A 113,319-nucleotide genomic window follows, 5' to 3' on the forward strand; every position below is an offset into this window, starting at 1 on the left:
CCGACGGGCTGACTTCCGCCTCGCGCTGAGCGCCTATCTGAATCTGATTCGGGTCACTCTCGCTGGGGGTGCCGGAGTGGAAGGCGCTCTTACTGACGCAGCCACGGTTGGCCGTGGCCGCTCGTTCAACCAGATCCGACGTGCGCTGACGATCGCAAAAGTCACCCGCGTCACCCCGTGGGCCACCCTTCGCGCACTCGGGGCCGAACTTGACATCCGCGAGCTCGCCGAACTGTCCGCGTCAGTCAGCCTTGCAGGCACGGAGGGCGCCCACGTCCGCGCGTCCTTGCAAGCCAAGGCATCCGCACTGCGGACACGGGAACTCACCGAAGCCGAGGGCGACGCGCAAGCTGCCACCGAACGGATGAGCCTGCCCGTGATTGTGCTCTTCATCGGTTTCCTCTTGTTCATCGGCTACCCGGCTGTGGCTGCCGTGCTAGGAGGGGTTTGAAAGCCAGGTATCGGTAATCGACACTTATGGGAGGAAACAATGTTGACGCCAATTGTTCTCTTGTGGAGCTTCGTCAAGGACCACGTGCGGCGCCTGCGTGAAGACGAAGGTGGGTACACCACGGAAACCGTACTCGTCACCGCCGCGCTCGTCGCTCTGGCCTTGGTCGTGATCGCTTTGCTGGTGAAAGTGGTCACCGATAAGGCCAACAGCATCCACATGTGAGTCCGCCGATGTGGATCGATGGTGACAGCTCGCCGAAGGCGACAACATCTACGACGCCACGGCTGTTGATGCGTGGAGGGTTGCGTCAAATCTTGGCGGACGAGCGTGGCGCGGCCACGGCAGAACTCGTGCTCGCTACGCCTCTGTTGCTGCTTCTGATCATGTCGATCGCGCAGTTTGCGTTGTGGATGCACGCTTCCCATATTGCTCAAGCCGCCGCATCTCAAGCCCTGTCGACTACGCGAGTGCTGGGCGGGACTACCGCGCGCGGGCAGATCGAGGCCAACCAGATTCTCCAGCAACTCGGCAGTGGCCCGCTGCGCGATCCGCGCGCCATCGTGAGTCGAAGCCCGGACCGGGCGGCAGTGCACGTGGAAGGCAGCGTGATCCAAGTCGTTCCTTTCCTGACACTGACTGCCGAGGGTGACGCTGTGGGTCCGGTCGAACGCTTTCGCTCCGGAGCCCAGCCGTGAGCGCGCGGCGAGTCCGTTATGGACAGCGGTTGCGCTCGCTCCGTGACGACGAGCGAGGATCGGCCGCCGCGGAGTTGGTCCTGCTCACTCCGGGTCTGATCATGATGCTCCTGTTCATCGTCTTCTGCGGACGAATGGCGGATGCCACCCTGCGGCTTGAAGACGCAGCTCACCAAGCAGCACGTGCGGCGTCTCTCGCGCGTAACGTGACCAACGCTCGGAACGACGCTCACGCCACTGCGTCCGCAGCGCTGGCCAATGCCGGCATCACGTGCCGGAGTCTGGCCGTTACCGTCAATACCGCGGGATTTCAGCCAGGGGCCACCGTCAGCGTGGAAGTCACCTGTACGGCGGGACTGTCAGACCTCGCGCTCCTCGGAATGCCGGGAAGCATTCAGCTCTCCGCGTCATTCTCGTCCCCTGTGGACACATACCGCGGCGTCGCCGCCAATGCCGGGGGTACCTGATGTTCGGCACCTTGACCGTCCGGCTGCGACGTCTGCGCGCGGATGAAGACGGACGAGTCACCGCATTCGTCGTCGTGCTGGTCACCGCAATCATCGCATTCAGCGGACTGGTACTCGACGGCGGCCTTGCCCTGGCCGCGAAAATTCGCGCGATCGGCGAGGCGCAAGAGGCTGCCCGTGCCGGAGCGCAAGCCATCGACCTGTCCGCCTACCGTTCCAGTGGAGCCCTGCGGTTGGTGCCCAGACAAGCAACCATTCTGGCGCGCCAGTATCTTGCTGCCACCGGTGAAAGTGGCAGTGTGTCTGTAGCTGGCAACACCGTCACTGTGACCGTGACTGTCAGCCAGCCAACCCAACTACTCGGGTTCGTCGGGATCGGTTCGATCACTGTTACCGGCACAGGACAGGCTCAGCCGCAACGAGGAATGTCCGGCGAAGACCGTGGACTCGTGGTCTCGGAAGGGATTCCCGGTTCGAGCGGAACCATGGGCAGCAGACGATCGCCGCTCAAATTCCCTTGCTGCAGCTTCTTTTCAGCCGCCGTCGAGAGGAAGCCGCGATGAAAGGCCACAGGCAGTCCGCCGCGGCGAAGCCGGTGAGAGTCGTGACGTTCGTCGACGGACCGGACTCCGTGCTGTTGAACCCGTACGTCCCGCCGTCGCGGTGGCGCGCCGAACGCGTCCGCGCCGCGCTGCACCCACAGGTCGTGATCGGTGTGCTGGGCGGTATTGCCTTGACCGCCGTCGCAGTGAGCTCGGACCTGGGCGTTGCCTTGGTCTGCGCCGGAGTTCTCGCGGCGGGAATGGGCGTGGTAATCGGCTGGGATCGTGCCGCCGGATTGCTCACCGAGCATGACCACGACCCTGCCTCCTCGTGCCGGCTGGAACGCCGACGGGGCGAGTTCTTCTTCCGCAGCCGCGACTTCACCGGCCTCGGCGCAACCGATACCGCAGCGCGTGCCATGATCACGGGCGTGGACGAGCTGCGCCGCAGCCCGGCCCGTGCCTGGCTTGGCTCCACTGTCCCACGCGAGATGCATTGCATCGTGTGGCAGACACTCCAGTTCCTGGACCGCACCCGCGCAGCCCGCAGCCTCGCCGACGAACTCGCCGGCGCGCCCAAGTCCGCAGTCGGCGAGCTGGGTGCCGTGGCACGCGAGGCGGTTGCTGAGATCGAGGACGTCCTTAACGAGGTCTTGCTTCACATGCGCAGCTGCCTCGTGTTGACTCGGGCATGGGAAGCGAAGCTTCGGCATGCCAAGCTGGCTGCAGGCACTGAGGCAGCCCTTGCCGCCTTGCCCGAGCACTGCGAGGCCCAACAGTTGTTGCATACCGCGGAAACGTTGGCGCAGCACATGTTCAGCGGCATCACCGCTGCCCGCGACGTCGTTGACGCCGGAAGGTTTCCGTGGGAACAGCCGGTCGAGTCGTGGCCGTCGTCAGAGGGGCATTGCCGATGAGTGCGTTGTCGAGGAATGCCCGTATCACCTGCTGTGGACCGACAGCGGCGAAACCCCGTCGCAACGACGTGCCGCCGAAAGCTGAAAGTGCCGCGCGTCAACGGAGAAGGGAGAAAAATGGCCACCGGTGAGGAGATCGAGCGCCGCGTCGAGGAAGTCGACTCTGCTCGCAGCGCACGACGATCAGCCGCAGCAAAGCAGGTCGGTGACCTCGCGGAGAGGCGATCGGAGATCGCTGGCCAGCTCGCCGCGATCGAAACGCAACTCGGCAAAACCTTGGCCGCTGCCAACGACGTTATTAGCATCGACGAGCTTGCGCAGTTCACCGATGTATCTGCCACTGACCTGGCTCGTTGGTTCGATGGTCAGAAACCCCTTCGCGTCAAAAGCCAGCGATCGAAGGCCAGTGCGGCAGCTGCGAAGGCGGGTCCGAACCACCGGCCAGAATCGACGAAAAGGACAGCAGTCCATAAGTCATCTGCGGCGTCAGAGGTGGGAGCGACTAGCGCCACTACGACGGAGGCGCGTGCACCTGTCCCGCCAACGGTGACCTGACCTCGCTACTCGGCGCGGCACAACTGTGCCGACGCTGGTGGATACCACATCGAGCACGATTTCCACATCGCCACGAAAACGGGCAAGTCATGACCGCGACATCAGAATCAGCGCAACGGAAACCGGCCCGACCATTCGCCGCTGGTCACCGTTCCTGGTTGGTCCTCGCCGCCACGGTCCGAGTGCTTGCCCGTGCTCTTCGCGCTCTGCTGGCAGTCGTCGTCTTGCTTGCTCTGATTGGCGGCTTGCCTACGGCACTCGTTCAATTCATCGGCTGGCCATTGCCCGACCACTTGCCTGCCTGGGACGAAATCCAGAACACCCTGCTCGCGCCGATGTCACCTCAGTTCCTGCTCGACGCCCTGGCTTGCGCGTTGTGGCCCTTGTGGGCCCGGTTCACGTTCGACGTGCTGGCCGCGATCCCGGACGTGGTTCGCTGCGCGCCTTGGCAGCGCTCAGGGGGAAGCGTCCGGGATGGCCCGCTACACGCAGCCGCGGGCGTGCTGGTCGGGACGATCGTGTTCTCCATCCTCAGCAGCCGGACAAGCGCCCCGACCACAACGACACAGGCTGCCGCGCTCGAACCCTCCGCAGACGGACGCACCACCATCGCGACGGCGGTTCACCGTTCTGAGATCCTGTCGACAAATAGACCCGCGATCGTCACCGCCGCGGCGCATACTCGAGCTGCCACGGCGAGCCAGCAGGACATGGAAACTGTGCGGCCACCTGAACACGGTGTGCACGACAGCCTGTGGCGGGTCGCTCAACGCTGCCTTGGCGACGGCAATCGCTGGCCGGAGATCTGGAAGCTCAACCGTGGCACCACGCAGATCGACGGGACGGTGTTCACCACGCCGAGTCTCATTCGGCCAGGTTGGCAACTGCGGTTGCCCGCGCTGACATCCGTCTCTCCCGCGCCGCCCCCTGTCGCAGAGCACCCCAGCCCGCCCGATCGGCCACAGGCACCTGGCCCCGACACACAAGCCCCTTCAACCCCGCTGCCGTCCGTTCCTTCGCCGCCAGCCAAAGCCGCTCCTGCCGCTGCCGTTCCTGGCATTGGGATCTCATTGCCCACCGGTGCTTTTGTCGGCCTGGGACTTGCCGCGCTGATCACTGTCGCGATGATAAGTGTGCGGCTGCACCGCCGAAGCCGTTATCGGCCCAGTGCAGCCGAACCTGATGATCCGGGCGGGGCCCCGGTCGTACGTGCTCTGCGGATCGCATACGACTACGCAACGCTGCCCCACGACGGCGAGAATGCGTCGCGCATCTCGCAGCAGCCCTCCGGTTTCGCGCGGCCTGCTGACCTCGATGCGCGTGACCGCGCGCAGGCCACCGCGCGCGCAGCGTTGCCCACGCAAGAGACGACCGTGCTCGGCCTCCGCGAGGGACAGGCTGTCGCGCTTGACCTCGCCCGCAGCTGCGGGCTCGGACTCATCGGCCCCGGTGCCCACGCCGCTGCGCGTGCCCTGATCGTCGCCCTGCTCGCGCCAGCGGTGAACGGTGGCCAAGGTGCATTCGTGGTCATTCCTGCCGCTGACGCCGAAACCCTGTTCGGTACCGACCTGCCTCTGGGGGCGCCTGCCCGGCTCCGCATCGTTGACGACCTGCCGGCCGCGCTGTCAGTCCTGGAAGCAGAACTCCTCACACGCGTCCGCGACGACGAAGCCGACCAGGAGCATGACGCCGACGACAGGGCGCATGCGGTGCTGGTCGCAACGCCCGCGGGAGATGTCGAGCGACGAATGCAGGCCATCCTCGACAACGGCGCCGGTCTCGGCTTGGCCGGCGTGCTTCTCGGCCAATGGCGTCCCGGCGGCACCGCGCGCGTCCGCAACGACGGCACCATCGGAGCGACCAGCCCGACTCTCGCCGATGCTCTGGGCGGTGCCCGCTTGTTCACCCTGCCCGGAACCGACACCACAGAGCTGCTCGCCCTCCTCCACGCCGCAGAACCGGATGACTCGGAGCCGCCCGGACAGCCTGCGGCCGAGACGACCTCCGTGCGCAGGGGCGAAGACGCCCCCGCACGCCGTGCGGCGTTTGCTGCCACCGACGACGCCGGTGCGGACTGCCCGACACACCAGACGAACTTCGAGTTCATCACCGGCGGGGCGCACGAACCAGCACCCGTAATGTCAGCATTGCCAGCCTCGCCACCGGCGCGCCGCGCGATCGACATTGCTTCCCCGGACGCCACCACCGAGCAGGAAACCCCCGAACTTCCGCCCAACAACGATCCTCGACCCCCGCCGCGTGCCCCTATCCCACCGCGAACAGCCGGCTCATCGAAGGACGGGAAGCCCGCGACCTCTCGGGCAGGCGACGAGCAATCGACCGGTCGTCCGTTGCTGCAAACACCCGCCCACGCCTCCGTGCAGCTCAGCGCCGACGAGGACACGCCGCTGCATCTGCAGGTGCTCGGCCGACTGCGCCTGATGCGCGTTGAACCGAATCCCACCGATCTCATCGAGTGTCTTGCGCCGCGCCAGCGCGAAGTCCTCGTTTACCTCGCGCTGCACCCCGAGGGCGCCCGTCGCGAGGTGCTCGCCGCGGCGCTCTGGCCCGACGCACCAGGCGATCGCCCCTACAATTCTTTCCACGCAACCCTTTCCCAGTTGCGCCGTGGACTGCGTACTGCGACAAGGAATGAGATCACCAACATCACCGCTAACGACGACGGGCACTACGCGCTCGACCGCTCCGTAGTCACGGTGGACCTCTGGGAGGTGTTCGACGCGCTCGCCCTAAGCCGCCACGCAGCAATCGGGACCGACGCGGAAGCCACCTTGCGACGCGTGGCCGAGCTGTACCGAGGCGACCTCGCTGACAGTATCTCCGCAGACTGGATCGACGGACCACGCGAAGCAATACGCCGCGAAGTCCTCGACGCACTCAGCGCCTTGATCCGCACAATCGGCGATGGTGACCCGAAGCAAACGCTCGCACTGCTCGAACAGGCCCGCAGCCTCGATCCGTACAACGAGGCCATTTACCGAGACCTGATGCGAATCCAAGCTCGGCTTGGCCAGTACGACAGCATCTCGCGCACGTTGAGCCTCCTGACCAACTCGCTAGCTACGCTGGACCAGCGTCCTGGCCGCGACACCATCGGGCTCGCCGACTTCTTGCGCCAGCCTCGTGGCAGCCAACGACGAGGCCGAGAAGCGAGCTGAGCGGCAGTTCCCGGTCAGCTACCTGCGTCCGGGCGTGGGGCTAGTCATCGTCCCTCAGCATCATGGTCGCGTTGCTGCGCACGTGGATCTCATCGTCAACCAGGACAGCCACTACCGGCTTGACCAGAACGATCCTGACCGCCGACCTCTGGCGGGCTCCAGGACGCGATTACCGCCAGTCGCCAGGCCTCGGCAACGGCCGTCGCGGCGACGAGCCGTGTCGCCGAGCGGTACCGCGGAGGCCTTGCCGAAGGCATCTCCGCGGAATGGATCGACGGGCCCTGCGACGTCCTCGGCGCACTCAGCACTTTGGTTCGCAAGATCAGAAACCGCAGCCCCGGACAGGCACTCGCCCTGCTGGAACAAGCCCGCCACCTGCATCTGCTCACGCATCATTGGCCGACCTCGACCAACGCCCCGCCCCAAGCGCAGCCTTGTGGACGCCCTGCAGCAGCCGAGAAATCACATATCCCACTGGGCAAGCCAGCTTAATCAGCCCAGTGCCTCGCGCAGCGGATAACCGTGATTCCATCGCGAACCCAACTATCGAAGGCTATCAAACGCGAGCCAACCTCGTTATACTGTGCTGATTCCTCGCGGATACTTTGAGCGTCGTGACGTGAACGTATTTGTGTGATTCCGGGAGACAGCGGAGGCGATCCGCGGCGTGGCCCGAGGCCAGTGCTCTGCAGCGTGTACAACCAGCACGGAGCCGGCGGCGAGCCCGTACGCCTCTCGCCCGTCCATCTTCCTCTCCACCTTCCTCTGCGTCTTCTTCTTCGGACTCCTCTTAGAGAGGAGTCGGGACGTCAAAGCCTTGTTGCAGATCAAGGCTAGGCGGCCCCTTCCTCCGTGTCCTCCGACTTCGGTGCCGGCAGGCACGTGAACAGTCGGCTTGGGTGCCGTGTTGGCTATCTGATGCTCGCACCGCCTTCCGTCCGCAAGTTCCGTTGTGCTGTAGCCATCTTCTTCTTCATTCTCATTCGTCACAGCTTTTCTTCCATTCTTCCTTCTTTTTCATCCTAAGTGACTGCATAGCTCTTTCCCTCTTTTCCTTGCCCGCAAGATAAAACCTAACGATACAGAAATATGACCTCATAGATGTTGACAACCACATAAACGGCGTGGCTGCAAGTGGTGTGATTCGAAAACGGCAAGATATCCAAAGAGAAATTCGTACCGAATCCAAGCTGTGCGGGTTGCGGGCGCGGGCGCTGGCTGCCGCTGTGCGGGTTGCGGGCGCGGGCGCTGGCTGCCGCTGTGCGGGTTGCGGGCGCGGGCGCTGGCTGCCGCTGTGCGGGTCCTTCTCTTCCTCTGCGTCTTCCCAGCTCAAGGGCCTGGCCGGCCCTGGGCAGGGGGTCGATGCCGAAGGTAACGGCGAGATAACGGAACCCGGCTGAAGCTTGAAAGTGTCTAGTCAGTATGTCAACCTAGACATTTAACCGAGACAGACCGGAGAGATAAGACAGAGAAGGGCGTGAGGACCGGGACACGGCGTCCCGCGAGCGATCTCCTTCCTTTTTTCCTTAAAGGTTTGGTCGTTACGAACGATAAGACCCGCATAGCGCGGGCAGCGGCTTGGGCCGCGCGGACAGCAGCGAAACCGTGCAGGGCAGTAGTGGGGAACGACGCGTAGCCAAACGCGCATTTCTAGTCTGAGATGCGTAGTAACTGCGCTTGCAGCCCCGTTATGTGAATCCCTTGCTATAGAGCGGAGTAGCGCGCATAAAAGGCATGCCTGCCAGTGGTGTGTCCCCAAGATAACTACATGGTGGTCTAGCGCCGAAAACCGTCACAACGTGTGGGCGTCCGGATTGTGTAGAGCGGTTGCCGACATTGAACGACACTCTCTCAAGCGCGTCGCGCTTTCCTGTTCATAGCACGCTATGTCTCACGGGCATGGTTCCCTGCGTTGTGCGCTAGACATAACGGCTTCCCTTTTGGGGAGGTTCAGGGAATGCGCTACCGGCCGACCGGGCGCTATCGCTTGCGGTTACGCATCGCACGGACATAGAAGATGATCCCCTTTGCGCGAATCGCACCCGACGTGTCCAGATTTCGGCCCGTACCAGTTCGCAACTGGCCTGAACCGCCAAACGACACGCAACTACAACATCATTGGAGGTTCTGTCATGACGCGTAAAGACTTCAAAGAAATTGCCGATTCCGTACGTCGGGAAGTTGTCGCCGACGACGAACGAAAAGCGCTCGCCGACGCCTTGTGCACGTACTTCAAATCGGTAAACTCGCGATTCGACCGCGACCGTTTCTTTGCCGCATGCGGTCTGTGATTAACACCAATCCGCACCCGCTGGGAGTGCCAATCATGAACAACCCTGAAATTTCTTTTTCCGAAGATGCGCACTTGTTCTTCAGGCAGAATTTCCGTTACGGGACATGGGACGGTGAAGACTGCGTCCGAGATAATGACTGGTCCGGATTCGGCTTCGTGCTCGGATCGGGCGGTGATCCGCTGCCAATTCCCGGCGATTACCTCACCGGGCACCAGTGCGCCCACCTGGCGGACGTGTCCAACGGGCACGCGGCGGTGCGGCTCATGGAGGAAGCGGCACCCGGCAAAGCGGCCGAGTGGAACGGTCTTCTTGCCTACGACTACGGCGATTCCGCCGCACGTGCGGCCGCCGACCGTATCGGTGCTGCTCTCGCCGGATACCCGCTGCTCGACGACGAAGACCTGTCAGGGCGGGAATCCGAGAATGCCGCGCGCGTGCTGATCGCCTGCTACGACGTGCCCGAGGAAGGCGCGGCGGACGTCGTTTCGGCGTTGAGCGATGACGGGCAGACCTTGTGTACCGACTGCCACGGCTGGGATATCGACCACATCATGTTCGAGCTGGGATATCGGCAATGCATCGAGTGCGACAAGTGGCTCGAAAGCGCTTGTGATGAGCCACTGCATTACGACTGCGCCGAATACTACGCAGAAGACGACTGCGAATGCGTTTCGGTCATGGTCGACGGATACCGGCACGGCAATCACACCGTAACCATGTCGGACGTTCGCGAAACATTGCGTGGCTGCGAACACTGTTACCCGGTTGTCTACCCCTACGGCAAAAACGTGCGTGGCTTTCACAACATGCCGCAGTGAGCCGGGCGGAAGAATTGACGCGATCTGACTGTGGCAACTAACCGCATGGTGTTGTGGCGTTTCGGTGCCGCGCGCGTAGGCGTGCGGACGCCGTGACCGCACAACGGTTTCCCTTAACGAAAGTGGGTTTGTCATGTCCAAAGAAACCAGCGAATGGCTCAACAACAACGTTCTGATTGGATTCACCGACAAGCGCGGGCACGCATGGCACTACCGGGCATCGGCACAAGGCAGCGAGCCGAACCACTACCCCGGACCCGTTCCGGTCGCCGACGTGCAGCGGCGCTTGTTCTACTGGACCGCCGAACCGGAACCGGTGCTTGTGGCGGGCAAGTTCGGCCTTCGCCGCGTGCCCAACAAGCAAGCCATCACCGCATCGGATACCGGTGACGTCCTCGGGATCTTCGCCGACGGCTACACCGTGCACCAATACCAGGAATGGCTGTTGGACAAGGTCGGCACCATCCTGGACGACGGTCTGTCGATCGGTTCCGCGGGCCTGCTGCGCGACCGCCGACAGGCCTGGGTGAGCGTGGAAGTGCCCGAGAACATCACCACCCCGGAAGGCGTGGAGTTCCGGCCGAACCTGGTCGCCTGCACCAGCCACGACGGCAGCCTTGCCACCACCTACAAGCGCACCGTGACCAACGTGGTGTGCGACAACACGATGTCGGCCGGGCTGCGCGAGTACGGCCAGCAGTTCAAGGTCAAGCACTCCAAGAACGGCAAGTTCCGCATCGTGGAGGCCCGTGACGCGCTCGTCATGGTCCACACGGTGGCCGAGGAATTCGCCGCCGAGGTCAAGGCCCTGTGCGAAACGACCGTGACCGACCAGGCATGGCGCGCCTTCCTGGACGCACACACTCCGGTGCCCGAGGAGAAGGGACGTGCCCGCACTACCGCGACGAACGAACGGGCCGCGCTCAACCGGTTGTGGAACACCGACAACCGGGTCAGCCCGTGGCGCGGTACCGCGTGGGGAGTGGTGCAGGCCATCAACACCTACACCCACCACGAAGCGATCGTGCGCAACGCCTCCCGCGCCGAACGCAACATGTCCCGCGCGGTGGACGGAAAAGCCGACGCGCTCGACCAGGACACCGTGACGACGCTCGGCAAGGTGCTGGCCTCGGTCTGAAAAGGACTGTCGCCGCTTCGGTGCCCGCGCGGCCGATCGCCGCGCGGGTGCCGTGGCCGCGAGATGGCCATAGCCGACGCCCGAACCAGTTGTAGGGCACACCAACCGCGACACAGAAAGGAAAACAACCCATGGAGATACAGGCATTCGCGGCAGCGATGGCGGAAGCGCTCGACGGGACATGGACGGTCGGACCGGGCCACCACGGTCACCGTGACCGATGCCTCATCGGCCCAGACGGTGAACAGCTTCACGTGTGCTATTCCGACTGGGAGAAGACACCACGGCTCAGGCTGTCCGTCGGCCTCCCGGCCGACCTGGCGACTATCCGGCATCGCCATGGCAACCCGGTGCCGTCACACGAAATCACGGTGTCCCCGGCAAAGACACCCGAAACGGTCGCCGCTGAGACTGCCCGGCGACTGCTGCCCGGCTACCGGGTCACCCTCGCGGAAACCCGCGAGCTGAAACAACGAGTCGATGACCAGGCCGCCGCGCGCGACCGGCTCGCGCACGCCATCGCGGACCCGTTCGGCGCGACCGTCCACGCGCCCGGCCCCAGCCCGCTCGGCCACGACCCGCAGGAAGCGATCGTGCGCTACCAGGGTCCTCTGGTCGGCACCGCCACGGTGCCCCGCAACGGCGGACACGTGGCCTTCGCCTTCTCGGTCGCTCCGAGCGAGGCCGCCCGTGTCGCCGCGTTCTTGGCGACATTCCCGCGAACGACGGATTGAGACCCGCGACCACTGATGACCCGCCCGGCTGTAGGTGGACTGAACAAGACAGCCCCGCACCACCTATGAACTGAAACGAAGGAGGCACATCGCCATGTCCCTAGGAACTCTGACAATGCACCACGACTACGAGTCCGGCACCACCGTCGAGGGAACCACTCGTAACAGTCCTGCGCACTTGGCGCTGAAGGCCCATCCGTCATGGACCTGGTCCCGTTACGCCGCGGCGTGGCTGTTGCGATCCTCTCGGCATCGCCAGTCCAAGCCGTACGCCCTCGCCGAGATCGAGCGCGTGCTCACCGATGCGGGCTACACGGTCGAGCGCGACGTCGACGACACGATGCCCAGCGTCGAACAGCGAGAGGCCGATCTCGCCGACCGGATGGACGACCGGGCCGACCGGCTCACCGAGCGCTCAGGGAAACACCAGGCCCAGGCCGACGCCACGCGGGCGAAAGCCGACTACGTTTTCCACAACATCCCGATGGGCCAGCCGCTGCTGGTCGACCACTACAGCTACCGGGCCGACCTCAACCGTCGCGAGCGCGCGTGGAACAACCTCGGCAAATCCATCAACCAGGGCGAGTACGCCGACGAGCTGGCGCGCCGCGCCGACACCGCGTCGCACCACATGGGCGCCCGCCACAACCCGGTCACCGTGGCCAACCGGATCGAGACGCAGGAAGCCGACCGCCGGCGTCTTCAGCGCGAACTTGACGGCGAACCGGGCTGGGTGACCGAGACCGACGAGCACGGCCAACCGCGGGACCGCTGGGTAACCAGGCGTCCCGGCGAGGAGCGCGCAGCCTACCTGCGGCGCGAAATCACCACCCTCACCGAGCAGATCGACTACTGGAAGGGCATCTACGCCCAGCTCCAGGCTGAGGGCAAGGCGTCCACGCTGGGGCCGGACACCGTGAGCAAGGGCGACTGGGTGCTCTACAACAACATGTGGATGCGGGTACGCCGGGTCAACAAGAAGTCGGTGACTGTGCCGAACCCGGTCTTCCCGCCGCCGCAGCCCGGAGAGAAAGAGGCCACCTGGACCGTCGCCTGGCACAAGCTGCGCGGACACCGCACCACGGAGGAGATGCCGCCGGAGGTCGTCGAAGCATACGAGGTGCCAGGCGTCGACCGGAGCAACTGATGCACCTGCTTAGCTACTGCTCTCTGCTGGGCTTTGTCGATCGGCTGGCCCGGGGCGCTCCTTGCCGTGTTGGTGGAAGTGCACGGTACCGATCGTGTTGGCCTGGACTATGTTCCTGGCGGTCGTCCCGTCCTTGGCGGCAGTGACAAGCGCCGCGCCGAGGCGTAGTTCCCGGCCGAGGTCGTCGATCCGTGCTTTCAGTCGGCCGATCGTGCGCTGGTGCGCGTCTTGCTCGCCGACCGCCTGCGCCATCCGTACCGCAACGTCGTGCGTGCCCGGGTAGCCAGCCTCAAATTTGGCGATGGCCCGCCGCAATCGACGCGGCATCTTCCCATGCATACGAGCCTCACTGAGCCTGCGGGCCAGAGTCCGCGCCGATGCTCGCTTCTCGGGGGTCAACTCCTGGCCGCTGGCCAGGTCAGCGGCCACCTGCCGGCACAGCTCGGCCTCTTCGTCGGCCAGGCTCCCGGTGAGCTTGAGCAAGTCTTGTGCCAACCGTGCCAGCTGCGCGTGCCACTCGAAGTTCACGCTCCTTGCCTTCCAGCGCAGGTCGCCAACACGGCGATGGTGTTCTGCCCGGACCACCTTCGCCTCGGCGAGTTCCGCCTCAGCCATGTCGAGCTCGTTCAGCACCGGCTCCAGCTCAATCCTGATTCGCTTTAGAAAACCATACAGGCTGGTCATGTCATCCAGTGCCACAATGAAGACACGGCGTTCAAACATGGAGACGAACACCGTGCAAGGCAGCAATGCTTCAGAAACACCGAAAAATGTGCGCATTTCGCTGACCGCGACCGTCAATGCCTTCCGGTACGACTGCAACTTTCCTGGCAGCACCGGGGCGACCACCATGTCGGGTCGTGCGTCGATGTCCGTGCACGATCGAGCGTTCAATGCCGGCTCGGTAAGCCTCTTTGTATCGCCCAAGCACTGCACGCCGCACAGGTCGACGGCCTGCTCGCGGCCCGCCCGCCACGGGTCCTGATGCTCAAGAGTGATGCTTCCCGGCGCAGGGGTGATGATTGCCAGACAGCGACGCGTCACGTCGTGCATGTCAGTCCACTCCGCGAAGAACCGCTCGTGCAGCTTCGGATTGTCGGCCGTGCGCGCCAGGAGAAAGACCAGGCCCGGATAACCGCCATCGCTCATGGTGCGGAACCGGCGGCCGAGAAAACCTCGAACCGAAATCTGTCGCGGCCCTGATAAGAAACCCATTGCGCCCTCACGGTCGAGCCAGATGGTCTGGGTACCCACCCATAGTGGCACGCGGAATCGCCCACTCGGCCAGCAGGCGAGCCGCTGACAGCCAGGGCGACCGGCTCGCAAAGCCGTGATCGATCGATGCGGTGGGTCCGGCGGGACCCACGGATTGCTGCGTACCGGGATGGCTACCGCCGTGACCTGTGTCGACGAGGTGGCCGCCACCCGCGGACTCCGATGACGCGCCGGAACTCCGTTGAAGCAGGCTCAGCAGGTGGTTCGCGACCGGGGCCCTCGGGTCACTACACCCCCCGCTGACCGCGGCTGTCTCGGTAAGGTGTCTAGGGAAACAGGGCGGCAAACAGATAGTTGGTCACGCTCAGAGGCCGGCCGACCCTGGCAACGCGAGAGAGGGCCGCAGATGGACAAGGACGAGCACATCGCGCAGCTGCGCGCCCGCCGACAGCGCATCGAAGCGATCGAAACCGCCTTGGAGAGCATCCGCGACGTGGAAAGCTCTCTGCAGGAGATGCGGGAGATCCTGCTCCAGCAGCGGAAGGTCGAACGGACGGAGCGGCTCGCCGATATCCGTGAAGCGGACAAGGCCGGTGTGCCGAAGACCAAAATCTCCAAGGAGGTCGGCCTCAGCCGCGCGAACCTTTACAACCACCTCAAGGGTGCTCCGGCGGACGAGTAGCCGGATTCACGCGTCTGGGCGGTTGTCGGAGCCAGCGTCATGCGCCGGAGCGCTCTGGGAACGTCACGGAGGCTCGTCCCGGGCACCCGCGACGGTGCGCTGCTATCGGCAGAGCTGGCCTCCTCGCTGCCGGTAGAACTCTACTGGGTCGACGGCCTGCCCGTTGACCTCGATTTGCAGGTGCAGGTGCGCTCCGGTGGAAGCTCCCCGATTTCCGACCGCGGCGATGGGCTGGCCGGCGTGAACGGATTGGCCTTCGCGGACCAGGTTGTGGTCGTTGTGGCCGTAGATCGTCACGATCCCGTCCCCGTGCTGGATGCGGATCCAGAGGCCGTAGCCGGACGCCGGGCCTGAGCTGATCACGGTGCCGGAGTTGGCTGCCAGGATCGGAGTGCCGATGGGCGCGGCGATGTCGAGTCCTTTGTGGAATTCGCTGCCGCGGTACCCGAATCTGGAGGTGCAAGTGCCGCTCGTCGGGGTCGTCCAGCCGCCGGTGTTCGCACTGGTCGTACAGGTGGCACCTTGGACGGCCCCGACGATCTGGCGCGCTGCTGGCTCGAATTTCGCGTAGCGGCCGGGAAATCCTGATCGCTGCACGGTCTGGGCGGCAACGGTGACCGGCATGTTCTGCCAGTTCGGCAGCGCCAGCAGATGCCGGTAGAACTGCTCGCTGCTGTAGGCGGGGTCCATGATCTGCGCGACCGTTCCCCAGCCTTGCGACGGCCTCTGCTGGAACAAGCCGACGCTGTCGCGATCGCCGTAGTTCAGGTTCTTCAGCCGTGACTCGGTGAGCGCCGTGGCGACCGCGATGACCCAGCCCCGCTCGGGCACGTTCATCCGTTTGCCGACAGCGACGATCGTCGCCGCGTTGCTCATCTCCTGCGGTCCGTACCCCGCTGCCGAGGACGCGCTCGCCCCGACGGGGGCGCAGTTCACACCGCTGGCGGAACTGCTGGAACTGCCGAATACGGCTTGAACCACAGCGACGGCACCGCCGCCGATGAAGAGCATGATCACGACGACGAACCCGGCACCGGCGGCGGCCACCTTGCCCATGACGCGTCACCTCCACGGATGCGCGGGGTCGGACGGGGGCATCGGTGCGGGCGGGGCCACCTCCGCACGCGTGGCGACGGGCGTCGCGGCCGCCGGACGCTGCCCGCCGCCGGGAGCCGAGGCGCGCAGGCCCGGCCAGAGGGCGGGCAGGCCCGCCAGCGCCACTCGACCGGCGGTGCCGGACTCGTCGAGCCGTCGCCAGCGCGGCGCGGCCATGTCGAGCGGGTCAGCCGCGGCCTCGCCGCTGCTGGTCGCCACGGGTACGCGTGCAGGCCGGTCGAGACCCCGCAGCGCCTCGGCCATCGCGCTGCGTGCATTGACTTCGCGCCTGGCGCTGGGCAGCCACACCAGCACGGGTGTGGTGATGCCCGTGACCTCGGCCAGTCGCTCGTAGCGGGCGAGCTTGCCTGCCAGGCGGGACAGTTGCTCGGTGCCGAAGTCGAACTCGATGAACCACTCGACCTCCCTGCCGGCCTCGCGCCAGCGGCCGTAGCCGTCCGGGGTGACGATGTCGCCCCAGTGCCGGCCGCACCGGGCGGCCGACCACCACGCCGCGAGCACACCAGCGGTGCCGGGTTGACGGGCTCGGCGGATCAGGGTGGTGAACAGCCCGTTGCAGCCCACGGTGTGCGCCAGTTGCAGCGAGAACGCGCGTCCGATCTCGCGTTCACGGCTGTAGCCCAGTTCCTTGGGGTCGATGCCGTCCTCGCGGGCCAGCGCGACCGCTCCGGCGGTGTCGAGGACGTAGTGCATCGGGTGCGAGCCGCGGTCGCGGTGGGGCTGGAACCGGTGCAGCACGCCCCATTGATAGAGGTTGCGCAGGCGCAGGTTCGCGCTGCGGCGACCGGTGAAGGCGACGTCGATGATCTGGGTGCTGGTGAGGACGTGGTGTTCGAACAGCATTCGGCACAGCCACCGGTCCCGGTCGGTGAGATGCCGGGCCAGCCACGCGTGATGCTCGGCCGTGTTGAGCACCCGCGCCGCAGTTCGTTCGGGCCGATGTGCCCGCAATTGTCGCTGCGGGGTGGGATTGCTGACCATCGTGAGTGCACCTCCAGACGTGCGGGACGCGGGAACGCCCTGCGGGCAAACGGAAATAGCTGAGCGGGTCAGGCCGCGCGGCGCGGGTCGAACGCCACCGGCTGGGCGTTTTCGGCCGGATCGGGCGTGTTTCGAGGCTTGGTGTTCACGAGCGCGAGCCGCCGGATTTCTTTGGCCCGGCCGGGAATCGCGGGCGGGAGCTTCTGGGTGACTGCGGTGAACGGGGGAGCTTCCTCGCTGTCGAGCACCAGTCGCGCGGCGATGTGGAACCGGCCGAGGTTGGCGAGGTCGTGTTCGGAGAGCCGGGGCGCGGTGTGCCGGGCCAGGTGCCGGGCGTCTTCGGGCGACGCCGAGAAAATGATCTTCGAGCGGGCGTTGGTGCTGATGCCTTCTTCCAGTTCGCGCGGCAGCTGCCGCAGGTACTGGTGCGCAAGCGTCATCGACATCCGGTAGCCGCGGGCTTCGGCGAGCATGTCCTCCATCGGGTACGCCAGGTTGAGGAAGTTGTGGCACTCGTCGATATAGAGCGACGCGTCGTGGCGGTCGCGTTGCGGTATCCGGGCGCGCCGGGTGGCGGCCTGCCACGTGCGGGCGACGACGATCGAGCCGATCAGTCGCGCGGTGTCCATCCCGAGCGCGTCTTTGCCCAGGCGCACCAGGCAGATCCCGCCGTCGAGGACCGCGTCCATGTCTACTGTGGACTGGCCGCCGGCGAGGGATGCTCGCACGAACGGGCGCAGCAGCAGGCCGCGGAGCTTGTTCATCAGGGGCGCGACGACCTGCGCCCGGCTGGCGTCGGACAGATCGTCGTACCAGTGCCAGAACCCGGTCAGGACGTCGTCGGAGATCTGTTCGAGCGCTCGCTGCCGGAAGGCGGGCACCGTGAGCAGTTTCGGCAGGTCGGTCAGCGTGGGTGTGCCGGGCAGCTCGCGCAGGGTCAGCAGCCCGGAGCGCAGGATGTCCTCGGTGCGCGGCCCCCAGCTGGAGGCGTAGACGTGGGAGAAGATCGACACCAGGTTGTCCACGGTGCGCGCGGTGTCGTCGCCTTCGAGCGGATTGAGCACGGGCGGGAGGGAACGGCTGTCGGCGTCGAAGAGCACCACCTTCTCCCCGAGCCGCGAGGGCAGCCGCATCAAGGTGTCCGCGACCAGATCTCCCTTGGGATCGATCACGACCAGGCCGCGGCCGGCTTCGGCGTCGTCGAGGATCATCCGCGCCATCAGCTCGGACTTGCCTGACCCGGTCGCACCGAGGATGTGCAGGTGATGGCGCGCGTCGGCGACGCGCAGCCCCACCGGTCGGGAGTGGCCGGAGTCGGTGATTCCGATCGGTTTCACTCCGGCGCCCTCGGTGGCGATCCCCGGTGGCGGCGGCACCGCCTTCGCTCCGGCGCGCTGCAAACCGGGCACGGCCTCGTCGGTCGGGACGTGAGCGAGCGCGGCCAGCTCAGCGATCGAGAGCAGATCGCCGGAGGCGAGGCGCCGTTCGGCCACGGACTGGACCGGACGCGCGAGCCGGACGCGACGGTAGTAGTTGTGTTCGCTGTAGGCCGCGAACGCGCTGGCGATGGCATGCCCGCGTCCGCGCAGGTGTTCCCGCACCGGAACCCGCTCAGTACTGGTCGCGTGCTCGTCGACCAGGGTGGCCACGGCGTACCGGATGCGGGTCTCGTACTGGGAGCTGCGCTGCTTGGCCACGATGACCCGGTCCTGCGCCGAGGTTTCCAGCGAGGTCTGGTGATCGACGACCGGCCGCTTCGCGGTCGTGGCGGGCTTGCGCGATCCGGTGTGCGGGGTGATCAGGTCCAGGAGGCGACCGGCCAGCCGGGCCGAGCTGCCCGTGCGGACCCGGCGGGCAGCTCGGCGGGCTGTGCGGACACGCGCGCCGGTGACCGGGCGCGCGAGGATCTGCACCACGGCCCGTTCGTGGGTGGCCATGCCTGCCGGTGCGCCCAGCAAGGCCCGGACGGGGTCGGTGGGGAAGTCCGACCGGATGGGCAATGCCTCGCTGCGGGCCAGGCGCAGTTCGCCGCCCACGGCCTCGACCGCTTTGCCCGGCGGATTGGCCAAGGGGATCGGCGGCTTGGCCGGCGCGGTCCGGGTGTGCGCGCCGGGCCAGGCAGCCTCGATGGCGCGTTCGGCCATGCCAGGCGGTACCACGCCCGGCAGCCACAGCCGCAGGGCGACCCCGGTCTGGGAGAACACGTACTCCCACACGATGTGCGGCTGGCCGTGCATCCGCCGTTTCCAGCCGGACCGCAACAGCCCGACCAGGTTCGAGTACAAGGCCGCCGCGCCGTCCGGATCGACCGTGGGCGGAGCGAGCACGGTGACCACCCGGGCGTCGGCCACCATCCGGTCATGGCACCGGCGCGCCCACCACCGTCGCCCGACCACAATGGCGGCCACCGCCAGCGCCACGGCCGGCCCGACGAGCGGCCCCCAGGACAGCGCGAATTCCCGCAGTGCCGCGACGAGAGCGCGCACTGCAGCACCGGGATCGCGCAGGTAGTCCTGCAACGGCGACGCAAGCGTCCTCGCCGAAGCGACAACGGATTGAGCGGATGACATCAGAAAGCCCCTCTTTCGCAAGGAAAAGTCGCAAAGGTGCGGATTCAGGCCGCGTGTCGTCCGGCGTTCGTTTGGCCTTCGTGCGTCGGGGTAGGCGCGGACGGGTTGCAGGGGCACGAGTCGCAGATGACGGCACCGCTTGCGTGCCGTTCGGCGTCGAAATCGGCCTGCCACTGCGACAGCCGCCCCGCCATGCCCTTGAGCGACCCGCAACGGCAGTGCGGATCAGGCAGCGCTGTCGAGGTCGACGTGGCCGTCAGCGTCCGCATCGAGAGCCAGTTCGGTGTCGTCGACGCCGAGATCGACGAACGCGCCGCCGTCGTCCGTGCTAGATTCGTGGTCCGCGTACTGCGCCAACTCGGCCGGGTCTGTTACCGGAACTTCCCGGTGTTCGTCGGTGCTGGCTGTTCTTTGTCGACGCTGGGGCGCTGGCCAGCGCGCTCTCACTCGATGGTGTGGACTCTCTGACATGACGTCAGGATTTCCGACAGGCTGCCGATGTTGATGAGGCATTGTCGTTTCCGTTCAACTCGGGGACACGGTCGGGAGGCGCGGTGGGGCTGGCGGTGGTGCGGTCGCTGCGCGGGCCGCGGAAGCTGAGCACGACCCAGGACCTGGAGGACTTCGAGCAGGAGCTCGTCGATCAGTACCTGCTTGCCTCGATGGGGGCGGGAGTCTGCGACAGCACGGTGAACAACGACCGAGCAGCGATCTTCGAGTTCATCCAATTCCTCGGTCGTCCGGTGTGGACAGCCGAGCCTGCTGACGCGGACCGGTTTCTGGTTCGCCAGCGCAAGGATCTGGGCAGGTCCCGGTTGACGGTGCAGCACAAGGCGTGGGCGATCGGGCACTTCTTCGATTTCCTGATCGGCCGTTATCAGGGCGACATTCACGCGCTCGCCGGGTGTGTGGTGGCGCAACCGATCGACGAGCACAACCGGCCGGCCAAGGCCGACTACGGGACACCTCGAATACCGCCCTCGGACAAGGAAACCGAGCTGTTGTTCACCGAGTGGCGGGACTCGCTGGAGCACGCCCGGAAGTTCCGCACTGCGGCTCGGGACTATCTGGCGGCGTCGTTGTGGCGCCGGGCGGGGTTGCGGATCCAGGAGACCTACATGCTCGACATGCGCGACTGGCGCCGGGATCTGGGCGAGTACGGCAAGCTGCATGTCCGATTCGGCAAAGGAAGCCGGGGACGCGGCCCGAAGACGAGGCTCGTTCCGGCGATCAACTCGGTGGCCGAGTTGCTGGACTGGTGGCTGGTGGAAGTGCGTCACCAGTTCGGCGAGGACTGGGAGCATCCCGACGCGCCGCTGCTGCCGAGTGAGCGCCAGGACCCGCACACCGGATTCTGTGGCCGGGTTGGTGACCAGACGTTGCGGGACGGGTTGGCGGAGGCGACCGGACGATGGCTGCCGGACTGGGCAGGAAGGCTGACACCGCATACATTGCGGCACTACTGTGCATCGTCGCTGTATGCGCGAGGCATGGATCTTAAAGCTATACAAGAGGTTTTGGGCCACTCGTGGCTCTCGACCACGACCGCGTACATCCACGTGGAGTCCGAGCACGTCGAACATGCCTGGGCCAAGGCCAACCAGCGCGTGGCCGCCCGGCTGGGCACCGAGGAAGGGTAGCGCGATGCGCTGGAACCTGCGAATGAAAGCCGCCGAGGCAGGGATCTGGAAGTCCACGGAGATGCGCCGCAGGCTCGCCGAGGCGGGATTGGATATCAGCGCGGGCAAGATGTCGAACCTGTGGATCGGCAATCCCACCACGATCCGGCTCGATGATCTCGACGTGATCTGCGCGGTGCTGGAGTGCGCACCGACTGATCTGCTGATCCCCGAGCCGGAGAAGGTCGCCGCTCGTCGGCCCCGCAAGGCCGACACGGGCACGGTCGCGCCGATCACCCCGCGGCTGGGGCGACATCGATCGGTGCCGCCGGCGTGACCGGGCGTCCCCGCCGCTGCCGGGTGTGCGGGGTGCGTCCCCCGGCGATGCGGGAGGTCCCGTACTGCTTCCAGTGCTGGCCCGGCGGCCCGATCGCCCCGCCACCGTGCCGCAAATGCGGGTCCACAAACGACTATTACACGTCCGGGCTGTGCGCCCGCTGCCACAGCCACGCGCCCGGCGAGAAGTCGCCGCTGTGGCAGTCGCCCGGCACGCTCGCGCGACAAACGGTCGTGGTCGACTCGTGTCTCGACTGCCACGCCTGGGGCGTGACCCGCACCTACGGTTGGCTGTGCGTGGGCTGCCGTAGCTGGCGCGAGAAATACCGACACAAGGGTGTGTGCGACACCTGCGGGAACGAGGTGGCGCTCAACGAGGGCGGGTCGTGCCGGTTGTGCTGCAAGACGCGCAGCCTGCTCGCCCAGGACCGCGACCAGCGGCCCAGCAGCATCAGTCTGGCCGAGGCCAACGTGTTCGGGCAGCAGCTGTTCTTCGCCGGCATGTGGCACCGCGAAGGACAGGGCCAACGGCCCTACGTCAAGAAAACCATCCCACCGAACCTGTCGTTGCTGCACCCGGTGCCCTACGAACAGCTGGTGCTGCTCGAACTGCCGCGGGACCTGAAAGCCGGACTGCGCAAGGGATTCCCACCGCCGCCCGACCCGGCCCGCGAGGCCGCCTGGCACCAGTTCGTGCGCGAGCACGCCGCCGCGCACGGCTGGAGCAGGACCGTCACCGAACGCGCCCAGCGGGCGATCCGGATGCTGCTGGGCATGCAAGACACCCCCGGTGCCGCGATCCGCGCCAGCGACGTCCTGCCCCTCTCGCGCATCCGGCACCCCGTGCGCCCGGTGCTCGACGTGCTGACCGTCGCCGGCATGCTCGCCGACGACCGCGTCCCGCCCACCGAGCGCTGGTTCCAGCTGCAGATCACCGGACTGCCCGAGGACATCCGTCACGAACTCGAGGTCTGGTTCGACATCGCCCGCAACGGCAGCACCACCCCACCGCGATTTCGTCCCCGTTCCGACAACACGGTGCGTTCGCAGCTGGGCTACGCGCTGCCGATCATCCGCGCCTGGGCACGCACCCACCCCTCGCTGCGGGAGATCGGCCGCGACGACGTGCTCGCCGCCCTGCCGCCCAGCGGCAGTCCGCGCAGCAGCACCCTGCAAGGGCTTCGGTCGATCTTCCGGATCCTCAAGGCCCGCAAGCTCACCTTCATCAACCCCACCACGCGCATCAGCGTGCCCACCCCGGACAAACACGTGCCCGCACCGATCGATCTCACCGAGCTGCGCGGCGCGCTCAACTCCGACGACCCGACCCGCGCGGCGTTGGCCGCGCTGCTGGCCTTCCACGCCATCCGCATCTGGCAACTGCTCCAGCTGCAGCTCGCCGACGTGCGCGACGGTCGCCTCTACCTGCCCGACCGCATCGTGCCGCTCGCCGAGCCGGTCCGGGCACGAGTGTCGGCCTACCTGGACTACCGACAACGGACCTGGCCCGACACCGCCAATCCGCACCTGTTCATCCACTACCGCAACGCCAACACCACCACGCCCGCGACCCCGTGGTGGATCCGCAAACGGCTCGGCATGATCGCGCAAGCCATCCGCCAGGACCGCATCCTCGACGAAGCCCACGCCACCGGCGGCGACGTCCGCCAGCTCTGCGAACTGTTCGGCCTGTCCATCGCCGGCGCCTACCGCTACACCAGCAGCGTCGACCACCCCGGCATCGCCGAATACGAACAATCCACAAAGGAATGACGATTCCATAGTTCCCCAACTCCGGGATTCAGCTATCATCGTCAAGCACCAAATACCCAGAGTTCCGCTCAGATTCGGGTAAAGTTGCGAGGAACTCTGGGGAAGTTGTGATGAGCGCGTTTTCCTGCGGCGAAGCCAGCGACTGGAACGCGACTCGCTGCGTCCCGGTCGAGAGCAGACCTTGTCCCTTGTCCGCGGAAATCAGGAACTGCTTCTCACCCTCGGACAGGTTAAAGGTCTCCACGATCTCCTCGATCGCCTGCGGCGCTTGACGTAGCAGAATCTGCGTCGCCGCGTTAGCGATGATCGCCTTGCCCAGGTCTGTCCCGAGGACGTCGCCGACGTCTTGGGTCGCGATCGTCAAGCCCGCCCAGTGTTTCCGGGCTGCTTTGGCCATCCGGTGCAGAAAACGCGCGCCGGCAGGGTCTTGCATGAGCAGCCACGCTTCGTCGACGGTGATCAGCCTCGGCCGCCGGATGGCCGGGTTGGACACCCGCCGCCACACCGTGTCCAGCGTGAGCAGGGTGCCGATCGGCCGGAGTTCGTCGGGCAGGTCACGCAGGCTGAACACGGTCAGGTGGCCCTCGGGCCGCGTGGTGGTCGGCCCGGAGAACATCGTGGAGAACGCGCCCTCGACGAACGGGTGCAATCTGGAGCCGAGATCCGTGGCGATCGGATCGCCGGTGGCGGTGAGGACCGCGGCGAGATCCGCCAGCAGCGGTGCCTGCCTGCCCCAGGTCCGCGGGTCGCTGGTGATCCCGGCTTGCTGGTAGGTGGCCATGATCGCCCGGTCGAGCACGGCTCGTTGCTGCGCGGATAGTTCGGTGCCGAGCAGCACTCCGATGACGGTGTGGCCGAACAGCGCCCGGCGCGTGAGGGCGTCTTTGGGGGCGGTGCGGCGACCGTCCGGCCTGATGGCGATCGGAAGGTCGAACGGGTTGATGCGGACGTCGGCGTCGCCGAGGTGGATGTAGGTGCCGCCGATGGCCTCGCCGAGTCGTCGGTACTCGTCCTCCGGGTCGATGATCGCGACCTCGACGCCGCGGTAGAGGCTGCGCAGGGTTTCCAGCTTCACCAGGTAGGACTTGCCCGCGCCGGAGCGCCCGAGCACTACGGCGTTGTAGTTGTCCGCGGAAAAACGGTCCCAGTGCACCAAACCCTGCGATCCGACGTTGAACCCGTACAGCACACCGGCCGGTGCAGCGACACTGGTCGGGTCAGCGGGCGGCAGATCGGGGCTGGTGAAGGGAAACGCGGCGGCCAGCGCACTGGTGTCGAAGGTGCGGCGCATGCCGATGAGATCGAGCGCGAGCGGCAGGGTGGACACCCAGCCCTGCAGCGACCGGTAGGTGGTCGGCTGCGCGTTCATCAACAGGGACGCGGCGAGCGCTCGCACTGCGGCGACCTGCTCGCCGAGATCGTCCTCGCTGGTGGCGTGCACGGTCAGATACAGCCCGAGCCGATACAGCTTGCCTTCGCCGCGGGCGACCCGGGCCGAGAGGTCGTAGGCGTCCTCGGTGGCGGCCTCGACCATCGGGTCCAGCAACCGCCCCTTCTCGCTGGTGTGTCGCCGCCCCGATTCCAACTTGGACAGCTGGCGCTTGAGCCGGTGGGCGGCGGTGACCGGGTCGATCGGCTCGATGTGCAGCGACACGTCGACGCGGCCGGGGTAGGACAGCAGCGGTTGCAGCCATCCGGCGTGTACTTCGCGCGGGTAGCCGGTGACTGCGAAACTGGCGACCCATTCGCCGCCGATCTCCAGGTGCCGGGGTGCGACTGACAGCGAATCCGGCGTGAACGCACTGGCCCTGCCCAACGGTGCATTCGCGTGCTGCGTCCCGCGGCCTCGGGCACGGCCGAACTTCCTGCTCATAGGTCCCCGCCCTCCCATTCGTCCAGGACCGTCGGCTCCGGTGCGCTGTCGCGCCCGCCCCGGCTGGTCGTGCTTCGGTGATGGACTGGTGGCTGGTCGTCGGGGTCCGGGGCGGCGGTGGTGATGACTTCGTCTGCGCCGGCCAGGCCTGCCGAGGGCGGGATCAGGCTGTCTGGGTTGCACGCGGTGGCCAGCACGGCGGTGGCCTGCCCGGCCTCCAGGGGCGTGATCGTGATCCCGGCTGGGGAGAGCAGTTCGGTGGCTTCGCCCAGCCTCCGCACGAGCCGGGTTTCCGCCGAGTGCCGCGCGGTCTCGGTGACCTCGCCGTCCCGGCTGCGGGCGCGTCGTGCCCGCAGTGCGGCGAGCGGGGACGCGCCGCCGAGCCCGTCGGTCGGCCCCGTGGCGCGGATCGGCTCGCGCAGCACCAGCAGTACCTGGCGGCGCAGCAGATCGGTGGAGCGGCGCAACTGGTCGAGGTAGGTCGCGTGCTCGGCCGCGGCGGCTTCGAGCATCGGATGCGGCAATCCGGGGGCGGCCTCGCGCAGGTCGCTGATCTGCTGGCTCAGGTCCAGCCGTTCGGCCCGGATGAGCATTTGCACCGGCGCGGAGATCGAGTGCAGATACCGGCCGAAGCTGGCGACCAGGGCCTCTTGCTCGCCGGGTGTGCGGAGGGCGAAGTTGACGGTGCTGGCCACTGCGACCATCGCGACCCCGTCGGGGCCGAGGTCGACGACCCCGGCCTCGGTGACTCCTTCCGCGGGCAGCCGCAGCGCCGCCGGAGACACCTCCGACCTGCCCGCCACATCGGTCGCGGTGATGGTGCTGGTCAGCCACTCGGGTGCGGGCCGGACCCCTTCGGGGGCGGCGACGCGGCGGCGGGGTTGCAGCCGCTGGCGGAGGGCGGCGAGCATGAGCCGGTCGAGGCTCATGCCGTCGCGCTGACCCAGCGCCAGGACCGCGGCCGTGACACCGAGAGGAACAGCGGCGATCAGGAAGATCGGCAGCGGCACCACACCGCGGGTCAGCGTCCAGGCACCGTAGAGCACGATCCCGGTCACGGCGAGGATCGCCAGCTGCCGGGCGGTGAGGTTGGCCAGGACGCGATCCTCGCGATCGACATCGGAGGGGATGCGCACGGGCTGGGTCATGACTTCTCACCTCCACGGGGCGGGGCTTTCGGCGGAGCTGGTGGCGTGGTCGGCGCCCGGAACGTCACCGGCGGCACGGACGGCGTGCGCGGGCGGGCGTCGCCGAGGCGCGGCTGCGGGTGCGCGGTCCGGAACACCGGCGCGGCGGGCGGCGCAGTCGCGGGCGTGGCCGGACGGGACACGTGGGGCGGTTCCGGCGTCGGCGGCTGGAACCGCAAGTACGGAGGAACCGCGGCCGTCGCGACCGGCCGAGCCGGAGTCGCGGCACCACCGGCTCGGCGCGGTGCACCAGGAGCTTGGAACCGGGGCGCCGTCGGAGCCCGCCTGCGGTGCCGCCCGGCGGGCGGCGGGGCTGGGATGCCGGGCTTGGGTGCGGAACTGAATTCGGGCATGGTGGGTCCTTGACTGGCCGAGGTGACGGCCGGGTCGTGGATGGTCTCCTGCGGACCGGGCTGCAGAAACTCCGGTCGCTGCGAGGGCGGGCGCGGCTGCTGGGCAGCACGGGCGCGCTCGGCGTCGTAGGCCGCCTGCATCCGCTTGTTGACCGCCTCCGGTGTCCGCGGGCTCCGCGGATGAGGGGGCCACGGCGGATCGGCAGCAGCACCGCCCCGGCCACCGCCGCCCCTGTGTCCCTTGCCGCCGGCGGCCGTGCTGGCCTTGCCGAAGCGGCCGGACTTCCCGGCGACCATCCCGAATGTTTTCGCTGCGATGTAGGTCTTGACGAGACTTCCGAGGAGAGAGCGGCCGTTGCCGATCCTGGCGGCCGAGAGGAACCAGAACGGAATCTTGAAGAGGACGTAGAACAAGGCGATCGCGGCGATGAGCATGCCGAGCGCGGACAGCGTCGAGCCGAACAGATGCACCCCGCCGGTCAGGAAGGTCCGCACGGCGCCGATCAGCACGAGCGACTGCGCGACCTGGATCGCCAGCGTCGCCCCGGTCGCCTTCCACCACCACCGGGCGATGCCGTCGGTGTGGGGCAAGCCGTGACACATCAGAAACAGCGGCCCGGTGGCGATCAGGATCAGCGTGATGACGACACGCACTGCGTAGACAGCCAGCAGGGCGATCCCGACGACCACCAGCACCAGCGCCAGCAGAATCATGAAGAACCCGCCGGAGACCGCGCCATCGACCGCGTCCTTGAGCGTGGATCCCAGCGAGGGCGGGTCCACCCCGTCGCCAAGGACTGCGGCGGACAGCGCGTTCGCCAGCCGGATGAGCTTCTCGGCGAAGAACAGCGACAGCGCGGAGGCGAGGAACCCGATCGGGATCCGCGGGCCGATCTCTTTGATCGAGTACCGGCTCTGCACCGTCTCGTGGGACATCACGACGATCCCGGCGACCAGGATCAGCATCCCGTAGCAGGCCAGCACGATCTGCCACGAGTTGTCCCACAGTTCGCCGATACCGGGAAGCTGGTCCAGCGTCGGCGTGGTCAGCACGGTGTGGCCGAGCAAGTCCAGGATCGGCGACAGCGCGGCGGTGACCAGATCCTTGAACACGCCGTTGATCGCCTTGGCGATGCAGCCGGTGATGTTGGTCAGCCCGCAGTCCGGATCGCCGTTTCCCGTACTGGGACCGCCCGGCCGCGGGCTCGTGCTCGGCGGCGGGGTGGGCTGCGGAATGCAGTCCTCGCCCGTGCACGGCGGGTTCGCAGTCGTGCTCGGCGCGGCGGTCGGGCTGCCGGGTGTGCAGCCGATCTGGCCGGGGAAGCAGCTCGTGGGTGGCGGCAGTTCGGTGATCGGAGGCAGTGGCGTCGCCGGGACCGACGGGCGCGGCGAGCCGGTCGGAAAGCGGCACGCCGGGTCCGGCGAGTTCGGGGCACACGTGTCGCTGGGGTTGGGCGGCAGCGGCAACGGCGGCGGTTGCTGCGCCGCGGGCTGCGTGCTCGGCTGCCGGGGTGCGCCGGGCGCGGCCCACGCACTGACAGCCAGCGCACCGCCGAGCAGCATGGTCAGGCCCAGCGCCAGCAGCCAGACCCGCCGCCGGGAACCACGTCCGGTGCGCTGCGGGGTCGGCGGGGCGAGCAGGACCCGCTCCCGGCGCACCGGGTCCAACGGGCGCGAGCCGGTGCCGGGCTCGCCGCGATCGGGCTCGGGCACGCGGGAGCGTCGGGTCGCGGTCATAGCCTCAGGCCCCGACAATCCCGCGCAGGGTTTCCACCACTAGCGGTGCCAGCGCAGCCAACCCGTAGCCCCAGCCCGCCGACTTGAACGACTGCTTGGCCTTCTCGACTTCGCCGGGGTCGCCCCCGGCCATCAGGTACCGGACGCCGCCGATGGTGAGGAACACCGTCGCCAGCCCAGCGAGGATGCCGATGAGCCAGTTGCGGATGTTGTCGAAGACCTGCCCGACGCTGCTCGCGATCGCGAGCACCTGTGTGGAAGCCTGCGCCGCATCCGCGGCGAGCGAGCTGAGCAGGACCGCGCCGAGTACCGCGTAGATCGCCGCGTGGCGCACTGGCCGCGACCGAGAGATCCGATGACAGGTGCGTGTGGTATCCGTGTGTGCCGTCGGCCGCGAGTGGCTGACGACGCCGGGGCGGGATCGTTTCCGGTCGGTCGTGCTCGACGCGAGGAAGCACGACGGCGCGGGGGTGTGCTGAGTCTGGGGATGGGGTGTCACGCGCATCGGCGCACCTCCGAAGTCGGCTCGTGCTCGGCGGTACGCGGAGAGCCGGGTGAGGTCTCCCCGCGCCCCAAGAGGCCGGATTTCGGGTCGTTTTTCGACACCGCCCGTGACGATTTCCTGGAAGAAGCCGGTCGGCCGTTGCGCAGACGACCGCTCACAGCACGTGACACACCTGGGTTTTCCTCGGCGGGAGCGTCCGGTGGATCGACGACGAGAGCGGCGACAGCTGCGTCGGCGACAGGGTCTTCGGGGCCAGCGCCGGCGACCTGATCGCGCAGCCACGCGACGAGTCGGTCTTCGGCTCGATCACGGGCCTTGAACGCGGTCTTCAGCGCAGCGCCATGACGGTGCGCCCAGTCGGTCACCGAGGTGTCGCCGAGCCGTGTCGCCGAGATCAGTTCCGCTTCGGCGGGGGTGAGAATCTGCTCGCCGACCGCCCGCGCGAGCACCAAGTCGGGATGTCCGTACGGCGGGCGCGGTGCCGCGGAGCGGTAGCCCGAGCCCGCCGGCATCGGAGCGTCGAGCGACTCCTCCAATGCTTCCTGCCCGGCGCGGCGGGCGGCGAAGTGCAGCCGGACCGCGATGGCCGGGTCGGCCAGATCGACGGTCGACAGCGCGTGGACAAACCCGGCGAGCACCGCCGCGTGGGCGTCCGCGCGATCGCCGCGATACCGCGCCGCCAGCCATCGCGCGCTCGCGGCCAGCGACGGCAGCGCCATCCCGACGCACGCCACCGTCCAGGCACCCCCGTGCGTGCGGGAACGCAGCACCAGGTGCGCCCACACGTCGTCGCGCGTGCGGGGCGGGCACTGCTTGCTCATCACCCGGTCCCGCAGTTCGTCCAGCGGCACCGGGCGCCGCGGCAACCCGGCGAACCGGGCCCCCTGCACGGCCATCGGCTTCGGCCCGGTGACCAGCCACCCGAAGGCGTCGCGCGCGGTGTCCAATGGCAACCATTCGTGTCCCCCGCGATCAGGGCGGATAAGCGCAGAAGCAGTCTCGTCGTTCGTCATTTGATGCGCTCCTGACTGGAGTTGGTGAATCAGCTCCGTCAGGACGCCAGGGCGGCGACAAGAAAGGGGCAAGAAAAGAACAAGGATGATCTTGTTGGCAGGCAAATTCGGCTACTAAAACCGAAGCCTCGAAGGACTCGAAGACCTCTTGCTGGCGGCGCACCCTGGCGGCGTCCTCGATCGTCTTAGTAGCTGGCGAGCTGGCGTTTAAGCGATCCTTAGTAGGCAAGCGACTGTTCGTAGAGGAGGGTGCACGACGACTCGGTCGGGCGACTTTGATTCGGATCGGAAATTCTTCTTGGCTCAAGTCGGGATGGTTCGACAGCAGATCGACCCCGCACTGTGTTGGACCCGAATAGTTCCGAACGTCCGGGAGTGTCGACGTATTCGGACTCTCTTCTCGCTGCGTGCGGTTCAGAGCTTCGGGAGTTTGTCAAAAACCTGGAAGTGCGGTGTCGAAAAGCGGCCTCAAAACCCGCCTCTTGGGGTGACTTGGCAGACCGCGCCGATCACACTGCGAGGAAGGCCGCCGATGACTCCAACACCGCACCCTGAGCCCGGAAGCCGCCGCCATCACACGCCGCATCACCGCACGGCGAGCGCGGCGCGTACCCGTCACGGACGGCACCGCGCACCGGAGCGCCTGCCCGCTGTCGCGGCTGCCCGCCGGCCACGTCCGGCGGCCTTCTGGCCGTTCGCCGACGCGGAGATGCTGCCCGGCACCGCGCTGCTTCCCGGCTGGCTCGGACGCACGATCGTCACCCTCGTCACGACCTACACCCGCCCCGGCGACCGCGTCCTTCTCCTCACCCCGCCACCGTCCCCACGCACCCTTCGGCACGCGGTCGGCGGTGCCCGCGACGCCGCCCCCTACGCCGGTCTCGCCGAGGCGGTCTGGACCGTCGCCCGGCTCGGACGCAGCACCGACACTGCGACAGCGGTACTCGCCCCCGACTGCCCGGGCGAGCACACCGACTCGCCCCGCCGTTCCGGAGTTGAGTCGGGGTCGCGACCCCGACTCGGTCGGCTCGATCTGCACCCGCTGGCCGACCCGCACCCAGACTCCCCACGCCCTCCGCGTCGCGACGGAGACCGACCGCGCGGCGGTTTCGACCTGATCATCACCTCGCTCGACCCGCGCGCCACCGACTGGCTCGCGCGCGCCGACTGGGACGCCCTGCTCACCCCGCGCGGCCTCGTTGCTGTCGTCACGCACAGTGATTCCCGCGATGGCCAGCTGCGTGATCCGCTAGCGACCTTGCTGAACACACTGGGTAGTCGCGGATTGCGGTGTCACGATCACATCGCCGTGCTCGCCACGCCTGTGCCGAACCTGCCGGACCGCCCCGACCGGATGTGCGCCGAGGACTCCGTGCCGGACTTCTCGCCGCGCGCGGCCGACGCCGCAGCGCCGCCGCTGCGCTCGGTGCACCACGACCTCGTTCTGCTCGGGCGGCTGTCGCCGGACGCGACGGACGACCGTGGCATCGAGGGGAAGGAGACCTCGGATGTCTAAGAGCGCCGACAGGCAGCTCCCCCGCGCGTCGGGGGAGCGGTCCGAAGGCCCGATTGTGGCGTCGGTGTGGCCGACGGGGACTGACAGCTTGACGGCCCAGCTGACCGAGGGCGGCTACCACGACGCCACCGGTGCCGACCCCGGCCTGATGGCCCCGGCGATCGCCCGCTACGCCGTCGCGGCGCTGACCCGGCCCGGCGATGTCGTGCTCGATCCCGACTGCGGCGCGGGCACCACGATCGTCGAAGCGCTCCGGACCGGGCGGCACGCGATCGGGTTGACCGGGCAGCGCCGGTGGTGGCGCCTGGCGCGCGCCAACGTGACCGCCACGAAGGCGCGGGGCGTGTTCGTAGACGGGATGGTCCTCGTCCTCGACCGACGCCCCGGAACGGCCGCCGCCGCAGCCACGGCCGGGTTGACCGGACGGATCGCTCTCCTCCTGACAACCCTGCGACCCGGTCCGGTCGGCGACATCGATGGTGCACTGGAGAGGTTGCACGGACTGCTTGCGCAATACCGGCCGCTGCTGCGTCCGGGCGGGCACGTGGTCGTCACCAGCGCCCCGCAGCGCCACCCCGTGCGGCACGACCTGCTCGACGTGCCCGGCCGGATCGCGGCGGTCGCCGGCGCGGCCGGGCTGGCGCCGGTCGCGCGGTGCGTGGCGTTGACCGCCGCAGTGCGACGAGGCCGCACGTACACCCGCGCGTCGCTGGCCCAGCGACGAGCCGCCGCCCGAGCGGAACGCGTTCTCGGGCATCCGGTCGCGCTGCCCGCGCACCACACCGCGCTGGTGCTCCGGGCCGATCCCGACGCCGCCGATCCGGCCCTGAACCAGTCCCTCCCCGCGCTGCCCGCGCCCCCACCACGCGGCCACGGGCGCGGAACACGGCCCGATTCGGCCGCCGCCTGAGTGCGCGCCGCGTCGCCCAGCACCCGCCGGCAACCCGCCTGTGGCGCAGCGACGCGATCCGACGTACTGCGGCTCGCGATTTCAACCCAACGTGCCGAAGGAGCGAATCTCATGGACACCGTCCACTACCGCGATGACACCGTCACGTTCTGCACCGGCGACGCCACCGCGACCCTCGCCGGCCTGGCGGAGAAATCGGTGGACTGCGTGGTCACCAGTCCGCCGTACTGGGGGCTGCGCGACTACGGGACCGGAACCTGGGTCGGCGGCGATCCCGGTTGCGCGCACCTTGCCGGGTCCGGACGCGGCGGCAACATTCCCCAGTCCAAACACCCCGGTCTCGCCTATCCCGCGTCGGCGGCGCATCGCGGCGGCGAGCCGCAGCGCTGCCGCCGGTGCGGTGCCCGTCGCGAGGACGACCAGCACGGCCTGGAGGCGACCCCGCAGGACTACGTCGACCGGCTGCGGCAGGTCTTCAGGCAGCTGCGCCGGGTCCTGTCCGACACCGGCACGGTGTGGCTGAATCTGGGCGACTCGTACTCCGCCGAACCGCCCGGCCGCACCGGGGACGCGATGCGGGCGAGCACCCTGTCCGGTCGCAGCGCGGCGGCGCCGCTGCGGGAGTCGGTGCGCCGGGCCGGGGTGGCGCGCACGCGGTCGCTGCCGCGGAAGAACCTGGTCGGGATGCCGTGGCGGGTGGCGTTCGCGCTGCAGGCTGACGGCTGGATTCTGCGCAATGCGATCGTGTGGCACAAACCCAATGCCATGCCCGAATCCGTGCGTGACCGGTTGTCGAACCGGTACGAGATGCTGTTCCTGTTGACCAAACAGCAGAAGTATTTCTTCGACCTCGACCCGATCCGCGAACCGCTCGCATGCCCGGAAGCCCTCACGTCGGGCAGTGTGATCGGCGGCGCGAACAAGGGCCGCCACAGCGGGATCGGCGCGACCGCGCGCCGCCGCGGACACAGCGTGTACGGCAAATACCGGGATACCGAGCCGTTTTCCGCGAAAGCGCACGGGGACGCGATGCGCCCGACCGGCGCGCGGCACACCGCCGCGCATGCTCGGGGCAAGAATCCGGGTGACGTCTGGTCGATCACCACCCGCCCGTTGCGGGAGGCGCACTTCGCCGCGTTCCCGGTCGACATCCCACTGCGCTGCATCGCGGCCGGATGCCCAGCCGGCGGTGTAGTGCTCGACCCGTTCAGCGGTGCCGCCACCACCGGACTGGCCGCACGCCAGCTCGGCCGCTCCTACGTCGGCATCGACCTCAACCCGGAGTTCCACGAGATCGGCCTGCGCCGCCTTGGTCTCACCGCACAGAACACCGGGAGGGCGGCATGACCACCTTCGCCGCACGCTCCCCTGAGGACGACGCCGTCACGCTGGTGACCGCCGACGCCGAAGCCGGAATCCAGAACCTGCCCGAGGATTCGATCGACTGTCTGGTCACCAGCCCGCCCTACTGGCGGCTGCGCGACTACGCACCCGACACTTGGACCGGTGGCCGGCCCGGCTGCCGACACCGGTCCGCAGGCCTCGGCAGCCGGGGTTCAGTGCAGCAGAGGTGCCGGGATTGCGGGGCGCGGCGTGAGCATCCGCAGATCGGGCTGGAACCAACTGCGGACGACTACGTCGAGACCGTGCGCGCAGTGTTCGCCGCGGCCCGGCGGGTGCTGACTCCGCGGGCCACCGTGTGGGTCAATCTTGGTGACAGCTACTCCACCAATTCCGACGGCTATTGGTGCACGACCCCTGGGCATACAGGGCAATCGCACTACCGGCCGCGAGCGGACGTGCCGCACAAGAATCTGCTCGGCATGCCATGGCGGCTGGCCTTCGCTCTGCAGAACGACGGGTGGATCTTGCGGTCGGCGATCGTCTGGCACAAGCCCCACGCCACGCCCACATCGATCTCCGACCGTCTCGCGACTCGGCACGAGATGCTCTTCCTGTTCGTCACGCAGCCGGACTACTACTTCGACCTCGATGCGATCCGGCAGCCCTACACCGGCGACCGGGCTCTGTCCCGGCGCGCCCACCACCGGGGCACCAAACCGAACACCGCCCGCGGAACCTGGCCCCGCACACCCGCCGACGGACAGCGTGGTCGCAACCCCGGCAACGTGTGGACCATCCCGCCGGACCGCACCCGTATCGGGCATCCCGCTCCGTCGCCGGCCGAGATCCCGCGGCGCTGCATCGCGGCGGGATGCCCGCCCGGCGGTCACGTCCTCGACCCGTTCAGCGGCAGCGGCACCACCGCCGTCGCCGCCCGCGAACTCGGCCGACGTTTCACCGGCATCGACACCAACCCCGCCTACCACGAGCTCGCACTCCGACGCATCACCGCAGTCGACCCGGACACAGGACGGCCGCAATGACCGACGACACCGCCTTTGTTCAACCGGAAATCATCCACGGCGACGCCCGCGCCCTTCCGGTCCCGGACGCCAGTGTCGATCTGGTGGTCACCAGCCCGCCCTACTTCGGGCTGCGGACCTACCGCGATGGCGACGCCGTCTACCGCGGACAGCTCGGTGCCGAAGACACCCCGGGTGCCTATCTCGAGAACCTGATCGCCTGTACCCGCGAGATGATCCGCGTCCTCCAACCGTCCGGGTCAATCTTCGTCAACCTCGGTGACAAGTACTCCAGCTACAACAACGGCAAAGGCCGCTCCCTGAACGGAACCCGCGGTGCCGGGCAGGTCCCGGACGGCGGCGACCCACACAGCCGCAGTGTTCCGGCGAAGTCGCTGATCGGCTTGCCCTGGCGCTACGCCCTGCGCTGCGTCGACGAACTCGGGTTGATCTTGCGCGCCGAGATCATCTGGTCCAAACCACACGGACTGCCCGAGGCCGTGCGCGACCGGGTCCGCCGCAGCCACGAAACCTGGTTCCACCTCACGCTCAACCCGCGCTACTACAGCGCTATCGACACCATCAGACTTCTGCATTCCGCGCCGAGTCTCGTTCGTGTGGCACCGCACCGATCCCATCCTGGCCGCGCGGCACGCGACGGTCGGTACTACCCGGGCGCAAAACAGCAGACCCTGAAACGACGCCAGATGTCGCACCCGCACGGCCGCCTGCCCGGATCGGTCTGGGAGATCGCACCGCAACCCCTGCGGGTGCCCCCGCACCTCGGGATCGCGCACCATGCGTCGTTTCCGGTGGAATGGCCTCGGCGACTCGTCCTCGGGTGGTCACCACGACGCGTCTGTACTGCGTGCGGGCACGGCCGCCGCCGAGTCCCGATCGCTTACGGCCTGGACACCTCCCGGCCCCAGACGCGGCGGGCGCTGGAACTGGTGCGCGAGCACGGCCTGACCGAGGCCCACCTGTCCGCGCTGCGAGCCGCGGGACTCAACGACACGCCCCGCGCCGTCGACACCCAGGGCCGTCCGGGCGGGCACGAGCACCCCGGTGGGCAGCTCGTCGCCGAGGCACGCGCCGCACTGGGCGGCTACGCCCGCGAATTCCTGCTGTCGCGCGCCACCGAGTTCGCCGACGCCTGCGATTGCGCCGACACGAACGCGGCCGGCGTTCCCGGTGTGGTGCTCGATCCCTTTGGCGGCACCGGAACCACCGCGTTAGCCGCCGCCGTGCACGGCCGGCGAGCCATCTCGCTGGATGCCAGCCGCGACTACTGCCGCCTCGCCGCCTGGCGCGTCCACGACCCCCGCCAGCAAGCACGAGCCCGCGGCACCCACCCGGCCACGGAACCGGCTCCGCGCGCAGCGTGACACCCGTGCCGGTGTGACGTGGACGACAGGCGAGGCCCACTCGTCCGGGGCCTCCGCTTTTCGCCGATCGACGCTACGATCCCAGGCCCGCAGCATCCCAGCTGGACCCTCTGGCCAGCTGGTTTGCGCTGAGCGACAGGCGCTTGCGCGTGGCGCGGGACGAGGAGACCAGGAGGCACGATTCCCATGTCCGCCCCAGCAGCGACTACGGCCACCGAGGGGATCGGCGCCGTGTCCGAGCCGATCAGGGCGGCGTTCTACGGACGCAAGAACAGGACCGACACGATCGCCCTGCGCCTCCTGCGTCAGCAGTACCAGTTGTGCGAGCAGACGTTTCGTCCTCGCGTGGTGATCACCCACTGCTTCTACGACCTGCCCGCCGACGTCGACCCGGTGATGCTGCACGATGCGGGACTGCCCCGACGCGAGGGCGGGTGGCGCGAGCTGGCTGCGACTTTGTCCACTCCGGAACCGGGCTACGACCTGATCGTCTGCGAGAAGGCGGAGCGGCTGTCGCGCGATCCGTTCGAGATTCTGGCTCGCGAACGCCTCGCCGCGCAGCACTGTGTCCCGATCATTTACGCGACCGAGCCCTGGGACCCGGTCTTGGAGATGCTGCCGCAGGCGCGTGCGCTCACCGCGCTGATTCGCCGCCGCGTCCAGGGCTCCGGCTATTTCACGATCGAAAACCCGTATATGGGCGGACAAGGGGGTGTGGACGTTGGCCGGGGAATACGAGCGCCGCGACGACGCCACCGGACGTCTGGCTCCTGACGAACCACCGGAACTGGTCGCGGAAATCCGGGCTGTGGAAGGAATCGAGGCTCAGCGGCTGGCCGCGGAACAAGCACGAGTGTTGTGGGAGGTGACGGAATGGCAGGCCCGGAACAGGTCCGTCGGTGGGCTGGACAACGCAGCGTAGGACCCGTACGGAGTCGTTACGGCAAAGCGGCGGGCTGCGAACCGATGTGCACCTCCTCGCAGCCGACGGTTCTTCGCTTCGCATGGCTGGGCCGTGTGTCCACACGGGACATGCAGGACCCGACCCTCTCCTTGCCGCGCCAGTTGGGGTCGTCGCAACGCTCGCTTCCCGAAGGCGGCCTCATCGTCGCGCATTTCTACGACGTCGAGTCCGGGCGCATGGATCTCGACGCTCGTGGAAGCGGCCGCGCGCACGAACAGTTCGACATCCCGATCCCGCGTGACGGGGGTATCCAGGATCTGCTCGCCGAGGCCGAACGGCCTGATCGGCGGTTCGACTATGTCATCTGCGAGTCGATCGAGCGCACCGCCCGGCACATGTACTACGGCACCACCATCGAACATCGCTTGGAGCGCGCCGGAGTGCGCCTGCTTGCCGCAGACGAGCCCTTTCAACTGACCACAGTGGACGGTCGAAAACCCAAGACTGCCACGCAACTGTTGACCCGGCGGGTCAAGCAGAGCATCTCCGAGTTTTACGTCGTAGACATGCTGGAGAAGTCCTGGGACGGCTACGCTACCCACACCGAAGCCGGGTACAACATCGGCAAAGCCTGCTACGGCTACCGTGCGCGTCACGTACCGCACCCGGTTCCCGCCAAGCGCGCCAAGGGCGCCAAGAAAACCTTCCTCGACGTCGACCCAGCCCAGGCGCCCGCGGTGCGCAAGGCATACCACTGGCGAATCACCGAACGGCTCGGCTACCAAGCCATCGCGGACCGCCTCAACCTCGACCCCTCCAGCTACCCGCCGCCCGTCCCCGTCGACCCGAAACGTGCCGTCGGCCGCTGGACCTACTCGAACGTGCGCGACATCCTCACCAATCCCAAGTACACCGGGCACATGGTGTGGAACCGCAGCGGACGCAAGTCCCGAGGAAACCGCGCCAACCCCATCGGGGAATGGATCTGGACCACGAAACCCGTCCACGAAGCTCTCGTCACCCTGGAGGACTGGCTGCAAGCCCAGGACGTCAGCGGCCACCGCTTCGGCTCCCGCAGCACCGGCAACAACACCAACGTCAAACATCCCCAGACCAAGCGCAGCTACCTGCTGCGCACCTACCTGTTCTGCGGCGACTGCGGCCGCCGCATGAACGGCAAGACCCGCCGAGGCCACGCCTACTACGTCTGCGCCCCGAAGAAGGGGTACGTCCCCGAGGGGCACCCCGCCGCGGGAAGCTTCTGGATCCGCGAAGACGCCATCGTCGACAAGCTCAACGAGTTCCTGTCCGCCCACATCTTCGGCACCTACCGCCGCAGCCTGCTGGGGGATGCCGCTCGCGAACTCGGCGCTGCCGCGCAGCGGGAACGAGAGCAGCGCATCGACGCACTGCGCCGCGAGATCAACGACACCGTTCGCATGATCAAGAACGTCGTCCGCAGTTTCGCGCTGTTCGAAAAGCCGACCAAGGAACTTGTCGGCGAGATCAACGACGAGCGCAGTGAGCTTCACGAACGCAAATCTCAGCTCGAAGTCCAGCTCGCCCAGATCGAGGAGGAGAATCAGCAGGCGGTCAACCCTGACCTGCTTGACGCTCTGCCCGTGGGCGAGGTTCGGGTCGAGGAGTTGCCCGAGGACGTCGCACGGCGACTCTTCGAAGCCCTCCGGCTTGAGGTGCGCTACCAGAAGCGCGCCAACCAGATCAAGTGCACAGCCACGCTCGTAGGACCCGCAGTCTCAGCGGTGCGGCAGGCTGCTCGCGGTGCCGTCATCTTACCGTTTGACCGCAGCAAGCGCATTGACCAGCGTAAACACGAGAAAGAGGAGGATGTCATGTCTGACATCTCTCCCGTTCCCATCCTTGTGGTGCCCTCGGCAGGATTCGAACCTGCGACACCTGCCTCCGGAGGGCAGTGCTCTATCCCCTGAGCTACGAGGGCTCGCTTGCGCGACTGAACAGAGCCTAGCGCATGCCCCGTTCCGGCTGTGCACAGGAGGGTGCTTAACGCGGTAGCGTCGGATCATCGACGCGGAGGGAGGCGGCGGTGCGCGCCGAGCCGTTCCAGGTCAGGGTGGCTGAAGAGGACATCGACGACGTGCGGGCGCGGTTGCGGCGCACCCGGTGGCCGGAGGCGGAGACCGTCGCGGACTGGTCGCAAGGGGTGCCTCTCGCTTACGCGCGGGAGCTGTGCCGCAGCTGGGCCGAGGATTACGACTTCGGGTTCGCCGAGCGGCTCAATGTCTTCCCGCAGTTCCGGCAGGAGATCGACGGCCTCGGGATTCACTTCGTGCACCTCCGCTCGCCCGAGCCGAACGCGTTCCCGCTGGTGATCACGCATGGCTGGCCTGGTTCGGTGCTCGAATTCCTCGACATCCTCGGCCCGCTGACCGATCCGCGGGCGCACGGCGGCGACCCGGCGGACGCGTTTCACGTCGTCGCGCCTTCGCTGCCGGGGTATGGCTGGAGCGACAAACCGAGCGAGACCGGTTGGGGCGTCCGGAAAATCGCGACGGCTTGGGATCAGCTGATGGTCTCGCTCGGCTACGACCGCTACGGCGCGCAGGGCGGCGACTGGGGTTCGGCCGTTTCGGGGGCGCTCGGCGAGGTCGCGCGGGAACGGGTCGCGGGCGTGCACGTCAACATGGCGGCCGCGCCGCGAGGCGACTTCGAAGACGAGACCGACGAGGAACGCGAAGGCGCGCAAGCGGCCGCGGAGTTCCGGCGCACCGGCCAGGGCTACTCGGGGCAGCAGGGCACGCGTCCGCAAACCCTCGGCTACGGCCTGACCGACTCGCCGGCGGGGCAAGCGGCGTGGATCGCAGAGAAGTTCTGGGCCTGGACCGACAACAACGGGAGCCCGGAGGACGCGGTCACGCGGCAGCAGCTTCTCGACGCGATCTCGGCGTACTGGTTCACCGCGTCCGCGACGTCGTCCGCGCGGCTCTACTGGGAGAGCTACCGCAGCTTCGGCGACCTCGTCACGGCGCCGTCCGGCATCTCGGTCTACCCGCGCGACCTCGTCCGCCCGTCGCGACGGCAGGCGGAGCTGAAGTACACCGATCTGCGCTGGTTCGAGCGGTTGCCTCGCGGCGGGCACTTCGCCGCGATGGAACAACCGGCGTCGCTCGTCGAGCAGATCCGCGGGTTCTTCCGGCTCGTGCGCTGATCATCCCACCTCGCGGAACGGGTCTGGGAGAAACGCTTCACCAGGCGTTAGAGTGAAGTTAGGCTAGCCTGTATTGCATATATGCGCATGTGACTATATATTCCTCTCGACACCGAGATGGGGAGGCGAGCGATGGGACACGGGCACGGCCACGGGCACACCGCCGCTCCGGCGAGCGCGTCCGGCCGCTACGTCCGCGCACTGTTGATCGCTCTCGCGGTCGGTGCGGGGTTCATGGTGCTGGAGTTCGCGGTGGGCTTCGCCACCGGCTCGCTCGCGCTCATCTCCGACGCCGCGCACATGTTCACCGACGTTCTCGGCGTCGGAATGGCGCTCGTCGCGATCGTGCTCGCGCTCCGCAGCGGGCCGACGCCCAGCCGTACGTTCGGCATGTACCGGGCGGAAGTCCTTGCCGCGCTTGCCAATGCGGTGCTGTTGTTCGGCGTCGCCGGGTACGTGGCGGTCGAGGCGATCGGCCGGATCACCAACCCGCCGGAGGTGCCCGGACTGCCGGTGCTGCTCGCCGCTGCCGCGGGTCTCCTGGCCAACATCGTGTCGTTCCTGGTGCTGCGCTCGGGCGCGAAGGAGAGCCTGAACGTCCGCGGCGCGTACCTCGAAGTGCTGGCTGATCTGATCGGTTCGGTCGGCGTGCTGCTCAGCGGCGCGATCACGCTCACCACCGGCTGGCGCTACGCCGACCCGATCATCGGTGTCGCGATCGGCCTCTTCGTGCTGCCGCGCACCTGGACGCTCGCCCGCCGCGCGCTGCGGATCCTCTTCCAACACGCGCCCGCTGGCGTGGACGTCGGCGAGATCAGCACCGAACTCGCCGCGCTGCCAGGGGTCGCGGATGTGCACGACCTGCACGTCTGGACGCTGACCTCAGGCATGGAGGTCGCATCGGCGCATTTGACGGTGAAGGCCGATGCCGAGCAGTCCACCGTGCTCACCAAGGCGCAAGACCTGCTGTCCGTCCGCTACGAGATCAAACACGCGACGCTTCAGGTCGAGGGACCGCAATGCGCCCGTCGGTGCGCGGAGCTGTCCTGGTAGACCGGGGGCTATGCGCAAGGACTTCGACCCCGCAGAGTTGGCCCCGAACGCGTTCTACCGGCTATTGACCGCCACCGTCGTGCCGCGGCCCATCGCTTGGGTTTCGAGCGTTTCCCGCGACGGGGTGGACAACCTCGCGCCGCATTCGTTCTTCACCGTCGCCTCGGCCGCGCCCGCGGTGCTGCAGTTCACCTCGGTCGGGCGGAAAGACACCCTGCGCAACGTCGAGGCGACCCGTGAGTTCGTGGTCAATCTCGCGCCCGAGCCGCTGTTCGAGCAGATCAACGCCACCGGCGCGGATTTCCCGCCGGAGCTGAGCGAATTCGACGAGGCCGGGCTGACCCGCGAGCCGAGCCTGAAGGTCCGCCCGCCGCGGGTCGCGGAATCGCCGGTGGCCTTCGAATGCGAACTGCACAGCACGGTCGGTTTCGGGCGTTCGACGGTGGTGTTCGGCCGGGTCGTGCACCTCGCGGTCAACGAGGACGTCCTCGACGGCGACCACCCGATGATCGACCGGCTGCGGCCGCTGTCCCGGCTGGGCCGCGACGAGTGGGGGACGCTGGGCGACATCAAGGAACTGGCGCGGCCGAAATACACAAGCTCGTGAGCGGCTAGGCGCTCACGAGCTTGTCGGGGAGCATCGATCAGGGGGCGGGCAGCGGCTGCGCGTCCCGCGCCTTGAGCATGCTCTTCATCTGGTCCATTTCCGCGCCCTGGGACACCAGCATGCTGCGGCACAACGCCTTCACCGCGTCGACGTTCGTGTGGTCCTGGGCGTACTCGGCCATCGCCACGCCGCCCTGGTGGTGGCGCAGCATCAGCTGCAGGAAGTCGACGTCCAGCGCACGGCCGGACAGCGTGCGCAGCTTCGCGAGTTCCGCGTCGGTGGCCATGCCGGGCATCGGCGCGCCGCCCGCCGGGCTGCTGGTCGGCATCTGCATGCCCGCGTGGCCCATCGGTTCGGTCATCCAGCTCATGTACGCGCCGGTCGCCTGCTCCGGCTGGTCCCACAGCATGAGCCAGCCCTTCATCCGCCCGACCTGCTCGGTCTGCGTGCGCTCGATGTCGAACGCGAGCTGGCGGATCTCCGGGTCGGCGGAGTGGTCGCGCGCCCAGCCGGCCATGGTGACCGCCTGCAGGTGGTGCACCGACATGTCCTGGGCGAACCCGACCTCGACCGACCCCGCGCCCGGCGTCGCGGGCGCCGCGTCGCCGCCGTCGGTGAGCCGCGTCGCGAAGACCCCGATCGCGGCCCCGACCAGCAGCACCGCGATCAGCGTCCCGCCGATGACCACCCACCGGGACCAGCCGGGCCGTTCCGCCGCGGCGGACTCCTCGGCGGTCTCGGCGTCGGCGGAACGGGCGGTCTCGACGCCGTCCGTCCCGTCGGCGCGGTTTTCGGAGCGGCTCACGGTCACTGCCCGGCGGGCGGGGTCCCCGGCATGCCGCCCTGCTCGTTCTGCGCCCCGGTGCTGCCCTTGTAGTCCATCGGCTTCGCGTCCTTGCCCGGCTTGCTCGGGTCGAACTTCGGCGGGTCACTCGGGTCGAACATGCCCTTGCCGAGCGCGTCGCACGAGGCGCCGATCTCCGGGTACACGCCGTTCGGGTTGGTCCGCAGCGCGGCGATGAACTGGTCGATGCGCGGGTCGCTGGCGCTGTCCAGCTTCAGCTGGTGGCCCCACGACTGCAGCGAGATCGGCTTGTCCAGGCCCGGGTAGGGCGACATCATCGTGTACGGCTTGCCCTTGACGCGCGCTTCGAGCAGCGCGATCTGGTCGCCCTTGACGAGGTCCGGGTTGTAGGCGATCCACACCGTGCCGTGCTCGAGCGAGTGCACCATGTTCTCGTTGCGCACCGCGGTCGGGTACACGACGCCGGTGCAGGTGGCCCAGTAGCCGTCGTGCGGGCCGCCGAACGGCGGGCTCTGGTCGTAGGCCACCCGTTCGGTGGGCAGGATGTGCACCGAACCGGTGTACTGCTTGATCACGACGCCGGGGATCTTCTTCGACGGGTCCGGGTTGCTCGCGCTCGGCGCGAAGGCGGCGGCGGCCGCGTCCCGGGACGCCTGGTCGCGCTTGGGCGCGGACGCCTGCAGGTAGTAGACGATGACGCCGGCCAGCAGGGCCACCACCACGACGACGCCGATGATGGTGCCCCAGGGCGTACGCTTGCCCGCGACGACCGAGCGGTTCTTCGCCGCCTTCACCGCGGAGGCGGACGAGCCCTTCTTCCTGGTGGTCCCGTTGGCCATGATTGCCGAGATCTCCTCGTGAGAGCGGGGAAGGGATCCGGACGGACCCTGCCGGTAGCCCAGTGTAGAGACCGGGCGTGCGATCACCGTGAACACCCGCGAGGCGCCCCGGCGAGCGGAACATCCGCCTCCGGTGTGCCCGCCGTCTCGCCAGCGCGTACCGCCGGAAGCGCGCGGCCGAAGCGCACCTAGAATTCGGCGAGTGACTCCCGCCGCTCTCGCCGATCTGGTCCGCAGCTCCGCCGTGCAGGTCCTCGCCGCACGGGGCGTCGACGCCGCCGTGCTGCCGGAGACCGTGACCATCGAACGCCCGCGCAACCCGGACCACGGAGACTACGCGACCAACCTCGCGCTGCAGGTGGCGAAGAAGGCCGGGCTGAAGCCGCGCGAGTTCGCCGAGGCGCTCGCCGAGGTCGTCGCCGGCGCGGACGGCGTGGCCGCGGCCGAGGTCGCCGGACCGGGCTTCCTGAACTTCCGGCTCGCCGCGGACGCGCAGGGCGAGCTCGTGCGCCAGGTGCTGGCCGCGGGCGCGGAGTACGGCCGCGGCGACGCGCTGGCCGGGCGCCGGATCAACCTGGAGTTCGTCTCCGCGAACCCGACCGGCCCGATCCACCTCGGCGGCACGCGCTGGGCCGCGGTCGGCGACGCGCTGGGCCGGGTGCTCGGCGCGCAGGGCGCGGACGTCACCCGCGAGTACTACTTCAACGACGCCGGCGCGCAGATCGACCGCTTCGTGCGCTCGCTGATCGCCGCCGCGAAGGGCGAGCCCGCCCCGGAGGACGGCTACTCCGGCGGGTACATCAGCGACATCGCGGCCGAGGTGATCAAGGCCGAGCCGAGCGCGCTGAGCCTGCCCGAGGACGAGCGGCACGAGACCTTCCGGCGCATCGGCATCGAGCTGATGTTCAGCCAGATCAAGCAGAGCCTGCACGAGTTCGGCACCGATTTCGACGTCTACTTCCACGAGAACTCGCTGCACGAGTCGGGCGCGGTCGACGCGGCGGTGCAGCAGCTCAAGGACTCCGGCAATCTCTACTTCGCCGACGGCGCCTGGTGGCTCAAATCCAGCGAGTACGGCGACGACAAGGACCGCGTCGTCCTCAAGAAGGACGGCAACCCGGCCTACATCGCGGGCGACCTCGCCTACTTCAAGGACAAGCGCAACCGCGGTTTCGACCTGTGCATCTACATGCTCGGCGCGGACCACCACGGCTACATCGCGCGGCTCAAGGCGGCCGCCGCGGCGTTCGGCGACGACCCGGCCACGGTCGAGGTGCTGATCGGCCAGATGGTGAACCTGGTCAGCGACGGCAAGCCGGTGCGGATGTCCAAGCGCGCGGGCACCGTGATCACGCTCGAGGACCTCGTGGAGGCGGTCGGCGTCGACCCGGCCCGCTACGAGCTGATCCGCTACTCCGTCGATTCCTCTTTGGACATCGATTTGGACTTGCTGCGCAAGCATTCCAACGACAACCCGGTCTACTACGTGCAGTACGCGCACGCCCGGCTGTCGTCGCTGCGGCGCGGCGCGGCGGACCTCGGCCTGAAGGTCGACGGGTCCGGGGCGGACGTCGATTTCGGACTGCTCACCCTGCCTGCTGAAGGCGACCTGATCCGCACCATCGGCGAATTCCCGGCGGTGGTGCGGCGGGCGGCGGAGATGCGCGAACCGCATCGCGTGGCCCGCTACCTCGAGGAACTGGCCGGCGCGTACCACAAGTTCTACACCGTGGGCCGGGTCCTCCCGCAGGGCGACGAGGAGGCCACCCCCCTCACGTACGCCCGGCTCGCTCTGTGCGAAGCCGCGCGCCAGGTGCTGGCGAACGGCCTGTCGCTGCTCGGTGTCTCCGCTCCGGAACGGATGTAAGAAATGGCGCACCCCGCGGGCCCCCGCCACGCCGACGTCTACCCCCATGCCGACGCTTCCGGGTTCCCGCCCGCGAGTGCCGGCGAACTCGACCAGTTGCCCGCGAAAGTGTGGCCGCGCAACGTTTATCGCGCCGCGGACGGCGTCGTCCGGATCGCCGGGGTCGACGTGCGCGACCTCGCCCAGACGTACGGCACGCCGCTGTTCGTGGTCGACGAGGCGGACTTCAAGTCCCGCTGCGCCGACTACGCCGAGGCGTTCGACGACCCGGCGCTCGTGCACTACGCGTCGAAGGCGTTCCTGTCCGTCGAGGTCGCCCGGTGGGTAGCCGAACAGGGGCTGAGCCTCGACGTCTGCAGCGGCGGCGAACTGGCCGTCGCGCAGCGCGCGAACTTCCCGGTGGAGCGGATTACGTTCCACGGCAACAACAAATCCGTCGCCGAACTGGACGCGGCCGTCGAGGCCGGCGTCGGCACCGTGGTGGTCGACTCGTACTACGAGATCGCCCGGCTCGCCGAAATCGCCGCCGCGCACGAGGTCGAGCAGAAGGTCCTCGTCCGGGTGACGGTCGGCGTCGAGGCGCACACCCACGAGTTCATCGCGACCGCGCACGAGGACCAGAAGTTCGGTTTCTCGCTGGCTTCCGGCGACGCCGCCGAGGCGGTGCGCCGGGTGCTGAACGCGCCGTCGCTGAAACTGGTCGGCCTGCACAGCCACATCGGTTCGCAGATCTTCGACGCCGACGGGTTCGAGGTCGCCGCGCGCCGCGTCGTCGGACTGCTCGCGGACCTGGCCAAGGAGCACGGCCCGGAGCTGCTGGACCAGATGAACGTCGTCGACCTCGGCGGCGGTTTCGGCATCGCGTACACCGAAAAGGACAACCCGCCGCCGCCCTCGCAGATGATCACGCAGATCCGCGAGATCGTCCGCAAGGAATGCGCGTACGCCGAGCTGCCGGTGCCGCGCATCGCGGGCGAACCCGGCCGCGCGATCGCGGGTCCGGGCACGTTCACCCTGTACGAGGTGGGCACGATCAAGGACGTCGCGCTCGGGGACGAGACCGCCCGCCGGTACGTCAGCGTCGACGGCGGCATGAGCGACAACATCCGCACGGCGCTCTACGACGCGGTGTACGACTGCCGGGTGGTCTCGCGGTCCGCCGCCGACGGCGACGAGCCGGTGACCCCGTCGTTGTCTCGCGTGGTGGGAAAACACTGTGAGTCCGGCGACATCGTCGTCCGAGACTGCTGGCTGCCAGACACGCTGGCTCCCGGCGACCTGCTGGCCGTCGCGGCGACCGGCGCCTACTGCTACGCGATGGCCAGTGGTTACAACCGGCTGCCGCGGCCCGCGGTGGTCGCCGTGCGCAACGGCGCCGCCCGGCTGCTGCTGCGCAGGGAGACGACGGACGACATGCTGCGCCTGGAGGTTTGAGAAGTGTCCCCTGTGTCTCCGAAAAGCCTGTCTCCCGCGGACCGCGCGCCCATCCGGGTCGCGATGCTGGGCTGCGGCACGGTCGGCAGCGAGGTCGCCCGGCTGCTCACCGAACAGGCCGGCGAGCTGGCGGCCCGCGCGGGCGCGCCGGTGGAACTGGTCGGCATCGCGGTGCGGCGTCCGGACAAGCACCCGGAACTGCCGGCCGAACTGCTGACCGACGACGCCGCGGCGCTCGTGGCCCGCGACGACGTCGACGTGGTGGTCGAACTGGTCGGCGGGATCGACCCGGTGCGCAGCTGGCTGCTCACCGCGCTGAACGCGGGCAAATCCGTGGTCACGGCCAACAAGGCGCTGCTCGCCGAATATTCGGCCGAGCTGTTCGAGGCGTCCGACGCCAGCGGTGCGGACCTCTACTTCGAGGCCGCCGTCGCCGGGGCCATCCCGCTGCTGCGCCCGTTGCGCGAATCGCTGGCGGGCGACCGGATCACCCGCGTGATGGGGATCGTCAACGGCACCACCAACTACATCCTCTCCGCGATGGACGCCACCGGCGCGGGCTACGCCGAAACGCTCGACGAAGCGAGCCGGCTCGGCTACGCGGAAGCGGACCCGACGGCGGACGTCGACGGTTACGACGCCGCGTCGAAGGCCGCGATCCTTGCCTCGCTGGCGTTCCACTCCCGGGTCACCGCGAAAGACGTGCACCGCGAAGGCATCGCCGACGTCACGGCGTCGGATCTGGCCGCCGCGCGCACGCTCGGCCGCACGGTGAAGCTGCTGGCGATCTGCGAACGCGTGACGGCGGACGACGGCACGGAATCGGTGTCCGCCCGCGTCCATCCGGTGATGATTCCGCGCAGCCACCAGCTGGCCGGCGTCGGCGGCGCGTTCAACGCGGTCTACGTCGAAGCGGACGCGGCCGGCGAATTGATGTTCTACGGCCAGGGCGCCGGCGGCGCGCCGACGGCCAGCGCGGTGCTCGGCGACCTCGTCGCGGTGGCGCGCAACCAGGTGCTCGGCGGCCGCGGCCCGCGCGAATCGGCGCACGCCGCGCTGCCGGTGCGGCCGATGGGCCAGACGCCGACTCGCTACCACGTCAGCCTCGACGTCGCGGACCGCGCGGGGGTGCTCGCCCAGGTGGCGCAAGCATTCGCGGCGCACGGCGTGAGCATCGCCGCGGTGCGCCAGCGCGACGCGAACGACACGGCGAGCCTCGTCGTGGTCACCCATCTCGCGCCCGACGCGGCTTTGCAGTCCACTGTGGACGAAATCGCGAAACTCGACGTGGTGCACGACGTGGTCAGCGTGATGCGGGTGGAAGGCGAAGACGCGTGAGCGCCGCGGGCAACCGAACCATGGACATCCCTGCCGCGGGCTCGCTGGTTAGCATGGTGAAACTCCGAAACGAGGCGGCAGCATGAGTTCCTGGCCGGGGATCATTGAGGCGTACCGCGACCGGGTTCCGGTCCCCGACGGGGCGCGTGTGGTCACGCTCGGCGAGGGCAACACCCCGCTGCTGCCCGCCGCGCACTTGTCGGAGCTGACCGGCGCCGAGGTGTACCTGAAGGTCGAGGGTGCGAACCCGACCGGCTCGTTCAAGGACCGCGGGATGACCGTGGCGATCACGCACGCGCTGGCCAGCGGCCTGCAAGCGGTGATCTGCGCGTCCACCGGCAACACCTCGGCCTCGGCCGCCGCGTACGCCGCGCGGGCCGGGCTCACCTGCGCGGTGCTGGTGCCGCAAGGCAAGATCGCGGTGGGCAAGCTCGCCCAGGCGGTGCTGCACGGCGCGCGGATCCTGCAGGTCGACGGCAACTTCGACGATTGCCTCGAACTCGCCCGCAAGACCGCGGCGGACTACCCGGTCACGCTGGTCAACTCGGTCAACCCGGTGCGCATCGCCGGGCAGAAGACCGCGGCGTTCGAGATCTGCGACGTGCTCGGCGAGGCCCCGGACGTGCACTGCCTGCCGGTCGGCAACGCCGGCAACATCACCGCGTACTGGAAGGGCTATTCGGAGTACGCGGCAGACGGTGTGGTGAAGAACACCCCGCGTATGTTCGGGTTCCAGGCCGCCGGCGCCGCTCCGCTGGTGCACGGCGAACCGGTTTCCGACCCGGACACCATCGCGACCGCGATCCGCATCGGCAGCCCCGCTTCGTGGGCGGGCGCGGTCTCCGCGCGCGACGAGTCGGACGGCCTGTTCGAGGCGATCACCGACGAGAAGATCCTTGAGGCGTACCGGCTGCTGGCCCGTCGCGAGGGCGTGTTCGTGGAGCCCGCGTCCGCGACGAGCGTGGCGGGCCTGCTGGCCACCGCGGCGGACGGTCGGCTGCCGAAGGGCGCGAAGGTGGTCTGCACGGTCACCGGGCACGGTCTTAAGGACCCGGCGACGGCGCTGGAAGGCAACGTCGAGGTGGAACCGCTCGCGGTCGACCCGACGGCCGTCGCGGCGGCGCTGGACCTGCGATGACGGCGCTGCCCGGGTTCCGCGCGACGGTCCCGGCGTCGACGGCGAACCTCGGCCCGGGATTCGACGCGCTCGGGCTCGCGCTGGCCCGCTACGACGTGGTCGACCTGCGGGTCACCGAGGGCGGCCTGAAAATCGAGGTGCTCGACGCGGGGGCCGGCGGCGTCGAGGACGTGCCGACCGACGAATCCCACCTCGTGGTCCGCGCGCTCCGGCGGGCCTGCGAACACCTGGACGTGCGGCCGCCCGGGCTGCATCTCCGGTGCCACAACAGCATTCCGCACGCGCGCGGCCTCGGGTCGTCGGCCGCCGCGGTGGTGACCGGCGTGGCGCTGGGCTACGCGCTGGCGGAGCGTCCGCTCGACGGCGACGCGCTCCAGCTCGCGGCCGAGTTCGAGGGCCACGCGGACAACGCGGCGGCGAGCCTGTTCGGCGGGCTCGTGGTGGCGTGGTCCGAGGACGGCCGGTTCCGCGCCGAACGCGTGGAGCCGAACCCGGCGATCCGGCCGGTGGTCGCGGTGCCGGCGGAGAAGTCGTCCACCCACGCGACGCGGGGCCTGCTGCCGTCGCAGGTGCCGCACGCCGACGCGGCGCACAGCGCGGGACGGGCGGCGCTCGCCGTGCTGGCCGTCACCGAACGGCCGGAACTGCTGATGGCCGCCACCGAGGACCGGCTGCACCAGGATTACCGCGCCGAGGCGTACCCGGCGAGCACCGGACTCGTGCGCACGCTGCGTGCCCGCGGAGTGCCCGCCACCATCTCCGGAGCAGGGCCGACTGTGCTCGCTCTCACGCTCACGGGAATACTCCCGCCGGGCGTGGACGTTGAAGGGTTCGACGTCTCCGAATTGCCCGTGGATCGCGATGGCGTGCAGGTGGTGGCCAGGTGACGACCTGGTCACAGGCTGGACGGCAGCGTGCGCCACGCGGGGGGTGGTTGTTGCACCCGGACAGGGCGCGGTCTACCCTCGGGGGCGTTCGATCACCGTGCGTTTCCGCACCCGATGCCGGGCCTGTTCGCCCTTAGCGGCGGCTCCGGTCCGCATCCTTCGTCGATCCGCCGATTCCGCACCGCCTGGCACGCGGGAGGCGGAGGGACGCAGGCGGGTTTCCGGTTCCGGCGGTGCCGAATTCCGCTTTCTCCGTCCGGAGGGGGCAAACACCCTGTGCTGGCGGCGCTTCGCTGTGTCTCGCACGGCTGGGCGCGAGCCGTCCGCATCGGAGGCAGAAGCCGTCTCGCTACCGGCGGCAGTCCGCTGATCCACCTGGAACGTGGATCGGTCAGGAAGGACATGTGTGAGCAACACCGATCTGTTGAGCGGCGACGTGGAGACCCCCGCCGCGGCCGCTGAGACCAATGGGGCCGCGGCCGCTCCGAAGCGTCGCGCCGGGGGCCTGTCCGGAATGGTCATCGCCGAGCTCCGCCAGCTGGCCGGAGAACTGGGTGTGGGCGAGACCACCGGCATGCGCAAGGGGGACCTGATCGCCGCGATCCGCGAGCGCCAGGGCAAGAGCAAGAAGCGCACCGCCGCGGCCGAGACGCTGCCGCTCGACGGCGTCGGCGAGCCGGTCAAGGCCGAGAAGGCCGAGAAGCCCGCCCGCCGCGCCAAGTCCGACGCTCCCAAGGCGGACGCGGCCAAGACTGAGGCTCCCCAGGCGGAGCCGAAGGCCGAGCCGGTCAAGGCGGAGGCTCCCCAGTCCGAGGCTCCGAAGGCGGAGACCGCGCAGGACGGGAAGCCCGCCGCGCAGGAGCGCCCGGAGCGGCACGACCGTTCCGAGGGCCAGTCCGACGGCCAGTCCGAGGAAGGCGGCCGCAACCGCCGCCGCCGCGGCGGCGCGAACCGGGGCGGTGACCAGCGGGACCAGCGGGACCAGCGCGGCGACCGCCAGGGCGGCAACCGCGACAACAATCGCGACGGCAACCGCGACAACCGGGACAACAACGGCCGCGACAACCGCGACGGCAACCGTGACAACCGCGGCGGCCAGGACAACCGGCAGGACAACCGCCAGGACCGGCAGGACAACCGGCAGCGGAACCAGCAGGACAACCGGGACAACCGGCCTCAGGACGACGACGAGGAAGGCGGCCGCCGCGGGCGCCGCTTCCGCGACCGCCGCCGCCGGGGCAGCGGGGGCGGCCGCGCCGAGGGCGGCGCGCCGGACACCGAGATCCGCGAGGACGACGTCCTGCTGCCGGTCGCCGGCATCCTGGACGTGCTCGACAACTACGCGTTCGTGCGCACCTCCGGCTACCTGGCCGGGCCGAACGACGTGTACGTGTCGCTGTCGCTGGTCCGCAAGTTCGGCCTGCGCCGCGGCGACGCGATCACCGGTGTCGTGCGCCAGCCGCGCGAGGGCGAGCAGCAGCGGCAGAAGTTCAACCCGCTGGTGCGCGTCGACTCGATCAACGGCCTGGAGCCGGACGAGGCCAAGCGCCGTCCCGACTTCACCAAGCTGACGCCGCTGTACCCGAACGAGCGGCTGCGCCTCGAGACCGAGCCGCACAAGCTCACGACCCGCGTGATCGACCTGATCATGCCGGTCGGCAAGGGCCAGCGCGCGCTGATCGTGTCCCCGCCGAAGGCGGGCAAGACCACGATCATGCAGGACATCGCGAACGCGATCACGACCAACAACCCCGAGGCCCACCTCATGGTCGTGCTGGTCGACGAGCGTCCGGAAGAGGTCACCGACATGCAGCGGTCGGTGAAGGGCGAGGTCATCGCCTCCACCTTCGACCGCCCGCCGTCCGACCACACCTCGGTCGCCGAGCTGTCCATCGAACGGGCCAAGCGCCTGGTCGAAATGGGCCACGACGTGGTTGTCCTGCTCGACTCGATCACCCGTCTGGGCCGTGCCTACAACCTGGCCGCGCCCGCGTCCGGCCGGATCCTGTCCGGTGGTGTCGACTCGACCGCGCTGTACCCGCCGAAGCGTTTCCTCGGCGCCGCGCGCAACATCGAGAACGGCGGCTCGCTCACCATCTTCGCGACCGCGATGGTGGAGACCGGGTCCACGATGGACACGGTGATCTTCGAGGAGTTCAAGGGCACCGGCAACGCGGAGCTCAAGCTCGACCGCAAGATCTCCGAGCGCCGCGTGTTCCCGGCGGTGGACGTCAACCCGTCCGGCACCCGCAAGGAAGAGCTGCTGCTCTCGCCGGACGAGCTGGCCGTCACGCACAAGCTGCACCGCGTGCTGCACGCGCTGGACTCCCAGCAGGCCATCGATCTGCTGATCTCCCGGCTCCGCAAGACGAAGACCAACATCGAGTTCCTGATGCAGGTCTCGAAGACCGCCCTCGGCGGCGGAGACGAGGACTGAGTCTCCTTTCCACGCATCCGGCCCGCCCCTGGAGTCACCTCGGGGGCGGGCCGGTTGCTGTGTGGAGGTCCGTGAAGGACTCCTTGAGGGAATCAGATTCCCCCAAGGAGTCCTTCACGGACGTTTCTGCCGCGCCGGGGAGGTGGCGCGGCAGAAAGCTTCAGCGGCGGGGGACAGCGGCGGGAGTCCAGCCGCGGTAGTTGTTGAAGTAGCTCGTGGAGCTGCCGTGGCCGATCTTGCCGCCGACGCTGGTGGCGTAGAAACCGCCGTTGCCGTCGGCGATTCCGACGTGGCCGTAGGCGCTGATGTTCCAGTACACGAACGAACCGGCGGGCGGCTTGCCGCTCGTGTGCTTCGGGCTGGCCCCGTTCCAGTGCGCGTTGGCGGACGCCCACACCCCGCTGACGCCGTAGGAATTCTCCGCGGCCTTCTCGCAGTAGTGCTCCCATCCGGTGCTTCCGGCGTGCGCCTTGTACCAGGCGACCGCGCCGGCCGGGGTGCCGTCGCCGGCACCGGTCAGGTTGGTCTCGGACAGCTCGGAGAACGTGCCCGCGGCGGGGTTCACGTCCGCCGCCGTGATCCCGTCGGCGGCGTTCGCGGCGGGCGCGAAGACCGCGGCGGACGCCACTAGTGCCAGTGCCGCTGCCGGCTTCGCGAGCCGGGTGAGCAGGTCGGTCGTGCGCATGTCCGGACCTCCAGTAAGTGAGCGATTCACGAACTCGGCCAGCTTCACGCCAGCGGGTACAAAATCCGTACAATGCGAACGACCTTCACTACCCACCGTCGCGACCGGCGGCGGAATACCTGGTCACCGGGGTGTGTTGCAGTTCGTGCCAGCACGTCTGGCAGAATGACCCGCTGAAGTCCGGCACCGGTTCACCCCATACCGGGGACCCGGGGCCAACGAGAGAGGACACCATGAAGAGCGGTATTCACCCCGAATACGTGACCACGACCGTCACGTGCAACTGCGGGAACAACTTCGTCACCCGCAGCACGAAGGAGTCGGGTCAGATCCACGTCGAGATCTGCTCGAACTGCCACCCCTTCTACACCGGCAAGCAGAAGATCATGGACACCGGTGGCCGGGTTGCCCGGTTCGAGAAGCGCTACGGCAAGCGTCAGCAGAAGACCGACGCCAAGTAGCTTGTCCGACGGCGCCCACCCGCATGCCCGGGTGGGCGCCGTTGTTCTGTCCGGGCCTGTTCGCGAGAGGAAGACGGCGAAGTGGATTCGAGTTCGCTCAAGGGGCTGCTCGACGAGCACGCGCGGCTGGAACAGGAGCTCGCCGACCCGTCGGTGCACGCCGACCAGGCCCGGGCCCGCAAACTGGGCCGCCGCTACGCCGAGCTGAGCCCGGTCGTGCGCGCGGTGCGCGAACTGGACGAGGCCCGCGACGATCTGTCCGCGGCCAAGGAGCTCTCGGCCGAGGACGCGACGTTCGCCGCCGAGGCCGAGGAGCTGGCGGCGAAAATCCCGCAGCTCGAAGCGAAACTCACCGAACTGCTGCTGCCGCGCGACCCGTACGACGGCTCGGACGTCGTGATGGAGATCAAATCCGGCGAGGGCGGCGAGGAATCCGCGCTGTTCGCCGGCGACCTGCTGCGGATGTACCTGCGCTACGCCGAACGGCACAACTGGAAGGCCGAGGTGCTCGACGCGACGGAGTCGGACCTCGGCGGCTACAAGGACGTCACGCTGTCGCTCAAGAGCAAGTCCGCGGACGTCGAAGGCGTCTGGGCCCGGTTGAAGTTCGAGGGCGGCGTGCACCGCGTGCAGCGCGTGCCCGCGACCGAATCGCAGGGCCGCATCCACACGTCCGCCTCCGGCGTGCTGATCTACCCGGAACCGGAAGAGGTCGAGGTCGAAATCGACCCGAACGACCTGCGCATCGACGTGTTCCGGTCGTCCGGTCCCGGCGGGCAGAGCGTCAACACCACCGACTCCGCGGTGCGGATCACGCACCTGCCGACCGGCATCGTCGTGTCGTGCCAGAACGAGAAGTCGCAGATCCAGAACCGCGCGCGGGCGCTGCAGGTGCTGCAGGCCCGGCTGCAGGCGATCGCCGAGGAAGAAGCGGCGGCGAAGGCGTCGGACGCCCGCCGGTCGCAGGTGCGGACCGTCGACCGTTCGGAGCGCGTGCGGACGTACAACTTCCCGGAGAACCGGATTTCCGATCACCGGGTGAACTACAAGGCGTACAACCTGGACCAGGTGCTCGACGGCGACCTGGACGGCGTGCTGGACGCACTGGCCGCGGCCGACCGGGAGGAGCGGCTCGCCGCGCAGGCGGGCTGATCCTCAGACCGCGGCGGGGATTTCTTCCTCCGCCGGGTCCTCGTCCTCGGTCTGTTCCGGTGCGGTTTCCGCGCGGGGAAGCAGGCTGAGGACCGCGAAGACCACGGCCAGCACCGTCGGGAACAGCGTCAGCAACTGGTGTTTCACGCCTTCGATGCCTTCGCCCAACGCCGACAGCCCCAGTTGTCCCGCCGCGAAGAACACCAGCAGGAACGCGACAATCCCGTACTCACGCCGGTTTCGGCGGAACGCACGCACCCCGGCCCAGCCGAGGAGCACCCACACCGGCACCAGCACGAACAGTCCGAGCGGCGCGACCAGTGCGGCCAGCCCGGAGAACACCGGCACCCGGTACTCCTTGGAGAGTCGCGGCTGTCCGGACAGTTCGCCGAAGCTGCCGAGGTTTTCCGGCCGTGCGGTGAGGGCGTCGACACCGCCCTGCTGCAGGATTTCCGCCGTCCGGCCCGGGTGCGTCGCGTAGTAGTGCAGCACGTTGCGGCGGCTGATTTTGTCCTTGTACCGCGGGTAAAGCGGGTCGTGCCAGGCCGCGCGCTCGCCCCACCACCCGGTGCCGACGTACTGCTCGAACGACTCCGGCAGCCCGAGCGCGGCGAGGTCGGCCTTCGTGTCGTGCTTTCCGTCCACAATGGAGTCGAAGATCGCGTGGTACATGTTGGCCTCGCGGTATTCCGCGTTGGCCGGGTCGCCCTGGGACTGGATCGCCAAGGTGCCCGCGCCCACGATCGCGAGCATGGCCAGCGGCAGCGCCCAGCGTTTCCGTCCGCGCGCGCCGGACGGGCGGGTCAGCAGCAGCGCGAGCGCGAAAAGCGGGATGAGCAACAGGGTTTGCGATTTGGCGTTGATCCCGACGAGTCCGCCGAGGACAGTCACCGCGGCTCCGGCCCAGCGCGGTTTTCCGGGACGGTGCACCAGGAACAGGCCGCCGCAGATCAGCAGGATGCCGAGGAACGCCGCGCCTTCGCTGAGCACCGACGCGAAATAGCCGAAGAACGCCGAGTCGCCCATCACGAGCAGCAGCAACACCGTGGCGATCAGCCGGTTTCGCCGGTTCAGGTCGAGGCCGAGCACGGTGACCGTGATCGCGCCGGCGACCAGCACGCAGGTGAGCACGCCGAGCACCAGCAGGTTCAGCACGCCGGACGCACCGAACAGCGCGCCGATTTTGCCCGCCGCCCAGTCGAGCCAGGCCTGGCTCGAGACGTAGGCGGAATCGCACGGCGGCGCGGACCCGTAACTGAACCGGACGAACCCTTCCGACGGCCGGTCCAGCTGCCGCCCGCCGAGCTGGCACAGCAACCGCCAGCCGTCGCCGTTGTCGGCCATGCCGATCGGGCGCGGCACCAGGAACCGCAGCAGCAACAGTCCGAGCGAGGCGACGAATACCCCGAGGCCGAAGCGGAGATCCCTGGACTTCACCGGGCGAGTCTAGAGGGGGTCCGCGGCACGGCCTTGGGGTGCCGGGCGTCGTGAGCGGCGATCGCGGTTCTCACCGGGATCGCCGCTCACGAGACTTCACTCGGTCGCCGCCGCGAACGCGGCCATCCGCTCCTCGTAGCCCTCGTCCCCTCCGAAGTGCACCGCCACCGCGTCCGCGCCGGCCTCTCGATACGCACGGTAGGTCTCGACGGCGGTCTTCTCGTCGAACTGTTGCCGGGCGATCCGCCGCACGCGCCGCTCCGGGTGGAGCTGGTCCAGTTTCGCCGCCCGTTCCGCGAAAGCCTCCGGCGAGAGGCCCGCGCTGAGCCACTGGTCCCCTGCCCGGGCCGCCCGGCGCAGCGCGACCGCCGAGTTCCCGCCGACCAGGATCGGGATCCGGCCGTGGGGCCGCGGCTCGAAATACCCGCCGTCCCGGCCCCGGCCGGTGGTGAACAGCTGGTCCAGCAGCGAGAGCGTCTCGTCCAGCGTCGCGCCGCGGCGAGAGAAATCCGCGCCGATCTCCGCGAACTCCGGCTCGTTCCACCCCGCCCCGACGCCGAGGACCAGCCGGTGCCCCGACAGCCGGTCGATCGTCGCGGCCTGTTTCGCCAGCAGGTGCGGCTCGCGCAGCGGAACGATCACCACGGACGTGCCCAGCCGCACGCGTTCGGTCGCCGCGGCCAGGTAGGCGAGCGTCGCCAGCGGCTCGTACACGCCGCCGAAGACCTCGCCGAACGGTTCCGGCGGCAGCACGTGGTCGGGCAGCCAGACGGATTCGTACCCCAGCTCCTCGGCCAGACGGGCCAAGTCGGCGAGGCGTCGCGGGGTCAGGTCGGGCGACTCGTTCGGCAAGACAACCTGGCGGCTCATCGCAGCGCCTTCCGGATCGCGGCGAGCCAGGCTTCCGGCGCTTCGTCGGCGATGCCGTGCCCGGACTCGATCTCGACCAGGTCCGCGCCGGGAATCCCGTCGGCCAGTTCCCGCGAATGCCGTGGCGGCACGAGGGAGTCCAGCGTCGTGGCGATCACCAGTGTCGGCACGGCGATCGATGCCAGTTCCGCCCGGGTGTCGACGGACCGGACCAGTTCGACCTGCTTCGCCGTGCCCGCGGGCACCGACGCCGCCAACTCGGAGACCGCCGAGGTGAGCTGGTCGGGCGTGAGCGCCGCGAGGAACGGTTCGCTGGCGGCGACCAGCAGCAGGTATTTGGCGAGCAGGGTGCGGTCGCCCTCCAGCAGATGCGCCCACAGGTCCAGCGCCAGCTCCGTCCGCGCGTCCGGCCGGGCGAGACCCGCGGTGAGGATGAGCCCGGTGACGCGGTCGGGATGCCGGGTGGCCGCGCGGACCGCGACGGCCGTGCCGAGCGAGTAACCGAGCACGGTGAACTTCCCGACCCCGGCGTCGACGGCGGTCGCGACCAGTCCGTCGGCCAGTTCGTCGAGCGTGCCGCCCGCGACCGGATAGTCGGCCCCGACGACGGTGTGCGTGCGGGCGAGGTCGTCCAGGAGCGGGCCGAAGTTGGCCTTCACGCCGCCGCCCGCGCCGTGGGCGAGCAGCAGGCCGGGGCCCTGTCCGAGGACGAGGGGCGCGAAATGTTCAGTCATGTTCGCGACGTTAAGGATTGACACCAGTGTGAAGGCCAGAAGCAGGGGAAGATCGGATGCTGATCGGCGAACTCGCGCAACGCACCGGCGTCGCGCCGCGGCTGCTGCGGTACTACGGCGAGCAGGGGCTGCTGGACTCGGCGCGCAACACGAGCGGGTACCGGGTGTACGGCGAGGAGGCCGTCGTCCGGGTGCGGCAGATCCGGAAACTGCTGGCCGCGGGCCTGACCACGGAGATGATCGCCGGGATGCTCGACTGCGCGAGCGGTCCCGCCGCGCACCTCGACCTGTGTCCCGAATTGGTGCGCAGGCTGCGCGGGGAACTGGCCGAGGTGGAGCGCCGGATCGGGGATCTCGCCCAGCGGCGCGAAGTCCTGTCCGGGTATCTCGGCCAGGCGTGAGGCCCGCGCGGCCGGGGGTCGATACGCTGGGCAGCACCCCCGCCGGGGGGTGTTTCGACGAGTGAAGGACGACCAGTGAATCGGCAGCCGCTGCGCCTGGCCATCATGGAGGCCACCCGGATCCTCACCGAGGCGGGCGTGGAATCGCCGCGGTCGGACGCGGATCTCATCGCCGCGCACGTGCTCGGCATCGACCGGGGCAGGCTGCCGATGGTGCCGCTGGTCGACCCGCCGGTGATCGACGCGATCGGGCAATTGGTCGCGCAGCGCGCCAAACGGATCCCGCTGCAGTACCTGACCGGCTGGGCCGCGCTCGGCAACATCACGGTCAACGTCGGCGCGGGCGTGTTCGTCCCGCGGCCGGAGACCGAACTGCTGCTCGAATGGGGCGTGAAGTTCCTGCAGGGCCGCGAATACCCGGTGGTGGTCGACCTGTGCACCGGCTCCGGCGCGCTGGCGCTGGCGATTGCGCACGAGCGTCCGGACGCGGTGGTCTACGCGGTCGACGTCGACCCGCAGGCGCTCGCCTGGGCCCGGCACAACGCCGACGTGCACAGCGCGGCCGGCAACACGCCGATCCGGCTCTACTCCGGCGACATCGCCGACCCGACGATGTTCGCCGAACTCGACGGTCTCGTGGACCTGGTGCTGTGCAACCCGCCCTACGTGCCGGAGGGCACGCCGGTCCCGCCGGAAGTCGGCGAACACGACCCGGCGCGCGCGGTCTTCGCCGAGGAGAGCGGCCTGGCGGTGATCCGGCACGCGATCGCGGCCGGCGCGCGACTGCTGCGCCCAGGCGGCGGGCTGGCGATCGAACACGACGACACCCACGGTTCGGCGGTCCCGGCCCTGGTGCGCGCGCGGCGGGTGCTGACCGGCGTCGAGGACCACCCCGATTACAGCGGGCGCGCTCGGTTCGTCACCGCCCGCCGGCTCGGCTGAGGCCGCTCTTTCCCGGACCACCACCCCTCGTCCGCGCAGCAGTTCTACTACTGGACCCCGACCGCGGGCCCGGCCACGCACGCCTGGGTGAGCAGCGGGGAGAGCATCTCGTACTGGGAGGATCCGAAGGACGCGGATCTGCTGTGGTCCCTGCAGGAGGGGCAGGGGAAGCGGAACGTGTTCGCGGTGAAGCAGGCCAGTTACGGCAGTTGATCGGTGACCCGCTGGGCCGCCGTTCCCTCGGCCGCTGGCGAGATGTCCCCAATGCGGTTTTCTCCGCAGCGCGGAAGCCCGTGAAGGGCTCCTTGGCGGAATGAGATTCCCTCAAGGAGCCCTTCACGGACCTCGGCGGGAGCGGATGCGCACCCCATCTCGGGGCGCTCCGGGAACCTCCGCGCCGGGGGATAGGCTTCGCGTCATGAGTGCGGTCTACGACTGCGGCAAGCGCGAGTCCCGAGCCGAAGGCCTGTCCGCGGCGGCTGCCGCCGTGCGGTCGAGCCGGCTGGTCGTCCTGCCGACGGACACGGTGTACGGCATCGGCGCCGACGCGTTCGACTCCGGCGCCGTCCAGGCGTTGCTGCGGGCGAAGAACCGCGGCCCGGACATGCCGGTCGGCGTTCTCGTCGGTTCCTGGTCCACTGTGGACGGTCTGGTGCTCGGTGTTCCGCCGCAGGCGCGGGCGCTCATCGAGGCGTTCTGGCCGGGCGATCTGTCGATCGTGCTGCCGCACGCGCCGAGTCTGCAGTGGAATCTCGGCAACTCCCGCGGCACGGTGATGCTGCGGATGCCGCTGCACCCGGTCGCGCTCGAACTGCTGCGCGACGTCGGCCCGATGGCGGTGTCGAGCGCGAATGTCTCCGGGCGTTCGCCCGCCTCGACCGTCGAGGACGCGCGGGAGCAGCTCGGCGATTCGGTGTCGGTGTATCTCGACGGCGGGTCGAGCGGCGAAGCGGTGGCGTCGTCCATCGTGGACCTCACCGGAGACAAGCCCGTGGTGCTGCGCGAGGGCGCGGTCACCAAGGCCGCCATCGCCGAGGTGCTCGGCGTGGCCGAGGAGACGCTGGACTGAGCCGGGCAAGTGACTGCCGTTCACCGCGACCGCACGCGGGCGCGGTAGCGTGGCGCGGTGACTCCGACCTCCCGGCGGGCGTGACGCGGTCATGCCTGTAGTCCAAGGACTTCTCCCGATCCGGGAGTACCTGCTCGTCGCGCTGACCGCGACCGCGGTGACCTATCTGCTGACCGGCGTCGTGCGCCGGGTGGCGATCCGGATCGGTGCGATCGCCAATCCCCGTGCGCGCGACGTGCACGTCAAGCCGATCCCGCGGATGGGCGGCGTCGGCATCTACCTCGGGATCGCCGCGGCGATGGGTCTCGCGCACCAGCTTCCCGCGCTCAGCCACGGTTTCGACGTCTCCTACGACGCGGTCGGCGTGCTGCTCGCGGCGGGCGTCATCTCGCTCATCGGCATCCTGGACGACCGGTTCGAACTCGACGCGTGGACGAAGCTCGCCGGACAGGTCATGTGCGCCGGGATCCTCGTCATCTTCGGCGTGCAGTGGGTGTCGTTCTGGGTGCCGTGGGGCGGCAACGGGGATTCGATCGGCTCGGTGCTGGTCCTGGACAAGAACCAGGGCGCGCTGCTGACCGTCGTGATGGTCGTGGTGATGGTCAACGCGATGAACTTCGTCGACGGCCTCGACGGGCTGGCCGGCGGCCTCGGCTTCATCGCCGCGACGGCCACCTGCGTGTTCTCGCTCGGCCTGCTCGACAACGCGGGCGGCGACTTCGGCTCGTACCCGCCCGCGCTCATCGCCGCCGCCCTCGCCGGGGCCTGCCTCGGTTTCCTTCCGTACAACTTCCAGCCGGCCAAAATTTTCATGGGCGACTCCGGATCGATGATGATCGGGCTGATGCTCGCCGGGGCCACCACGTCGGCGAGCGGACGGGTCAACTACACGCGGTTCTCCGCCTCGGACGCGCTGGCCCTGCTGTCCCCGCTGGTGGTCGTCGTGGCGGTGCTTTTCGTGCCGGTGCTCGACCTCGTGATGGCCGTCGTCCGGCGCACGCGGCGCGGGCAGAGCCCGTTCGCCGCCGACAAAATGCATCTGCACCACCGGTTGCTGGAAATCGGCCATTCGCAACGGCGCGCGGTGCTGTTGATCTATTTGTGGGCCGGAATTCTGTCTTTCGGCGCGGTCTCTATCACGATTTTCGACAGTCCGGTTGTGTTCTGGGCCATTGGCGCCGCATTGGTGGTCGCGGTGCTGGTTTCCCTCGTGCCGCGGCTGCGTTCCCGGCACCGGCACGGCGTCTGAGGTCGCGGGCGGTCTATACTGGCGGGTCGAACCGAACGAGGAGCGAATGCAGTGAGCGACACCGAGACGCCCGAGACGTCCCAGGCAGCGGCTCAGGCCACCGCTCCGGAGAACCCGCACGCCGCTCCGGTGCGCCAGCTCGCTCGCTCGATGACGCGTGCCTCGCTGCTGTTCACCCCGCCGTTCATCCTGGTCTGCATTGTGCTTTTCACCGTCCTCAACGGACTGCACGGCTTCCTCGGAGCCCTGGTCGGCGGCGTGCTGGCGATGATCGCCTCGCTGTCGACGCTGGGCATGATGAAGGTATCCGCCGGACAGGACCCCTCGCTCGTGATGCTCATCGCTCTCGGCGGTTACGCGGCGAAGGTCATCCTGCTGTTCCTCGCGCTCACTCTGCTCAAGGGCGTCACCGCGCTGCACCCGCTTTCGCTCGGGATCACGATGATCGTCGCCATTCTCGTGGCCGCCGCCGCGGAGTTCGCGGCATTCCGCAAAGCGCGTATCCCGACCATCATTCCCGCTTCGCATTGACGGGTTCGGGACTAGGGTCCCAGCCGGATTCGGGACTTAGGTCCTGGACCATTCGGCGGGTTAGGAGTACGCCTGTACGGCACTGATCTACCTGCTGGTATGGTCCGCGTCATGGGTGGCGGCCTCGGCCGCGCACTCCCGACGACGAACCGCGATCAGCAGTGTGGCGACCGGATGGTTCCGCCTCATCTCAACGCTGGTCCGAAGTAGACCGCAGGGCAGTGTTCACGCGAGACCTCCCTCGTGCACGGACCGGCAGATCGGCTCCGCGCACGGCGGGTACCCGCCGCCTCCGGCGTCCCGATGCGTATCGGGTACGTTAAGTCCAGATCGTGACGATTCCCCCGGCGGAGTGAACGCCGGCCGGGAGAACCGGGAGGAGCCCAGTGGCCGCGCTGGTACTGACCGAGGGTGCGACCTTCGCGCCCCCTGGCGCCGAAAGCTTTGAGCTGCCGCCGTTGTTCGGCTTCGTCACGAAGCCGATGCTCCTGGTGGTGCTCTCGGTGATCATCATCGCGGGGTACTTCCTGCTGGCGACGCGCAAGCTGAAGGTCGTCCCGGGCAAAGGCCAGTTCGTGGCCGAGTCCATCTACGACTTCGCGCGCAACAACATCGCCCGCGAGCAGATCGGTTCGAAAGACTTCAAGCGCTTCGTTCCGGTCATCTTCGCGTTGTTCACCTTCATCCTGCTGAACAACCTCTACGGGGTCATCCCGTTCCTGCAGTTCCCCACCATGGCGCGGTTCGGGTTCCCGATCGCGTTGTCGGTGCTCGTGGTCTACCCGGTTTACCACTACGTCGGGATCAAGAAGCACGGCCTCGGCGGGTACTTCAAGAAGGAACTCGCGCCGGCCGGCGTCCCCGGCCCGGTGCTCCCGCTGTACGCGCTGATCGAGTTCGCGGAGAAGTTCTTCCTCAACCCGCTCACGCTCGCCATCCGTGTTTTCGCGGCCATGTTCGCGGGGCACCTGATCCTGGCGGTCTTCACCCTCGGCGGCACCTTCCTGCTGACCGAGACCTCGAGCATCGCGCTGAAGCCGGTGTCGCTGGTGGCATGGCTCTTCGCCATCGGCCTGACGTTCCTGGAGGCTTTCATCCAGGTCCTCCAGGCGTACATCTTCGCCCTGCTGTCCGCGGGGTACATCGGCGCCGCGCTGGCGTCGGAGCACTGAGAACACCTACAGACCCCGATCCGCGTGAGTGCGCGGACCGAAGTGAAGGGAAACGCACGTGAGCAACATCGTTCTGGCCCAGGCCGCCGCCGAGACCATCAACCTCAACAAGGGCCTCGCCGCGATCGGCTACGGCCTGGGCGCGATCGGCCCCGGCATCGGTGTGGGCCTGATCTTCGCCGCGGTGATCAACGGCACCGCGCGTCAGCCGGAAGCCCAGAGCAAGCTGCAGGGCATCGGTTACGCCACCTTCGTGCTCACCGAGGTGCTGGCGCTGATCGGTATCGTCATCTACTTCATCGCCTCCGCCTGAGTCGTCCGCTCTCGCTAAGGAGACGTTGTGCTGAAGACCCAAGTGGTGCTCGCATCAGAGAACCCGATCGTTCCGAACATCTCGGAACTGATCCTCGGCATCGTCGCCTTCCTGATCCTGCTCTTCCTGCTCAAGAAGTACGTCGTCCCTCGTTTCGAGAAGGCGTACGAGGAGCGGGCGCAGAAGATCGAAGGCGGGATCGAGAAGGCCGAGAAGGCTCAGGCAGAGGCCGAGAAGGCGCTGTCGGAGTACAAGGCGCAGCTGGCGGACGCCCGTTCCGAGGCCGCGAAGATCCGCGACGACGCCCGGCTCGAAGCCGAGCAGATCAAGGCGGAGCTGCGGGAGCAGGCCGAGGCCGAATCCCAGCGGATCGTGGCGCAGGGCCACGCCCAGCTGCAGGCGCAGAAGGCGCAGATCGTCGCCGAGCTGCGGGCCGAGATGGGCCGCAACGCCGTCGAGCTGGCCGGCCGTATCGTCGGCGAGTCGCTCGAGGACGAGGCGCGCCGCCGGGGCACCGTCGACCGGTTCCTCGCGGAGCTGGACACCGCCGGGGCTACTAACGGAGCGGGGAAGTAACCAGAGATGACGCTGCATGCTGCGAGCCGTGAAGCGCTCGACCTCGCCGAGCGGGCGCTCGGCGAGGTGCTGGCCGGAGCGGGTACCGACCCCGCGAAGGTCGGGGAAGAGCTGCTCTCGGTCGTCGACCTCCTCGACCGCGAAATCGGCCTGCGCCGCGCGGTCGGCGATTCTTCGGTCGCGCCGGAGAGCCGCCAGGGCCTGGTCCGCCGCCTGTTCGACGGAAAGCTGAGCGAGCAGGCCCTGAAGGTGCTCGACACCGTGGCGGGCAGCCGCTGGTCCAGTCACCGCGAGCTGGTGGACGGGCTCGAGTCGGTCGGCCGTTCGGCGCTGCTCACCGCCGCCGAAAAGGCCGGGAACATCGAAACCGTCGAGTCTCAGCTGTTCCAGGTCGCGCGGATCGTCGCGGGCGCCCCGGAACTCGAGGCGGCGCTGTCCGACCTGGCCGCTCCCGCCGACGCGAAGCGGACCCTGGTCCGCGGGCTGTTCGCGGACAAGGTCGACGCGGTCGTCGAGACCCTCGTCGAGCAGGCCGTGCAGCGCGCCAAGGGGCGCGGCATCGGCCACGCGCTCGACAAGCTGGTCGCGCTGGCCGCCGAGCGGCGCGAGCGCTCGGTCGCGTACGTGACCTCGGCGAACGCGCTCACCGACGAGCAGCGGGCCCTTCTCGGGACCAAGCTCGACGGCATCTACGGGCGGCCGATCGCGCTGCACGTCGAGATCGACCCGAACCTCGGCGGCGGACTCGTCGTCCGCGTCGGGGACGAGGTCATCGACGGCAGCACGTCCGGGCAGCTGGCGGCGGTGCGCCGCACGCTGAGCCGGGCCTGAGCGGCACTACAGACTTTGCACACTGGACAGAAGAGAAGCGAGAGCGGGAACGAAATGGCGGAGCTGACGATCTCCTCGGACGAGATCGCCCACGCGATCGAGAACTACGTCTCGAGTTACGCCCCTTCGGTGGAGCGCGAAGAGGTCGGCGTCGTCGCCGACGCCGCTGACGGCATCGCCCACATCGAAGGGCTGCCCTCGGCCATGGCCAACGAGCTGCTCGAGTTCCCGGGCGGCATCCTTGGCGTGGCGCTGAACCTGGACGCGCGCTCCATCGGTGCGGCGATCCTCGGCGACTTCGAGAGCATCGAAGAAGGCCAGCAGGTCAAGCGGACCGGCCAGGTCCTGTCGGTGCCGGTCGGCGACGGCTACCTCGGCCGGGTCGTCAACCCGCTCGGCCAGGCCATCGACGGCCTCGGCGAGATCGAGACCACCGGCCGCCGCGCGCTGGAGCTGAAGGCCGCCTCGGTGGTCGAGCGCCAGCCGGTGTCCGAGCCGCTGCAGACCGGCATCACCGCGATCGACGCGATGACCCCGATCGGCCGCGGCCAGCGCCAGCTGATCATCGGCGACCGCAAGACCGGCAAGACCGCGGTCGCGGTGGACACGATCATCAACCAGAAGGCCAACTGGGAGACCGGCGACCCGAAGAAGCAGGTCCGCTGCATCTACGTCGCGGTCGGCCAGAAGGGCTCCACGATCGCCTCGGTGAAGTCGGCGCTCGAGGACGCGGGCGCGATGGAGTACACCACCATCGTCGCGGCCCCGGCTTCCGACTCGGCCGGCTTCAAGTGGATCGCCCCCTACACCGGCTCGGCCATCGGCCAGCACTGGATGTACGAGGGCAAGCACGTCCTGATCGTGTTCGACGACCTGACCAAGCAGGCCGACGCCTACCGCGCGATCTCGCTGCTGCTGCGCCGCCCGCCGGGCCGCGAGGCGTTCCCCGGCGACGTCTTCTACTTGCACTCCCGTCTCCTCGAGCGGTGCGCGAAGCTGTCGGACGAGCTGGGCGCCGGCTCGCTGACCGGCCTGCCGATCATCGAGACCAAGGCGAACGACGTGTCGGCCTACATCCCGACCAACGTCATCTCGATCACCGACGGCCAGTGCTTCTTCCAGTCGGACCTCTTCAACGCCGGTCAGCGCCCGGCCATCGACGTGGGTATCTCGGTCTCCCGCGTGGGTGGTGCCGCGCAGGTCAAGGCGATGAAGGACGTCGCGGGCTCGCTCCGGATCGACCTGTCACAGTACCGCGAGCTGGAGGCGTTCGCCGCCTTCGCCTCGGACCTCGACGACGCGTCGAAGGCGCAGCTCGAGCGCGGTGCCCGGCTGTATGAGGTGCTCAAGCAGCCGCAGTACTCGCCGATCCCGGTCGAGGAGCAGGTCGCCACGGTGTTCCTGGGCACGAACGGCCACTACGACACGGTCCCGACCGAGGACGTGCGCCGGTTCAACCAGGAGTTCCTCGACTCGGCCCGCCGCAAGAACAACGAGGCTCTCGTCTCGATCCGGGAAACCGGCAAGTTCTCGCCGGAGGCGCGCGAAACCCTGATCGCGGCGGTGAACGAGTTCAAGAAGGAGTTCACCACCGCCGAGGGCAAGCCGCTCGAGTCGAACGCCGACGCGATGGACGCCGAGAAGGTCGGGCAGGAGACCGTCAAGGTCAACAAGCCCGCCCCGAAGAAGTGAGCTGGTAGCCCATGGCCGCACAACTCCGGGAGCTTCGCTCGCGCATCAAGGCGACGAAGTCGATCGGCAAGATCACCAAGGCGATGGAACTCATCGCCACCGCGCGCATCACCAAGGCGCGCGCGAAGGTCGCCGCTTCCCGGCCGTACGCGGACGAGATCACCAAGGTGCTCTCGGCGCTGGCCGGCGCGGCGGCCAACCTCGACCACCCGCTGCTGGTCGAGCGCCCGAACCCGAAGCGCGCCGCCGTCCTGGTCGTCACCAGTGACAAGGGCCAGTGCGGCGGTTACAACTCGAACGTGCTGCGGGCGACCGAAGAGCTCCTTGCCCTCCTGAAGAAGGAAGGCAAGGAGGTCGACGTCTACACCACCGGCAGCAAGGGCCTGAACTACTACCGGTTCCGCAACCGCCCGGTGGCGGGCAGCTGGACGGGCTTCTCCGACCAGCCCGCCTACCCGGACGCGGTCGCGGCCGCCGAGACGCTGGTGCAGTCCTTCAACGCGGGCGTGGACGACGCGTCGGGCAACCCGGACGGCACGCTCGGCGTGGACGAGATCCACGTCGTCTACACCGAGTTCGTGTCGATGCTGACGCAGCGGCCGGTCGCCAAGCGCGTCGCGCCGCTCGAGGTCGAGTACTCCGACGGCGAGGACGAGAAGCCGGCCGGTCTGCTGCCGAGCTACGAGTTCGAGCCGAGTGCCGACAAGCTGCTCGCCGCGCTGCTGCCGAAGTACATCAACACCCGGCTGTACTCGGCGCTGCTCGAGTCCGCGGCGTCCGAGCTGGCCGCCCGGCGGACGGCGATGAAGGCCGCGTCGGACAACGCGAACGACCTGGTGAACACGCTGACGCGGGAGGCGAACCAGGCCCGGCAGGCGCAGATCACCCAGGAGATCTCCGAAATCGTCGGTGGCGCGAACGCGCTCACCGCAGCAGGAAGTGATGACTGATGACCAGTACTGAAGCCCCGCGCGCCAAGGGGCGCATCGTCTCGGTGACCGGGCCGGTCGTCGACGTCGAGTTCCCGCGCGGTTCCGTTCCCGACCAGTTCAACGCGCTCAAGGTCGACATCGACTTCGAGCAGCTGCGCAAGACGGTGACGCTCGAGGTGGCCGCCCACCTCGGCGACAACCTCGTGCGCACGATTTCGCTGCAGCCGCAGGACGGCCTCGTCCGCGGCGCGGAGGTCACCGACACCGGCGGCCCGATCACCGTCCCGGTGGGCGACAAGGTCAAGGGCCACGTCTACAACGCGCTCGGCGAGTGCCTCGACGAGCCCGGCTACGGCGAGGACCTCGAGCGCTGGGGCATCCACCGCAACCCGCCCGCCTTCGACCAGCTCGAGGGCAAGACGGAGATGCTGGAGACCGGCCTCAAGGTCGTCGACCTGCTGACCCCGTACGTGCAGGGCGGCAAGATCGGCCTGTTCGGCGGCGCGGGCGTGGGCAAGACGGTGCTGATCAAGGAAATGATCACCCGTGTCGCCCGGAACTTCGGCGGTACGTCGGTGTTCGCCGGCGTCGGCGAGCGCACCCGTGAGGGCAACGACCTCTTCCTGGAGATGTCCGAGGACGGCGTCATCAACGACACCGCCCTCGTGTTCGGCCAGATGGACGAGCCGCCGGGCACGCGTATGCGCGTCGCGCTGTCCGCGCTGACCATGGCGGAGTACTTCCGCGACGTCCAGAACCAGGACGTGCTGCTGTTCATCGACAACATCTTCCGGTTCACCCAGGCCGGTTCCGAGGTGTCGACCCTGCTGGGCCGCATGCCTTCGGCCGTGGGCTACCAGCCGACGCTGGCGGACGAGATGGGCCAGCTGCAGGAGCGGATCACCTCGACCCGGGGCCGGTCGATCACCTCGATGCAGGCGATCTACGTCCCCGCGGACGACTACACCGACCCGGCCCCGGCGACGACGTTCGCCCACCTGGACGCCACCACCGAGCTTTCCCGGTCGGTGTTCCAGAAGGGCATCTTCCCGGCGGTGGACCCGCTGGCGTCGACGTCGACGATCCTCGACCCGGCGATCGTCGGCGAGGACCACTACCGCGTCGCCTCCGAGGTCATCCGGATCCTGCAGAAGTACAAGGAGCTGCAGGACATCATCGCGATCCTCGGCATGGACGAGCTTTCCGAAGAGGACAAGCTGACCGTGCAGCGGGCGCGCCGGATCGAGCGGTTCCTGTCCCAGAACATGCTGGTGGCCGAGGCCTTCACGCAGATCCCGGGCTCCACGGTGCCGCTGGCCGAGACCATCGAGTCGTTCGACCGCATCACCAAGGGCGACTTCGACCACTACCCGGAGCAGGCGTTCCTGGGCATCGGCGGTCTCGAGGACCTCGAGAAGAAGTACCGCGAGATCACCGGCAAGTGAGTGCGTGAGACCGGCGGGGGCACTGTCCACTGTGGACACAGGCCCCCGCCGTTCTCGTAACCGAAGCAAGACCTATTACACTCGGTGGTGACACCCCGAGCGAAGGAGTGCTACGTGGCTGAGATGTCCGTGGAGCTGGTTGCCGTCGAGCGCCGGCTCTGGTCGGGTACCGCCACCTTCGTGGTGGCGCAGACCACCGAGGGCGAGATCGGCATCATGCCCGGACACGAGCCGGTGCTGGGCCAGCTCGTCGAGGGTGGCGTGGTGAAGGTGAACACGACGGACGGCGACGTGCTGACCGCCGCGGTCCACGGCGGCTTCCTGTCCGTCACCACGACCGGGGTGAGCGTGCTCGCGGAGAGCGCCGAACTGTCCGACGAAATCGACGTGGCGGCCGCGAAGGCAGCCCTCAGCACCGGCGACGAGGCCGAGCGGACGAGGGCCACCGCCCAGCTCCGCGCGACCGGACAGTCGGTCTGACCGGACGAGAACGGGCAGGAGCCGGCCGTGCAGATCGCTGTCGTGGTGCTAGTGCTCCTGATCGTGCTTGTCGTCGTGGTCGGCTGGTACGGCCAGCGGTGGATCCGGATGCGGCGCGGCGGCGGCGTCAGCGTGGCGCTGCGGTGGAGCCCGGACAGTCCCCGTTCGAGCTGGCATCTCGGGCTCGGCCGGTACGAGGGCGAGAAATTCGTCTGGTACCGCGTCTGGAGCCTGCGCACCGGCCCGGACCGCGTGTTCCAGCGCGAAAGCATGCAGATCGCGGACCGGCGGGATCCGTCCGGTTCCGAGGCGTACGCGGTGCCTGAGGGCTCGACCGTGCTGCGCTGCGAGTCCTCGGCCCAGGAAGCGATCGAGATCGCGATGGGACCGGGTGCGCTGACCGGGTTCCTGTCGTGGCTCGAATCGGCTCCGCCGGGGCGAAGGCTGCCGCGGGCTTCGTGACTTTTCGGCCGGGCCCGCCACCGTGGAAACGCGGTGGCGGGCCCGGTTTTGTGCTTTTCGGGTGCTGGTGGCAGACGTTGCGGCTCGAGGCCCTGGCGGGAGGTCCGCCCGGATCGGCGCCGACAGCAATGTGGTGCGCTCAGCCGCCCGGCTGCCACAGCACGTCGCCGTCCGGATTGGCCAGCCGGGCGAGGATGAACAGCAGGTCCGAGAGCCGGTTCAGGTACTTGGCCGCGATCGGGTTGGACGTGTCCGGCTCGGCCTCCATCAGCGCCCAGGCGGACCGTTCCGCGCGGCGGGAGACCGTGCGGGCCTGGTGCAGGAACGCCGCGCCCGGGGTGCCGCCCGGGAGGATGAACGACGTGAGCTTCGGCAGGCGTTCGTTGAACTCGTCGCACCAGCCTTCGAGCCGTTCCAGGTACGCCTCGGTGATGCGCAGCGGCTCGTACGGCGGGTCTTCCTGGATCGGCAGGCACAGGTCCGCGCCGACGTCGAACAGGTCGTTCTGGATCCGGCGCAGCACGCCGGCGACCTCGTCGGGAAGCCCGCCGAGCGCGATCGCCAGGCCGAGCACGGAATTGGCCTCGTCGGTGTCGGCGTAGGCGGACAGCCGGGCGGAGGTCTTGGGCACCCGGGAGCCGTCGCCGAGCGCGGTCGTGCCGTTGTCGCCGACCTTCGTGTAGACCCGGTTGATACGAACCACCATGAGCCCGACTCTACCGGCCCGGGTTCGGGCAAAACTGGGCGAGAGGGCATGATTGGCGGCCATGAGCGAGCACTTCGACGTGCATGGCGGAGCGCGGCTGGTCGGCGAGGTCGACGTGGTCGGCGCCAAGAACAGCGTGCTGAAACTGATGGCCGCGGCATTGCTGGCCGAGGGCACCACGACCATCACGAACTGCCCGCAGATCCTGGACGTCCCGCTGATGGCCGACGTCCTGCGCAGCGTCGGCTGCGAGGTGGAGATCGAGGGCGACACGGCGCGCATCACCACGCCGGCCGAGCTGTCGCACCGCGCCGATTCGGCGGCGATGGGCAAACTGCGCGCGTCGGTGTGCGTGCTGGGCCCGCTGGTCGGCAGGCTGAAGCAGGCGGTCGTGGCGCTGCCCGGCGGCGACGCGATCGGCCAGCGTCCGCTGGACATGCACCAGAACGGCCTGCGCAAACTCGGCGCGACGAGCACCATCGAGCACGGCTGCGTCGTGGCGAAGGCCGAAACGCTGGTGGGCACCCAGATCTGGCTGGACTTCCCGAGCGTCGGCGCGACCGAGAACATCCTGATGGCGGCGGTGCTGGCCGAGGGCACGACGGTGATCGACAACGCCGCCCGCGAACCGGAAATCGCCGACATCTGCACGATGCTGACCGAGATGGGCGCGAAGATCGAGGGCGCGGGCACCTCGACGCTCACCGTGCACGGCGTGGACCAGCTGCACCCGACCGAACACCGCGTGATCGGCGACCGCATCGTCGGCGCGACCTGGGCTTTCGCCGCCGCGATGACCCGCGGCGACCTGACCGTGCGCGGCGTCAACCCGCACCACCTCGACCTGGTCCTGGACAAGCTGCGCCTGGCGGGCGCCGAGGTGACCACCTTCGACGACAAGGGTTTCCGCGTCGTCCAGCCGGAACGTCCGAAGGCGGTCGACTGGGTGACGCTGCCGTACCCCGGTTTCGCCACCGACCTGCAGCCGTTCGCGGTCGCGCTGTCGGCGGTGTCCGAGGGCACGTCGATGATCACGGAAAACGTGTACGAGGCGAGGTTCCGCTTCATCGAGGAAATGATCCGGCTGTCCGGCGACGCGCGCACGGACGGCCACCACGCGGTGGTCCGGGGCGTGGAGAAGCTGTCGAGCGCGCCGGTATGGGCGTCGGACATCCGCGCCGGGGCGGGTCTCGTGCTGGCCGGGCTGTGCGCGGACGGCGTGACCGAGGTGTGGGACGTGTTCCACATCGACCGCGGGTATCCGCATTTCGTGGAGAATTTGAACCGGCTGGGCGCGCGGATCGAGCGTGTGACGGGGGAGCCGGAGCGGGCTTGAGCGACTGCTCGTGAGCGGTTATGCCGGTTCTCGCCGGCATAGCCGCTCACGAGCATTTTCCCGCTACGCGCTCAGCGCCCGCACCACCAGATCCGTCACCTGATCCAAATACCCTTCCCCCGCCGGAACCCCGCGCACGATCAGCCGCCAGTAGATGATTCCCGCGCCGATGTCCTGAGCCAGTTCGACATCGGTGTCCGCCGGGATCTCGCCGCGCTCGATCGCCCGGGTGAACACGGCTCGGCTGATCGCCCGGCGCGGGCCGCCGATCGCTTCCCGGGAGAACGCGGCCATTTCCGGATTCCGGCTGGCTTCCGCGATCAGCCCGGGCAGGATTCGCGAGAACCGCGGGTGCGTGATCCATTCGTAGAGCGCGTCCAGCGTCGCCCGGAGGTCGCCGCGCAGGCTGCCGGTGTCCGGGTCCACCGCGCGCGCCACGCTGAATTCCGCGACGACCGCGCCGATCATTTCGTCTTTCGACGGCCAGCGCCGGTACAGCGCGCTTTTCCCGACCCCCGCGCGTTTCGCGACCGCTTCCATCGACAGTCTCCCGAAACCGACCTCGGCGAGTTCGTCGAGCACGGCCTCGGTGATGGCGTTGGTGACCTCGGGCTGCAGCACGGCAGCTCCGGTCGGCGTCCGGCGGGTCGTCATGCCGGTCAGTCTAACGGGTGGACGGGACGGCCCCGTCCCGTGTACGTTGTGGTCGAGACGATACCGTCTCGTCCATTCCTGAGGAGAGCTTCATGCCACTCATCGATCACGCGCTCGACCTGCTGATCCGGCACGACATGGCCGGGTTCGTGCAGTTGTTCGCCGAGGACGCCGTCGCCGAATTCCCGTTCGCCGCGCCCGGGCGGCCCGAGCGCCTCGAAGGCCGCGCCGCCCTCGCCGACTACCTGCGCGACTATCCGAACCTGCTCGACATCCGCGAGGTCGCCGCCAAGACCGTGCACCAGACGACCGACCCGGAGGTCTCGATCGCGGAGTTCGAGCTGGCCGGCGTCGCGGTCGCCACGCAGAAGCCGTACCGCTTGCGCTACATCGTGGTGCTGACCGTCCGCGACGGCCTCATCCGCCGCTACCGCGACTACTGGAGCCCGCTCGCGGTGGCCGACGTTCTCGGGGTGCCGGGTGTCTGACGTTCTCGTGCTCGGCTCGACCGGCACCACCGGCAGCCGCGTCGTGCGCGGTCTCGAAGCCGCCGGCGTGCGGCCGCGCGCGGCGACCCGGAATCCGGTTCGGCCAGGCCAGATCCGGTTCGACTGGGACGAACCCGCGACGTACGGTCCGGCGCTCGACGGGGTCTCGGCGGTCTACCTGATCGCCCCGGTCGCGGCCGATCCGCGACCGCTCGTCGAGGAGTTCCTCAAGCACGCGCCGGACGTCCGGGTGGTCCTGCTCAGTTCGTCCGCCGTGGACGAGCGCACCCCGGTGGTGGGCGGGCTGCCCGGCCTGGTCCGCCGTCAGCCGGGCTGGGCGGTGCTGCGCCCGTCGTGGTTCATGCAGAACTTCTTGCCCGGGCACCCGGTCGGCGACAGCGCCCGCGCGGGCCGGATCGTCACCGCGACCGGCGACGCCCGGGTCGCTTTCGTCGATGCCGGCGACATCGCCTCGGTAGCCGTTCGCGCGCTGCTCGACTCGGAACCGCACAACACCGACCACCTCATCACCGGCCCGCGCGCGCTCAGCTACGGCGAGGCCGCCGAGATCGTCGGCGAACAGCTCGGCCATCCAGTCGTGCACGCACCGGTTTCCACCAGCGAGTACCAGCACTTCCTGGTCCGCGACGGCCTGCCCGAGTCGTACGCCGAAATGCTCGCCTTGCTGGACGAGGCGATCCGCGGCGGCGCCGAGGACCGCGTGACCGACACCGTCGAGCGGGTCACCGGACGACCCGCCCGTGACTTCCGCACCTTCGCGAAAGAGGAGATCCGATGAAGCCGCTGCTGTTCGAGGACGACCCGCAATTCTGGTTCGAAACGCTGATCGCGCTGGGCCAGATCGCCTACGGAGGCGCGGATTTCGGCGAGGTCGTCTCGATCGCGTCGAACATCAAGTCCGGTGACTACGACAGCTGGCACGACGCTTGGCTCGCCGGTGCCGAGCGGCTCTACGCCGAAGCCGCCACCATGCACCCGATCAGCGCGCGAGACGCGTACCTGCGCGCCTCGACGTACTACCGCCGCGCCGAGTTTTTCTTGCACGGCAACCCGGACGACCCGCGGATCAACTACGCCTACGAGCGCAACGTCGAGTCTTTCCAGCGTGCCGTGGAGACGATCGATCACGTCGAGCCGATCGAAATCCCCTACGACGGCCACGTCCTGCGCGGCTACTTATACCGCGCTCCCGGCGACGGCCCGAAGCCGCTTCTGGTGGTGCACAACGGTTTCGACGGCAGCGCCGAGGACCTGCATTTCATGGGCGCGACAGCGGGCCAGGAACGCGGTTACCACGTGCTGACCTTCGACGGCCCCGGCCAGCCCAGCGCCGTCCATCGCGACGGGCTGAAGTTCCGCCCGGATTGGGAACACGTCGTCAGCCAGGTGCTCGACTACGCCCTCGCGCTCCCGGACGTGGTTCCGGAGAAGGTCGCCCTGATCGGCTGGAGTCTCGGCGGAATGCTCGCGCCGCGCGCCGCCGCGTTCGAGCCGCGGCTGTCGGCCGTCGTCGCGGTGGACGGGCTCTTCGACGCCGGTGCGGCCTTCCTGGAGCAGTTGCCGTGGGACCGCGCGGAGACGATCCGCCGGGCCAACGCTCCTGAGGACGCCGAATTGGACGCCGTTCTGGCTGCCGCGAAGGAGCAGAACCCGACCGTCCGCTGGGCGCTGAGCCACGGCCGCTACGTGATGGGCGGTGCGACCGACCGGGAGTTCCTCGCGAAGTACCTCGAATACCACCTGGACGACGGCGTAGCCGAGCGCATCACGTGCCCGGCGCTGATCTGCGACGCTCCGGAGGACTTGTTCTTCACCGGTCAGCCGCAGCAGCTGTACGACCGGATCAGCGGCCCGAAGAAGCTGCTGAACTTCACCTCGGAGGAAGGCGCGGAGGCGCACTGCCACATCGGCGCGATGCGGCTCGCGAACGGCCGCATCTACGACTGGCTGGACGACGTGCTCTGAACCCGGATCAGGACTCGAGGGCCAGCGCCGCGCCGAACCCGACGAGCGCGGTGCCGGTCACCCCGTCCAGCGCGCGGCGGACCTTGCGGCGGTTGAGCCACTCGCGGACCCGGTGCACGAAGAACAACAGGACCAGCAGCCAGATGGTGCCCAGCACGGCGACCGTGTATGCGAGCACCAGCGCGTCCCAGGTCGTCGTGCGCACCGGGTCGAGGAACTGCGGCAGCACCGACAGGTAGAGCACCAGGACCTTGGGATTCGTGATGTTCGACAGGAACCCCTCGCGCCACCGCCGGAAGCCGCTGGCGCGCTTGCGCTGGGTGTCGGCGACCGCGTCGTAGTTGCCGCGCCAGGCGCCGCGCAGCCCCTGGAAGCCGAGGAACAGCAGGTATGCCGCGCCGAGCCATTTGAGCGTGAGGAACACCGGCTGCGAGCGGGCGATGACAACACCGAGCCCGAGCGCCGCGGCGGTGCCCTGCACCGCGTTGCCGGCGAAGATGCCCGCCGTGGCCAGCAAACCGCCCCGCGCTCCGCCGGACAGCGCGTTCTTCAGCATGACCATCGTGTCCGGCCCCGGCGCCAGCACGATGAGGACCACGATCACCAGATAACTGCCGTACCCGCTCCACGTCACGTCTGACCACGGTAGATCCCGGATCGGCCGCCGTCTCGCGGATTTCCGTCACAATGCTTCCGTCCGGTCAGGCAACCGGGGTGAACCGGACGGCGTGGACTCTTCGGGAGCGAGGAGGGCGCCGTGTATCCACTGGCGGAAGACGAACAGTTGCTCTGGTCCGGGCGACCTCAACGGGTTCCCCGCCGATACGCGGACTATCACATTTACGTCGTCACAGCGGTGGGCTTCGGAGCGATGGCCGCGCTCGGCGTCATCGCTGTCGTGCGGTTCGACGTGGATCCCGCCGTCTTCGCAGTGTGGCCGGTCTTGTTCGGCATGGCGCTCGGGCTGGGTTCCGAGCGGAACCGGCGGCGGAGGGCGCTGTTCAGGGGCCTGACTTACCTGGTGACCGACCGCCGCGTCGTCTTCGTCGCCGACCGGCCGGAGGGCAACGAGTTCCGCTGGGTATGGCTGCCCGGCCTGGGGAAGCCGCGAGTGCGCGACCACGGCGACGGCACCGGCACCGTCGGATTCGGGGCTCCGCTGCGCCTTCGGATGCGCGACCTGCAGTTCCGGGCGGAGTCGCCGCTCGTGACGATGGTGCCCGAGCTGATCGCGATCGACGATCCAGAACACGTCGCCGACCTGATCTCCGGGCGTGCTCCGGCCGTGGGGTAGCACCTGTCGCGTTCGTCTGCGGCGCCGAATAATTCCGGCCAGTCGGGCAACCCAGGCGAAACGGGCGGCGTGCCCTCTTCGGGAGCGAGGAGGGCGCCGTGTATCCACTGGCCGAAGGCGAACAGTTGCTCTGGTCCGGACGGCCGCAGCGGTATGTGCGGCGCTACCGCGATTACCACCACTACGTCGTGGTGGCGATCGTGATCGTCGGCGGCTTGGCGGTCGCAGCGACGTCGGGCCTGGATTACGGCGGCATGGTCGGGTGCAACGCCGTCGCCGGCGTGATGATCGGCTTTGCCGTCGAACGCAACCGCGAGCGCCGCGGCTTCATCGCTGGGACCACTTACCTGGTCACCGACCGCAGGCTGATCTTCGTTTCGCAGTGGCCGCCCGGTGTCGAGTTCCGCTGGGTTCAGCTCGCGGTTCTCCGACCGCCGCGAGTGCGCGACCACGGTGACGGCACCGGGACGATCGACTTCCACCCCACGGTCAGCGAGTGACTGCGCGACCAGCGCTACCGGTCGCGGCCCGTGTGGTACCCGATCCTGCCGGAACTGATGGCCGTCCGAGACGCCGCCCAGGTCGCCGAACTGATCTTCCGGCGTGCTCCGGCCGTGGGGTAGCACCTGCCGCGTTCGTATGCGGCACCGAATAATTCCGGCCAGTCGGGCAACCCAGGCGAAACGGGCGGCGTGCCCTCTTCGGGAGCGAGGAGGGCGCCGTGTATCCATTGGCCGAAGACGAACAACTTCTCTGGTCCGGACGGCCGCAGCGGTATGTGCGGCGCTATCGCGACTACCACTACTACGTCGTGGTGGCGATCGTGATCGTCGCTGCTTCGGGGCTGACCGCGACTCTCAACCTGAGTTACGGGGTCATACTCGGCTGGAGTGTCGTGCTCAGCATGGTTCTCGGCAGCGGACACGAGCGCAATCGAGAGCGTCGCGGCTTCATCGCCGTGACGACCTATCTCGTCACCGACCGCAGGCTGATTTTCGTGTCGGACTCGCCGCCCGGCATCGAATTCCGCTGGGTCCAGCTCTCCGATCTCCGGCCGCCGCGGGTGCGCGACCACGGCGACGGCACCGGGACGATCGACTTCCACCCCACCGTCCGAGAGTGCCTGCGCGACCAGGGTTTCCGCTCCCGGCCTGCCTGGTATCCGATGTTGCCGGAACTGATGGCCGTCCGAGACGCCGCCCGGGTCGCCGACCTGATCGCCCGGAACGCTCGGCGCACTCCGGCAGTTGGGTAGCACCTGCGCGTTCGTCTGCGGCACCGAATGCTTCCGGTCGGTCGGGCAACCCGGGCGAACCGGACGGCGTGCCCTCTTCGGGAGCGAGGAGGGCGCCGTCCACTGGAGGAAGACGAGCAGTTGCTCTGGTCTGGGCGGCCGCAGCGGTACGTGCGGCACTATCGCGACTGCCACGGCTACGTCGTGGCCATTGTGGGGTTTTTGGCGAGCGCCGCGGGCGGCGTTTTCGGTGCCGTGAAAGTTTGACGTGGATCCCGTGGTCGTCGCGCTGTGGCCGAGTTTCTTCGGCGTGGTGCTCGCGCTGATCTCCGAACGGAATCGGCAGCGGAAGGCGCTGCTTGGAGTGCTGACCTGCCTGGTGACCGACCGCAGGCTCGTCTTCGTCGCCGACCGTCCGGGCGGCATTGAGTTCCGCTGGGTGTGGTTTCCCGACCTGCCCGAGCCGCGGGTGCGCGACCACGCCGACGGCACTGGCACCGTCGACTTCCACCCGACGCTCAGCGAGTGGCTCCGGGACCAGAAATTCCGGGCACAGCCGTCGGCCTACCCGATGTTGCCGGAACTGATGGCCGTCCGAGACGCCGCCCGGGTCGCCGATCTGATCGCCCGGAACGCTCGGCGCACTCCGGCCGTTGGGTAGGACATGCTGATGACCTGGCTCGGTCTCTCGCTGCCGATCGCCGCCATCGTGCTGCTGATGGTCGGCGGGTGGGAGCTGCGGCGGAAGAGGAAGCCGTCCCGGCTCAAGGCGCGGCTGTCCTCGACGTACCTCGACGAGGTCACCGCGTTCCTCTACGGCACCAAGCGCAACGAGCTGGAGCACCGGGATTCGGCGGAGATGACTCTCGAAGAAGACGCGCAGGGAGCGCCGCCGCTGGGTACCGTCGACCTCGACCGCGGGGTGGTGGTCGTCCGGCCCGGAACGTCACCCGGGCGTGGCCGAATCCACTCCGCCGATTAAGTTACCGGCGGGTACACTCGGGCGGTCGTCTCGGCGAAGAGAGGTGCACCGTGCCGTACCCCACCGACCACGAGCGCGACCGGCCCTGGGTGATGCGCACCTATGCGGGTCATTCGTCCGCCGCCGCGTCCAACGAGCTGTACCGCCGAAATCTCGCCAAGGGGCAGACCGGGCTGTCGGTCGCCTTCGACCTGCCGACGCAGACCGGCTACGACCCGGACCACGTGCTCGCGCGCGGCGAGGTCGGCAAGGTCGGCGTGCCGGTGTCGCACATCGGCGACATGCGGCAGCTCTTCGACGGCATCCCGCTCGCCGAGGCGAACACCTCGATGACCATCAACGCGCCCGCGATGTGGCTGCTCGCGCTGTACGTCTCGGTGGCTCGCGAGCAGGCCGAAGCCGAGGGCCGCGACGTCGACGAGGTGCTGGCCAAGCTCACCGGCACCACGCAGAACGACATCATCAAGGAGTACCTGTCCCGCGGCACCTACATTTTCCCGCCCGGGCCGAGCCTCCGGCTGATCACCGACATGATCGCGTGGACCGTGCACCACGTGCCGAAGTGGAACCCGATCAACATCTGCAGCTACCACCTGCAGGAAGCGGGCGCGACGCCGACGCAGGAGGTCGCGTACGCGCTGTGCACCGCGATCGCCGTGCTGGACGCGGTGCGCGACTCCGGCCAGGTCGACCAGGCCGACATGGAGAAGGTCGTCGCGCGGATCTCGTTCTTCGTCAACGCGGGCGTCCGGTTCGTCGAAGAGATGTGCAAGATGCGTGCGTTCACGCAGCTGTGGGACGAGCTGACGCGCGACCGCTACGGCGTCGAGAACCCGAAGGCGCGCCGGCTGCGGTACGGCGTGCAGGTGAACTCGCTCGGGCTCACCGAAGCGCAGCCGGAGAACAACGTCCAGCGGATCGTGCTGGAGATGCTGGCGGTGTCGCTGTCGCGCGGTTCGCGGGCGCGGGCGATCCAGCTGCCCGCGTGGAACGAGGCGCTCGGGTTGCCGCGGCCGTGGGACCAGCAGTGGGCGTTGCGGATGCAGCAGGTGCTCGCGTTCGAGACGGATTTGCTGGAATACGAGGACATTTTCGACGGTTCGCACGTCATTCAGGCCAAAGTGGACGAGATCGTCGCCGGGGCGCGCGAGGAGATCGCGCGGGTCCAGGATCTCGGCGGTGCGGTGGCCGCGGTCGAGAGCGGCTACATGAAGTCGCAGCTGGTTTCGTCGCTCGCGGAGTACCGGCGGGGGATGGAGAACGGCGAGCGGATCCTGGTGGGGGTCAACAAGTTCGAGACCACTGAGCCGTCGCCGTTGCAGGCGGAGGGCGCGAAGGCGATCGAGACGATCGACCCGGCGGTGGAGAAGGCCGCGGTCGCCGCGGTGGAGAAGTGGCGCGAGGAGCGGGACAACGCCGCGGTGGCTGAGGCGATCGCCGCGCTGAAAGCCAAAGCGTCCACTTCGGACAATCTGTTCGAGGCCACTGTGGACTGTGCGCGGGCGGGCGTGACGACCGGCGAATGGGCGGGCGCGTTGCGCGAGGTGTTCGGCGAATACCGGGCGCCGACCGGGGTTTCCGCGGCGTCGGCCGCCGGGCAGGGCGATCCGGCGCTGGAGCGCGTCCGCGAAATGGTCCGCCGCACCGAGTCCGAAATGGGGGAGCGGCTGCGCATCCTCGTCGGCAAACCCGGTCTGGACGGGCACTCCAACGGTGCCGAACAGGTCGCGGTGCGGGCCAGGGACGTCGGGTTCGAGGTGATCTACCAGGGCATCCGGCTGACCCCGGACCAGATCGTCGCGGCCGCGGTGCAGGAGGGCGTGCACGTGGTCGGGCTGTCCGTGCTGTCCGGGTCGCATCTGGAGGTCGTGCCGCTGGTGGTCGACGGCCTGCGCGCCGCCGGGGCGGGCGACATCCCGGTGATCGTCGGCGGCATCATCCCGCCGGACGACGCGGCGCTGCTGACCGAACGCGGCATCGCGCGGGTGTTCACGCCCAAGGATTACGAGCTGACCGACATCATGGCGGGCATCGTGGAACTGGTCCGCGAGCGGCACGGGCTGGCCGAGGGATAGGTTTCGCGCTGCCGGCCCGAAGCAGTGTCGGAGCTTGACGTGGTCTGCCTGCTCGGTGGTGAGTAACCCACATCCTCGTGATGAGGGTGTAGTGCGGCGATCACCAGGGGTTGCTGGCCGCTGTGACGCAGGTCACGGTGGCCGGCGGCAGGCTCCCGGCGGTGCGGCGGCGCTGGAAATTGACTAACAATGCCGGCTTTTCGAGCGATCCCGAATTGCGCGTTTTCGCACGGCGAGCCAGTCATCGTTACCGGACCGTGAAGTCTGCGGAATTCGGTTTTCTCATCCTTTGTGGACGACCGCGCGCGGGAAGATTCCCTGGTCTGGAGCGGTTTCCCGAATGATCATTTGAGTGTATCGCGGAAAACTGCGCGCGGTTGAGCGTTTCTAATCGATAACAGAACCGACCGGGCACAAGAGATTCTTTGACCATGCCGCGACCGGGACCTACGTTCGATCCTTGTCGGCGTCACTGCCGCCAGCTTCGCGGGTGGGGTCCCTGGCCGGTTGTGACCGGAAATCGCAGGTCACGGATGCGTGACCCGATCAGGGCAAAGGGGCCGCAGACATGGTTCACGACGAATGGAAGCGCCGGGACTTCTTCCGGCTGGCGGCGTCCGGAGCGGTGGTGCTGGGCGGGACCGCGTTCGCGGCCGCGTGCACCCAGGCGCCCCAGTCGGGCGGGCAGGGCGGCGGCAGCGCGCTGGAGCGGGCGAAAAAGGCGGGCACGATCAAGGTCGGCATCGCCGGCGAGATTCCTTACGGCTACACCGAGGGCGGCAACGTGACCGGCGAATCGCCGGAAGTCGCCAAGGCGGTGTTCAAGAACATCGGCATCGCGAAGGTCGAAGCGACGCAGGTCGAGTTCAAACAGCTGATCCCGGCTCTCGCCGCCCAGCAGTTCGACATGGTCGCGGCCGGGATGGCGATCCTGCCCAGCCGGTGCAAACAGGCCGCGTTCTCCGCGGTGGACTACGTGACCCCGACGGCTTTCCTGGTGCCCAAAGGCAATCCGAAGCAGGTGCTGAGCTTCGAGGACATCAAGGCGAAGGGCGTGAACCTCGCGGTGCTGTCCGGGACGGTCGAGCAGCAGGTGGCCAAGGCGACCGGAATTCCGGACAGCCAGCTGCAAACCTACGACGGCCAACCGCAGATGTTGCAGGCATTGCAGGCGAACCGCGCGTACGCGGGCGCGCTCACCGACATCTCGCTCAAGGCGCTGCTCAAGCAGAATCCGGGCGCCGCGCTGGAAGTCACCAACGGCTTCGTGCCGGTAGTGCAGGGCAAGAAGCAGATCCAGGCGGGCGGGTTCGTGTTCCGCAAGAGCGACAGCGATCTGGTGACCGCGTTCAACACCGAGCTGGCGAAACTGCACCAGAACGGGCAGTGGCTCGAGATCGTCAAGCCGTTCGGCTTCACCAAGGACAACCTGCCGCCCGCCGACGTCACGACCGAGCAGCTCTGCTCGGGTTCCTGACGGCGGTGGAGGGCTGATGTTCGACCACTTCGGACTGTTCGTCTCCACGATCGCGAACGGACTGCTGCTGACGGTCGAGGCGACGGTCGGCGGCATCCTGGTCGCCAGTGTCCTGTCGTTCCTGGCCGGCCTGGCGATGCTGTCGCGGTTCGCGTGGCTGCGCGCGATCACGCGGATCTACGTCGAGGTGTGGCGCGGGACCTCGGAGGTGGTCCAGCTCTTCTGGATCTACTTCGCGCTGCCGGTGCTCACCGGCTTCCAGATCCTGCCGTTGTGGTCGGGCATTCTGGTGCTGGGCTTGAACTTCGGCGCGTACGGCGCGGAGATCGTGCGCGGTGCGGTGCAGTCGGTGCCGCGGGAACAGCGAGAAGGCTGCATCGCGTTGAACTTCACGCCGGCGCAGCGGATGCGGCGCGTGATCCTGCCGCAGGCGCTGGTCGACATGGTGCCGCCGTTCACGAATCTGTTCATCCAGCTGCTCAAGGGCACCGCTCTGCTCACCTTCATCACCGTTCCCGAGATGACCTATCAGGCGAGCCAGGTCCTGGTGACGCGCTTCACCGGGCAGGCCGCGCTGATCTGGACCATCGTGCTGGTGTTCTACCTGGTCCTGTCGATCCTGATCACCAGCGGCATGAAGGTGCTGGAACGGCGGGCGGCCGCGCGAGTGGGCCGGGCACCGGCGCGGCGGCGGGCAGTGCTCAGCGGGGCGGGTACATGAGCTGGGACTGGGCTTATCTGTGGACGGTGCTCCCTTCAGTGCTGAAGGGGCTCCTGGTGACGTTCGAGGCGACCGTCCTCGGCGCGCTTCTCGCGTACGTGCTGGGTTTGGTTTTCGCGATCCTGCGGCGGTCGGGAATCCGGGCGGTCAGCTGGGTGATCTGGCTGATCGTGGAGTTCGTGCGCAGCACTCCGTTGCTGGTGCAGCTGTTCTTCCTGTTCTTCGTGCTGCCGCAGTTCGGGCTCACGCTCTCGCCGTTGACCGCGGGAGTGGTCGGCCTCGGCCTGCATTACGCGACCTACACGTCCGAGGTGTACCGCGCCGGGATCGAGGCGGTCCCGAAAGGACAGTGGGAGGCCGCGGTGGCGCTGAGCCTGCCGCGGGCGCGCACCTGGCTGCGGGTGATCCTGCCGCAGGCGATCCCGCGCGTGCTGCCCGCGCTCGGCAACTACACGATCTCGATGTTCAAGGAAACCCCGCTGCTGCTGGCGATCGGAGTGCTCGACCTCGCCGGGGCCGCGTTCGAGGTCGGGTCCCTGAACTTCCGGTACGTCGAACCCCTCACCCTGGCGGGGGTGCTCTTCCTCGTGTTGAGCTATCCGGCCTCCCTGCTCGTGCGATTCCTGGAGCGTCGTTTTGGCCTCAGCAGATGAACCGATGATCCGCTTCGACCGGGTGGTCAAGAAATTCGGCGACAACACCGTCCTGCGCGAACTGGATTTCACGGTCGCGCCAGGGGAGTTCGTCTCGCTGATCGGGCCGAGCGGTTCCGGCAAGACGACCATCCTGCGGTTGCTGATGACCCTGGAGAAGGTCGACGGGGGCATGATCGAGGTCGGCGGCCAGCCGCTGAGCCACATGCCCCGCCGGGGGAAACTCGTTCCGGCGGACGAAAAGTACCTGCGCGGCATGCGCCGCCGGATCGGGATGGTCTTCCAGCAGTTCAACCTCTTCCCGAACATGCGGGTGCTGCAGAACATCACCGAGGCCCCGGTCCGCGCGCTCGGACTGTCCCGGGAGGACGCCGTGCGGCGGGCGACCGAACTGCTCGACCTGGTCGGGCTCGCCGACAAAGCGGACGCGCATCCGACCCAGCTGTCCGGCGGCCAGCAGCAGCGCGTCGCGATCGCCCGCGCGCTGGCGATGCGGCCCGAGGTGCTGCTGCTGGACGAGGTCACCTCGGCGCTCGACCCGGAGCTGGTCGCCGAAGTGCTGCGCGTGCTCCGGGAGATCGCGACCACCACGGACATCACGATCCTCTGCGTGACGCACGAAATGCAGTTCGCGCGCGAGGTGTCGGATCGGGTGATGATGTTCGACCGCGGTCAGGTCTTGGAGGACGCGCCGCCGGACCGGTTGTTCACCGCTCCGGAGCATGAGCGCACGAAGGAATTCCTGCGTGCCGTCATCGATCGAGAGTGAGGATTTCCTTGGTGGACTTCACGGTCGCGAAACCGCCGCCGTGCAGGTTCGTCGCTGTTGCCCGAGAGAGTTCTTCGGCGGTCAGGGTGGTGCCGTCCGGGCCTTCGAGGTCGAAGGTAAAGGTGGCGTCCAGGGCGAAAGTTACGTCGTAGCCTAGGTTTCCGCCCATGCGCGCGGTGGTTTCGCAGCAGAAGTTGGTTTGGATTCCGGCCAGGACGAAACTGGTGATGCCGCGGGTTTTGAACCAGCCGTCCAGGTCGACGTCGCCGAGGAAGGCCGAGTTCACCTTCTTGCCGAACACCAAGTCCGGGCGCGCAACGGCCAGTTCGGGTTTGAAGTCGTTGCCTGGCTGCCCGGGCCGCAGGGGTGAATCGGGCTTGACCGAATCGTGGTGCACGAGCACGACCGGGTCGCGGCGGTCCTGCCAAGCCTGCAGCAGGGCCTTGATGTTCGCCTCGGCGTCGGGGTTGTTGCGCGGACCCCAGAACGCGGCGTCGTCGAAGCCTTGCTGGACGTCGATCAGCAGCAGTGCGGTAGTCATGGCTCGATTCTGTCCGGGGGAGCACGCCGCGGGGAGTGGCACAAGACGCGCGATGCGGTACTTTTCTGCCATGCGCACGATCGGGGTGCTGCTCCTGCCCGGCAGCCGGATGTTCGACCTCGCGGTGATCGCGGAGGTGTGGGCGCAGGACCGCACCGACAGCGGCATCGGTCCGTTCACCGTGCGCGTGTGCGCGCCCGGGCGAAGGCGGACGCGCGTGTCGCCGTTCGGGGAGGTCGTTGCGACGCAGGGACTTTCCGGGCTCGACGACTGCGACCTGGTTCTTGCCCCGGGACGGGACGATCCGCTGGCGGAGGTGCCCGCCGCTGCTCAGACCGCGCTTCGCCGAGCTCACCGTGCCGGTGCGACGGTGGCCGGGCTTTGCTCCGGGGCCTTCACGCTCGGCGCGGCCGGGCTGCTCGACGGACGGCCTGCCACCACGCATTGGCGCGACCTGGACGCACTCGCGACCGCGGCACCAGCTGCGGATCTCCGTCGTGACGTGCTGTACACCGAGAAGGACGGCGTGCTCACCTCTGCGGGCGTCGTCGGCGGTCTCGATCTTTGCCTGCATCTGGTGCGCCGCGACCATGGTGCGGATGTCGCCGCGCGTCTTGCCCGGCGTCTGGTCATGCCGCCGGTGCGCGAAGGCGGTCAGCGGCAGTATGCGGAAGCTCCGTTGCCCGCCAGCGCTTCCCGGCCGAGTATCGCGTCCACAATGGACTGGGCGATGACTCGGCTCGCCGACGAGATCGGCGTGCCGGATCTGGTCGAGCACGCGGGGATGAGCCCCCGGACCTTCCATCGCGAGTTCGCCGCCGCGACCGGCAGTACGCCGGGACGGTGGCTGCTCGTCCAGCGGGTGCAGCACGCGCAGCGGCTGCTGGAGACCACGGATCTGCCGGTCGCCCGGGTGGCCGAGCGGGCGGGGCTCGGCAGCGCCGCGAACCTGCGCCGCCGGCTGCGGGCGGAGGTCGGCGTCGGTCCGGATTCCTATCGGCGTACTTTCCGTATGCCGCCGGGCGGGGTTACGGTCGGGGCATGGGCGAGTACGAGCACATCCTCGTGAAGCGGGACGGGGACACGGTCACCATCACGATGAACCGCGCGGCGCGGCGCAATTCGCTGTCCGGCGAGCATCTCGGCGAACTGCTGGCCGCGTTCCGCGAGGCTGGTGAGTCCGACGCGTCCGGCATCGTGCTGGCCGGCGCGGGGCCGGTGTTCTCCGCCGGACACGACTTCGGCGACGTCGCCTCCCGCGACCTCATGGGGGTACGCGAGCTGCTCACCCTGTGCACGACGCTGATGCGGACGATGGAATCGGTGCCGCAGGTGGTGATCGCCCGGGTCCACGGCCTGGCGACCGCCGCGGGCTGCCAGCTGGTGGCGTCGTGCGATCTGGCGGTCGCGGCGGAGTCGGCGGGCTTCGCCCTCCCCGGCGGCAAGGGCGGCTGGTTCTGCCACACGCCCGCCGTCCCGGTAGCGCGCGCGATCGGCCGGAAACGCCTGATGGAACTGGCTCTGACCGGCGACGTGATCGACGCGGCGACGGCGCTGGACTGGGGTCTGGTCAACCGCGTGGTCCCGGACGATTCGCTGGACGAGGCGGTGGCGGAGTTGCTCGCTCGCGCGACCCGCGGCAGCCGGGCCAGCAAGGCGATGGGGAAGCAGACCCTGTACGCCCAGCTGGACCGTCCGGAAGCGGACGCGTACGCGATCGCCGTCGAGGTGATGGCGTCGGCCTCGCAACTGCCGGGCGCTCGGGAGGGGATGGCGGCGTTCTTGGAGAAGCGCAAGCCTGACTGGACGGATTGACCGTTGGACTGGGCCCGGGCCCGACTTCTGCGGGAGCGGTGCTGAACGACCCCGATGTGGCATTGGGGCAGGACGCTCAGCGGTGATGGGACCAGCAGCGTCGGCGGTGCCGGTGACGCAAGAGCGCTCAGCGGCGTTCGTGCAGCAGCAGCAATGTGTACGCCGCCACCGATTGCGCGTCCGAGATCTCCCCGGTGGAGATCATTTTCTCCACCTCCGTCCGGCTGAACCACGCCGTCCGCATGTCCTGTTCCTCCAGCTCCCGCTCCGGCTCGCCCTCGGTGAGGCCGGTCGCGAGATACACGTGGCCGCGCTGGCTGGCCAGCCCGGGCGCGACGTCGAGCATCCCCAGTTCCGTGAACTCCGACGCCCGCAATCCGGTCTCCTCCCGCAATTCCCGCCGGGCCAGTTCGGCGGGCGGGGTCTCGGCGAGGTCGGGCGCGGTCCCCTGCGGGAATTCCCAGCGCCGCATCCCGAGCGGGTACCGGAACTGCTCGACCAGGTGCAGCCGGTCGCCGTCGAGCGGGACGACCAGGGCGTAGGTCGGTTTGTCGACCACGCCGTAGATGCCGTCGCTGCCGTCGGCGCGGCGGATGGCGTCCTCCCGCACCGTCATCCAGTTGTTCCGATACACCTCGCGGGTCGCGACACGCTGAATGGGGTCCACCTCGCCAGTATCGCCGAGGCTGTCCTACCCTCGGCGGGTGCGTCTCGTGCTCCCTTCCCAACAGGCCGGTTTCGCCAGCCCGCTCCGTGCGGGGCGGGTCCGATGAGGCTCGTCGTCGCCCGGTGCCAGGTCGACTACGTCGGCAGGCTGACCGCGCATCTCCCGATGGCCAACCGCGTCCTGATGGTGAAGGCCGACGGTTCGGTGCTCGTTCACTCCGACGGCGGCTCGTACAAGCCGCTGAACTGGATGTCGCCGCCGTGCTGGCTGATCGAGGACCCGGACGTCTGGACGGTCCAGAACAAGGCGGGCGAGAAACTCGTCATCACGATCGACGAGGTCATGCACGACCTGAAGCACGACCTGGGCGTCGACCCGGGCCTGCAGAAGGACGGCGTGGAAGCGCATCTGCAGGAACTGCTGGCCGAGCACATCAAAACCCTCGGCGACGGCTACACCCTGGTCCGCCGCGAGTACCCGACCGCGATCGGCCCGGTCGACATCATGGCCCGCGACGCCGACGGCGGTTCGGTCGCGGTGGAGATCAAACGCCGCGGCGAGATCGACGGCGTCGAGCAGCTGACCCGGTACCTCGAACTCCTCAACCGGGACCCGCTGCTGGCCCCGGTGCAAGGCGTGTTCGCGGCGCAGGTGATCAAGCCGCAGGCGCGGGTCCTCGCCGAGGACCGAGGGATCCGCTGCGTGGTCCTCGACTACGACGCGTTGCGCGGCACGGATTCGGACGAGTTCCGGCTGTTCTGATCGTATCCGCTGGTCAGGCCGCGCCCCGGGGATAGCTGGGGCACGCCCGGTACGCGGCGACCGCCACGATCGACTCGCGCGCGTCCAGCGGAGTGGACGCGTGCCGGAGCGCGTGCATGCCGTTCACGCGCTCGAACGGCATGCCGACCGTCTCCTGTGCCCGCCGCGACATGGAGGAGCTGAAGCCGTTCCGATTGCGCGCGCTGCCTTGAGACCTGGGCCTCGTCACATGTTCAGGTCAAACTGCGGTGGGAGCCACGTGAACCCCGGCTCCCGCGGCGGGACTCACCAGGGTCACCGAGAAGGACTCCGCGGTTTCGGTCTGGCGACGGTGAATCGTCGCGTCGATTCCCGTTGGGGTTACCAGCCGAGGTGCTGGCAGCAGCGCGTGGTCTGCGACCCAGCCCCGATCTGCCGAGACGTATGTTGCGCCGTCTCCGAGCTGCACGCTGAGTGCGCCCACCAAGTCTCCCGGGCCCACCGACGCGGCTCCCCGAACGCGCTGTTTCTGCGGATTCGACGAGTGCGCAGCCGATCGCGGCAGCCTCGGGCGCAGCCATTTTTGATCTTCGGTCGACGTTCGCCCCGCCGGACCTAGGAAGCGAGCGGCTGCCGGTAGCGAAGCGCCTGGGTCGCGACCCGTGCTCCGAGGTGGCGCGCCGTGGCGAGGTCCGCGGCGTGGACGGCGTCCGGGCCCTGGTCGTTCCAGGTTTGCGCACCCGCGCCGAGGTAGAACCCGAGCCGGTTGTCGTCGTGTTCGCTGCTGGTGGTGGTGTTCCAGCCGGGCATCAGGCCGAGGCTGACCCAGTGCATGCCGTGCTGCGCGGCGAGCAGCGCGAGGTATTGCAGGGTGTGCAGTTTGTCGCCGCTCATCGATCCGGAGTTGGTGAACCCGGACGCGAGTTTGTCCAGCCAGCGCTGGGTCATCCAGCGTTTCGACGTCGCTTCGGCGAATGCGTGGAATGCCCCGGACGCCGATCCCATGTAGGTCGGGGTGCCGAAGACGATCGCGTCGCTGGCGTCGAGGGCTTCCCACTTCGGGTCGGTCATTTCGGCGACATCGACCAGTTCGGCGCGGGCCCCGGGCACTGACCCGGCGCCGTCGGCGACGGCCTTCGCGATCTCGAGGGTGTGCCCGTAGCCGGAGTAGTAAGCGATCGCGACGTGAACAGAGGACATGAGCGGATCCTTTCGCTGTTGACGTTGATAACACTATTACCGTGACATCGTCATTGTCAACGTCAACAGAATTCTGTTATCGTTGGCACATGGCACCCCAGGGGTCGGAGGACCAGCGCGAGCGCATCCTGAGCGAAGCGGTGAAACTGCTGGCCGAGGCCGGGCCGTCGGGTCTGTCCACTCGCGCGGTCGCGAACGCGGCCGGAGTGCAAACCCCGACGCTGTACCGGCTTTTCGGGGACAAGGACGGGCTGCTCGACGCCGTGGCCACCTTCGGTTTCGAGAGCTACCTCGCGGAGAAGCGCGCGTTCGAACCCAGCGAGGACCCGGTCGAGGACCTGCGCCGCGGCTGGGATGTGCACGTCGCGTTCGGGCTCGCCAACCCCGCGATCTACACGCTGATGTACGGAAACGTCCGGCCGGGCCGGCAACCCGCGGCGGCGGCGGAAAACCGGGCCATCCTGCGCGGGATGCTCGAACGCGCCAACGCGCGAGGCCTGCTCCGGGTGCCGGTCGAGGCAGCCGCGGCGGCCATCGAGGCGTCCACGACCGGCGCGGTGCTGCTCCTGCTTGCCCGGCCGGAAGAAGAGCGAGACATCCAGCTGATCCGGCCTTTGCGCGACATCGTGCTCGACGCGCTGACGGAGCAATCGGCGTCCCGCGCCGACGAGCGTTCCCCGATAGCCGACCGCGCGGAGTCCCTGCTCGGGATCGTCGCTCCGGCCAAAGACTCCGACCCGGTGACCGACGCGGGCTTCAGCGTCTTCGAGGCCGGTCTGCTGCGCGAATGGCTCGCACGGCTCACCGAGGCCAGCCGATGACGTCGCACCACGGCGGCAGGGAACGGCAACTGCGGTAAAAAGGGCCCACGACCAGGTCGTGGGCCCCTCGGCGCAGCGTCGTCCGGGAACGCCTCAGATCGTCGTCCCCGGTTGCGGCGCAGGTCCCGCTCGGCGCTGAGCCGCCTTCGCCTCGAACCACGCCTTGACCTGTTCCTGGAACAGCGTCGTCACCACCAGTCCGGCCAGCACCAGCCCGAGGAGGGCTTGCGGGCTGCCGGACACCAGGTTGATCAGCCCGCCGATCGCGGACAGCACCTCGCACGCCAGCAGCGCCCACCGGCCCCAGTCGTAGCCGACCAGGATCGCGATGCCGGACGCCAGCAGGCCCGCGGCGAAGATGTACGACAGGAACTCGACCAGATACAGGACCCCGGCCGGATCTTGGCCGTGGTCCTGCCATCTCGCGATCTCCAGCTGGGCGAAGATGCCGAGTATGCCGTTCAGGAGCGCCTGCAGGAACACGAACACGAGCGCGGCGCGCAGCCGTCCGGGCATGCGGAGCGGGGACGTGGGACTGGTCATCGCGAAGGGGGTCCTTTCCGAAGATCTTCGAAGGTGCCGGGATCTTATGGGCGGAGGCGGGCAACCTTCCCGAATCGGGTGAATCTGTGACCTTGGTGAGTCCTTGTCCGGCGAAGCGACAGGACTCAACACCGGTCCGTCCGGGCACGCGGAATGCACAGGTCAGCGGCAGGTTGGTGAAAAACCGCGGTGTCGGGGTGCCTCTTCGGAATCCATGCAGTACTGTGCCGGTCTGACAGGAACGATGGTGTTTTCTGTGTAAGAATGTTTGATTCGGAGGTGGCAGGGGTGCCGTTCCTCGCCGACGCGAACTTGCGGCTCGACGCGAGTCCGATCGACTACATCGAGTTGGCGTTCTATTTCGTCCTGGTGCTCGGCATCGGCTATCTCGCGCGAAGGCAGGTGTCGAGCAGTCTCGACTTCCTGCTGTCGGGCCGGTCGCTGCCCGCGTGGGTCACCGGTCTGGCGTTCATTTCCGCGAACCTCGGCGCGGTCGAGGTCATGGGCATGTCGGCCAACGGCGTCCTCTACGGACTCCCGACCGTCCATTACTTCTGGATCGGCGCCATCCCGGCGATGCTGTTCCTCGGCCTGGTGATGATGCCGTTCTACTACGGCTCGAAGGTCCGCAGCGTGCCCGAGTTCATGCGCCGCCGGTTCGGGCCGGCCGCGCACCTCGTCAACGGCATCAGCTTCGCCGCGGCGCAGATCCTCATCGCGGGCGCGAACCTGTTCCTGCTGGCCAGCGTGGTGAACCTGCTGCTGGGCTGGCCGCTGTGGGTGTCGATCGTCGTCGCGGCAGCCATCGTGCTCGCGTACACCGCGCTGGGCGGCCTGTCCGCCGCGATCTACAACGAGGTGCTGCAGTTCTTTGTGATCGTCGTGGCGCTGCTGCCGCTCACCATCGTCGGCCTCGTCAAGGTCGGCGGCTGGCAGGGTCTGGTCGACAAGGTCACGCACAGCCCGGGCGGCACCGCCCAGCTGCACTCCTGGCCCGGCGACAACCTGACCGGCTTCGGCAACAACTTCCTGTCCGTGCTGGGCATCGTGTTCGGCCTCGGCTTCGTGCTGTCCTTCGGGTACTGGACGACGAACTTCGTCGAGGTCCAGCGCGCGATGGCGTCGAAGAGCATGTCGGCCGCGCGGCGGACGCCGATCATCGGCGCGTTCCCGAAGATGCTGGTCCCGTTCATCGTGATCATCCCCGGCATGATCGCCGGGGTCGTGGTCCCGGAGTACTTGAAGGACAAGGGACTTCTGCTGGCGGACAAGACGGCCACGACCGGGGTCACCGCGAACAACGCGCTCCTGCTGCTGATGCGCGACCTGCTGCCCAACGGCATCCTCGGCATCGCGATCGCCGGTCTGCTGGCGTCGTTCATGGCGGGCATGGCGGCGAACCTCAGCTCGTTCAACACCGTGTTCACGTACGACATCTGGCAGACGTACGTGAAGAAGGACAAGCCGGACGGCTACTACCTGAGCCTGGGCCGGAAGACCACGGTCGCCGCGACCGTGCTGGCCATCGGCACCGCGTTCGTCGCGTCGCAGTCCGCGAACATCCTGACCTACCTGCAGGACCTGTTCTCCTTCTTCAATGCGCCGCTGTTCGCCACGTTCATCCTCGGCATGTTCTGGAAGCGGATGACCGCGGCGGCCGGCTGGACCGGCCTGGTGGCGGGCACCGCGTCGGCGATCACGATCTGGGCGCTGTCGAAGGCGGGCGTGCTCGCGCTCGCCGGTCAGGGCACCAGCTTCGTGGCGGCGGGCACCGCGTTCGCCATCGACATCGTGGTGAGCGTCGCGGTTTCGCTGGCCACCCAGCCGAAGCCGGACTCGCAGCTGGTCGGCCTGGTCTACTCGCTCACGCCGCGCGACGCGCTCAAGCACGACGACACCGGCGAGAACGCGGGCTGGTACCGCAAGCCGGGCCTGCTGGCCGGCATCGTCCTCGTGCTCACCATCGCTCTCAACATCATCTTCTGAGGAGGCCCGCATGACCGAGAAAACCTCGCGGCCGCACAAGGCGGGCGCCTTCGACATCCGATTGATCATCGCGCTGCTGCTCGGCGTCTACGGCGTGATCCTCACGATCATGGGCGCCGGGTTCACCAGCGACGACGATCTGAAGAAGGCCGCCGACGTGAACATCAACCTCTGGTCGGGCATCGGCCTGCTGGTGGTGACCGCGTTGTTCGTGCTGTGGGCGGTGCTGCGGCCGCTGGTCGTGCCGCCGAGCACCGAACTGGCGGAAGAGTCACCCTCCGAATAACCGGGTTGCGCCCACGTCCGGCAGCCTCGCCCGCTAGGTTGCCGGACGTGGTGCACGATCTCCGGTTCGGCCGGTTCCTCAAGTTGTCCGCCCTGGTCGCCGCGGGCGTGGTCGCGACCTCCGCGCTGTCCGCGTGCGGCGGCCCGGATCTGGGCAAGGAGAACTTCGCGCGCACGACCGTCCCCGCCGCCGGGGACAGCGGCGCGACGTCCGGCCCGATCACCGATCCCGCGGTCGCCCCCGCCGTCCTGCGCGATCTGCTGCCGTGCCAGTTCGTGGACAAGACCGCGATGAGCCCGCTCGGCACGATGCAGGGCGACGCGACCGCGTCGAGCACGCAGTTCGACGCCTGCGTCGCGAAGGCGACCGACCCGGGCGGCAAGGAAATCCGGGCGAGTGTCGAGGTCGGCGGCATCGTGACGTTCGCGTCGGACAAGACGACCGGTGCGGTCGGCGGGCTGCCGCAGGTCGAGGTGCCCGACCTCGGCGGCGGGTCCGGCTGCGTGGTCAGCGCGCTCACCGCGCGGAATCCGGACTTCGGCGTCTCGTTCCGGATCGACTACACCGGCGGCGACGCCTGCGCGGCCGGTCGCAAGCTCGTCGCGACGGCGGTCGAGAAACTGCACAACAACCCGCAGAAGTACGTGCCAGGCCCGGGCACGCTGCTCGCTGTCGATCCGTGCTCGGTGCTCGACGAGGCTGCCGTGGACGGCGTCGTGAAGGGCGGGAAGCCCCGGGCGTCCGGACTGCACTCATGCGACTGGGGCCTCATCCCGAGCGTCCGGGTGACGATGTTCCCCGGGATCGCGCCGGCCGAGGGCGACGGCTGGCTGAAGGCCGACGTCGGCACGCCGAACCAGGCGTACGCGAAACAGGGCACCACCTCGGGGTCCAGCTGCCAGGTGAAATGGCAGCACCGGCAGTGGAAGGAAGACCACGTCGAGGTGGTCCAGCTGGAGTATTCGAACTCCGACGCGCAGGCGGACAAGGACGACCCGTGCGGCAAGACGGTCGGGCTGGCCAAGCAGCTGGCCGGGAAACTGCCCGCGGCGTGACCAGGGGCGCTTTGCGGCGCGCCGGGCGACCTCATAGGTTGGGGTCGTCCACGACGCCGAGGTGCCGGAGGTCCGCTATGAAGAAGATCATCAACGATCCGGCGGCCGTCGTCGCGGAATCGCTGAGAGGGCTCGCGGTCGCCCACGCCGACCTGCTGCGCGTGCGCGACGATCCGGCGCTGGTCGTGCGCGCGGACGCGCCGGTGGCGGGCAAGGTCGCGGTGGTTTCCGGCGGCGGCTCCGGACACGAACCGCTGCACGGCGGGTTCGTCGGGCCCGGGATGCTCGACGCCGCGGTGCCCGGGCCGGTGTTCACCTCGCCGACCCCGGACGCGGTGCAGGGCGCGATCGCGGCGACCACCGGGCCGGCCGGGGCGCTGCTGATCGTGAAGAACTACACCGGCGACGTGCTGAACTTCGAGACCGCCGCCGAACTGGCCGCGGCCGAGGACCTGGACGTGCGCAGCGTGGTCATCGACGACGACGTGGCGGTCAAGGACTCCACGTTCACCGCCGGGCGGCGCGGCGTCGGCGGCACCGTGCTGCTGGAGAAGATCACCGGCGCGGCGGCCGAGCGCGGCGATTCGCTGGACGCGGTGGAAGCGTTGGCGCGCAAGGTAATCGGGCAGGTGCGGTCGATCGGGGTGGCGCTGTCCGCGCCGACCGTTCCGCACGTGGGCGAGCCGAGTTTCGACCTCGGGCCGGACGAGATCGAATTCGGCATCGGCATCCACGGCGAGCCCGGACGCGAGCGGATCCCGGCGGAATCAGCCGACGCGCTGGTCGGCCGGATGGTCGAGGCGGTGGTGTCCGATCTGCCGTTCGAATCCGGCGACAAGGTGCTGCTGTTCACCAACTCGATGGGCGGCACGCCGCAGCTGGAGCTGTACCTCGCGCACGGCATCGCCGAGCGGCTGCTGGCCGAGCGAGGGATCCTGGTCGAGCGCAGGCTGGTCGGCCCGTACATCACGAGCCTGGAAATGCAGGGCATCAGCCTGACCCTGCTGAAATTGGACGACGAGCTTACGCAGCTGTGGGACGCGCCGGTGCGCACGCCCGCGCTGCGGTGGGGGATCTGATGGCCTGCACTGCCGAAGGGGTCGCGGCCGCGTTGCGCGCCGCCGCCGAAGTGATCGCCGAACACCGCACCGAACTGGTCGACCTCGACCGCGCGATCGGCGACGCCGACCACGGCGAGAACCTGAGCCGGGGCTTCACCGCGATCGTCTCCGCGCTGGAGACCGGGGTGCCGGAAACGCCGGCCGGGGTCGCGAAACTCGCCGCCACCACGCTGATTTCGAAGGTCGGCGGCGCGGCCGGACCGCTTTACGGCACGGCGTTCCTGCGTGCGTCGGCGAAGCTCGGCGACGCGGCGGAGATCGACGTTCCGCTGCTGCTGGACGCACTGCGGGCGGCCCTGGAGGGCGTGCAGGCGCGCGGCAAGGCAGTGGGCGGCGACGCGACGATGGTCGACGCGCTGATCCCGGCCGTTTCCGCGGCTGAAGGAGCCGCGGACGGCACGATCGCGGACGTGCTCACCGCGGCTGCCGACGGGGCCGACCGCGGCGCGGAGTCCACTGTGGACTTGATCCCGCGCAAGGGCCGCGCCTCCTACCTCGGGGAACGCGCGGTCGGGCACATGGATCCCGGTGCCCGCTCGACGGCGCTGCTCCTGCGCGCGTTCGCGGAGGCGGCCCGGTGACCGTCGGAATCGTTCTCGTGTCGCACAGCGCGAAACTGGCCGAAGGCCTGGCCGAACTGGCCGCCCAGATGGCCCCGGACGTCCGGATCGTCCCGGCGGGCGGGCTGCCCGACGGCGGCGGCATCGGCACCGACTACGACGAGGTCGTCGCGGCTGCCCAGCGGGCGGACTCGGGCGACGGCGTGGTGCTGCTGTACGACCTCGGCAGCGCGCAGATGACCGCGGAGCTGGCGGTGGAATCGCTGGCCGATCCGTCCGCCGCGGTGGTGGTCGACGCGCCGCTGGTGGAAGGCGCGGTGGCCGCGGCCGTCGCGGCGCAGGGCGGCGCGAACGCCAAGACGGTGGGCGAGGCCGCGGCGAGTGCCGGGGTCGCGCCCGACCTGGCCGCGGCGGAGCCTTCGGCAGCCGGCGAGGAAGGCGTGGTGGAGAAGGAATTCACGCTGACCAATGATGTCGGCCTGCACGCTCGGCCGGCCGCGGTCCTGGTGCGCAGCCTGGCCGAATTCGAGGCCGAGGTGTCGATCCAGCTGGGCGAACAGGAGGCGGACGCGCACAGCGTGCTGGCCCTGATGTCGCTCGGCGCGCGGCAGGGCGACCGGATCGTGGTGCGGGCTCGCGGCCTGCAGGCGTCCGAGGCGGTGGCGAAGGTGGCCGAGCTGGTCGAGTCGAACTTCGGGGAGTAAACGCGGGTTCCGTCCGGGTGACTTCGGCAGGACTGACTCGATTCCGATGTGCTTTCGAGGGTCTCGCGTGGCACAGTGAGCGGCAATTACCGGCGGGTAACCTCTGGAGGCCTCGTGGCACGGGAAATCTCGACGGTCGGTGTGGTCGGCCTTGGCACGATGGGCGCGGGCATCGCCGAAGTGCTCGCCCGCAGCGGGCTCGACGTGGTCGCGGTCGAACTCGACGACGCCGGGGTCGAACGCGGCCTCGGCCACCTGCGGCATTCGACCGAACGGGCACTCGCGGGCGGGAAGCTCGACGAGGCCGGCCGGGAAGCGCTGCTGGGCCGGATCCGCGCCACGACCTCGCTCGCCGACTTGTCCGAAGTGGACTTCGTGATCGAGGCGATCCCGGAGAACCTGGCCGCGAAAGCCGAGGTTTTCGCCCACTTGGACCAGGTGACCCGGCCGGACGTGGTATTCGCGTCCAATACCTCCTCGCTGTCGATCACCGAGATCGGCGTGCACACCGCACGGCCGGGCAAGGTCGTCGGCATGCACTTCTTCAATCCGGCACCGGTGCTGAAGCTGGTCGAGGTCGTGCGCACGGTGGTCACCGAGCCCGATGTGGTGTCCGACGTCGTGGAATTCGCGCAGCGGCTGGGAAAATCGCCGGTGGTGATCGGCGACCGGGCCGGGTTCATCGCGAACGCGCTGCTGTTCGGGTATCTCAATCACGCGGTGCGGATGTACGAGCAGAAGTACGCCACCCGCGAAGATCTCGACGCGGCAATGCGTTTCGGCTGCGGCTATCCGATGGGCCCGCTCGCGCTGCTGGACCTGATCGGGCTGGACACCGCGTACGAAATCCTCGACACGATGTACCACCAATCCCGCAATCGTTTGCACGCGCCCGCGCCGCTGCTGAAGCAGATGGTCACCGCGGGACAGCTGGGCCGTAAGAGCGGGCATGGCTTTTACGCTTACGACGCACCGGATTCGCCGGTGGTGGTGGATTCCGTCGCATCGTCCGAAGTGGACTCTTCGGTGACTCGCGAAGTGCGTTCCGTCGGGGTGATCGGCACCGGAACCATGGCCACCGGCATCGCGGAGGTGTTCGCCAAGCGCGGTTTCGACGTCGTGCTGCGGGCGCGCAGCATGGAGAAGGCCGAAGCGTCGGTGGCGAAGGTGAAGAAGTCGCTCGACAAGGCCGTGGTCAAGGGCAAACTGTCCGAAGAGGACGCTGCGGCCGCCCTTGCCCGGATCCGTCCGGTGACGGAGTTCGAAGAACTGGCCAACGTCGATCTGGTGGTCGAGGCGGTCGCCGAGGAGCTTTCCGTTAAGCAGGCGGTGTTTTCCGCATTGGACGAAGTCGTCAAACCGGGTGCGATGCTCGCGACCACGACGTCCTCGCTGCCGGTCATCGAATGCGCGGCCGCGACCTCGCGGCCCGGCGATGTGGTGGGTCTGCACTTCTTCAACCCCGCGCCGGTGATGAAACTGGTGGAAGTCGTGTCGACGATCGCGACCGCCCCAGACGTCACCGCGACTGCGACGGCGGTTTGCGCGGCGGTCGGCAAACACCCCGTGCAGTGCGGCGACCGCGCCGGATTCATCGTGAACGCATTGCTGTTCCCGTATCTCAACGACGCGGTGAAAATGCTGGAAGCGCATTACGCGTCGGCGGACGACATCGACACCGCGATGAAGGTCGGCTGCAGTCTGCCGATGGGACCGTTCGAATTGCTGGACGTGGTCGGCCTGGACGTGTCGCTGGCGATCGAGCGGACGCTGTTCAACGAGTTCCGCGAAGAGGGCTACGCGCCTGCGCCGCTTTTGGAACACCTCGTGACGGCAGGACGATTGGGCCGCAAGACGGGGAAGGGCTTCAAGGACTACTGACGCTTGTACGTGTAGAGAATGAAGCCGTCGTGGTACTTGCCCACCCGGTCGTAAAGCGCGCGAGCCGGGGCGTCTTCGAGCGTGTTCCAGTAGAGCGACGGGAAGCCGTGCTTCTCCGCGTCACTGGCGACCCACTCGATCAGCGCCGTCGCGACGCCCTTTCGCCGGACGTTCTCGTTCACGAACAGGTCGGCGAGGTAGCACTTGCCGGAGTACCAGACGCTGGCGTGGAACAGGTAGTAGGCGACGCCGACCATCGTCCCGTCGAGTCTGGCGGCGATCCCGCGCAGCCGGTCGTCGTCGAGCAGGCGCCGCCAGGTCCGGTCGTAACTGTCGTCGGCGCGCTCAACGTCGAAGTAGGCGTCTTTGCCGCGGGCGAGCGTTTCCCAGCCGGCGCGGTCGGATTCGGTCAGGTAGCTGATCTCCACTGAGCTATCTTGCGCTGATCACCGGTCGCGCCGCCGGATGCGCGCGCCCTGGGCGGGTTCGCCGTCCGGCGGCAGCAGCGGTCCGCCTTGCCACTGCTGGAACACGAGGTTGGTGTGCACGCGGGCGACCTCGTCGCGGGAGGTGAGTTCGTCCAGTACCAGCCGTTGCAACTCGGCGGCCGACGTGGTCGCGACGTGCGCGAGGAAGTCGTCCGGTCCGGTCAGGTGGTAGACCGCGCGGATTTCCGGCAGCGCCAGGAGATGTTCCACGAACTGCTCGACCAGCGGCCGTCGGTGCGGCCGCACCTGCACGAACAGGAACGCCTCGAGCGGACGGCCCACTTTCGCCGCGTCGACCTTCGCGTGCTGGCCGGTGATCACGCCGGTCTCCCGGAGGCGGGCCACCCGGTCCAAGCAGGTCGACGGCGCGAGCCCGACGGCGGCCGCGAGTTCTTTGTTCGTCGTCCGGGCATCGTTCTGCAGCACCCGCAGAATCTCAAGATCAACCGGACTCAGTTCGACGGTCTCGCTCATTGCTGAATCTTATCCGAGATTGTTGCTCTGAAGCCGTTGTGTGCCCGAACGTGACTGCCATGACTTCCGCCCTGCGCACCCGAGCCGTCCACGCCGGTCGCGACGATCTCGCCGACCTCGGCCTGCACGCCGCCCCGCTCGACTTCTCCACGACCTACCCCGCGCGCGACAGCGCGGAGGAGGCCCGCCGGATCGACGAGTTCGCCGCGGGCGCGAACGTCACCGGCATCTACGGCCGGATCAGCAACCCGACCGTCGAACGGTTCGAGCAGGCGCTGGCGGAGCTCGAGGGCTTCGACCACGCCGTGGCCTTCGCGAGCGGCATGGCGGCGGTTTCGGCCTGCCTGCTTTCCGCGGTGTCGCAAGGAAAACGGCACATTGTCGGCGTCCGGCCGTTGTACGGCTGCACCGACCACCTGCTGACCACCGGTCTCCTGGGCACCGAGGTCACCTGGACCGCGCCCGAGAACGTCGCCGACGCCCTGCGCCCGGACACCGGCCTGGTCTTCGTGGAAACGCCCGCGAACCCGACCTTGAGCGAACTCGACATCGCCACCCTCACCGCCGCGTGCGGCGACGTTCCGGTGTTGGTCGACAACACCTTCGCGACGCCAGTCCTGCAACGCCCCGGCCGCCTCGGCGCCCGGATGGTGCTGCACAGCGCGACCAAGTTCCTGGGCGGCCACGGCGACGTCATGGGCGGCATCGTGGCCTGTGACGCCGAGGAAGCCGCGCGCCTGCGCTCCCTGCGCTTCGCGACCGGCGGCGTGCTGCACCCACTGGCCGGATACCTGTTGCTGCGCGGTCTCTCGACGCTCCCGCTGCGGGTGAAAGCTGCTTCGGAAACCGCGGCCGTCCTGGCCGAGCGGCTCGCTTCGCACCCGTCAGTACGCACCGTGCACTACCCGAAACTGGGCGGCCCACTGGTGGCGTTCGAGGTCACTGGCGACCCGCACGCGGTGGTCGGCGCGGTCCGGCTGATCACGCCCGCGGTGAGCCTGGGCAGTGTCGACACGCTGATCCAGCACCCGGCGTCGCTGACGCACCGCATCGTCGCCGAGGACGACCGCACGGGTTCCGGCATCACGCACGGCCTGCTGCGGCTTTCGGCTGGGCTGGAGGATGTCGAGGACCTGTGGCTTGACCTGGATCGGGCGCTGAAGAGCTGCTGAGCGGCTGTGCTCGCGGTATCCACCGTCGGCTGGTGGATACCGCGGGACGGCGTGCGTCCGCCAAACCGGTCGCCTCCGCGGCGGTCTCGCCCGGTCAGCCGCAGCAGCCGCCTCCGCAGCACCCTCCGCCCGCCGGTGCCGGAGCGGAGGCCGAACCGGTGAGCGCGACCGTCGTGAGCAGCTTGACCGTGTCCGTATGCCCCTCCGGGCACGGGGTGGGCGCGCTGGACTCGGCCATCGGGCGCTGGAGTTCGAACGTCTCGGTGCAGTCGCGGCAGCGGTAGGCGTAGGTGGGCATGCGTCGATTATCGCTGGCGCGCCGCGTTGGTGGGAAGCTGTCCGGGTGGATATGCCCCAGTACGCGGATGTTCCGCACCTAGGCCAGGTCGTTCCCGCCCTGCTCGGCGCGCTGGGCGTGCCCGGCGAGGACGGCGGCCTGGCGCTGCCCGAAGCCCGCAGCGCGTGCGTGCTCCTCATCGACGGCCTCGGCTGGGAACTGCTCGCCCAGCACGCGGCCGACGCGCCCGTTCTTACCGAACTCGCCAGCAGCCCCCTGCGCGTCGGCTTCCCGTCGACCACCGCGGCCGGCGTCGCCGCGATCGGCACCGGTCTGGCGTCGGGCGAGCACGGCATGGTCGGCTACACCTTCGAGGTCCCGGGAGCCGGCGTCCTGAACGCCCTGCGCTGGCGCTCCCACGACGACGGCAGCGACCTGCGCGGCGCTCTGCCGCCCCGGGAAGTCCAGCCCCTGCCGACGACCTTCGAACGCGCCGCTGCCGCGGGGATCGAGGCCACGGTGGTGTCCTCGGCGCATTTCGCCAACACAGCCTTGACTCAAGCGACGCAAAGCGGTGCCCGGTACGCGGGGGTGCACGCGCTGGGCGACCTGGCCGCGCGGACCTTGGACGTACTCTCCTCGCGCGCGTTTTGCTATGCCTACCACAGCGAATTGGACCTGCTAGGCCACCTCTACGGCCCCGGCTCGACCGCATGGCGGATGCAGCTTCGCCATGTCGACCGCCTGGTGGAGTCCATTGTGGACGGATTGCCCTCCGGCGCCGTCCTGGCGGTGGTGGCGGACCACGGAATGGTGACCGTCGAGGAGAAACTGAACCTCGAGGACACCCCGGAACTGTTGGAAGGCGTCCGCGCTTTCGGCGGCGAGGTCCGCGCACGGCACGTCTACACGGAACCCGGCGCGACGGCGGAGGTAACAGCTGCTTGGCGCGAGGTCCTGGGCTCGCGGGCGTGGGTTCTGCCGCGCGAGGAAGCGATCGCGGCGGGCTGGTTCGGCATGGCGGTGAGCGACCGGGTACGCCCGCGAATCGGCGACGTCGTCGCGGCGGCGACCGGAACGTTCGGCATGGTGCGCGAACTGGCCGAAGCAGTGGAGTCGAACCTGGTGGGCCAGCACGGCTCGCTGACGTCGGCCGAGCAGCTGGTCCCGCTGGCCATCGCGCGGGGTTGATCCTCTCGGGGCTGGACCGTCTCCGAGGCGGTGTTCTCGCACTGGTGAAGCGGCGGCGCAGGTTCGCGCGTGAGCCTTGACCCGCTCACTGCGACGCTCACCGTTGGGTGCGTCTGACGCAGCGAATGCCGCGTTGGGGTTCTCCGGGTAGTGCGGTGTGCTCTGGGTCCGCCCTCAGCAGGCGATGTCCTCCCGCTCGGCCAGGGCTGCCCGGTTGAAAGGTCAAGTTCCCGATCACCCGGTCAGCCTGGGGGAACAACGGGACCTGTCGTCGGAGCGATCCCCGAGGTGCGTGGCTGAGCACTTCCGCCGGCGTCCGGGTTACCGTGACTGCGTGCCCAGACGAAATCGACCCGGCCGAGGCCGTTCCGGTCCCGTCGAGCGGCCGGACGCCGGCGCGGTCAGCGGCTGGGCCCGCAGCGAATCCGCTCCCGACGGCGACTGGCTGGTGCGCACCGTTCCCGGCTCGCAGGCGGCCAAGACCTACCGCTGTCCCGGCTGCGACCACGAAATCCGCCCGGGCGTGCCGCATCTGGTCGTCTGGCCCGCGGACGAGACGGGCGGCGTCGCGGACCGCCGGCATTGGCACCGGCCGTGCTGGGAGGCACGGGCACGGCGGCGGCCGAACCGGCGCTGGTGAGCGGAAACCGTTACCGCGAGAGAGCTTCCTTGCGCCGGGCCCGGTGTCGTCGGACCGCGTCCCGGTTGACGCAGGCGTGGGTGCAGTAGCGCTGCGTCCCGCTGCGGGTGAAGTCGACGAACGCGCGGCGGCATTCCGGCGCGGCGCAGCGGCTGAGACGGTGCAGGCTGGTCGAGGTCAAATACTGCGCCGCCGCGACTGAGGTGACCGCGCGCAGCATCGCGGGCAGCCGTATCCCGTCGTCCCGGTAGTGGAGATGCCAGCTGAAACCGTCGTGCGCGGTGATTCTCGGGTAGGCGGCGGCTTCGGCCAGCAGGGCGTTCAGCAGCCGGACCCGGTCCGCGTCGTCCGTCGCGTCGATGACCTCGACCCAGCGATCCAGGAACGCGCACAGCTCGGGGAAGTCCTCGTCGGCGACCGGCGGGAGCGGCCCCATTTCCGGCTCGTCCCAGTGCTGCAGCAACGCCGCCAGGTCGGCGGGGCGGTCGTTGGTGAGGCCGGTCACAAACTTGAGGAAACTCCGCTGGTAAGAGTTATGCGGCATAAGACTATTACAGCACGATTCTCGGCATGTCTCCTCTGCCGAGCCGCGCGGAGCACGCGGTTGCCGCACCGTCCTGGGTCCCGTTGACCGCCGCCTGCTTCGGCACGTTTTTGCTGCTGGTCTACACCAGCATCGTGACCGTCGCGCTGCCGGCGATCGGGGCCGAGCTCGGTGCGGGATACGGCCAGCTGCAATGGATCGTGGACGTCTTCACCGTCGCGCTCGCGGGCCTGCTGCTGGGGTTCGGCTCGCTGAGCGACCTGCTCGGGCGCAAGCGCGTCTACCTCGCCGGGCTGATCCTTTTCTCGCTCGCGACGCTCGGCTGCGGCGTGGCCGGAACGCCCGGCGAGTTGATCGCCGCGCGGGTCATGCAGGGTGTCGCGGGCGCGGCGATGTTCGCGACGATCCTGCCGCTGGTCGGACTGACTTACGAAGGCCGGGACCGGGCCCGCGCGTTCGCGGTCTGGGGGACGGTGGCCGGGGTGGCCAGCGCGATGGGCATTTTCTCCGGCGGCGTCATCGCGCAGTTGCTCGGCTGGCGGTGGATTTTCTTTGTTTCCCTGCCCTTGTGCGCGGTCGCGATCGTCCTGGCGGCGACGTCGTTGAAGGAGAGTCCGCGAGCGCCCGGCCGCCGCGTCGACTACCCCGGCATCGTCACGTTTTCGCTCGCCGCGACGGGCCTGACCTATTCCGTCATCACCGGCGGCGACCGCGGCTGGTCCTCCGCCGGGGCGGTGATCGGATACCTGGCGACGGTGGTGGCCATCGGCGCGTTTGTGGTCGTGGAACGCCGCAGCCGCGCGCCAATGGTGCCGACTGGCTTGTTCGCGACGCGCCGGTTCCTCGGCGTGCTGCTCGTCGCGTTCAGCTATTACTTCGCCGGATTCGGGGCGCTGCCAGTGATTTCCCTGTGGCTGCAGAACGCGACCGGACTCAGCTCGGCGGCGACGTCGGCGGTACTGGCGCTGCAGGTGGTGGTGTTCGTCGTGGTGTCGGCGCTGCTCAGCGGACGGTTGCACGCCAGGTCGCCGGGCCAGGTTCTGGGCGGCGCGACGGTCCTGCTCGGCCTCGGCTGCCTGACCGCGGTCGCCGTCCTGCTCAGCCCGACCTGGACGGCCCTGCTCCCGGTGTTGATCCTGACCGGAATCGGCGCGGGCATCGTGTCCCCGGTCTTCCCGGCCGTGGCGATCGCATCGGTCCCCGCGGACTACGGCGGCACAGCCGGCGCGGCCGCGAACAGCTCCCGGCAACTCGGCCTGGCGCTCGGAATCGCAGTATCCGGCGCGGTCTACGCGACCCACGGCGAGGGAAGCACCGGGGCGACACACGGGGTGCTGCTGGTGCTGCTGCTCTTCGGCGTGATCGCCGTAACGAGCGGTCTCGTCGGCGGATGGTTGTTGCGGGACAACGCCAATCGCCTTAGCCAAGCGTGACCCGCCGTCTGCCTCAACTCACCCGTCTGTCCACAATGGTCACCCGAGAAAACGCGGCCACCTGACGGCAGCGCAGTCGCACGCCCACCTCGCAGCCGAATCCCCGCCACGCGCGAAAGCAAGTTCGGCCAGATCCCACTCAACGCGGCTCCACCGCGGCGCACGGTGCGTTTGGGCCGACCTTCGGTCGTGCGGCCAGCACTACACGGCCAGTCCGGCGGTTCGGCCAGGCGAGTCCCAGCGTTCGCGGACGGCCAGTCCCACGTGCCCGGCCTCGACCGGGTTCGAGTGTGCGAACCCGGTCGGTCGGCGGACGCGCACGTGTTTTGTCCGCGTGTTCGGCCTCGGCGAGCTTGTGTGGTTCGCGCTGGGCCCTTCCGCGTGCCAATCCCCGGCCAGCGTGCGTGGTTCGTTGGCGGCCCGTCCGCGTGTCCGAACTCGGCCGTCCGTGGTTCGCGCGCTCAGCGTGGGTGTTCGCGCTTGGCCCGCCCGTGGATTCGCACCTGCTCAATCCGCGCGCCCGGACCCGGCTAGCCCGCGTACTCACGCGCGGCGATCCCGCGTGAGCACGCCGTCAGCCCACCGGCCCGCACCCGATCAGCTCACTTCTCCCAATCCACCCGCCTCTCACCCTCCGAGCCATCCGCCTCCTCAACCCGGAATCCAGCCAACAACCCGCCAGGATCCGGCCAACAACCAGGCAGCAACCCGCCAGCCACCACCGCAGTACCCCGGCCCCGGCCCAGCACCGGGACCCTCACCGCCGGAAATGCCGTGAAACCGCTCCGTCGTACTCGTCCTCCACGTACTCCGTGAACCCCAGCTTCTCCACCACTCGCAGCGACGGCGTGTTCGTCACCGCGACGCTGATCAGCACCGGGATCGCCGGTATCTCCCGTTCCGCCCACTCCACCGCCGCCCGTGCCGCCTCGGCCGCGTAGCCCTTGCCCCACGCCGTCGGGCGGAAGCGGTACGCCAGGTTCAGCACCTTCTCGCCTCGGAACTCCCGGTTGCGCACTCCGGTCATGCCGATCACGTCCGACCCGTCGCCCGCTTCCGGCCTGCCTCGCTCCCGGACCGCCAGGTATCCGTAGCCGTACGTCTCCCAGTGCTCGAGCCAGCTGTCGAACATCGCCAGCGTGGTCGCGGTGTCCGGCGGCCGCGGGTTGTGCCGGTTCGTCTCCGGGTCGCACTGGATCTCCACCACTGCCTGCCGATCAGCCTCCACGAAGTGCCGCAGCACCAGCCTTTCCGTCACGATCTCTGTCACGCCCCCGACCGTAACGACGGGGTCCGACAAAAAACGCGCCGAAAAAACAGCGACAATCTCCGCCATGACCGAACTGCCGTTGGTGCTCCTGCACGCCTTCCCGCTCGACGCCCGCATGTGGGACCCGGTCCGCGCGCCGCTCGCGGAACGCTTCCGGGTCATCACGCCGGACCAGCGCGGTCTCGGCCGGAGCCCGTTGCCGGAGACCGAAGCCGAGCCGGATCTGGCCGACGCCGCGCGGGACGTCGTCGCGCTCCTCGACAAGCTCGAACTCGATCAGGTGGTGCTCGGCGGCTGTTCGATGGGCGGCTACCTCGCGATGGCCGTCCTGCGGCAGGCGCCCGAGCGCGTCGGGGGACTGGTCCTCATCGACACCAAAGCCACCGCGGACACTCCCGAAGCCGCGCAGACCCGGCTCGACGTCGCGGACCGCGCGGAGGCCGAGGGCGTCAAGGGCTGGCTGGCCGACGGCAATCTGCCGAACCTGCTGGCCGACACCGCGTCCGCCGACGTCCGCGCGCGCGTGCGCGAATTGATCGACGCGCAGCCGCCGTCCGGGGTCGCCTGGGCCGCGCGGGCGATGCGCAACCGGCCCGATTCCGTTGACCTGCTGCGCGAAACCGGCGTCCCGGCGCTCGTCATCGTGGGGGAGCGCGACGCGATCACGCCGCTCGACGCCGCCAATACCATGGTCGACGCGCTGCCCGACGCGACCCTCGCCGTCCTCCCGGACGTCGGGCATCTGACGCCGCTGGAGGACCCGGCCGGAGTGGTCGAAGCGATCCTCGGCTGGGTCAACTGAAGTACTCGGCCGCAGCGGCGCGCGCTTCGCCCAGGCGGTGCGGAAAACGCTGTGCGATCAGCAACCGCCACGTCACCGCAAAGAGAGAGCGAAGCTGCGTACACGTCGCGAGGACGGCTTCGTCCGCTTCGGCCGGGTACGCGGCGAGAAACTCCGGACCGCCCTGTCGCGCGAGGATCGCCAGGTCCCATTCAAGAGGTCCGCGCCAGGTGTCCTCGAAATCGAGCCAGCACGGGCCGTCGGCGGTCTCGATGAGGTTGCCCGGGTGCGCGTCGCCGTGCAGGGCCTGGACCGGGCCGGGCGGCAGCAGCGCCGCCAGCCGTTCGGTTTCCGCGCGGATCCGGTCGGCGAAGCCGTCCAGCAGCGAGCCGCTTCGGGCGACGGTGTCCAGGAGTTCGCCGACCGGGCCGCGAGACGGCAGTTCGCCCGGGTAGCCGCGCAACGCGGCGTGGACCCGGGCGAGCGACCGGGCGCTCTCGTCCGGCCCGTGCCGATGGTCCGGATCGTGCGGGGTCCAGTGCCAGAGCGTGACCGGCAATCCGTCCGCGAAATGCGGTCCGGCCGGGGGATCCGCGGTCGGTGAGACGACGCGCACACCACGTTCGGTGACGTAGGCCGACAGGGCGACGTCCCGCTCGAGCCACGCGCTCGCGTCCGGCCGCAGCAACCGGGTGGTGCCCGGGACTCTCGCCACGACCGGACCCATCCTCACCAGCACGTTCGAGCGCTCGTGCAGCACCTCGGCGGAGCCGGTCGCGAGGCCGAACCGGCGGCCGACGGCGAGTGCGGAGGAGACCGCCGCGGCGCGGTACGGGTCGGTCACGCGGTGATCTAACCAGCCGGTGCGAGCGACTGTCGGTACCGAGGGCTACGATCCCCCTAGCCGCCCGGATCAGGCTCGCCTGAGCCCGAGCGCCCCGAAGTTGACCACCACCAGGTTGCAGTGTTGGAGGCAGGAGTGACGGCCGTAGCCCCGAAGCCGATCGCGACGCGCCCGTATCCCGCGCGCGAGACGGCAAAGGGTTCGTACCTGCTGCGGTTGTTCCGCACGACGGACCACAAGCAGATCGGGATCATGTATCTCGTCGCGTCGTTCGCCTTCTTCATGGTCGGCGGCGCGATGGCCATGCTCATGCGGACGGAGCTGGCCCAGCCCGGCCAGCAGTTCCTGTCGCAGGAGCAGTACAACCAGCTGTTCACCATGCACGGCACGGTGATGCTGCTGCTGTACGCGACGCCGAGCCTGTTCGGGTTCGCGAACTTCGTCCTGCCGCTGCAGATCGGTTCGCCGGACGTGGCGTTCCCGCGGCTGAACGCGTTCTCCTTCTGGCTGTTCCTCTTCGGCAGCCTGATCGTGCTGTCGGGCTTCCTCACCCCGGGCGGCGCCGCCGACTTCGGATGGTTCGCCTACACGCCGCTCTCGGACGCGATCCACTCTCCGGGCGTCGGAGCCGACCTCTGGATCGCCGGTCTGGCGGTATCCGGTCTAGGCACGATTCTCGGCGGCGTCAACATGATCACCACCGTGGTCTGCCTCCGCGCGCCCGGCATGACCATGTACCGGATGCCGATCTTCACCTGGAACATCCTGATCACGAGCATCCTGATCCTGCTCGCGTTCCCGATCCTGACCGCGGCCCTGTTCGGCCTGATGGCGGACCGGCACCTCGGCGCCCACGTGTTCGACCCCGCCAACGGCGGCGTGATCCTGTGGCAGCACCTCTTCTGGTTCTTCGGCCATCCTGAGGTCTACATCGTCGCGCTGCCGTTCTTCGGGATCGTGTCGGAGATCTTCCCGGTCTTCAGCCGCAAGCCGGTGTTCGGCTACAAGGGCCTGGTCTTCGCGACGCTGTCGATCGCGGCGCTGTCGGTGGCGGTGTGGGCGCACCACATGTACGCGACCGGCGCGGTCCTGCTGCCGTTCTTCTCCTTCATGACGTTCCTCATCGCGGTCCCGACCGGCGTGAAGTTCTTCAACTGGATCGGCACGATGTGGAAGGGCCAGCTGTCCTTCGAGACGCCGATGATCTTCTCGATGGGCTTCATCGTCACGTTCCTCTTCGGCGGTCTGACCGGCATCATGCTGGCCGCTCCGGCGATCGACTTCCACGTGTCGGACAGCTACTTCGTGGTGGCGCACTTCCACTACGTCCTCTACGGCACGATCGTGTTCGCGACCTTCGCCGGGATCTACTTCTGGTTCCCGAAGATCACCGGCCGGATGATGGACGAGAAGCTCGGGAAGTGGCACTTCTGGACCACGTTCATCGGCTTCCACACCACGTTCCTGGTGCAGCACTGGCTGGGCGCGGAAGGCATGCCGCGGCGTTACGCGGACTACCTGGCCAGCGACGGGTTCACCACGCTGAACACGATCTCCACGATCGGCGCGTACATCCTCGGGGCGTCCACGCTGCCGTTCATCTGGAACGTGTTCAAGAGCTACCGGTACGGCGAGATCGTCACGGTGGACGACCCGTGGGGCTACGGCAACTCGCTCGAGTGGGCCACGTCCTGCCCGCCGCCGCGGCACAACTTCACCGAGCTGCCCCGGATCCGCTCCGAGCGGCCCGCGTTCGAGCTGCACTACCCGCACATGGTCGAACGCCTCCACGCGGAAGGCGAGATCGGCTTCTTCGGCAAGGCCAAGCACGTCGCGGCCCCGTCGCAGAAGCTCGTGGACGCCACCATGCCGGGCGACCACAGCAAGGACAACGCGAGCGAGCAGTAACGGCGCTCGAAGAATTGCACGGGCGCGTGCCCGGTCGGGGTTTCTCTCGGCCGGGCACGCGCCTTTTTCGTGGCTGGACCCGCTGAGCCGGGGCAGAGCGCGGTGAGCGGTTCTAACCGGCACACGCACCCGGACCGCGCCGCCAGCCTTCGCCTGAGACCCCTCAGCGGGCCCGTGCCGCCCCTCTGCCGACGCTCGCGCGAGGCCTCGCGGGACACGCCCGACCTCGTCCCAGCCCGTCGCAGCGGCTCTCATCGCCCGTTAGTGGTGCCAGCGGTGTGAAGCGCGGCACGGGGGCGTTCTGCCCGCCGCCGCGGGAGGCCAGACTGGGCGTGCCGACTCGCCGTGGCCTAAGCGTCGGTGCCGAGACGAACGAGGGATACCGAACCAGTGAGCCAGACTCCCGTCCTCATCACCACGACCGGTCCGGACAAGCCCGGGGTCTCGTCCGTGCTGTTCGCCGTGCTCACCCGGCACGACGTGGACGTGCTCGACATCGAGCAGGTGGTCATCCGAGGGCAGCTCGTGCTCGGCGTGCTCGCTGGCGTCTACCGCGACCCGGAGGGGCTTCAGGAGTCCGTCGAGCAGGCGATGGCGACTGTCGGCATGGAGGTCGAGGTTCGGATCGGCGACGCGATCGGCGAAGATCCGTTCGCGCTCGGCCGGCGCGATTCGTCGCACGTGCTCGTCTTGCTCGGGCGTCCGGTGACCGCGCGGGCGTTCTCCGAGGTCGCGCGGCGGCTGGCGGGCGTCGGGGCGAACATCGATTCGATCCGCAGCGTCGCGGACTACCCGGTGACCGGGCTCGAGCTGTACGTCTCGGTGCGCGAAGACACCGACGAGACGGACGCGGAACTCCGGTCCACGCTGGCCGACGCGGCGTCCGAGGCCAACATCGACGTCGCCGTCGAGCGCGCGGGCATCACGCGCCGGGCGAAGCGGCTGGTGGTCTTCGACGTCGATTCCACGCTCGTGCAGGGCGAGGTCATCGAGATGCTCGGCGCGTACGCCGGCGTCGAGGAGCAGGTCCGCGAGATCACCGAGGCCGCGATGCGCGGCGAGCTGAACTTCGCCGAGTCGCTGGAGCGGCGCGTGTCGCTGCTGGCCGGACTGCCCGCGAGCGTGATGGACGAGGTCGCGGAGAAACTCGAGCTGACGCCGGGGGCCCGCACGACCGTCCGCACGCTCAAGCGCATGGGCTTCCGCTGCGGTGTCGTGTCCGGCGGGTTTACCCAGGTCATCGACCATCTCGTGGACGACCTCGGCCTCGATTTCGCCGCGGCCAACGAACTGGAAGTCGTGGACGGCAAGCTCACCGGCCGCGTCGTCGGCGACATCGTGGACCGCGCGGGCAAGGCCACGGCGCTGCGACGGTTCGCGGGCGAGTACGGGATCCCGCTGGGCGCGTGCGTCGCGGTCGGCGACGGGGCCAACGACATCGACATGCTCGCCGCGGCCGGCATGGGTGTCGCGTTCAACGCCAAGCCCGCGCTGCGGGAGGTCGCCGACACCGCGCTGTCGCACCCGTACCTCGACGCGGTGCTGTTCGTCCTCGGCGTCACGCGCGCCGAGGTCGAGGCGGCCGACGCGGCCGACGGACTCGAACTGGTCCGCCCGTGAACCCTCTGCTCGAACCGCTGCGCAGCCGCTACGCCTCGTGGCTCGGCCTCCCCGCCGAGGACACGTCGGACACATCCGACGAGAACCCGGACGAGGTCCGCGCGATGCCGATCATCCTGCGGATCGAACGCGCCGAACCGCCGGGCCGCACCGCGCTCCTCGAAGCGGCGGCCGCGGCGGCGCTGGCGGTCTGCCTGGACGAACGCGCCCAGCCCGGCGGCGAATGGGCCGAGCCGGTCCACGCGTGGCTCGACAACCGCATCCGGAAGGTCGCGCGCCGGGCTCGCGGCACGCACTGGCAGGCGGTGCTCGACCAGCCGGGAATCACCATCGAAGTCGACGGCGCGCAGGCGCGGGCGCTCGTGCCCGGGCTGGTCAAGGAGACCCCGAAAGAGGTCTCGCGGCTGCAGATCTCCGGCAGCGAACTGCCCGCCGACACCCCCGGCCCGGCCCCGGCCGACGTCCCGCTGCTGATGCTGAACCCGGACGTCCCGATGACCGTCGGCAAGGCGTCCGCGCAGGTCGGGCACGCCACGATGATCCTCGCGTCGCTGCTGCCGGATGACGAACTGGCGGCGTGGGCGGCGAGGGACTACCGGGTCGCGGTCCGCACGCCCAGCCCGGCCCGGTGGAAGGAGCTGTGCCCGGTCGAGGACCCGGAGGCGGGCTGGCGTGACAACCGCGTGATCGCCGTCCGCGACGCGGGTTTCACCGAGGTCGACCCCGGCACGATCACCGTGCTCGCGCAGCAGCCCGGAACATCGGCGTGACTCGCGCGGTTGGGCCAATGCAGTGACCCAACGGGTGGAAAGGCGTCTCGGATGACCTTGGAAGTACAGCGCGAAGGCACGCACAGTTTCGTCGGCCGCAACGAGCGCGGCGCGGAAGTGCGGGTGGGCCGGGCTGGTGCGGAGGGCGCGTTCTCCCCGGCGGAACTGCTGCAGATCGCGGCCGCGGGCTGCTCTGCGGTGACGGCGGAGCAGCTGATCACGCGACGGGTGGGCGAGGATTCGAAGTTCCGGGTCTCCGTGACGGCCGACCGGCGCGAAGGTGCGTCGGAACTGGACGCGGTGCACGTCGCGTTCGACGTCGATGTGTCCGCGCTCGACGAGGGTCAGCGGGCGGACCTGGCGGGCGCGGTGGACCGGGCGATCGAGCGGCTGTGCACGGTGAGCCGGACGTTGAAGAAGGGCATTCCGGTGACGGAGACCTTCCCGACCGCTTGAGCCGCAGCGGGTGGATGCTTGGGGGCGGACAGCCGAGTTGCTGCGCCTCGGGCGGTTCGTCTGGCGGGATCGCCAAGGTGCGGTGGACGGGCGTTCGCCGAGTTGCCGCGGCGGGCGAGTGGTTGGTCGGGGTGGGGCCGCGGAGTTGCGACGGGGCGGTTCCCACGGTGGGCTCGCCGAGCAGGAGCGGCGGGTTGGTCTCGTAGCGAGATCGCCGAGCCGCTGCGGCGGGATCGTCCAGCTGCCGTGGCAACGGACGGTTCTCCTGGCACGGCCGCCGAGTTGCCGCAGCAGGTGGTTCCTGCGGTGGTGGCCAAGCAGAGCTGACGGCAGGCGATCCTCGTGCCAGGATCGCCGAACAACCGTGCCAAGCAGCCACTGCGGCACGGTCTCGAACAGCTCTGGCCGCACCCGTCAAAGCCGCCGCGCCCCTTGTCCAGCAAGGGTTTTCCCCGCCGCCACCGGCAGCGAACGCGCCAGCCGAACCCCGGCGCGGCTCAAACCAGACTCAAGCTCAGCTTTGCCACACCACGTACGCCTGGTCAGCGTCCGTGGTCATCGCCTCGATGAACTTCTCGTTGTCGAAGCCGGGCAGGGTCTGGAGGCGTTCGATGAGGGCGTCCGCGGCCGGGTCGCCGCTCGGGACCGCGGTGCCTTTGCCGTCGTTGCCGACCAGCATGAAGAAGACGTCTTCGTTCCAGGGGCCGTCGGGGATGACTCTCACCATGACGGATTGCAGCTCCGACCACGTCACAGCTTCTTCGCTGCCATCGGCGAGCCGGCGCCGAACCCCGGTGTCGTCAACACTGACGGTCCGGGATTGGGCGCTGGACGAATCCTGGGTCAACGGTGCTCCCTGTCGTGTTCGTTCCACTCACCGTACCCGCCCGTCCGCCGCGCTCGGTCAGGCGGGCGCGGCCGCGTCGAGTCGCTTCAGTGCGTCGCGCGCGACCTGCGGATCTGTCGTCGGCCAGAACGGCGGCAGCGACGCGCGCAGGAAACCGCCGTAGCGCGCGGTGGCCAGACGGGAGTCCAGCACGGCCACTACGCCGCGGTCGGTGACCGAGCGGTGCAGCCGTCCGGTGCCCTGTGCCAGCAGCAACGCCGCGTGCGTCGCGGCCACGGTGAGAAATCCGTTGCCGCCCCGG

General features: G+C 68.8%; 115 protein-coding genes, 1 tRNA gene and 1 pseudogene (2 of these 117 cut by a window edge). 84 read left to right on the forward strand and 33 right to left on the reverse strand.

Going from position 1 to position 113,319, the window contains the following annotated elements; all coding sequences use genetic code 11:
* From ATK30_RS27920 to ATK30_RS27970, 13 genes are all read left to right on the forward strand, one after another.
* Positions 1-451 carry the 3' portion of a type II secretion system F family protein gene (locus ATK30_RS27920; protein ID WP_037359951.1) on the forward strand. The gene continues 443 nt to the left of window position 1, outside the view, so the window shows 451 of its 894 coding nt (coding positions 444-894); its start codon lies off the left edge, out of view; the stop codon is at positions 449-451.
* A 39-nt stretch (positions 452-490) separates the two neighbouring features.
* Positions 491-676 carry a hypothetical protein gene (locus ATK30_RS27925; RefSeq protein ID WP_037359953.1) on the forward strand — a complete coding sequence of 62 codons (186 nt, stop codon included), beginning with the start codon at positions 491-493 and terminating at the stop codon, positions 674-676.
* Positions 673-1,149 carry a TadE/TadG family type IV pilus assembly protein gene (locus ATK30_RS27930; protein ID WP_235079100.1) on the forward strand — a complete coding sequence of 159 codons (477 nt, stop codon included), beginning with the start codon at positions 673-675 and terminating at the stop codon, positions 1,147-1,149. The genes ATK30_RS27925 and ATK30_RS27930 overlap by 4 nt, the downstream gene beginning before the upstream one ends.
* The gene (locus ATK30_RS27935; RefSeq protein WP_268745720.1) at positions 1,146-1,616 is read left to right on the forward strand and encodes a TadE/TadG family type IV pilus assembly protein; all 471 of its coding nucleotides are present in this window, start codon (positions 1,146-1,148) and stop codon (positions 1,614-1,616) included. Before ATK30_RS27930 ends, ATK30_RS27935 begins: the two co-directional genes overlap by 4 nt.
* On the forward strand, positions 1,616-2,179 hold the full coding sequence (locus ATK30_RS27940) for a TadE/TadG family type IV pilus assembly protein (RefSeq protein WP_308196524.1): 564 nt from the start codon (positions 1,616-1,618) through the stop codon (positions 2,177-2,179). The genes ATK30_RS27935 and ATK30_RS27940 overlap by 1 nt, the downstream gene beginning before the upstream one ends.
* Before the next feature lie 41 nt (positions 2,180-2,220).
* The gene (locus ATK30_RS27945) at positions 2,221-3,075 is read left to right on the forward strand and encodes a hypothetical protein (RefSeq protein ID WP_143271436.1); all 855 of its coding nucleotides are present in this window, start codon (positions 2,221-2,223) and stop codon (positions 3,073-3,075) included.
* Between the two features lie 117 nt (positions 3,076-3,192).
* Positions 3,193-3,630 (forward strand): hypothetical protein, encoded by a 438-nt coding sequence (locus ATK30_RS44780; protein ID WP_143271437.1) that lies wholly within the window; start codon positions 3,193-3,195, stop codon positions 3,628-3,630.
* A gap of 158 nt (positions 3,631-3,788) precedes the next feature.
* Complete coding sequence (locus ATK30_RS27950; protein ID WP_238604463.1) at positions 3,789-6,809, forward strand: BTAD domain-containing putative transcriptional regulator; 3,021 nt, start codon at positions 3,789-3,791, stop codon at positions 6,807-6,809.
* A gap of 2,132 nt (positions 6,810-8,941) precedes the next feature.
* Positions 8,942-9,100, forward strand: a complete 159-nt coding sequence (locus ATK30_RS45115) for a hypothetical protein (RefSeq protein ID WP_158242509.1) — start codon at positions 8,942-8,944, stop codon at positions 9,098-9,100.
* Between the two features lie 35 nt (positions 9,101-9,135).
* Entirely contained in the window at positions 9,136-9,921 is a 786-nt protein-coding gene (locus ATK30_RS27955) for a hypothetical protein (RefSeq protein ID WP_143271439.1), read from the forward strand.
* A gap of 133 nt (positions 9,922-10,054) precedes the next feature.
* Positions 10,055-11,059, forward strand: a complete 1,005-nt coding sequence (locus ATK30_RS27960) for a DUF932 domain-containing protein (protein ID WP_037364546.1) — start codon at positions 10,055-10,057, stop codon at positions 11,057-11,059.
* 131 nt (positions 11,060-11,190) lie between these two features.
* On the forward strand, positions 11,191-11,793 hold the full coding sequence (locus tag ATK30_RS27965; RefSeq protein WP_101438025.1) for a hypothetical protein: 603 nt from the start codon (positions 11,191-11,193) through the stop codon (positions 11,791-11,793).
* Between the two features lie 94 nt (positions 11,794-11,887).
* Positions 11,888-12,940, forward strand: coding sequence for a DUF3560 domain-containing protein (locus ATK30_RS27970; RefSeq protein WP_081655199.1), 1,053 nt, complete (start codon positions 11,888-11,890; stop codon positions 12,938-12,940).
* Positions 12,941-12,949: 9 nt separating this feature from the next.
* On the opposite strand, the gene ATK30_RS27975 is transcribed toward ATK30_RS27970, so the two are convergent.
* On the reverse strand, positions 12,950-14,194 hold the full coding sequence (locus ATK30_RS27975; protein ID WP_143271440.1) for an AAA family ATPase: 1,245 nt from the start codon (positions 14,192-14,194) through the stop codon (positions 12,950-12,952).
* A gap of 367 nt (positions 14,195-14,561) precedes the next feature.
* Between ATK30_RS27975 and ATK30_RS27980 the strand changes: the two genes are divergently transcribed.
* Positions 14,562-14,837 (forward strand): helix-turn-helix domain-containing protein, encoded by a 276-nt coding sequence (locus ATK30_RS27980; RefSeq protein WP_037364558.1) that lies wholly within the window; start codon positions 14,562-14,564, stop codon positions 14,835-14,837.
* Positions 14,838-14,939: 102 nt separating this feature from the next.
* On the opposite strand, the gene ATK30_RS27985 is transcribed toward ATK30_RS27980, so the two are convergent.
* The 4 genes from ATK30_RS27985 to ATK30_RS46935 form a co-directional block, all read right to left on the reverse strand.
* Positions 14,940-15,893 carry a M23 family metallopeptidase gene (locus ATK30_RS27985; RefSeq protein WP_101438026.1) on the reverse strand — a complete coding sequence of 318 codons (954 nt, stop codon included), beginning with the start codon at positions 15,891-15,893 and terminating at the stop codon, positions 14,940-14,942.
* A 6-nt stretch (positions 15,894-15,899) separates the two neighbouring features.
* Entirely contained in the window at positions 15,900-16,934 is a 1,035-nt protein-coding gene (locus ATK30_RS27990) for a replication-relaxation family protein (RefSeq protein WP_101438027.1), read from the reverse strand.
* Positions 16,935-17,002: 68 nt separating this feature from the next.
* Positions 17,003-19,504, reverse strand: coding sequence for a type IV secretory system conjugative DNA transfer family protein (locus ATK30_RS27995; protein ID WP_101438028.1), 2,502 nt, complete (start codon positions 19,502-19,504; stop codon positions 17,003-17,005).
* 225 nt (positions 19,505-19,729) lie between these two features.
* Positions 19,730-19,861: a hypothetical protein gene (locus tag ATK30_RS46935; protein ID WP_255806977.1), complete on the reverse strand. Its 132-nt coding sequence runs from the start codon at positions 19,859-19,861 to the stop codon at positions 19,730-19,732.
* A gap of 197 nt (positions 19,862-20,058) precedes the next feature.
* On the opposite strand from ATK30_RS46935, the gene ATK30_RS28000 reads away from it, so the two are divergent.
* From ATK30_RS28000 to ATK30_RS28010, 3 genes are read left to right on the forward strand one after another with little or no spacing between them, the layout of a single operon-like run.
* Positions 20,059-21,144, forward strand: coding sequence for a tyrosine-type recombinase/integrase (locus ATK30_RS28000; RefSeq protein ID WP_101434546.1), 1,086 nt, complete (start codon positions 20,059-20,061; stop codon positions 21,142-21,144).
* A 4-nt stretch (positions 21,145-21,148) separates the two neighbouring features.
* Entirely contained in the window at positions 21,149-21,460 is a 312-nt protein-coding gene (locus ATK30_RS28005) for a helix-turn-helix domain-containing protein (protein ID WP_101434545.1), read from the forward strand.
* Positions 21,457-23,232, forward strand: a complete 1,776-nt coding sequence (locus ATK30_RS28010; protein WP_101434544.1) for a hypothetical protein — start codon at positions 21,457-21,459, stop codon at positions 23,230-23,232. The genes ATK30_RS28005 and ATK30_RS28010 overlap by 4 nt, the downstream gene beginning before the upstream one ends.
* Before the next feature lie 28 nt (positions 23,233-23,260).
* On the opposite strand, the gene ATK30_RS28015 is transcribed toward ATK30_RS28010, so the two are convergent.
* The 5 genes from ATK30_RS28015 to ATK30_RS28035 form a co-directional block, all read right to left on the reverse strand.
* Positions 23,261-25,105 (reverse strand): VirB4 family type IV secretion system protein, encoded by a 1,845-nt coding sequence (locus ATK30_RS28015; protein ID WP_101438029.1) that lies wholly within the window; start codon positions 25,103-25,105, stop codon positions 23,261-23,263.
* On the reverse strand, positions 25,102-26,253 hold the full coding sequence (locus ATK30_RS28020; protein ID WP_101438030.1) for a PrgI family protein: 1,152 nt from the start codon (positions 26,251-26,253) through the stop codon (positions 25,102-25,104). Before ATK30_RS28020 ends, ATK30_RS28015 begins: the two co-directional genes overlap by 4 nt.
* On the reverse strand, positions 26,250-28,358 hold the full coding sequence (locus ATK30_RS28025) for a TrbL/VirB6 family protein (RefSeq protein ID WP_244194744.1): 2,109 nt from the start codon (positions 28,356-28,358) through the stop codon (positions 26,250-26,252). Before ATK30_RS28025 ends, ATK30_RS28020 begins: the two co-directional genes overlap by 4 nt.
* 28 nt (positions 28,359-28,386) lie before the next feature.
* Entirely contained in the window at positions 28,387-28,716 is a 330-nt protein-coding gene (locus ATK30_RS45405) for a pilin (protein ID WP_238604466.1), read from the reverse strand.
* 161 nt (positions 28,717-28,877) lie between these two features.
* On the reverse strand, positions 28,878-29,900 hold the full coding sequence (locus ATK30_RS28035; RefSeq protein ID WP_037364578.1) for a hypothetical protein: 1,023 nt from the start codon (positions 29,898-29,900) through the stop codon (positions 28,878-28,880).
* Between the two features lie 532 nt (positions 29,901-30,432).
* On the opposite strand from ATK30_RS28035, the gene ATK30_RS28040 reads away from it, so the two are divergent.
* The 7 genes and pseudogenes from ATK30_RS28040 to ATK30_RS47325 all read left to right on the forward strand — a co-directional run.
* On the forward strand, positions 30,433-31,416 hold the full coding sequence (locus ATK30_RS28040) for a hypothetical protein (protein WP_143271441.1): 984 nt from the start codon (positions 30,433-30,435) through the stop codon (positions 31,414-31,416).
* Positions 31,409-32,326, forward strand: coding sequence for a DNA methyltransferase (locus tag ATK30_RS28045; RefSeq protein ID WP_037364584.1), 918 nt, complete (start codon positions 31,409-31,411; stop codon positions 32,324-32,326). The genes ATK30_RS28040 and ATK30_RS28045 overlap by 8 nt, the downstream gene beginning before the upstream one ends.
* A gap of 111 nt (positions 32,327-32,437) precedes the next feature.
* On the forward strand, positions 32,438-33,673 hold the full coding sequence (locus ATK30_RS28050) for a DNA-methyltransferase (RefSeq protein WP_051166187.1): 1,236 nt from the start codon (positions 32,438-32,440) through the stop codon (positions 33,671-33,673).
* A complete protein-coding gene (locus tag ATK30_RS28055) occupies positions 33,670-34,713 on the forward strand; it encodes a DNA-methyltransferase (protein WP_051166188.1) in 1,044 nt (347 codons plus the stop codon). Before ATK30_RS28050 ends, ATK30_RS28055 begins: the two co-directional genes overlap by 4 nt.
* Positions 34,710-36,077: a DNA-methyltransferase gene (locus tag ATK30_RS46400; protein WP_037364587.1), complete on the forward strand. Its 1,368-nt coding sequence runs from the start codon at positions 34,710-34,712 to the stop codon at positions 36,075-36,077. The genes ATK30_RS28055 and ATK30_RS46400 overlap by 4 nt, the downstream gene beginning before the upstream one ends.
* A 186-nt stretch (positions 36,078-36,263) precedes the next feature.
* A complete protein-coding gene (locus tag ATK30_RS28065; protein WP_037364589.1) occupies positions 36,264-36,851 on the forward strand; it encodes a hypothetical protein in 588 nt (195 codons plus the stop codon).
* A gap of 696 nt (positions 36,852-37,547) precedes the next feature.
* Positions 37,548-38,162: pseudogene (locus tag ATK30_RS47325) on the forward strand (recombinase family protein); the annotation flags it as partial.
* A 703-nt stretch (positions 38,163-38,865) separates the two neighbouring features.
* On the opposite strand, the gene ATK30_RS28075 reads toward ATK30_RS47325, so the two are convergent.
* Positions 38,866-38,941 (reverse strand) — tRNA-Arg (locus ATK30_RS28075).
* Positions 38,942-39,046: 105 nt separating this feature from the next.
* Between ATK30_RS28075 and ATK30_RS28080 the strand changes: the two genes are divergently transcribed.
* From ATK30_RS28080 to ATK30_RS28090, 3 genes are all read left to right on the forward strand, one after another.
* On the forward strand, positions 39,047-40,168 hold the full coding sequence (locus ATK30_RS28080; RefSeq protein ID WP_101438033.1) for an epoxide hydrolase family protein: 1,122 nt from the start codon (positions 39,047-39,049) through the stop codon (positions 40,166-40,168).
* A 132-nt stretch (positions 40,169-40,300) separates the two neighbouring features.
* Positions 40,301-41,221, forward strand: coding sequence for a cation diffusion facilitator family transporter (locus ATK30_RS28085; RefSeq protein WP_101438034.1), 921 nt, complete (start codon positions 40,301-40,303; stop codon positions 41,219-41,221).
* Between the two features lie 10 nt (positions 41,222-41,231).
* Entirely contained in the window at positions 41,232-41,828 is a 597-nt protein-coding gene (locus ATK30_RS28090) for a flavin reductase family protein (RefSeq protein WP_101438035.1), read from the forward strand.
* 37 nt (positions 41,829-41,865) lie between these two features.
* Here the strand turns inward: ATK30_RS28090 and ATK30_RS28095 are convergent, their stop codons facing one another.
* Entirely contained in the window at positions 41,866-42,516 is a 651-nt protein-coding gene (locus tag ATK30_RS28095; protein ID WP_244194951.1) for a DUF305 domain-containing protein, read from the reverse strand.
* Positions 42,517-42,635: 119 nt separating this feature from the next.
* Positions 42,636-43,472: a DUF3105 domain-containing protein gene (locus ATK30_RS28100; protein WP_101438036.1), complete on the reverse strand. Its 837-nt coding sequence runs from the start codon at positions 43,470-43,472 to the stop codon at positions 42,636-42,638.
* Positions 43,473-43,674: 202 nt separating this feature from the next.
* On the opposite strand from ATK30_RS28100, the gene argS reads away from it, so the two are divergent.
* From argS to rho, 6 genes are all read left to right on the forward strand, one after another.
* Entirely contained in the window at positions 43,675-45,339 is a 1,665-nt protein-coding gene (argS, locus tag ATK30_RS28105) for an arginine--tRNA ligase (RefSeq protein WP_101438037.1), read from the forward strand.
* A gap of 3 nt (positions 45,340-45,342) precedes the next feature.
* Complete coding sequence (gene lysA, locus ATK30_RS28110) at positions 45,343-46,773, forward strand: diaminopimelate decarboxylase (RefSeq protein ID WP_101438038.1); 1,431 nt, start codon at positions 45,343-45,345, stop codon at positions 46,771-46,773.
* A 12-nt stretch (positions 46,774-46,785) separates the two neighbouring features.
* On the forward strand, positions 46,786-48,111 hold the full coding sequence (locus ATK30_RS28115) for a homoserine dehydrogenase (RefSeq protein WP_279630051.1): 1,326 nt from the start codon (positions 46,786-46,788) through the stop codon (positions 48,109-48,111).
* Between the two features lie 82 nt (positions 48,112-48,193).
* Positions 48,194-49,249, forward strand: a complete 1,056-nt coding sequence (thrC, locus tag ATK30_RS28120) for a threonine synthase (protein ID WP_101438040.1) — start codon at positions 48,194-48,196, stop codon at positions 49,247-49,249.
* Positions 49,246-50,136: a homoserine kinase gene (thrB, locus tag ATK30_RS28125; protein WP_167442020.1), complete on the forward strand. Its 891-nt coding sequence runs from the start codon at positions 49,246-49,248 to the stop codon at positions 50,134-50,136. The genes thrC and thrB overlap by 4 nt, the downstream gene beginning before the upstream one ends.
* Before the next feature lie 406 nt (positions 50,137-50,542).
* Complete coding sequence (rho, locus tag ATK30_RS28130; protein WP_101438041.1) at positions 50,543-52,573, forward strand: transcription termination factor Rho; 2,031 nt, start codon at positions 50,543-50,545, stop codon at positions 52,571-52,573.
* A gap of 160 nt (positions 52,574-52,733) precedes the next feature.
* Here the strand turns inward: rho and ATK30_RS28135 are convergent, their stop codons facing one another.
* On the reverse strand, positions 52,734-53,258 hold the full coding sequence (locus ATK30_RS28135) for a CHAP domain-containing protein (protein WP_101438042.1): 525 nt from the start codon (positions 53,256-53,258) through the stop codon (positions 52,734-52,736).
* A gap of 233 nt (positions 53,259-53,491) precedes the next feature.
* Between ATK30_RS28135 and rpmE the strand changes: the two genes are divergently transcribed.
* Together rpmE and prfA are read left to right on the forward strand one after the other, a co-directional pair.
* Positions 53,492-53,719, forward strand: a complete 228-nt coding sequence (gene rpmE / locus ATK30_RS28140) for a 50S ribosomal protein L31 (protein ID WP_043832086.1) — start codon at positions 53,492-53,494, stop codon at positions 53,717-53,719.
* Positions 53,720-53,800: 81 nt separating this feature from the next.
* Positions 53,801-54,871 (forward strand): peptide chain release factor 1, encoded by a 1,071-nt coding sequence (prfA, locus tag ATK30_RS28145; RefSeq protein ID WP_101438043.1) that lies wholly within the window; start codon positions 53,801-53,803, stop codon positions 54,869-54,871.
* A 3-nt stretch (positions 54,872-54,874) separates the two neighbouring features.
* Here the strand turns inward: prfA and wsfD are convergent, their stop codons facing one another.
* The 3 genes from wsfD to ATK30_RS28160 all read right to left on the reverse strand — a co-directional run bounded on the left by wsfD (position 54,875) and on the right by ATK30_RS28160 (position 57,912).
* Entirely contained in the window at positions 54,875-56,308 is a 1,434-nt protein-coding gene (gene wsfD, locus ATK30_RS28150) for a glycan biosynthesis hexose transferase WsfD (RefSeq protein WP_101438044.1), read from the reverse strand.
* A 96-nt stretch (positions 56,309-56,404) separates the two neighbouring features.
* Entirely contained in the window at positions 56,405-57,178 is a 774-nt protein-coding gene (locus ATK30_RS28155) for a TIGR03619 family F420-dependent LLM class oxidoreductase (protein WP_101438045.1), read from the reverse strand.
* A complete protein-coding gene (locus ATK30_RS28160) occupies positions 57,175-57,912 on the reverse strand; it encodes an alpha/beta fold hydrolase (protein WP_101438046.1) in 738 nt (245 codons plus the stop codon). The genes ATK30_RS28155 and ATK30_RS28160 overlap by 4 nt, the downstream gene beginning before the upstream one ends.
* A 56-nt stretch (positions 57,913-57,968) precedes the next feature.
* Here ATK30_RS28160 and ATK30_RS28165 point away from each other — a divergent pair, with 56 nt between their 5' ends.
* The 15 genes from ATK30_RS28165 (at position 57,969) to ATK30_RS28235 (ending at position 70,007) form a co-directional block, all read left to right on the forward strand.
* Entirely contained in the window at positions 57,969-58,313 is a 345-nt protein-coding gene (locus tag ATK30_RS28165) for a MerR family transcriptional regulator (RefSeq protein WP_101438047.1), read from the forward strand.
* A gap of 75 nt (positions 58,314-58,388) precedes the next feature.
* Positions 58,389-59,255: a peptide chain release factor N(5)-glutamine methyltransferase gene (prmC, locus tag ATK30_RS28170; RefSeq protein WP_101438048.1), complete on the forward strand. Its 867-nt coding sequence runs from the start codon at positions 58,389-58,391 to the stop codon at positions 59,253-59,255.
* 87 nt (positions 59,256-59,342) lie between these two features.
* Positions 59,343-59,468, forward strand: coding sequence for a hypothetical protein (locus ATK30_RS46940; RefSeq protein ID WP_279630022.1), 126 nt, complete (start codon positions 59,343-59,345; stop codon positions 59,466-59,468).
* 205 nt (positions 59,469-59,673) lie between these two features.
* Entirely contained in the window at positions 59,674-60,324 is a 651-nt protein-coding gene (locus tag ATK30_RS28180) for an L-threonylcarbamoyladenylate synthase (protein WP_101438049.1), read from the forward strand.
* Positions 60,325-60,415: 91 nt separating this feature from the next.
* Positions 60,416-61,573, forward strand: coding sequence for a glycosyltransferase family 4 protein (locus ATK30_RS28185; protein ID WP_009082598.1), 1,158 nt, complete (start codon positions 60,416-60,418; stop codon positions 61,571-61,573).
* A 150-nt stretch (positions 61,574-61,723) separates the two neighbouring features.
* Positions 61,724-62,104, forward strand: a complete 381-nt coding sequence (locus tag ATK30_RS28190) for a hypothetical protein (protein WP_341867393.1) — start codon at positions 61,724-61,726, stop codon at positions 62,102-62,104.
* 386 nt (positions 62,105-62,490) lie between these two features.
* Positions 62,491-63,276 (forward strand): F0F1 ATP synthase subunit A, encoded by a 786-nt coding sequence (gene atpB / locus ATK30_RS28195; protein WP_101438051.1) that lies wholly within the window; start codon positions 62,491-62,493, stop codon positions 63,274-63,276.
* 58 nt (positions 63,277-63,334) lie between these two features.
* Entirely contained in the window at positions 63,335-63,589 is a 255-nt protein-coding gene (locus ATK30_RS28200; RefSeq protein WP_009082593.1) for an ATP synthase subunit c family protein, read from the forward strand.
* A 27-nt stretch (positions 63,590-63,616) separates the two neighbouring features.
* Complete coding sequence (locus ATK30_RS28205) at positions 63,617-64,165, forward strand: F0F1 ATP synthase subunit B (protein ID WP_101438052.1); 549 nt, start codon at positions 63,617-63,619, stop codon at positions 64,163-64,165.
* A gap of 6 nt (positions 64,166-64,171) precedes the next feature.
* Positions 64,172-64,996 carry a F0F1 ATP synthase subunit delta gene (locus tag ATK30_RS28210; RefSeq protein WP_101438053.1) on the forward strand — a complete coding sequence of 275 codons (825 nt, stop codon included), beginning with the start codon at positions 64,172-64,174 and terminating at the stop codon, positions 64,994-64,996.
* A gap of 54 nt (positions 64,997-65,050) precedes the next feature.
* Positions 65,051-66,688 carry a F0F1 ATP synthase subunit alpha gene (gene atpA / locus ATK30_RS28215; protein WP_101438054.1) on the forward strand — a complete coding sequence of 546 codons (1,638 nt, stop codon included), beginning with the start codon at positions 65,051-65,053 and terminating at the stop codon, positions 66,686-66,688.
* Positions 66,689-66,699: 11 nt separating this feature from the next.
* Positions 66,700-67,638 (forward strand): F0F1 ATP synthase subunit gamma, encoded by a 939-nt coding sequence (locus ATK30_RS28220; protein WP_101438055.1) that lies wholly within the window; start codon positions 66,700-66,702, stop codon positions 67,636-67,638.
* Positions 67,638-69,065 (forward strand): F0F1 ATP synthase subunit beta, encoded by a 1,428-nt coding sequence (gene atpD / locus ATK30_RS28225; RefSeq protein WP_101438056.1) that lies wholly within the window; start codon positions 67,638-67,640, stop codon positions 69,063-69,065. The genes ATK30_RS28220 and atpD overlap by 1 nt, the downstream gene beginning before the upstream one ends.
* 114 nt (positions 69,066-69,179) lie before the next feature.
* Positions 69,180-69,545, forward strand: coding sequence for a F0F1 ATP synthase subunit epsilon (locus ATK30_RS28230; protein ID WP_101438057.1), 366 nt, complete (start codon positions 69,180-69,182; stop codon positions 69,543-69,545).
* A 27-nt stretch (positions 69,546-69,572) separates the two neighbouring features.
* Positions 69,573-70,007, forward strand: coding sequence for a DUF2550 domain-containing protein (locus tag ATK30_RS28235; protein WP_101438058.1), 435 nt, complete (start codon positions 69,573-69,575; stop codon positions 70,005-70,007).
* 139 nt (positions 70,008-70,146) lie between these two features.
* Here the strand turns inward: ATK30_RS28235 and ATK30_RS28240 are convergent, their stop codons facing one another.
* On the reverse strand, positions 70,147-70,713 hold the full coding sequence (locus tag ATK30_RS28240; protein WP_101438059.1) for a cob(I)yrinic acid a,c-diamide adenosyltransferase: 567 nt from the start codon (positions 70,711-70,713) through the stop codon (positions 70,147-70,149).
* Between the two features lie 61 nt (positions 70,714-70,774).
* Here ATK30_RS28240 and murA point away from each other — a divergent pair, with 61 nt between their 5' ends.
* Positions 70,775-72,049: a UDP-N-acetylglucosamine 1-carboxyvinyltransferase gene (gene murA / locus ATK30_RS28245; protein ID WP_101438060.1), complete on the forward strand. Its 1,275-nt coding sequence runs from the start codon at positions 70,775-70,777 to the stop codon at positions 72,047-72,049.
* A gap of 63 nt (positions 72,050-72,112) precedes the next feature.
* Here murA and ATK30_RS28250 read toward each other — a convergent pair whose 3' ends face one another.
* On the reverse strand, positions 72,113-72,703 hold the full coding sequence (locus tag ATK30_RS28250; RefSeq protein WP_101438061.1) for a TetR/AcrR family transcriptional regulator: 591 nt from the start codon (positions 72,701-72,703) through the stop codon (positions 72,113-72,115).
* A 92-nt stretch (positions 72,704-72,795) separates the two neighbouring features.
* Between ATK30_RS28250 and ATK30_RS28255 the strand changes: the two genes are divergently transcribed.
* Genes ATK30_RS28255 through ATK30_RS28265 form a run of 3 tightly spaced genes read left to right on the forward strand, consistent with a single transcriptional unit; the run spans position 72,796 to position 75,177 of the window.
* On the forward strand, positions 72,796-73,191 hold the full coding sequence (locus tag ATK30_RS28255; RefSeq protein ID WP_101438062.1) for a nuclear transport factor 2 family protein: 396 nt from the start codon (positions 72,796-72,798) through the stop codon (positions 73,189-73,191).
* The gene (locus ATK30_RS28260; protein ID WP_101438063.1) at positions 73,184-73,990 is read left to right on the forward strand and encodes a Rossmann-fold NAD(P)-binding domain-containing protein; all 807 of its coding nucleotides are present in this window, start codon (positions 73,184-73,186) and stop codon (positions 73,988-73,990) included. Before ATK30_RS28255 ends, ATK30_RS28260 begins: the two co-directional genes overlap by 8 nt.
* Positions 73,987-75,177, forward strand: coding sequence for an alpha/beta hydrolase family protein (locus ATK30_RS28265; RefSeq protein WP_101438064.1), 1,191 nt, complete (start codon positions 73,987-73,989; stop codon positions 75,175-75,177). The genes ATK30_RS28260 and ATK30_RS28265 overlap by 4 nt, the downstream gene beginning before the upstream one ends.
* Before the next feature lie 7 nt (positions 75,178-75,184).
* Here the strand turns inward: ATK30_RS28265 and ATK30_RS28270 are convergent, their stop codons facing one another.
* Positions 75,185-75,811 (reverse strand): LysE family translocator, encoded by a 627-nt coding sequence (locus ATK30_RS28270; RefSeq protein ID WP_101438065.1) that lies wholly within the window; start codon positions 75,809-75,811, stop codon positions 75,185-75,187.
* 123 nt (positions 75,812-75,934) lie between these two features.
* Here ATK30_RS28270 and ATK30_RS28275 point away from each other — a divergent pair, with 123 nt between their 5' ends.
* The 10 genes from ATK30_RS28275 (at position 75,935) to ehuA (ending at position 84,382) form a co-directional block, all read left to right on the forward strand.
* Positions 75,935-76,471, forward strand: a complete 537-nt coding sequence (locus tag ATK30_RS28275; protein WP_101438066.1) for a hypothetical protein — start codon at positions 75,935-75,937, stop codon at positions 76,469-76,471.
* Between the two features lie 98 nt (positions 76,472-76,569).
* Positions 76,570-76,971: a hypothetical protein gene (locus ATK30_RS28280; protein ID WP_101438067.1), complete on the forward strand. Its 402-nt coding sequence runs from the start codon at positions 76,570-76,572 to the stop codon at positions 76,969-76,971.
* 221 nt (positions 76,972-77,192) lie between these two features.
* Positions 77,193-77,726: a hypothetical protein gene (locus ATK30_RS28285; RefSeq protein WP_101438068.1), complete on the forward strand. Its 534-nt coding sequence runs from the start codon at positions 77,193-77,195 to the stop codon at positions 77,724-77,726.
* Between the two features lie 247 nt (positions 77,727-77,973).
* Positions 77,974-78,366, forward strand: a complete 393-nt coding sequence (locus ATK30_RS28290) for a hypothetical protein (RefSeq protein WP_101438069.1) — start codon at positions 77,974-77,976, stop codon at positions 78,364-78,366.
* Positions 78,367-78,375: 9 nt separating this feature from the next.
* Positions 78,376-78,687: a DUF6191 domain-containing protein gene (locus ATK30_RS28295; protein WP_312878544.1), complete on the forward strand. Its 312-nt coding sequence runs from the start codon at positions 78,376-78,378 to the stop codon at positions 78,685-78,687.
* A gap of 50 nt (positions 78,688-78,737) precedes the next feature.
* Positions 78,738-80,762 carry a protein meaA gene (locus tag ATK30_RS28300; protein WP_101438070.1) on the forward strand — a complete coding sequence of 675 codons (2,025 nt, stop codon included), beginning with the start codon at positions 78,738-78,740 and terminating at the stop codon, positions 80,760-80,762.
* Between the two features lie 568 nt (positions 80,763-81,330).
* The gene (gene ehuB, locus ATK30_RS28305; RefSeq protein WP_101438071.1) at positions 81,331-82,239 is read left to right on the forward strand and encodes an ectoine/hydroxyectoine ABC transporter substrate-binding protein EhuB; all 909 of its coding nucleotides are present in this window, start codon (positions 81,331-81,333) and stop codon (positions 82,237-82,239) included.
* 16 nt (positions 82,240-82,255) lie between these two features.
* Positions 82,256-82,960 carry an ectoine/hydroxyectoine ABC transporter permease subunit EhuC gene (gene ehuC, locus ATK30_RS28310; RefSeq protein WP_101438072.1) on the forward strand — a complete coding sequence of 235 codons (705 nt, stop codon included), beginning with the start codon at positions 82,256-82,258 and terminating at the stop codon, positions 82,958-82,960.
* Positions 82,957-83,613 carry an ectoine/hydroxyectoine ABC transporter permease subunit EhuD gene (gene ehuD, locus ATK30_RS28315; RefSeq protein WP_101438073.1) on the forward strand — a complete coding sequence of 219 codons (657 nt, stop codon included), beginning with the start codon at positions 82,957-82,959 and terminating at the stop codon, positions 83,611-83,613. The genes ehuC and ehuD overlap by 4 nt, the downstream gene beginning before the upstream one ends.
* A 4-nt stretch (positions 83,614-83,617) precedes the next feature.
* Positions 83,618-84,382 carry an ectoine/hydroxyectoine ABC transporter ATP-binding protein EhuA gene (gene ehuA, locus ATK30_RS28320; RefSeq protein ID WP_101438074.1) on the forward strand — a complete coding sequence of 255 codons (765 nt, stop codon included), beginning with the start codon at positions 83,618-83,620 and terminating at the stop codon, positions 84,380-84,382.
* Here ehuA and ATK30_RS28325 read toward each other — a convergent pair.
* Complete coding sequence (locus ATK30_RS28325) at positions 84,366-84,923, reverse strand: cysteine hydrolase family protein (RefSeq protein ID WP_101438075.1); 558 nt, start codon at positions 84,921-84,923, stop codon at positions 84,366-84,368. The two genes, ehuA and ATK30_RS28325, sit on opposite strands and share 17 nt — an antisense overlap.
* 70 nt (positions 84,924-84,993) lie before the next feature.
* Here ATK30_RS28325 and ATK30_RS28330 point away from each other — a divergent pair, with 70 nt between their 5' ends.
* A complete protein-coding gene (locus ATK30_RS28330) occupies positions 84,994-85,992 on the forward strand; it encodes a GlxA family transcriptional regulator (RefSeq protein WP_101438076.1) in 999 nt (332 codons plus the stop codon).
* A complete protein-coding gene (locus tag ATK30_RS28335) occupies positions 85,965-86,738 on the forward strand; it encodes an enoyl-CoA hydratase-related protein (protein ID WP_101438077.1) in 774 nt (257 codons plus the stop codon). Before ATK30_RS28330 ends, ATK30_RS28335 begins: the two co-directional genes overlap by 28 nt.
* 127 nt (positions 86,739-86,865) lie before the next feature.
* Here the strand turns inward: ATK30_RS28335 and ATK30_RS28340 are convergent, their stop codons facing one another.
* Complete coding sequence (locus tag ATK30_RS28340) at positions 86,866-87,405, reverse strand: NUDIX domain-containing protein (protein WP_101438078.1); 540 nt, start codon at positions 87,403-87,405, stop codon at positions 86,866-86,868.
* Between the two features lie 102 nt (positions 87,406-87,507).
* Here ATK30_RS28340 and nucS point away from each other — a divergent pair, with 102 nt between their 5' ends.
* Positions 87,508-88,167 carry an endonuclease NucS gene (nucS, locus tag ATK30_RS28345; RefSeq protein ID WP_101438079.1) on the forward strand — a complete coding sequence of 220 codons (660 nt, stop codon included), beginning with the start codon at positions 87,508-87,510 and terminating at the stop codon, positions 88,165-88,167.
* Positions 88,168-88,180: 13 nt separating this feature from the next.
* On the opposite strand, the gene ATK30_RS46945 is transcribed toward nucS, so the two are convergent.
* Together ATK30_RS46945 and ATK30_RS28350 are read right to left on the reverse strand one after the other, a co-directional pair.
* Positions 88,181-88,309, reverse strand: a complete 129-nt coding sequence (locus ATK30_RS46945) for a hypothetical protein (protein ID WP_279630023.1) — start codon at positions 88,307-88,309, stop codon at positions 88,181-88,183.
* Positions 88,310-88,761: 452 nt separating this feature from the next.
* Complete coding sequence (locus ATK30_RS28350; protein ID WP_101438080.1) at positions 88,762-89,346, reverse strand: flavodoxin family protein; 585 nt, start codon at positions 89,344-89,346, stop codon at positions 88,762-88,764.
* 89 nt (positions 89,347-89,435) lie between these two features.
* Here ATK30_RS28350 and ATK30_RS28355 point away from each other — a divergent pair, with 89 nt between their 5' ends.
* Positions 89,436-90,167 carry a TetR/AcrR family transcriptional regulator gene (locus ATK30_RS28355; RefSeq protein ID WP_208637433.1) on the forward strand — a complete coding sequence of 244 codons (732 nt, stop codon included), beginning with the start codon at positions 89,436-89,438 and terminating at the stop codon, positions 90,165-90,167.
* A gap of 93 nt (positions 90,168-90,260) precedes the next feature.
* Here the strand turns inward: ATK30_RS28355 and ATK30_RS28360 are convergent, their stop codons facing one another.
* Positions 90,261-90,710, reverse strand: coding sequence for a hypothetical protein (locus ATK30_RS28360; protein ID WP_101438082.1), 450 nt, complete (start codon positions 90,708-90,710; stop codon positions 90,261-90,263).
* Between the two features lie 288 nt (positions 90,711-90,998).
* On the opposite strand from ATK30_RS28360, the gene ATK30_RS28365 reads away from it, so the two are divergent.
* The 7 genes from ATK30_RS28365 (at position 90,999) to ATK30_RS28395 (ending at position 98,303) form a co-directional block, all read left to right on the forward strand.
* A complete protein-coding gene (locus tag ATK30_RS28365) occupies positions 90,999-92,696 on the forward strand; it encodes a sodium:solute symporter family protein (protein ID WP_101441112.1) in 1,698 nt (565 codons plus the stop codon).
* 10 nt (positions 92,697-92,706) lie between these two features.
* Positions 92,707-92,982: a hypothetical protein gene (locus tag ATK30_RS28370; RefSeq protein ID WP_101438083.1), complete on the forward strand. Its 276-nt coding sequence runs from the start codon at positions 92,707-92,709 to the stop codon at positions 92,980-92,982.
* Positions 92,983-93,029: 47 nt separating this feature from the next.
* On the forward strand, positions 93,030-94,037 hold the full coding sequence (locus ATK30_RS28375) for a DUF3558 domain-containing protein (RefSeq protein WP_208637434.1): 1,008 nt from the start codon (positions 93,030-93,032) through the stop codon (positions 94,035-94,037).
* 77 nt (positions 94,038-94,114) lie between these two features.
* Entirely contained in the window at positions 94,115-95,116 is a 1,002-nt protein-coding gene (gene dhaK, locus ATK30_RS28380) for a dihydroxyacetone kinase subunit DhaK (RefSeq protein ID WP_101438084.1), read from the forward strand.
* On the forward strand, positions 95,116-95,739 hold the full coding sequence (gene dhaL, locus ATK30_RS28385; protein WP_101441114.1) for a dihydroxyacetone kinase subunit DhaL: 624 nt from the start codon (positions 95,116-95,118) through the stop codon (positions 95,737-95,739). The genes dhaK and dhaL overlap by 1 nt, the downstream gene beginning before the upstream one ends.
* Positions 95,736-96,422, forward strand: a complete 687-nt coding sequence (gene dhaM, locus ATK30_RS28390) for a dihydroxyacetone kinase phosphoryl donor subunit DhaM (protein WP_101438085.1) — start codon at positions 95,736-95,738, stop codon at positions 96,420-96,422. The genes dhaL and dhaM overlap by 4 nt, the downstream gene beginning before the upstream one ends.
* Before the next feature lie 114 nt (positions 96,423-96,536).
* On the forward strand, positions 96,537-98,303 hold the full coding sequence (locus ATK30_RS28395; RefSeq protein WP_101438086.1) for a 3-hydroxyacyl-CoA dehydrogenase family protein: 1,767 nt from the start codon (positions 96,537-96,539) through the stop codon (positions 98,301-98,303).
* Here the strand turns inward: ATK30_RS28395 and ATK30_RS28400 are convergent.
* The gene (locus ATK30_RS28400) at positions 98,297-98,731 is read right to left on the reverse strand and encodes a GNAT family N-acetyltransferase (RefSeq protein ID WP_101438087.1); all 435 of its coding nucleotides are present in this window, start codon (positions 98,729-98,731) and stop codon (positions 98,297-98,299) included. The two genes, ATK30_RS28395 and ATK30_RS28400, sit on opposite strands and share 7 nt — an antisense overlap.
* Before the next feature lie 18 nt (positions 98,732-98,749).
* Positions 98,750-99,265 carry an Lrp/AsnC family transcriptional regulator gene (locus tag ATK30_RS28405; RefSeq protein ID WP_101438088.1) on the reverse strand — a complete coding sequence of 172 codons (516 nt, stop codon included), beginning with the start codon at positions 99,263-99,265 and terminating at the stop codon, positions 98,750-98,752.
* 59 nt (positions 99,266-99,324) lie between these two features.
* Here ATK30_RS28405 and ATK30_RS28410 point away from each other — a divergent pair, with 59 nt between their 5' ends.
* Entirely contained in the window at positions 99,325-100,437 is a 1,113-nt protein-coding gene (locus ATK30_RS28410) for a trans-sulfuration enzyme family protein (RefSeq protein ID WP_101438089.1), read from the forward strand.
* Positions 100,438-100,531: 94 nt separating this feature from the next.
* Here the strand turns inward: ATK30_RS28410 and ATK30_RS28415 are convergent, their stop codons facing one another.
* On the reverse strand, positions 100,532-100,735 hold the full coding sequence (locus ATK30_RS28415) for an FmdB family zinc ribbon protein (RefSeq protein WP_101438090.1): 204 nt from the start codon (positions 100,733-100,735) through the stop codon (positions 100,532-100,534).
* Positions 100,736-100,786: 51 nt separating this feature from the next.
* Between ATK30_RS28415 and ATK30_RS28420 the strand changes: the two genes are divergently transcribed.
* Together ATK30_RS28420 and ATK30_RS28425 are read left to right on the forward strand one after the other, a co-directional pair.
* Entirely contained in the window at positions 100,787-101,905 is a 1,119-nt protein-coding gene (locus ATK30_RS28420) for an alkaline phosphatase family protein (protein WP_101438091.1), read from the forward strand.
* Positions 101,906-102,239: 334 nt separating this feature from the next.
* On the forward strand, positions 102,240-102,545 hold the full coding sequence (locus ATK30_RS28425) for a hypothetical protein (RefSeq protein WP_101438092.1): 306 nt from the start codon (positions 102,240-102,242) through the stop codon (positions 102,543-102,545).
* A 10-nt stretch (positions 102,546-102,555) separates the two neighbouring features.
* On the opposite strand, the gene ATK30_RS28430 is transcribed toward ATK30_RS28425, so the two are convergent.
* Positions 102,556-103,050 (reverse strand): CGNR zinc finger domain-containing protein, encoded by a 495-nt coding sequence (locus ATK30_RS28430; protein ID WP_101438093.1) that lies wholly within the window; start codon positions 103,048-103,050, stop codon positions 102,556-102,558.
* A gap of 65 nt (positions 103,051-103,115) precedes the next feature.
* Between ATK30_RS28430 and ATK30_RS28435 the strand changes: the two genes are divergently transcribed.
* Complete coding sequence (locus ATK30_RS28435) at positions 103,116-104,522, forward strand: MFS transporter (protein ID WP_101438094.1); 1,407 nt, start codon at positions 103,116-103,118, stop codon at positions 104,520-104,522.
* 757 nt (positions 104,523-105,279) lie between these two features.
* Here ATK30_RS28435 and ATK30_RS28440 read toward each other — a convergent pair.
* The gene (locus tag ATK30_RS28440) at positions 105,280-105,858 is read right to left on the reverse strand and encodes a GNAT family N-acetyltransferase (protein ID WP_101438095.1); all 579 of its coding nucleotides are present in this window, start codon (positions 105,856-105,858) and stop codon (positions 105,280-105,282) included.
* On the opposite strand from ATK30_RS28440, the gene ATK30_RS28445 reads away from it, so the two are divergent.
* A complete protein-coding gene (locus ATK30_RS28445; protein WP_101438096.1) occupies positions 105,857-106,594 on the forward strand; it encodes an alpha/beta fold hydrolase in 738 nt (245 codons plus the stop codon). The two genes, ATK30_RS28440 and ATK30_RS28445, sit on opposite strands and share 2 nt — an antisense overlap.
* Here the strand turns inward: ATK30_RS28445 and ATK30_RS28450 are convergent.
* Positions 106,587-107,417: a phosphotransferase enzyme family protein gene (locus tag ATK30_RS28450; RefSeq protein ID WP_101438097.1), complete on the reverse strand. Its 831-nt coding sequence runs from the start codon at positions 107,415-107,417 to the stop codon at positions 106,587-106,589. The two genes, ATK30_RS28445 and ATK30_RS28450, sit on opposite strands and share 8 nt — an antisense overlap.
* A gap of 135 nt (positions 107,418-107,552) precedes the next feature.
* On the opposite strand from ATK30_RS28450, the gene ctaD reads away from it, so the two are divergent.
* From ctaD to ATK30_RS28470, 4 genes are all read left to right on the forward strand, one after another.
* Positions 107,553-109,325, forward strand: a complete 1,773-nt coding sequence (ctaD, locus tag ATK30_RS28455) for an aa3-type cytochrome oxidase subunit I (protein WP_101438098.1) — start codon at positions 107,553-107,555, stop codon at positions 109,323-109,325.
* Between the two features lie 390 nt (positions 109,326-109,715).
* A complete protein-coding gene (gene serB / locus ATK30_RS28460; protein ID WP_101438099.1) occupies positions 109,716-110,945 on the forward strand; it encodes a phosphoserine phosphatase SerB in 1,230 nt (409 codons plus the stop codon).
* Positions 110,942-111,715, forward strand: coding sequence for a peptidyl-tRNA hydrolase (locus ATK30_RS28465; protein WP_101438100.1), 774 nt, complete (start codon positions 110,942-110,944; stop codon positions 111,713-111,715). The genes serB and ATK30_RS28465 overlap by 4 nt, the downstream gene beginning before the upstream one ends.
* Before the next feature lie 51 nt (positions 111,716-111,766).
* On the forward strand, positions 111,767-112,171 hold the full coding sequence (locus tag ATK30_RS28470) for an OsmC family protein (protein ID WP_101438101.1): 405 nt from the start codon (positions 111,767-111,769) through the stop codon (positions 112,169-112,171).
* A gap of 514 nt (positions 112,172-112,685) precedes the next feature.
* Here the strand turns inward: ATK30_RS28470 and ATK30_RS47785 are convergent.
* Positions 112,686-113,018, reverse strand: a complete 333-nt coding sequence (locus ATK30_RS47785) for a hypothetical protein (protein WP_009082506.1) — start codon at positions 113,016-113,018, stop codon at positions 112,686-112,688.
* Positions 113,019-113,075: 57 nt separating this feature from the next.
* On the reverse strand, positions 113,076-113,319 hold the final stretch of the coding sequence (locus ATK30_RS28480) for an ATP-dependent DNA helicase (protein ID WP_101438102.1). It continues 1,808 nt past the right edge of the window; 244 of the gene's 2,052 nt are visible here — the last part of the coding sequence; its start codon lies off the right edge, out of view; it ends in the stop codon at positions 113,076-113,078.

It is taken from the genome of Amycolatopsis echigonensis, assembly GCF_002846615.1.
GTDB classification, from domain to species: Bacteria; Actinomycetota; Actinomycetes; order Mycobacteriales; family Pseudonocardiaceae; genus Amycolatopsis; species Amycolatopsis echigonensis.

Coding starts and splice junctions, on each gene's coding strand:
- ATK30_RS27925 (WP_037359953.1), top strand. CDS start 491: ATGTTGACGCCAATTGTTCTCTTGTGGAGCTTCGTCAAGGACCACGTG.
- ATK30_RS27940 (WP_308196524.1), top strand. CDS start 1,616: ATGTTCGGCACCTTGACCGTCCGGCTGCGACGTCTGCGCGCGGATGAA.
- ATK30_RS44780 (WP_143271437.1), top strand. CDS start 3,193: ATGGCCACCGGTGAGGAGATCGAGCGCCGCGTCGAGGAAGTCGACTCT.
- ATK30_RS45115 (WP_158242509.1), top strand. CDS start 8,942: ATGACGCGTAAAGACTTCAAAGAAATTGCCGATTCCGTACGTCGGGAA.
- ATK30_RS27955 (WP_143271439.1), top strand. CDS start 9,136: ATGAACAACCCTGAAATTTCTTTTTCCGAAGATGCGCACTTGTTCTTC.
- ATK30_RS27960 (WP_037364546.1), top strand. CDS start 10,055: ATGTCCAAAGAAACCAGCGAATGGCTCAACAACAACGTTCTGATTGGA.
- ATK30_RS27965 (WP_101438025.1), top strand. CDS start 11,191: ATGGAGATACAGGCATTCGCGGCAGCGATGGCGGAAGCGCTCGACGGG.
- ATK30_RS27970 (WP_081655199.1), top strand. CDS start 11,888: ATGTCCCTAGGAACTCTGACAATGCACCACGACTACGAGTCCGGCACC.
- ATK30_RS27980 (WP_037364558.1), top strand. CDS start 14,562: ATGGACAAGGACGAGCACATCGCGCAGCTGCGCGCCCGCCGACAGCGC.
- ATK30_RS27985 (WP_101438026.1), bottom strand. CDS start 15,893: ATGGGCAAGGTGGCCGCCGCCGGTGCCGGGTTCGTCGTCGTGATCATG.
- ATK30_RS27990 (WP_101438027.1), bottom strand. CDS start 16,934: ATGGTCAGCAATCCCACCCCGCAGCGACAATTGCGGGCACATCGGCCC.
- ATK30_RS27995 (WP_101438028.1), bottom strand. CDS start 19,504: ATGTCATCCGCTCAATCCGTTGTCGCTTCGGCGAGGACGCTTGCGTCG.
- ATK30_RS28005 (WP_101434545.1), top strand. CDS start 21,149: ATGCGCTGGAACCTGCGAATGAAAGCCGCCGAGGCAGGGATCTGGAAG.
- ATK30_RS28015 (WP_101438029.1), bottom strand. CDS start 25,105: ATGAGCAGGAAGTTCGGCCGTGCCCGAGGCCGCGGGACGCAGCACGCG.
- ATK30_RS28020 (WP_101438030.1), bottom strand. CDS start 26,253: ATGACCCAGCCCGTGCGCATCCCCTCCGATGTCGATCGCGAGGATCGC.
- ATK30_RS28035 (WP_037364578.1), bottom strand. CDS start 29,900: ATGACGAACGACGAGACTGCTTCTGCGCTTATCCGCCCTGATCGCGGG.
- ATK30_RS28040 (WP_143271441.1), top strand. CDS start 30,433: ATGACTCCAACACCGCACCCTGAGCCCGGAAGCCGCCGCCATCACACG.
- ATK30_RS28045 (WP_037364584.1), top strand. CDS start 31,409: ATGTCTAAGAGCGCCGACAGGCAGCTCCCCCGCGCGTCGGGGGAGCGG.
- ATK30_RS28050 (WP_051166187.1), top strand. CDS start 32,438: ATGGACACCGTCCACTACCGCGATGACACCGTCACGTTCTGCACCGGC.
- ATK30_RS28055 (WP_051166188.1), top strand. CDS start 33,670: ATGACCACCTTCGCCGCACGCTCCCCTGAGGACGACGCCGTCACGCTG.
- ATK30_RS46400 (WP_037364587.1), top strand. CDS start 34,710: ATGACCGACGACACCGCCTTTGTTCAACCGGAAATCATCCACGGCGAC.
- ATK30_RS28065 (WP_037364589.1), top strand. CDS start 36,264: ATGTCCGCCCCAGCAGCGACTACGGCCACCGAGGGGATCGGCGCCGTG.
- ATK30_RS28085 (WP_101438034.1), top strand. CDS start 40,301: ATGGGACACGGGCACGGCCACGGGCACACCGCCGCTCCGGCGAGCGCG.
- ATK30_RS28090 (WP_101438035.1), top strand. CDS start 41,232: ATGCGCAAGGACTTCGACCCCGCAGAGTTGGCCCCGAACGCGTTCTAC.
- ATK30_RS28100 (WP_101438036.1), bottom strand. CDS start 43,472: ATGGCCAACGGGACCACCAGGAAGAAGGGCTCGTCCGCCTCCGCGGTG.
- lysA (WP_101438038.1), top strand. CDS start 45,343: ATGGCGCACCCCGCGGGCCCCCGCCACGCCGACGTCTACCCCCATGCC.
- thrC (WP_101438040.1), top strand. CDS start 48,194: ATGAGTTCCTGGCCGGGGATCATTGAGGCGTACCGCGACCGGGTTCCG.
- thrB (WP_167442020.1), top strand. CDS start 49,246: ATGACGGCGCTGCCCGGGTTCCGCGCGACGGTCCCGGCGTCGACGGCG.
- ATK30_RS28135 (WP_101438042.1), bottom strand. CDS start 53,258: ATGCGCACGACCGACCTGCTCACCCGGCTCGCGAAGCCGGCAGCGGCA.
- rpmE (WP_043832086.1), top strand. CDS start 53,492: ATGAAGAGCGGTATTCACCCCGAATACGTGACCACGACCGTCACGTGC.
- ATK30_RS28155 (WP_101438045.1), bottom strand. CDS start 57,178: ATGAGCCGCCAGGTTGTCTTGCCGAACGAGTCGCCCGACCTGACCCCG.
- ATK30_RS28160 (WP_101438046.1), bottom strand. CDS start 57,912: ATGACTGAACATTTCGCGCCCCTCGTCCTCGGACAGGGCCCCGGCCTG.
- ATK30_RS28165 (WP_101438047.1), top strand. CDS start 57,969: ATGCTGATCGGCGAACTCGCGCAACGCACCGGCGTCGCGCCGCGGCTG.
- ATK30_RS28180 (WP_101438049.1), top strand. CDS start 59,674: ATGAGTGCGGTCTACGACTGCGGCAAGCGCGAGTCCCGAGCCGAAGGC.
- ATK30_RS28185 (WP_009082598.1), top strand. CDS start 60,416: ATGCCTGTAGTCCAAGGACTTCTCCCGATCCGGGAGTACCTGCTCGTC.
- ATK30_RS28190 (WP_341867393.1), top strand. CDS start 61,724: ATGACGCGTGCCTCGCTGCTGTTCACCCCGCCGTTCATCCTGGTCTGC.
- ATK30_RS28210 (WP_101438053.1), top strand. CDS start 64,172: ATGACGCTGCATGCTGCGAGCCGTGAAGCGCTCGACCTCGCCGAGCGG.
- atpA (WP_101438054.1), top strand. CDS start 65,051: ATGGCGGAGCTGACGATCTCCTCGGACGAGATCGCCCACGCGATCGAG.
- ATK30_RS28220 (WP_101438055.1), top strand. CDS start 66,700: ATGGCCGCACAACTCCGGGAGCTTCGCTCGCGCATCAAGGCGACGAAG.
- atpD (WP_101438056.1), top strand. CDS start 67,638: ATGACCAGTACTGAAGCCCCGCGCGCCAAGGGGCGCATCGTCTCGGTG.
- ATK30_RS28240 (WP_101438059.1), bottom strand. CDS start 70,713: ATGGTGGTTCGTATCAACCGGGTCTACACGAAGGTCGGCGACAACGGC.
- murA (WP_101438060.1), top strand. CDS start 70,775: ATGAGCGAGCACTTCGACGTGCATGGCGGAGCGCGGCTGGTCGGCGAG.
- ATK30_RS28250 (WP_101438061.1), bottom strand. CDS start 72,703: ATGACGACCCGCCGGACGCCGACCGGAGCTGCCGTGCTGCAGCCCGAG.
- ATK30_RS28255 (WP_101438062.1), top strand. CDS start 72,796: ATGCCACTCATCGATCACGCGCTCGACCTGCTGATCCGGCACGACATG.
- ATK30_RS28265 (WP_101438064.1), top strand. CDS start 73,987: ATGAAGCCGCTGCTGTTCGAGGACGACCCGCAATTCTGGTTCGAAACG.
- ATK30_RS28295 (WP_312878544.1), top strand. CDS start 78,376: ATGACCTGGCTCGGTCTCTCGCTGCCGATCGCCGCCATCGTGCTGCTG.
- ehuB (WP_101438071.1), top strand. CDS start 81,331: ATGGTTCACGACGAATGGAAGCGCCGGGACTTCTTCCGGCTGGCGGCG.
- ehuC (WP_101438072.1), top strand. CDS start 82,256: ATGTTCGACCACTTCGGACTGTTCGTCTCCACGATCGCGAACGGACTG.
- ehuD (WP_101438073.1), top strand. CDS start 82,957: ATGAGCTGGGACTGGGCTTATCTGTGGACGGTGCTCCCTTCAGTGCTG.
- ehuA (WP_101438074.1), top strand. CDS start 83,618: ATGATCCGCTTCGACCGGGTGGTCAAGAAATTCGGCGACAACACCGTC.
- ATK30_RS28325 (WP_101438075.1), bottom strand. CDS start 84,923: ATGACTACCGCACTGCTGCTGATCGACGTCCAGCAAGGCTTCGACGAC.
- ATK30_RS28330 (WP_101438076.1), top strand. CDS start 84,994: ATGCGCACGATCGGGGTGCTGCTCCTGCCCGGCAGCCGGATGTTCGAC.
- ATK30_RS28335 (WP_101438077.1), top strand. CDS start 85,965: ATGGGCGAGTACGAGCACATCCTCGTGAAGCGGGACGGGGACACGGTC.
- nucS (WP_101438079.1), top strand. CDS start 87,508: ATGAGGCTCGTCGTCGCCCGGTGCCAGGTCGACTACGTCGGCAGGCTG.
- ATK30_RS46945 (WP_279630023.1), bottom strand. CDS start 88,309: ATGCCGTTCGAGCGCGTGAACGGCATGCACGCGCTCCGGCACGCGTCC.
- ATK30_RS28350 (WP_101438080.1), bottom strand. CDS start 89,346: ATGTCCTCTGTTCACGTCGCGATCGCTTACTACTCCGGCTACGGGCAC.
- ATK30_RS28355 (WP_208637433.1), top strand. CDS start 89,436: ATGGCACCCCAGGGGTCGGAGGACCAGCGCGAGCGCATCCTGAGCGAA.
- ATK30_RS28360 (WP_101438082.1), bottom strand. CDS start 90,710: ATGACCAGTCCCACGTCCCCGCTCCGCATGCCCGGACGGCTGCGCGCC.
- ATK30_RS28370 (WP_101438083.1), top strand. CDS start 92,707: ATGACCGAGAAAACCTCGCGGCCGCACAAGGCGGGCGCCTTCGACATC.
- dhaK (WP_101438084.1), top strand. CDS start 94,115: ATGAAGAAGATCATCAACGATCCGGCGGCCGTCGTCGCGGAATCGCTG.
- dhaL (WP_101441114.1), top strand. CDS start 95,116: ATGGCCTGCACTGCCGAAGGGGTCGCGGCCGCGTTGCGCGCCGCCGCC.
- ATK30_RS28405 (WP_101438088.1), bottom strand. CDS start 99,265: ATGAGCGAGACCGTCGAACTGAGTCCGGTTGATCTTGAGATTCTGCGG.
- ATK30_RS28410 (WP_101438089.1), top strand. CDS start 99,325: ATGACTTCCGCCCTGCGCACCCGAGCCGTCCACGCCGGTCGCGACGAT.
- ATK30_RS28415 (WP_101438090.1), bottom strand. CDS start 100,735: ATGCCCACCTACGCCTACCGCTGCCGCGACTGCACCGAGACGTTCGAA.
- ATK30_RS28420 (WP_101438091.1), top strand. CDS start 100,787: ATGCCCCAGTACGCGGATGTTCCGCACCTAGGCCAGGTCGTTCCCGCC.
- ATK30_RS28435 (WP_101438094.1), top strand. CDS start 103,116: ATGTCTCCTCTGCCGAGCCGCGCGGAGCACGCGGTTGCCGCACCGTCC.
- ATK30_RS28445 (WP_101438096.1), top strand. CDS start 105,857: ATGACCGAACTGCCGTTGGTGCTCCTGCACGCCTTCCCGCTCGACGCC.
- ATK30_RS28440 (WP_101438095.1), bottom strand. CDS start 105,858: ATGGCGGAGATTGTCGCTGTTTTTTCGGCGCGTTTTTTGTCGGACCCC.
- ATK30_RS28470 (WP_101438101.1), top strand. CDS start 111,767: ATGACCTTGGAAGTACAGCGCGAAGGCACGCACAGTTTCGTCGGCCGC.